At 71.9% G+C, this 91,765-nt stretch carries 94 protein-coding genes (1 of these 94 cut by a window edge); 50 read left to right on the top strand and 44 right to left on the bottom strand.

Annotated elements, in window-relative coordinates:
* On the bottom strand, window positions 1-92 hold a 92-nt coding region (locus tag ACZ5CZ_RS17540; protein ID WP_308427085.1), incomplete at its 3' end, for a biotin carboxylase N-terminal domain-containing protein.
* A gap of 391 nt (window positions 93-483) precedes the next feature.
* Here ACZ5CZ_RS17540 and ACZ5CZ_RS17535 point away from each other — a divergent pair.
* Window positions 484-1,077 (top strand): hypothetical protein, encoded by a 594-nt coding sequence (locus ACZ5CZ_RS17535; protein WP_468943589.1) that lies wholly within the window; start codon window positions 484-486, stop codon window positions 1,075-1,077.
* On the opposite strand, the gene ACZ5CZ_RS17530 is transcribed toward ACZ5CZ_RS17535, so the two are convergent.
* From ACZ5CZ_RS17530 to ACZ5CZ_RS17515, 4 genes are all read right to left on the bottom strand, one after another.
* Window positions 1,063-1,680, bottom strand: a complete 618-nt coding sequence (locus ACZ5CZ_RS17530) for a Maf family protein (protein WP_385847857.1) — start codon at window positions 1,678-1,680, stop codon at window positions 1,063-1,065. The genes ACZ5CZ_RS17535 and ACZ5CZ_RS17530 overlap by 15 nt on opposite strands.
* Before the next feature lie 31 nt (window positions 1,681-1,711).
* The gene (mmpB, locus tag ACZ5CZ_RS17525; RefSeq protein WP_385847855.1) at window positions 1,712-1,840 is read right to left on the bottom strand and encodes a morphogenic membrane protein MmpB; all 129 of its coding nucleotides are present in this window, start codon (window positions 1,838-1,840) and stop codon (window positions 1,712-1,714) included.
* Window positions 1,841-1,920: 80 nt separating this feature from the next.
* On the bottom strand, window positions 1,921-2,130 hold the full coding sequence (locus ACZ5CZ_RS17520) for an acyl-CoA carboxylase epsilon subunit (protein WP_385847854.1): 210 nt from the start codon (window positions 2,128-2,130) through the stop codon (window positions 1,921-1,923).
* Between the two features lie 25 nt (window positions 2,131-2,155).
* Complete coding sequence (locus ACZ5CZ_RS17515) at window positions 2,156-3,760, bottom strand: acyl-CoA carboxylase subunit beta (RefSeq protein WP_385847853.1); 1,605 nt, start codon at window positions 3,758-3,760, stop codon at window positions 2,156-2,158.
* Between the two features lie 111 nt (window positions 3,761-3,871).
* Between ACZ5CZ_RS17515 and ACZ5CZ_RS17510 the strand changes: the two genes are divergently transcribed.
* Both ACZ5CZ_RS17510 and ACZ5CZ_RS17505 read left to right on the top strand, forming a co-directional pair.
* Window positions 3,872-4,741, top strand: a complete 870-nt coding sequence (locus tag ACZ5CZ_RS17510) for a biotin--[acetyl-CoA-carboxylase] ligase (RefSeq protein WP_385847852.1) — start codon at window positions 3,872-3,874, stop codon at window positions 4,739-4,741.
* 217 nt (window positions 4,742-4,958) lie between these two features.
* Window positions 4,959-6,071: an adenylate/guanylate cyclase domain-containing protein gene (locus ACZ5CZ_RS17505; protein WP_385847850.1), complete on the top strand. Its 1,113-nt coding sequence runs from the start codon at window positions 4,959-4,961 to the stop codon at window positions 6,069-6,071.
* Between the two features lie 16 nt (window positions 6,072-6,087).
* Here ACZ5CZ_RS17505 and ACZ5CZ_RS17500 read toward each other — a convergent pair whose 3' ends face one another.
* Entirely contained in the window at window positions 6,088-6,729 is a 642-nt protein-coding gene (locus ACZ5CZ_RS17500) for a hypothetical protein (RefSeq protein ID WP_468943566.1), read from the bottom strand.
* A gap of 202 nt (window positions 6,730-6,931) precedes the next feature.
* On the opposite strand from ACZ5CZ_RS17500, the gene ACZ5CZ_RS17495 reads away from it, so the two are divergent.
* From ACZ5CZ_RS17495 to hutH, 3 genes are all read left to right on the top strand, one after another.
* Window positions 6,932-7,726, top strand: coding sequence for an enoyl-CoA hydratase/isomerase family protein (locus ACZ5CZ_RS17495; protein WP_450791619.1), 795 nt, complete (start codon window positions 6,932-6,934; stop codon window positions 7,724-7,726).
* Between the two features lie 79 nt (window positions 7,727-7,805).
* Entirely contained in the window at window positions 7,806-8,948 is a 1,143-nt protein-coding gene (locus tag ACZ5CZ_RS17490) for a GGDEF domain-containing protein (RefSeq protein WP_385847847.1), read from the top strand.
* 87 nt (window positions 8,949-9,035) lie between these two features.
* A complete protein-coding gene (gene hutH / locus ACZ5CZ_RS17485) occupies window positions 9,036-10,574 on the top strand; it encodes a histidine ammonia-lyase (RefSeq protein ID WP_385847861.1) in 1,539 nt (512 codons plus the stop codon).
* A gap of 82 nt (window positions 10,575-10,656) precedes the next feature.
* On the opposite strand, the gene ACZ5CZ_RS17480 is transcribed toward hutH, so the two are convergent.
* Window positions 10,657-10,989, bottom strand: a complete 333-nt coding sequence (locus tag ACZ5CZ_RS17480) for a hypothetical protein (RefSeq protein ID WP_468943561.1) — start codon at window positions 10,987-10,989, stop codon at window positions 10,657-10,659.
* Between the two features lie 109 nt (window positions 10,990-11,098).
* Between ACZ5CZ_RS17480 and ACZ5CZ_RS17475 the strand changes: the two genes are divergently transcribed.
* The 3 genes from ACZ5CZ_RS17475 to ACZ5CZ_RS17465 all read left to right on the top strand — a co-directional run bounded on the left by ACZ5CZ_RS17475 (window position 11,099) and on the right by ACZ5CZ_RS17465 (window position 16,477).
* On the top strand, window positions 11,099-11,446 hold the full coding sequence (locus ACZ5CZ_RS17475) for a hypothetical protein (protein ID WP_385847845.1): 348 nt from the start codon (window positions 11,099-11,101) through the stop codon (window positions 11,444-11,446).
* A 190-nt stretch (window positions 11,447-11,636) separates the two neighbouring features.
* On the top strand, window positions 11,637-12,890 hold the full coding sequence (locus ACZ5CZ_RS17470) for a L,D-transpeptidase (protein ID WP_468943558.1): 1,254 nt from the start codon (window positions 11,637-11,639) through the stop codon (window positions 12,888-12,890).
* 278 nt (window positions 12,891-13,168) lie between these two features.
* The gene (locus tag ACZ5CZ_RS17465; RefSeq protein WP_468943555.1) at window positions 13,169-16,477 is read left to right on the top strand and encodes a S8 family peptidase; all 3,309 of its coding nucleotides are present in this window, start codon (window positions 13,169-13,171) and stop codon (window positions 16,475-16,477) included.
* Window positions 16,478-16,543: 66 nt separating this feature from the next.
* Here the strand turns inward: ACZ5CZ_RS17465 and ACZ5CZ_RS17460 are convergent, their stop codons facing one another.
* Both ACZ5CZ_RS17460 and ACZ5CZ_RS17455 read right to left on the bottom strand, forming a co-directional pair.
* The gene (locus tag ACZ5CZ_RS17460; RefSeq protein WP_468943552.1) at window positions 16,544-17,167 is read right to left on the bottom strand and encodes a hypothetical protein; all 624 of its coding nucleotides are present in this window, start codon (window positions 17,165-17,167) and stop codon (window positions 16,544-16,546) included.
* A gap of 166 nt (window positions 17,168-17,333) precedes the next feature.
* The gene (locus tag ACZ5CZ_RS17455; protein ID WP_385847839.1) at window positions 17,334-18,215 is read right to left on the bottom strand and encodes a helix-turn-helix domain-containing protein; all 882 of its coding nucleotides are present in this window, start codon (window positions 18,213-18,215) and stop codon (window positions 17,334-17,336) included.
* 172 nt (window positions 18,216-18,387) lie between these two features.
* Between ACZ5CZ_RS17455 and ACZ5CZ_RS17450 the strand changes: the two genes are divergently transcribed.
* Entirely contained in the window at window positions 18,388-19,431 is a 1,044-nt protein-coding gene (locus ACZ5CZ_RS17450; RefSeq protein WP_385847838.1) for an NAD(P)-dependent alcohol dehydrogenase, read from the top strand.
* 49 nt (window positions 19,432-19,480) lie between these two features.
* Here the strand turns inward: ACZ5CZ_RS17450 and ACZ5CZ_RS17445 are convergent, their stop codons facing one another.
* Together ACZ5CZ_RS17445 and ACZ5CZ_RS17440 are read right to left on the bottom strand one after the other, a co-directional pair.
* The gene (locus tag ACZ5CZ_RS17445; RefSeq protein WP_468943549.1) at window positions 19,481-20,209 is read right to left on the bottom strand and encodes a type 1 glutamine amidotransferase family protein; all 729 of its coding nucleotides are present in this window, start codon (window positions 20,207-20,209) and stop codon (window positions 19,481-19,483) included.
* A 74-nt stretch (window positions 20,210-20,283) separates the two neighbouring features.
* The gene (locus ACZ5CZ_RS17440) at window positions 20,284-21,084 is read right to left on the bottom strand and encodes an amidohydrolase family protein (protein WP_468943546.1); all 801 of its coding nucleotides are present in this window, start codon (window positions 21,082-21,084) and stop codon (window positions 20,284-20,286) included.
* Between the two features lie 101 nt (window positions 21,085-21,185).
* Between ACZ5CZ_RS17440 and ACZ5CZ_RS17435 the strand changes: the two genes are divergently transcribed.
* Window positions 21,186-21,539 carry a MerR family transcriptional regulator gene (locus ACZ5CZ_RS17435; protein WP_468943544.1) on the top strand — a complete coding sequence of 118 codons (354 nt, stop codon included), beginning with the start codon at window positions 21,186-21,188 and terminating at the stop codon, window positions 21,537-21,539.
* 148 nt (window positions 21,540-21,687) lie between these two features.
* Here the strand turns inward: ACZ5CZ_RS17435 and ACZ5CZ_RS17430 are convergent, their stop codons facing one another.
* The 6 genes from ACZ5CZ_RS17430 to ACZ5CZ_RS17405 all read right to left on the bottom strand — a co-directional run bounded on the left by ACZ5CZ_RS17430 (window position 21,688) and on the right by ACZ5CZ_RS17405 (window position 25,623).
* Window positions 21,688-21,924 carry a DUF397 domain-containing protein gene (locus tag ACZ5CZ_RS17430; RefSeq protein WP_468943541.1) on the bottom strand — a complete coding sequence of 79 codons (237 nt, stop codon included), beginning with the start codon at window positions 21,922-21,924 and terminating at the stop codon, window positions 21,688-21,690.
* Window positions 21,925-21,975: 51 nt separating this feature from the next.
* On the bottom strand, window positions 21,976-22,557 hold the full coding sequence (locus ACZ5CZ_RS17425; RefSeq protein WP_468943538.1) for a hypothetical protein: 582 nt from the start codon (window positions 22,555-22,557) through the stop codon (window positions 21,976-21,978).
* Window positions 22,558-22,573: 16 nt separating this feature from the next.
* The gene (locus tag ACZ5CZ_RS17420; RefSeq protein ID WP_468943536.1) at window positions 22,574-22,933 is read right to left on the bottom strand and encodes a hypothetical protein; all 360 of its coding nucleotides are present in this window, start codon (window positions 22,931-22,933) and stop codon (window positions 22,574-22,576) included.
* A gap of 241 nt (window positions 22,934-23,174) precedes the next feature.
* Window positions 23,175-23,360: a DUF7848 domain-containing protein gene (locus tag ACZ5CZ_RS17415; RefSeq protein WP_468943534.1), complete on the bottom strand. Its 186-nt coding sequence runs from the start codon at window positions 23,358-23,360 to the stop codon at window positions 23,175-23,177.
* Between the two features lie 362 nt (window positions 23,361-23,722).
* A complete protein-coding gene (gene msrA / locus ACZ5CZ_RS17410) occupies window positions 23,723-24,388 on the bottom strand; it encodes a peptide-methionine (S)-S-oxide reductase MsrA (protein ID WP_468943532.1) in 666 nt (221 codons plus the stop codon).
* Window positions 24,389-24,504: 116 nt separating this feature from the next.
* The gene (locus ACZ5CZ_RS17405; protein WP_468943530.1) at window positions 24,505-25,623 is read right to left on the bottom strand and encodes a hypothetical protein; all 1,119 of its coding nucleotides are present in this window, start codon (window positions 25,621-25,623) and stop codon (window positions 24,505-24,507) included.
* A 201-nt stretch (window positions 25,624-25,824) separates the two neighbouring features.
* Between ACZ5CZ_RS17405 and ACZ5CZ_RS17400 the strand changes: the two genes are divergently transcribed.
* Window positions 25,825-26,979, top strand: coding sequence for a cystathionine gamma-synthase (locus ACZ5CZ_RS17400; RefSeq protein WP_385847828.1), 1,155 nt, complete (start codon window positions 25,825-25,827; stop codon window positions 26,977-26,979).
* Window positions 26,980-27,034: 55 nt separating this feature from the next.
* Here the strand turns inward: ACZ5CZ_RS17400 and ACZ5CZ_RS17395 are convergent, their stop codons facing one another.
* The 3 genes from ACZ5CZ_RS17395 to ACZ5CZ_RS17385 form a co-directional block, all read right to left on the bottom strand.
* Window positions 27,035-27,283, bottom strand: coding sequence for a hypothetical protein (locus tag ACZ5CZ_RS17395; RefSeq protein ID WP_385847827.1), 249 nt, complete (start codon window positions 27,281-27,283; stop codon window positions 27,035-27,037).
* A gap of 58 nt (window positions 27,284-27,341) precedes the next feature.
* Window positions 27,342-27,845 (bottom strand): sigma factor-like helix-turn-helix DNA-binding protein, encoded by a 504-nt coding sequence (locus ACZ5CZ_RS17390; RefSeq protein ID WP_385847826.1) that lies wholly within the window; start codon window positions 27,843-27,845, stop codon window positions 27,342-27,344.
* 181 nt (window positions 27,846-28,026) lie between these two features.
* The gene (locus ACZ5CZ_RS17385; RefSeq protein ID WP_385847859.1) at window positions 28,027-28,533 is read right to left on the bottom strand and encodes a MarR family winged helix-turn-helix transcriptional regulator; all 507 of its coding nucleotides are present in this window, start codon (window positions 28,531-28,533) and stop codon (window positions 28,027-28,029) included.
* Window positions 28,534-28,695: 162 nt separating this feature from the next.
* Between ACZ5CZ_RS17385 and ilvA the strand changes: the two genes are divergently transcribed.
* Complete coding sequence (gene ilvA / locus ACZ5CZ_RS17380) at window positions 28,696-29,925, top strand: threonine ammonia-lyase (RefSeq protein ID WP_467548888.1); 1,230 nt, start codon at window positions 28,696-28,698, stop codon at window positions 29,923-29,925.
* Window positions 29,926-30,066: 141 nt separating this feature from the next.
* Here ilvA and greA read toward each other — a convergent pair whose 3' ends face one another.
* Both greA and ACZ5CZ_RS17370 read right to left on the bottom strand, forming a co-directional pair.
* Window positions 30,067-30,567 (bottom strand): transcription elongation factor GreA, encoded by a 501-nt coding sequence (gene greA, locus ACZ5CZ_RS17375; protein ID WP_468943526.1) that lies wholly within the window; start codon window positions 30,565-30,567, stop codon window positions 30,067-30,069.
* Window positions 30,568-30,768: 201 nt separating this feature from the next.
* Window positions 30,769-31,167, bottom strand: a complete 399-nt coding sequence (locus ACZ5CZ_RS17370; protein WP_468943524.1) for a DUF4307 domain-containing protein — start codon at window positions 31,165-31,167, stop codon at window positions 30,769-30,771.
* Window positions 31,168-31,270: 103 nt separating this feature from the next.
* Here ACZ5CZ_RS17370 and mca point away from each other — a divergent pair, with 103 nt between their 5' ends.
* Together mca and ACZ5CZ_RS17360 are read left to right on the top strand one after the other, a co-directional pair.
* On the top strand, window positions 31,271-32,152 hold the full coding sequence (gene mca, locus ACZ5CZ_RS17365; protein ID WP_385847821.1) for a mycothiol conjugate amidase Mca: 882 nt from the start codon (window positions 31,271-31,273) through the stop codon (window positions 32,150-32,152).
* Entirely contained in the window at window positions 32,145-32,393 is a 249-nt protein-coding gene (locus tag ACZ5CZ_RS17360; RefSeq protein ID WP_385847819.1) for a hypothetical protein, read from the top strand. The genes mca and ACZ5CZ_RS17360 overlap by 8 nt, the downstream gene beginning before the upstream one ends.
* Window positions 32,394-32,517: 124 nt before the next feature.
* Here ACZ5CZ_RS17360 and ACZ5CZ_RS17355 read toward each other — a convergent pair whose 3' ends face one another.
* Window positions 32,518-32,934 carry a hypothetical protein gene (locus ACZ5CZ_RS17355; protein WP_385847818.1) on the bottom strand — a complete coding sequence of 139 codons (417 nt, stop codon included), beginning with the start codon at window positions 32,932-32,934 and terminating at the stop codon, window positions 32,518-32,520.
* A gap of 152 nt (window positions 32,935-33,086) precedes the next feature.
* Between ACZ5CZ_RS17355 and ACZ5CZ_RS17350 the strand changes: the two genes are divergently transcribed.
* From ACZ5CZ_RS17350 to ACZ5CZ_RS17325, 6 genes are all read left to right on the top strand, one after another.
* On the top strand, window positions 33,087-33,680 hold the full coding sequence (locus ACZ5CZ_RS17350) for an ArsR/SmtB family transcription factor (protein WP_468943521.1): 594 nt from the start codon (window positions 33,087-33,089) through the stop codon (window positions 33,678-33,680).
* On the top strand, window positions 33,658-35,691 hold the full coding sequence (locus ACZ5CZ_RS17345; RefSeq protein ID WP_468943518.1) for a thioredoxin domain-containing protein: 2,034 nt from the start codon (window positions 33,658-33,660) through the stop codon (window positions 35,689-35,691). Before ACZ5CZ_RS17350 ends, ACZ5CZ_RS17345 begins: the two co-directional genes overlap by 23 nt.
* A 256-nt stretch (window positions 35,692-35,947) precedes the next feature.
* Window positions 35,948-37,216 (top strand): glycosyltransferase, encoded by a 1,269-nt coding sequence (locus tag ACZ5CZ_RS17340; RefSeq protein WP_468943515.1) that lies wholly within the window; start codon window positions 35,948-35,950, stop codon window positions 37,214-37,216.
* A complete protein-coding gene (locus ACZ5CZ_RS17335) occupies window positions 37,213-38,859 on the top strand; it encodes an ArnT family glycosyltransferase (protein ID WP_468943512.1) in 1,647 nt (548 codons plus the stop codon). The genes ACZ5CZ_RS17340 and ACZ5CZ_RS17335 overlap by 4 nt, the downstream gene beginning before the upstream one ends.
* The gene (locus ACZ5CZ_RS17330) at window positions 38,856-40,034 is read left to right on the top strand and encodes a glycosyltransferase (protein WP_385847810.1); all 1,179 of its coding nucleotides are present in this window, start codon (window positions 38,856-38,858) and stop codon (window positions 40,032-40,034) included. Before ACZ5CZ_RS17335 ends, ACZ5CZ_RS17330 begins: the two co-directional genes overlap by 4 nt.
* Window positions 40,031-42,427, top strand: a complete 2,397-nt coding sequence (locus tag ACZ5CZ_RS17325) for a galactose oxidase-like domain-containing protein (protein ID WP_468943508.1) — start codon at window positions 40,031-40,033, stop codon at window positions 42,425-42,427. The genes ACZ5CZ_RS17330 and ACZ5CZ_RS17325 overlap by 4 nt, the downstream gene beginning before the upstream one ends.
* A 16-nt stretch (window positions 42,428-42,443) precedes the next feature.
* Here ACZ5CZ_RS17325 and ACZ5CZ_RS17320 read toward each other — a convergent pair whose 3' ends face one another.
* The 3 genes from ACZ5CZ_RS17320 to trhA all read right to left on the bottom strand — a co-directional run bounded on the left by ACZ5CZ_RS17320 (window position 42,444) and on the right by trhA (window position 44,658).
* Window positions 42,444-43,166, bottom strand: a complete 723-nt coding sequence (locus tag ACZ5CZ_RS17320) for a Mut7-C RNAse domain-containing protein (RefSeq protein WP_385847808.1) — start codon at window positions 43,164-43,166, stop codon at window positions 42,444-42,446.
* Between the two features lie 33 nt (window positions 43,167-43,199).
* A complete protein-coding gene (locus ACZ5CZ_RS17315) occupies window positions 43,200-43,835 on the bottom strand; it encodes a TetR/AcrR family transcriptional regulator (protein WP_468943505.1) in 636 nt (211 codons plus the stop codon).
* Window positions 43,836-43,944: 109 nt separating this feature from the next.
* Window positions 43,945-44,658 carry a PAQR family membrane homeostasis protein TrhA gene (gene trhA / locus ACZ5CZ_RS17310; RefSeq protein ID WP_385847805.1) on the bottom strand — a complete coding sequence of 238 codons (714 nt, stop codon included), beginning with the start codon at window positions 44,656-44,658 and terminating at the stop codon, window positions 43,945-43,947.
* Window positions 44,659-44,946: 288 nt separating this feature from the next.
* On the opposite strand from trhA, the gene ACZ5CZ_RS17305 reads away from it, so the two are divergent.
* Complete coding sequence (locus ACZ5CZ_RS17305) at window positions 44,947-46,767, top strand: phosphoenolpyruvate carboxykinase (GTP) (protein WP_385847804.1); 1,821 nt, start codon at window positions 44,947-44,949, stop codon at window positions 46,765-46,767.
* Between the two features lie 246 nt (window positions 46,768-47,013).
* Here the strand turns inward: ACZ5CZ_RS17305 and ACZ5CZ_RS17300 are convergent, their stop codons facing one another.
* Both ACZ5CZ_RS17300 and ACZ5CZ_RS17295 read right to left on the bottom strand, forming a co-directional pair.
* On the bottom strand, window positions 47,014-47,439 hold the full coding sequence (locus ACZ5CZ_RS17300) for an SCO4983 family protein (protein ID WP_468943500.1): 426 nt from the start codon (window positions 47,437-47,439) through the stop codon (window positions 47,014-47,016).
* Between the two features lie 97 nt (window positions 47,440-47,536).
* Window positions 47,537-48,748 carry a pyridoxal phosphate-dependent aminotransferase gene (locus ACZ5CZ_RS17295; RefSeq protein ID WP_385847801.1) on the bottom strand — a complete coding sequence of 404 codons (1,212 nt, stop codon included), beginning with the start codon at window positions 48,746-48,748 and terminating at the stop codon, window positions 47,537-47,539.
* 414 nt (window positions 48,749-49,162) lie between these two features.
* On the opposite strand from ACZ5CZ_RS17295, the gene ACZ5CZ_RS17290 reads away from it, so the two are divergent.
* Window positions 49,163-49,918, top strand: coding sequence for a hypothetical protein (locus tag ACZ5CZ_RS17290; protein ID WP_468943498.1), 756 nt, complete (start codon window positions 49,163-49,165; stop codon window positions 49,916-49,918).
* Between the two features lie 144 nt (window positions 49,919-50,062).
* Window positions 50,063-50,896 (top strand): S1 family peptidase, encoded by an 834-nt coding sequence (locus ACZ5CZ_RS17285; protein ID WP_468943495.1) that lies wholly within the window; start codon window positions 50,063-50,065, stop codon window positions 50,894-50,896.
* Between the two features lie 14 nt (window positions 50,897-50,910).
* Here the strand turns inward: ACZ5CZ_RS17285 and ACZ5CZ_RS17280 are convergent, their stop codons facing one another.
* Together ACZ5CZ_RS17280 and ACZ5CZ_RS17275 are read right to left on the bottom strand one after the other, a co-directional pair.
* Window positions 50,911-52,527 (bottom strand): N-acyl-D-amino-acid deacylase family protein, encoded by a 1,617-nt coding sequence (locus tag ACZ5CZ_RS17280; protein ID WP_468943492.1) that lies wholly within the window; start codon window positions 52,525-52,527, stop codon window positions 50,911-50,913.
* Window positions 52,528-52,567: 40 nt separating this feature from the next.
* Window positions 52,568-53,839, bottom strand: coding sequence for an amino acid deaminase (locus ACZ5CZ_RS17275; RefSeq protein WP_468943489.1), 1,272 nt, complete (start codon window positions 53,837-53,839; stop codon window positions 52,568-52,570).
* A 129-nt stretch (window positions 53,840-53,968) separates the two neighbouring features.
* Between ACZ5CZ_RS17275 and ACZ5CZ_RS17270 the strand changes: the two genes are divergently transcribed.
* The 4 genes from ACZ5CZ_RS17270 to ACZ5CZ_RS17255 are packed head-to-tail and all read left to right on the top strand — an operon-like array spanning window position 53,969 to window position 56,798.
* A complete protein-coding gene (locus ACZ5CZ_RS17270; RefSeq protein ID WP_468943486.1) occupies window positions 53,969-55,036 on the top strand; it encodes a sugar kinase in 1,068 nt (355 codons plus the stop codon).
* A complete protein-coding gene (locus tag ACZ5CZ_RS17265; RefSeq protein ID WP_385847791.1) occupies window positions 55,033-55,794 on the top strand; it encodes an IclR family transcriptional regulator in 762 nt (253 codons plus the stop codon). The genes ACZ5CZ_RS17270 and ACZ5CZ_RS17265 overlap by 4 nt, the downstream gene beginning before the upstream one ends.
* The gene (locus tag ACZ5CZ_RS17260) at window positions 55,791-56,201 is read left to right on the top strand and encodes a RidA family protein (RefSeq protein WP_468943483.1); all 411 of its coding nucleotides are present in this window, start codon (window positions 55,791-55,793) and stop codon (window positions 56,199-56,201) included. The genes ACZ5CZ_RS17265 and ACZ5CZ_RS17260 overlap by 4 nt, the downstream gene beginning before the upstream one ends.
* A gap of 60 nt (window positions 56,202-56,261) precedes the next feature.
* Window positions 56,262-56,798 (top strand): hypothetical protein, encoded by a 537-nt coding sequence (locus tag ACZ5CZ_RS17255; protein WP_468943480.1) that lies wholly within the window; start codon window positions 56,262-56,264, stop codon window positions 56,796-56,798.
* Between the two features lie 273 nt (window positions 56,799-57,071).
* On the opposite strand, the gene ACZ5CZ_RS17250 is transcribed toward ACZ5CZ_RS17255, so the two are convergent.
* Together ACZ5CZ_RS17250 and ACZ5CZ_RS17245 are read right to left on the bottom strand one after the other, a co-directional pair.
* Complete coding sequence (locus ACZ5CZ_RS17250; protein ID WP_385840297.1) at window positions 57,072-57,566, bottom strand: hypothetical protein; 495 nt, start codon at window positions 57,564-57,566, stop codon at window positions 57,072-57,074.
* Between the two features lie 95 nt (window positions 57,567-57,661).
* Window positions 57,662-59,386, bottom strand: coding sequence for a chitinase (locus tag ACZ5CZ_RS17245; RefSeq protein WP_468943478.1), 1,725 nt, complete (start codon window positions 59,384-59,386; stop codon window positions 57,662-57,664).
* Between the two features lie 332 nt (window positions 59,387-59,718).
* Here ACZ5CZ_RS17245 and ACZ5CZ_RS17240 point away from each other — a divergent pair, with 332 nt between their 5' ends.
* From ACZ5CZ_RS17240 to ACZ5CZ_RS17205, 8 genes are read left to right on the top strand one after another with little or no spacing between them, the layout of a single operon-like run.
* Window positions 59,719-60,588 carry a hypothetical protein gene (locus ACZ5CZ_RS17240; protein ID WP_468943585.1) on the top strand — a complete coding sequence of 290 codons (870 nt, stop codon included), beginning with the start codon at window positions 59,719-59,721 and terminating at the stop codon, window positions 60,586-60,588.
* 45 nt (window positions 60,589-60,633) lie between these two features.
* Window positions 60,634-61,341: a Flp pilus assembly protein CpaB gene (gene cpaB, locus ACZ5CZ_RS17235; RefSeq protein ID WP_468943475.1), complete on the top strand. Its 708-nt coding sequence runs from the start codon at window positions 60,634-60,636 to the stop codon at window positions 61,339-61,341.
* Window positions 61,342-61,353: 12 nt separating this feature from the next.
* Entirely contained in the window at window positions 61,354-62,589 is a 1,236-nt protein-coding gene (locus ACZ5CZ_RS17230; protein ID WP_385840293.1) for a CpaE/TadZ family protein, read from the top strand.
* 7 nt (window positions 62,590-62,596) lie between these two features.
* On the top strand, window positions 62,597-62,974 hold the full coding sequence (locus ACZ5CZ_RS17225; RefSeq protein ID WP_385840292.1) for a TadE family protein: 378 nt from the start codon (window positions 62,597-62,599) through the stop codon (window positions 62,972-62,974).
* Between the two features lies 1 nt (window position 62,975).
* Window positions 62,976-63,323 (top strand): TadE/TadG family type IV pilus assembly protein, encoded by a 348-nt coding sequence (locus tag ACZ5CZ_RS17220; RefSeq protein WP_468943472.1) that lies wholly within the window; start codon window positions 62,976-62,978, stop codon window positions 63,321-63,323.
* 18 nt (window positions 63,324-63,341) lie between these two features.
* The gene (locus ACZ5CZ_RS17215) at window positions 63,342-64,679 is read left to right on the top strand and encodes a CpaF family protein (RefSeq protein ID WP_385840290.1); all 1,338 of its coding nucleotides are present in this window, start codon (window positions 63,342-63,344) and stop codon (window positions 64,677-64,679) included.
* A 6-nt stretch (window positions 64,680-64,685) separates the two neighbouring features.
* Window positions 64,686-65,633 carry a type II secretion system F family protein gene (locus ACZ5CZ_RS17210; protein ID WP_468943469.1) on the top strand — a complete coding sequence of 316 codons (948 nt, stop codon included), beginning with the start codon at window positions 64,686-64,688 and terminating at the stop codon, window positions 65,631-65,633.
* Between the two features lie 10 nt (window positions 65,634-65,643).
* Window positions 65,644-66,531, top strand: a complete 888-nt coding sequence (locus tag ACZ5CZ_RS17205; protein ID WP_385840287.1) for a DUF5936 domain-containing protein — start codon at window positions 65,644-65,646, stop codon at window positions 66,529-66,531.
* Here the strand turns inward: ACZ5CZ_RS17205 and ACZ5CZ_RS17200 are convergent.
* Window positions 66,518-67,207, bottom strand: coding sequence for a ribosomal eL19 family protein (locus ACZ5CZ_RS17200; protein ID WP_468943466.1), 690 nt, complete (start codon window positions 67,205-67,207; stop codon window positions 66,518-66,520). The genes ACZ5CZ_RS17205 and ACZ5CZ_RS17200 overlap by 14 nt on opposite strands.
* Between ACZ5CZ_RS17200 and ACZ5CZ_RS17195 the strand changes: the two genes are divergently transcribed.
* The 6 genes from ACZ5CZ_RS17195 (at window position 67,188) to ACZ5CZ_RS17170 (ending at window position 71,313) form a co-directional block, all read left to right on the top strand.
* Complete coding sequence (locus ACZ5CZ_RS17195) at window positions 67,188-68,405, top strand: sensor histidine kinase (protein ID WP_468943463.1); 1,218 nt, start codon at window positions 67,188-67,190, stop codon at window positions 68,403-68,405. The two genes, ACZ5CZ_RS17200 and ACZ5CZ_RS17195, sit on opposite strands and share 20 nt — an antisense overlap.
* A 14-nt stretch (window positions 68,406-68,419) precedes the next feature.
* Entirely contained in the window at window positions 68,420-69,163 is a 744-nt protein-coding gene (locus ACZ5CZ_RS17190) for a response regulator (protein WP_468943461.1), read from the top strand.
* 115 nt (window positions 69,164-69,278) lie between these two features.
* On the top strand, window positions 69,279-69,464 hold the full coding sequence (locus ACZ5CZ_RS17185) for a Flp family type IVb pilin (RefSeq protein WP_385840281.1): 186 nt from the start codon (window positions 69,279-69,281) through the stop codon (window positions 69,462-69,464).
* Window positions 69,464-70,057 (top strand): pilus assembly protein TadG-related protein, encoded by a 594-nt coding sequence (locus tag ACZ5CZ_RS17180; RefSeq protein WP_468943458.1) that lies wholly within the window; start codon window positions 69,464-69,466, stop codon window positions 70,055-70,057. The genes ACZ5CZ_RS17185 and ACZ5CZ_RS17180 overlap by 1 nt, the downstream gene beginning before the upstream one ends.
* 34 nt (window positions 70,058-70,091) lie before the next feature.
* A complete protein-coding gene (locus tag ACZ5CZ_RS17175) occupies window positions 70,092-70,679 on the top strand; it encodes a hypothetical protein (protein ID WP_468943582.1) in 588 nt (195 codons plus the stop codon).
* A 7-nt stretch (window positions 70,680-70,686) separates the two neighbouring features.
* Window positions 70,687-71,313: an OmpA family protein gene (locus ACZ5CZ_RS17170; protein WP_468943457.1), complete on the top strand. Its 627-nt coding sequence runs from the start codon at window positions 70,687-70,689 to the stop codon at window positions 71,311-71,313.
* Window positions 71,314-71,333: 20 nt separating this feature from the next.
* Here the strand turns inward: ACZ5CZ_RS17170 and ACZ5CZ_RS17165 are convergent, their stop codons facing one another.
* Window positions 71,334-71,738, bottom strand: coding sequence for a DUF192 domain-containing protein (locus tag ACZ5CZ_RS17165; RefSeq protein WP_468943455.1), 405 nt, complete (start codon window positions 71,736-71,738; stop codon window positions 71,334-71,336).
* Window positions 71,739-71,839: 101 nt separating this feature from the next.
* Here ACZ5CZ_RS17165 and ACZ5CZ_RS17160 point away from each other — a divergent pair, with 101 nt between their 5' ends.
* The 6 genes from ACZ5CZ_RS17160 (at window position 71,840) to ACZ5CZ_RS17135 (ending at window position 78,875) form a co-directional block, all read left to right on the top strand.
* Window positions 71,840-72,331, top strand: a complete 492-nt coding sequence (locus ACZ5CZ_RS17160) for a GNAT family N-acetyltransferase (RefSeq protein ID WP_468943453.1) — start codon at window positions 71,840-71,842, stop codon at window positions 72,329-72,331.
* Window positions 72,332-72,358: 27 nt separating this feature from the next.
* Window positions 72,359-73,174, top strand: coding sequence for a class I SAM-dependent methyltransferase (locus ACZ5CZ_RS17155; RefSeq protein WP_468943450.1), 816 nt, complete (start codon window positions 72,359-72,361; stop codon window positions 73,172-73,174).
* Between the two features lie 657 nt (window positions 73,175-73,831).
* Window positions 73,832-74,605, top strand: a complete 774-nt coding sequence (locus ACZ5CZ_RS17150) for an isoprenyl transferase (protein WP_385840274.1) — start codon at window positions 73,832-73,834, stop codon at window positions 74,603-74,605.
* Between the two features lie 358 nt (window positions 74,606-74,963).
* On the top strand, window positions 74,964-76,289 hold the full coding sequence (locus ACZ5CZ_RS17145; protein WP_385840273.1) for a PhoH family protein: 1,326 nt from the start codon (window positions 74,964-74,966) through the stop codon (window positions 76,287-76,289).
* 418 nt (window positions 76,290-76,707) lie between these two features.
* Complete coding sequence (locus ACZ5CZ_RS17140) at window positions 76,708-77,409, top strand: aggregation-promoting factor C-terminal-like domain-containing protein (RefSeq protein WP_385840272.1); 702 nt, start codon at window positions 76,708-76,710, stop codon at window positions 77,407-77,409.
* Between the two features lie 137 nt (window positions 77,410-77,546).
* Window positions 77,547-78,875 carry an AI-2E family transporter gene (locus tag ACZ5CZ_RS17135; protein ID WP_385840271.1) on the top strand — a complete coding sequence of 443 codons (1,329 nt, stop codon included), beginning with the start codon at window positions 77,547-77,549 and terminating at the stop codon, window positions 78,873-78,875.
* Window positions 78,876-78,900: 25 nt separating this feature from the next.
* On the opposite strand, the gene ACZ5CZ_RS17130 is transcribed toward ACZ5CZ_RS17135, so the two are convergent.
* On the bottom strand, window positions 78,901-79,434 hold the full coding sequence (locus ACZ5CZ_RS17130; protein ID WP_468943446.1) for an alkyl hydroperoxide reductase: 534 nt from the start codon (window positions 79,432-79,434) through the stop codon (window positions 78,901-78,903).
* A 3-nt stretch (window positions 79,435-79,437) separates the two neighbouring features.
* Complete coding sequence (locus tag ACZ5CZ_RS17125) at window positions 79,438-79,992, bottom strand: peroxiredoxin (RefSeq protein ID WP_067047469.1); 555 nt, start codon at window positions 79,990-79,992, stop codon at window positions 79,438-79,440.
* A 140-nt stretch (window positions 79,993-80,132) separates the two neighbouring features.
* On the opposite strand from ACZ5CZ_RS17125, the gene ACZ5CZ_RS17120 reads away from it, so the two are divergent.
* Complete coding sequence (locus ACZ5CZ_RS17120) at window positions 80,133-81,071, top strand: LysR substrate-binding domain-containing protein (RefSeq protein ID WP_468943443.1); 939 nt, start codon at window positions 80,133-80,135, stop codon at window positions 81,069-81,071.
* A gap of 19 nt (window positions 81,072-81,090) precedes the next feature.
* Here the strand turns inward: ACZ5CZ_RS17120 and ACZ5CZ_RS17115 are convergent, their stop codons facing one another.
* From ACZ5CZ_RS17115 to ACZ5CZ_RS17095, 5 genes are all read right to left on the bottom strand, one after another.
* Window positions 81,091-83,433: an FtsX-like permease family protein gene (locus ACZ5CZ_RS17115; protein WP_468943440.1), complete on the bottom strand. Its 2,343-nt coding sequence runs from the start codon at window positions 83,431-83,433 to the stop codon at window positions 81,091-81,093.
* The gene (locus ACZ5CZ_RS17110; RefSeq protein WP_385840265.1) at window positions 83,430-84,119 is read right to left on the bottom strand and encodes an ABC transporter ATP-binding protein; all 690 of its coding nucleotides are present in this window, start codon (window positions 84,117-84,119) and stop codon (window positions 83,430-83,432) included. Before ACZ5CZ_RS17110 ends, ACZ5CZ_RS17115 begins: the two co-directional genes overlap by 4 nt.
* Complete coding sequence (locus tag ACZ5CZ_RS17105; protein WP_468943436.1) at window positions 84,116-84,640, bottom strand: PadR family transcriptional regulator; 525 nt, start codon at window positions 84,638-84,640, stop codon at window positions 84,116-84,118. Before ACZ5CZ_RS17105 ends, ACZ5CZ_RS17110 begins: the two co-directional genes overlap by 4 nt.
* Window positions 84,641-84,728: 88 nt before the next feature.
* A complete protein-coding gene (locus ACZ5CZ_RS17100) occupies window positions 84,729-85,016 on the bottom strand; it encodes a type II toxin-antitoxin system antitoxin (protein WP_385840262.1) in 288 nt (95 codons plus the stop codon).
* Window positions 84,962-85,888 (bottom strand): SPFH domain-containing protein, encoded by a 927-nt coding sequence (locus tag ACZ5CZ_RS17095; protein WP_468943434.1) that lies wholly within the window; start codon window positions 85,886-85,888, stop codon window positions 84,962-84,964. Before ACZ5CZ_RS17095 ends, ACZ5CZ_RS17100 begins: the two co-directional genes overlap by 55 nt.
* Window positions 85,889-86,130: 242 nt before the next feature.
* On the opposite strand from ACZ5CZ_RS17095, the gene ACZ5CZ_RS17090 reads away from it, so the two are divergent.
* The gene (locus ACZ5CZ_RS17090; protein ID WP_385840259.1) at window positions 86,131-88,422 is read left to right on the top strand and encodes a transglycosylase domain-containing protein; all 2,292 of its coding nucleotides are present in this window, start codon (window positions 86,131-86,133) and stop codon (window positions 88,420-88,422) included.
* 70 nt (window positions 88,423-88,492) lie between these two features.
* Here the strand turns inward: ACZ5CZ_RS17090 and ACZ5CZ_RS17085 are convergent, their stop codons facing one another.
* The 3 genes from ACZ5CZ_RS17085 to ACZ5CZ_RS17075 all read right to left on the bottom strand — a co-directional run.
* Window positions 88,493-90,577, bottom strand: coding sequence for a SpoIIE family protein phosphatase (locus ACZ5CZ_RS17085; RefSeq protein WP_385840258.1), 2,085 nt, complete (start codon window positions 90,575-90,577; stop codon window positions 88,493-88,495).
* 295 nt (window positions 90,578-90,872) lie between these two features.
* Window positions 90,873-91,562, bottom strand: a complete 690-nt coding sequence (gene fomD / locus ACZ5CZ_RS17080; RefSeq protein ID WP_385840257.1) for a cytidylyl-2-hydroxypropylphosphonate hydrolase — start codon at window positions 91,560-91,562, stop codon at window positions 90,873-90,875.
* Between the two features lie 106 nt (window positions 91,563-91,668).
* Window positions 91,669-91,765, bottom strand: the end of a protein-coding gene (locus tag ACZ5CZ_RS17075; RefSeq protein WP_468943430.1) for a class II fumarate hydratase. The gene runs 1,289 nt beyond the window's last position; the window shows 97 of its 1,386 coding nt (coding positions 1,290-1,386); its start codon lies beyond the right edge, outside the window; its stop codon occupies window positions 91,669-91,671.

The following is a 91,765-nucleotide window of genomic DNA, read 5'->3' as shown; positions in this document are numbered from 1 at the left end:
TAGACGGCCACGCTCGCGATCCCGGCGTCCCGGCAGGCCCGGGCCACGCGGACAGCGATTTCGCCACGGTTGGCGATGAGCACCTTGCGCACGATTGAGGCTCCCTCCTTGAAACAAGCCGAGTTTAGGGACTGCCGACACGGCACTTCGACCCGTCCCCAATGGTGAGCTTGCCCACACGGAGCGTGATTCGAGGCGCGCTCGACCCGCGAAAGCCCTTGTCGCACCACGGTACGCAGGACTCCTGCGGAAAACCCTAGCTCCGTCATGTGGCCAAGGTCTCTGTGAAGGCGTGCTGCGGCCCACTCTGTTTCTTTGTCGAGTCCCTACGAATGGCCCAATGATTCTTTGCTGCCGCCCGAACCCTTGTCCCCCGGTTTACCCGTTAGTAGCGTGCGCGATGACTCGAACGTACCTCGGGTAACAGAACGCTGGCTGGAGAGTGGGTGGGGACCGGTGGTGCGCAGACCGGTGGCGTGGGTCGTGGCCGTCGTACTCCTCGCCGAGGCCTTCGGCGTGGCGGCGCTGAACTGGTTCCTCGGCATGGTCGTGGACCGGCAGAAGATGTCCCTGGCCGGGCTCGACCCCGATGTGATGGCCACGTCGTCGAAGATCGGCGGGGTGGTCTTCGGGCTCTACTTCGCGCTGTGCGCCCTGGTGGCCGTCCTGGTGGCGATACGCGACCGGGCGCCCGCCGGGTTCGGCCGCATCCTGCTGATCAGCGCGGCGGTCGTGCACGGCCTGCTGGGCGCCTTCGCCTGGGGCATGGTCGGCTGGACGGCGTTCCTGTTCATGGTGGTGGTGCTGGGGCTCGTCGTCCTGCTGCTGATGACGTACGACCGTGAGGGCGGCCCCGAGCGGGGCGCCGCCCGGCCGGCCGCCCCGGGCGCCGCCCCATCGGGTGAAGCGGTGGTCCGTACGGAGCAGCCGCAGGACGGGGACGGCCGGGCGAGCGGGCCGCAGGACGGCGACGGCCGGACGAGCGGCCCCCAGGACGGGGACACCCGCAGGGAGCAGCCGCAGGACGGGGAGAGCGGGCCCCGGGGATCCGTCTCCGCCGGGTCACTCGGCCGCTGACCACAACTCCGTGATGCCGACGCCCAGTTCCGCGAGCAGCTTGCGGACCAGGGGCAGGCTGATGCCGATCACATTGCCGTGGTCGCCGTCGATGCCCTCGATGAACGGCGCCGACCTGCCGTCCAGGGTGAACGCCCCGGCGACGTAGAGGGGTTCCCCGGAGGCCACGTACGCGGCGATCTCCTCGTCGGTGGGCTCGCCGAACCGGACGACGGTGGAGGCGGTGCCGGACACATACCGCTTGGCCTGCGTGTCCCAGATGCAGTGGCCCGTCTGGAGCACCCCGGCCCGCCCGCGCATGGCCTTCCAGCGGGCGGTGGCCTCCTCGGCGTCGGCGGGCTTGCCGAGGGCCTGCCCGTCCAGTTCCAGCACCGAGTCGCAGCCGATCACCAGGGCGCCCTGCACCTCCGGCCTGGCCGCCACCACCGACGCCTTGGCCTCGGCCAGGGCGAGGGCCAGCTCGGCCGGGGTGGGCGCGGTGACGGCGTCCTCGTCGACCCCGCTCACGATCACCTCGGGGCTGAGCCCGGCCTGCCGGAGCAGACCCAGGCGGGCGGGGGACTGGGAGGCGAGGATCAGGCGGCGGCGCGGCGTGGCAGTCATGCCGTCAGGTTAGTCAGCCGGTGCGGCCCATTCACCTCAGACCGATCACGATCATCGCCAGAACCATGGCCAGGGCCATGAGAAAGCCGAGCCGCCGGAGCATCTCATGCGCTTCGCGCATGTCCTTGGGCGGCTCGTCCTCGGGGTCTGACCACAGCATGTCACCAGCGTGCGGCCTCGGGCCGGGAGGATGCCTGAGTACCGGTACTCAATTGGCACCCCCCGGCCGCGGCCGGGCGCTCAGCTCGGCCAGTAGGTGCGGGTCCAGGACGCCGGGCCCGGCTTCGGCAGGCGGGCGGCCGCGATCCGGGACGGGTCGGACCACGCGTCGCGCAGACCGTCCGCGCCGGGCGGCGTCGTCGCTGCCGCCGCGGCGCGGGCGCGGACCACCGCCAGAGCGGCGGCCAGCTCCTCCGGGGTCGGGTTGCCCCGTACGACTTTGATCGTCACAGCGGCTCCTTGGGGGCTCGGGGGCTTAGAGCGGGATGTTGCCGTGCTTCTTCGGAGGCAGGGATTCCCGCTTCGTGCGCAGCTGACGCAGGCCGCGGACGATGTGGGCCCGGGTGTCGGACGGCATGATCACGGCGTCGATGTAGCCGCGCTCGGCCGCGACGTAGGGGTTGAGGAGGGTGTCCTCGTACTCCTGGATCAGACGGGCGCGCACGGCCTCCACGTCCTCCCCGCTCGCCTCGGCCTCGGCGAGGGTGCGGCGGTGCAGGATGTTCACCGCGCCCTGGGCGCCCATGACGGCGATCTGGGCGGTGGGCCAGGCCAGGTTGAGGTCGGCGCCAAGGTGCTTGGAGCCCATGACGTCGTAGGCGCCGCCGAAGGCCTTGCGGGTGATCACGGTGATCAGCGGCACGGTGGCCTCGGCGTAGGCGTAGATCAGCTTGGCGCCGCGCCGGATGATGCCCTCGTGCTCCTGGCCCACGCCGGGCAGGAAGCCGGGCACGTCCACGAAGGTCAGCACCGGGATGTTGAAGGCGTCGCAGGTGCGCACGAACCGGGCGGCCTTCTCGGAGGCGGCGATGTCCAGGCAGCCGGCGAACTGCATCGGCTGGTTGGCGACGACCCCGACCGGGTGGCCCTCGACCCGGCCGAAGCCGGTGAGGATGTTCGGCGCGAACAGGGACTGGGTCTCGAAGAACTCGCCGTCGTCCACGATGTGTTCGATCACCGTGTGCATGTCGTACGGCTGGTTCGCGCTGTCCGGGACCAGGGTGTCCAGCTCCAGGTCCTCGTCGTTGACGGCGAGGTCCGCCTCCTCCGCGAAGACCGGGGGCTCGGAGAGGTTGTTGGACGGCAGGTACGACAGCAGCTGCTTGACGTACTCGATGGCGTCCTTCTCGTCGCCGGCCATGTGGTGGGCCACGCCGGAGGCGGAGTTGTGGGTCCTGGCCCCGCCCAGCTCCTCGAAGCCGACGTCCTCGCCGGTGACGGTCTTGATGACGTCCGGGCCGGTGATGAACATGTGCGAGGTCTGGTCGACCATGACTGTGAAGTCGGTGATGGCCGGGGAGTAGACCGCGCCGCCCGCGCACGGGCCGACGACCAGGCTGATCTGCGGGATGACACCGCTCGCGTGGGTGTTGCGGCGGAAGATCTCGCCGTACGCGCCGAGGGAGGCGACGCCTTCCTGGATCCGGGCGCCGCCGGAGTCGTTGATGCCGATGACCGGGCAGCCGGTCTTCAGCGCGAAGTCCATGACCTTGACGATCTTCTGCCCGTAGACCTCGCCGAGGGCGCCGCCGAAGACGGTGAAGTCCTGGGAGAACACGGCGACCGGGCGGCCGTCGACGGTGCCGTAGCCGGTGACGACGCCGTCCCCGTACGGCCTGTTCTTCTCCAGTCCGAAGTTGGTGGAGCGGTGCCGGGCGAACTCGTCCAGCTCGACGAACGAGCCGTCGTCGAGGAGCAGCTCGATCCGCTCACGGGCCGTCAACTTGCCCTTGGCGTGCTGCTTCTCCACGGCGCGTGCCGAGCCGGCGTGCGTCGCCTCGTGGACACGACGCTGGAGATCCGCGAGCTTCCCCGCGGTCGTGTGAATGTCGATCTCTTGACGCTCTTCCGGCTCCGACATCGGGATCGCGGCTCCCTGCCTGCTCAAAGGGGGGGACGGTTACTCATCCGTAGAGTAGTGGTGGGCCCCGGCGTCGGCAGTGCGGCGTTTCCCACACCTAGGGTGGCTTGCATGACGCCGCACCATGCATCAGACGCATCCGACGACAGCCGTTGGTCCGATCTGGACCGTCCGCCTCTGAACGCCGCTGCCCTGCGGCGTGCGCTGGTCCGCGAGGGCAGCCTGTGGACGGAGATCGAACTGGTCCCGCGGACCGGTTCCACCAACTCCGACCTGGCGGCCCGGGCCGCGGCCGGGAAGGCGGGCGAGGGCGCGGTCCTCGTCGCCGAGGAGCAGACCGCCGGGCGGGGACGGCTGGACCGGCGGTGGACGGCGCCGCCGCGCTCCGGACTCTTCTTCTCCGTGCTGCTGGCGCCCACCGAGGTGCCGGTGGCCCGGTGGGGCTGGCTGCCGCTGCTCACCGGTGTCGCGGTGGCGACCGGACTGGCCCGGGCGGCGGGCGTGGACACCGCGCTGAAGTGGCCGAACGACCTGCTGGTCACCGTGGGCGGGGAGGAGCGCAAGGCCGGCGGCATCCTCGCGGAGCGGGCCGGCGACGCCGGGGTGGTCATCGGCGTGGGCATCAACGTCACCCTGCGGGCGGAGGAGCTGCCGGTGCCGCAGGCGGGCTCGCTCGCGCTGGCCGGGGCGGCCGGCACGGACCGGGACCCGCTGCTGCGGGCGGTGCTGCGGTCGCTGGAGGACTGGTACGGGCGGTGGCGCGCGGCCGGCGGCGATCCGGGCCCCAGCGGGCTCCAGGAGGCCTACGCGGCGGGCTGCGCGACGCTGGGCCGTACGGTCCGGGCGGAGTTGCCGGGGGACCGGGCCGTGGTGGGCGAGGCCGTGGCCGTGGACGGGGACGGGCGGCTGGTCATCGCCACCGAGGAGGGGGTGCGCGAGCCGGTGGGCGCGGGCGACATCGTCCACCTGCGGCCGGCGTAGGGCGTGAGTCGGCCCGTCGGGGGCGCGTGGAAGCGTTCGAGAGGGCACCGTGGAGGGGTACCCGGTGACGCCGGGGTGTTCCCGGACGCACCCCGGTCCGCGCGCCCGGCAGCGGGCACGCTCCTCGGCCGAACCCGACGGAGTGAGCTGGCGCACACCTGCCGTAGAGTTGAGGCCGGTCGATACCTGACCGTGGCAGATCGGAAGGGCAGCACGCGTGACCGTCGACGACACGGGTTCCGGCGCGGACTCGAACGGCGCCGACCCCGGAAAAGCCCCGCACCCGCTGGCCGTGCGTCTCGAAGCGCTGATCCTCGGTGCCGAGCGGCGCTACACGCCCTTTCAGGCGGCCCGTACCGCCGGTGTCTCCATGGAGCTGGCCACCCGCTTCTGGCGGGCCATGGGCTTCGCCGACGTCGGCCAGGCCAAGGCCTTCACCGAGGCGGACGTCCTCGCCCTGCGGCGCCTCGCCGGTCTGGTCGAGGCGGGGCTGCTCAGCGAGGCCATGGCGGTGCAGGTGGCCCGGTCCACCGGGCAGACCACCGCCCGGTTGGCCGAGTGGCAGATGGATTCCTTCCTGGAGGGCCTGACCGAGCCGCCCGAGCCCGGGATGACCCGCACCGAGGTGACGTACCCGATCGTCGAGCTGCTCCTGCCCGAGCTGGAGGAGTTCCTGGTCTACGTCTGGCGCCGCCAGCTCGCCGCCTCGGCCGGCCGGGTCGTGCAGTCGGCGGACGACGAGGAGATGGTCGACCGACGGCTCGCCGTCGGCTTCGCCGACCTGGTCGGGTTCACCCGGCTGACGCGCCGGATGGAGGAGGAGGAACTCGGCGAACTGGTCGAGGCCTTCGAGACCACCGCCGCCGACCTGGTGGCCGCGCGCGGCGGCCGGCTCATCAAGACCCTCGGCGACGAGGTGCTGTACGCGGCCGACGACGCCGGTACGGCCGCCGACATCGCGATGCTGCTGGTCGAGACGCTGGCGAACGACGAGACGATGCCGGAGCTGCGGGTCGGCATGGCGTTCGGCACGGTCACCACCCGCATGGGTGATGTCTTCGGTACGACGGTGAACCTCGCCTCCCGGCTGACCTCGATAGCGCCGCGGGACGCCGTGCTGGTGGACAGCGCCTTCGCGGAGGAGCTGATCCGTACCGGTGAGGCGCCCGTCTCGGAGGCGGAGGCGGCGGAGGCCGCGGCGGCCGCCGAGAAGAAGGGCGAGGACCCGCCGACGTACCGTTTCGCCCTCCAGCCGATGTGGCAGCGCCCGGTCCGCGGCCTCGGCGTGGTCGAACCCTGGCTGCTGACCCGCCGGGACGGCCGGGACTAGGCCTCTCTGCCGGGCCCTAGGACGCGCCGAGTCCGTCCACGCACAGACCGAGCACCGGCAGGCACACTCCGCCCGGGCCGGGCTCCGGCGTGCTCTGCGGGGGGCTCGGGGCCGGGGTGTGGCTGGTGGACGGGGTGGGTGCGGCGGTCGCCGGTGCGGAGGTGGCGGGGGCCGGTGCGGTAGGTGTGCCGGGCGGGGGAGTCGCCGGGGCCGGGGCGCCGGGTGTGGGTACGGCGGTGGTGCCCGGCTTCGTCGGGTGCGCGCCGACGTCCGGGGCGGTCCGGGCCGTGCTGGACGCGGCCGGGGTGGGCGCGAGGCTGTGGCCGCCCATGACGGAGGCCGCCGTCGGCAGGGCGGTGGGTGTGGCCGTCGACGGGATGCCGGAGTGCGGGGCGCGTGCGGTGGTGCCGGGGTCCAGCCGGGGTTCGGCCTCCGCCGTGCCCGGGGCGCCGACACCGGACTCCGGGGTCACCCGGACCAGGCTCAGCACCCCGGCGACCAGGGCCAGCCCCCCTGCGGCGAGCAGCACCTTGCGGGGCCGGGGCTTGCGATGCCGCCCTCGCCGGATCCAGCCGTCCGTGAGGGCAGCGGGCTCCGGTTCCCCCTCTACCGCTGTCGCTGTCTCCGTACCGGACGACTCGCCGCGTATCGGTGTCATGTGTTCTCCCCGGCTTCTCCCCGCGCCCCGGTCGCGCCGGGCGGTGCGCACGTTATGCGTCGGGGTGGGCGGAGTGGGGTGAGACGGCCGGGATGTCACTCGAACGGGTGTAGCCCCCCGGGGTTTCCGGGACCGGGGCCGGGCTGCGATGATCGGGCCGACAGGGAGTTAACCCGCGTTAACGTTGTGCCCGGAGGGTGTCATGAGCGAGGAGCGGTTCGGGGAGTTCGTGCTGGTGCGGCGGCACGGGTATGTCGCGGAACTGGTGCTGGACCGGCCCAAGGCGATGAACGCCGTCTCGACGGAGATGGCCCGCTCGCTCGGCGGGGCGTGCGCGGCGCTGGCGGCGGACCGGGAGGCGCGGGTGGTCGTCCTGACCTCCTCGCACGAGCGGGCCTTCTGCGTGGGCGCCGACCTGAAGGAGCGGAACTCCTTCACCGACGCCGACCTCGTCCGGCAGCGGCCGGTGGCCCGGGCGGCGTACACCGGGGTGCTGGAGCTGCCGATGCCGACGATCGCGGCGGTGCACGGGTTCGCGCTGGGCGGCGGCTTCGAGCTGGCACTGTCCTGCGATCTGATCGTGGCCGACCGTACGGCCCTGGTGGGGCTGCCGGAGGTCTCCGTAGGGGTCATCCCGGGCGGCGGCGGTACGCAGCTGCTGCCGCGGCGGGTCGGGGCGGCGCGCGCGGCCGAGCTGATCTTCTCGGCGCGCCGGGTGGAGGCCGCGGAGGCGGCCGAGTTGGGGCTGGTGGACCGGCTGGTCGAGGAGGGCCGGGACCGGGAGGAGGCGCTGGCGCTGGCCACCGCGATCGCCGGGAACTCGCCGGTGGGGCTGCGGGCGGCGAAGCGGGCGCTGCGGCTCGGGCAGGGGCTGGATCTGCGGGCCGGGCTCGAGGTGGAGGACGCGGCGTGGCGGTCGGTGGCGTTCTCCGGTGACCGGGCTGAGGGGGTCGCCGCGTTCAACGAGAAGCGCACGCCGGAGTGGCCGGGCGAGTAAGGCCCCGCAGCCGCGTCGGGCCTAGCCTGTTCGCCGCAACAATGTCCCTCTTGCCCCTGTTCATCCCTACGCTGGGGTAATGGGTGAGGACAAGCGGCTCCGTGCCGTCGTGGCGCTGGCGCAGGGGATGGCGGCGGCGCACACCCCACGGGAGTCGTGGCACGCCGCCGCGCTCGGCGCCTGCCGTGCGCTGGACGGCACGTTCGCCGCGCTGTCGGTGTGGGAGCGGGAGCTGGGGCGGCTGCGCGTCCTCGTGAACGTGGGGGAGTGCGCCCCGGACGAGGAGGAGTTCCCGGAGTCCGAGGCGTACCCGGTGCACCAGTTCCCGGAGATCACCGAGTTCCTGCATGAGAGATGGGCGGGCGGCGGCGGGCCCAACGCGTGGGTGGAGACCGCCCAGGGGCCGGCCGCCGGCACCCCGGGCTACTTCCACCAGCGGGTCGCCGCCCTGCGCCGGCGCGGCCGCGGCTGCTGTGTCGTCGCGCCGGTCGTGCTGCACGGCCGTGCCTGGGGCGAGCTGTATGTGGCCCGGGCGGTCGGTGCGCCCCTGTTCGCGCGGGAGGACGCCGACTTCGCCACCGTGCTCGCCGCGGTCGTCGCCGCCGGCATCGCGCAGACCGAGCGGCTGGAGGAGGCCCGCCGGCTCGCGTTCACCGACGCCCTGACCGGACTCGCCAACCGCCGGGCCGTCGACGTACGTCTGGAGGAGGCGGTGGACCGGCACCGTACGCAGGGCGTGGTGGTCAGTCTCGTGGTCTGCGATCTGAACGGGCTCAAGCGGGTCAACGACACGCTCGGGCATGCCGTCGGGGACCGCCTGCTGGAGCGGTTCGGCTCGGTGCTGTCGCTGTGCGGCGCGATGGTGCCGGGGGCGCTGGCGGCGCGGCTCGGCGGGGACGAGTTCTGTCTGCTGGCGGTCGGGCCGGCCGCGGACGAGGTCGTGAAGGCCGCCGACGAACTGTGCCGCAGGGCCGGGGAGTTGGAGCTGGGGGAGGGGGTGGCCTGCGGGGTGGCCTCGACCGAGGACCCGATCGGGGAGGTGCGGGACGCCCGGCGGCTGTTCCGGCTGGCGGACGCGGCGCAGTACCGGGCCAAGGCCATGCGCGCGGACCGGCCGGTGGTGGCCGGGCGGGAGGGGCCGGACGATCCCGTCGTGCGGCTCGCCGACGAGCCCCCGCCGTCCCGGGCCGAGCGGCGCCGGTTCCGCGGCCGGCTGCCGTGAGGCGAAGGCCACAGCGCAGGTAAGGGGTGCCCCCGGCCGCCACTAGTGACATCGCCACATTCAATGCGTACGCTCCTGAATATGGATATGCACACTGTGGTGGTGGGGACGTCCGGGGTCACGGCGTCCGACGTTCTCGCCGTGGCGCGCGGCGGTGCCCGCATCGAGCTGTCGGCGGAGGCGGTGGCGGCCCTCGCGGCGGCCCGCGAGATCGTGGACGCGCTGGCGGCCAAGCCGGAGCCGGTCTACGGCGTCTCCACCGGCTTCGGCGCCCTGGCGACCCGGCACATCAGCCAGGAACTGCGCGCCCAGTTGCAGCGCAACATCGTCCGCTCGCACGCCGCCGGCATGGGCCCGCGGGTCGAGCGGGAGGTCGTACGGGCGCTGATGTTCCTGCGGCTCAAGACCGTCTGCTCCGGACACACCGGCGTCCGGCCCGAGGTCGCCCAGACCATGGCCGACGTGCTGAACGCCGGGATCACCCCGGTGGTCCACGAGTACGGCTCCCTCGGCTGCTCCGGCGACCTGGCCCCGCTGTCCCACTGCGCCCTCGCGCTCATGGGGGAGGGCGACGCGGAGGGTCCCGACGGGGTGGTACGGCCCGCCGGCGAGCTGCTCGCCGAGCACGGCATCGAGCCGGTCGAGCTGCGCGAGAAGGAGGGCCTGGCCCTGCTCAACGGCACCGACGGCATGCTCGGCATGCTGATCATGGCCCTCGCCGACCTCGACACCCTCTACAAGTCCGCCGACATCACCGCCGCCCTCAGCCTGGAGGCGCTGCTCGGCACGGAGAAGGTGCTCGCCCCCGAGCTGCACGCCATCCGGCCGCACCCGGGCCAGGGCGCCTCCGCCGCCAACATGCTCGCCGTGCTCAAGGGGTCCGGCCTCACCGGGCACCACCAGGACGGCGCCCCCCGGGTCCAGGACGCCTACTCGGTGCGCTGCGCCCCGCAGGTCGCCGGCGCCGGACGCGACACCCTCGCGCACGCCCGGCTGGTCGCCGAGCGGGAGCTGGCCTCCGCCGTGGACAACCCGGTCGTGCTGCCCGACGGGCGGGTGGAGTCCAACGGCAACTTCCACGGCGCCCCGGTCGCCTATGTGCTGGACTTCCTCGCCGTCGCCGCCGCCGACCTCGGCTCCATCGCCGAGCGGCGCACCGACCGGCTGCTGGACAAGAACCGCAGCCACGGCCTGCCGCCCTTCCTCGCCGACGACGCCGGTGTCGACTCCGGGCTGATGATCGCCCAGTACACGCAGGCCGCGCTGGTGAGCGAGATGAAGCGGCTCGCCGTACCCGCCTCCGCGGACTCCATCCCGTCCTCCGCGATGCAGGAGGACCATGTGTCCATGGGCTGGTCGGCCGCGCGCAAGCTGCGCACCGCCGTCGGCAACCTCACCCGGATCATCGCCGTCGAGCTGTACGCCGCCACCCGCGCCATCGAGCTGCGCGAGGGCCTGACCCCGGCGCCCGCCTCCCGGGCGGTCATCGACGCCGTGCGCAAGGCCGGAGTGCAGGGCCCCGGCCCGGACCGGTTCCTGGCGCCCGACCTGGCCGCCGCCGACGCCTTCGTGGCCGGCGGTCACCTGGTCGCGGCCGCCGAGACGGTCACCGGACCGCTCCAGTAGGACCCGCAAGGGGAAGGTGACAGGGGGCTCCGCCGCGCGGGGCCCCCTGTCGGTGCGTCAGGACGGCTTCGGCTCCACGGAGTCAGAAGCCCAGGCGTTCGCGGCGCACCGAATACACCACGAACCCGGCGCCCACGGCGAGGAACAGGGTGCCGCCGACCACGTACGGAGTGGTGTCGATGCTGCCGGTGTCGGCGAGTCCGGCGCCCTCCGCGGTCTCGTGGGCGGTCTGCGCGGTCGCCGCCGACACCGCCCGCCCCTCCTGCGTGACCTGCGTCGCCGTGGCCGTACTCGACGCCGCCGTCGCTCTGGCCGGCGAGTCCTGCGACGCGTTCGCGGACGGCACGAACCACAGGGCGCACAGCAGGGTTCCCGCGGCGGTGGCGGTCAGCAGCGGACGGCGAGCGGATGACACGGAATATCGATCCCCTTGTGACGCTGGCGAATTGGCCGTGTGGGGCGATGTTAGTGAAAATCGTGGGTCACAGGAAAGTCACGGCAGGTTTCGGCCGTACGCTCGCGCCATGAGCGATGAGGAGACATCACGTTTTGTACGGCTCCGGGTGGATCTGGTGCTGGAGGTGCAGGACGAGGACGCACTGACCCGGGCCGCCCTGCGCCGGCTCGCGGAGGACCCGGAGCTGCCCGAGGCGGAGCGCGGCCAGGCCGAGGGCGCTGTGACGGAAGACACCGCGGAGGCCCTCGCCTATCTCGTCGACCCGTTCGACCTGGTCGGCGCGGTGCCCGGGGTGGAGCTCCAGCAGGCGTCCTGGTCCAGCGAGCGGATCGACTACGACCCGGATTCGCCCGACTGGGAGCTGGGCGAGGATGATGAGGAGGACGACGAGCGGGAAGAGGGCGGCATCGGCTGAGCGTTCGGGGGCACTCATGACCCCGGGCGGCAACCGCCGTCCGGGGTCTCGTCGTACCACCCGCCCACGACGGCGGACGTGGCGTGTCCCACAGATCCCCGGGATCCGGAACGGGACGAACCGGCCGTAGCGTTGAAGGTTCGGGGGACACGCAGTTCTTGGCGGCTCGGCAACGATGGAGAAGCTTGTGATGACGGACAGTAAGCGGCGCAGGGGCCTGATGGCCGCGTCCGCTCTGCTCGGCGGTGTGCTGGTGCTCACGGCGTGTTCCGGCGGTGACGACAAGTCCTCCGGCAGTGGCAACGGCAACGACTCCTCACAGGCGCAGGCGGACGCCGCGGCGGCGAAGAAGTCCTCGCAGGCGCAGATCACGATCACGCCCAAGGACGGCTCCGACAACGCGTCGATCAACAACTCGGGCACCGTCACGGTCAGCAAGGGCACGCTCACCGGCGTCACCATGACCACCCAGGACGGCAAGCCCGTCGCCGGGCAGCTGTCCGCCGACAAGCTGAGCTGGAAGCCCACCACCCAGCTGGCGCGCTCCACCACCTACAAGATCGCGGCGGAGGCCAAGGACTCCGAGGGCCGCATAGCCCACGAGAACGCCCAGTTCACCACGGTGTCCCCGGCCAACAGCTTCATCGGCACCTTCACCCCGGAGAACGGCGCCACGGTCGGCGTCGGCATGCCGGTCTCGATCAACTTCGACAAGGCGATCACCAACAAGGCGGCCGTGCAGAAGGGCGTCACGGTCACCTCCAGCAGCGGCCAGGAGGTCGCCTGCCACTGGTTCAACGCCAACCGCATGGACTGCCGCCCGGAGCAGTACTGGAAGGAGGGCGCCACCGTCACGCTGAAGCTGGCGCTCGACGGTGTCGAGGGCGCCCCCGGCCTGCACGGCGTCCAGCAGAAGACGGTCACCTTCCACATCGGCCGCAACCAGGTCTCCTACGTCGACGCGAAGACCCACCAGATGAAGGTCACGCAGGACGGCAAGGTCGTCAAGACCATCCCGATCTCCGCGGGCGCCCCCGAACACACCACCTACGAGGGCCAGATGGTGATCTCCGAGAAGTTCACCCAGACCCGGATGAACGGCGCGACGGTCGGCTTCAAGGACTCCGACGGCAAGGGCGAGTACGACATCAAGGACGTGCCGCACGCCATGCGCCTGACCACCTCCGGCACCTTCATCCACGGCAACTACTGGGGCGCGCCCTCGGTGTTCGGCAGCGTCAACACCAGCCACGGCTGCGTCGGCCTCCGGGACGTCAAGGGCGCCGGCGACGCGAGCACCCCGGCGGCCTGGTTCTACAACCACTCGCTGATCGGTGACGTCGTGGTCATCCAGAACACCGGCGACAAGACGGTCTCGCCGGACAACGGCCTCAACGGCTGGAACATGGACTGGGCCCAGTGGAAGGCCGGCTCCGCCGTCTGACGGTCCGTTCACACCCTCGCGATGCCGCCCTCAGGGGCGGCATCGGCGTTTTGGGGCCGAAGCGTCGGCGCCCGACGGCTTCTGTAACGGTCGCCCGGCTACGACGTAACAGTTTCCCGGCACTTCTTTCTTACCGTCCTCTCATCCGTTGAGCCTTCTGATCACCCCCCGGCATACTCCGTGATCCGGGGGGCCGACGCGTATGACGCCCCCTCCGGCCGGGTGAACGGGGAATTCGCCCGGTACACCATCTCCAGGGGGAGATCTTGCGCAGACAAGTGAAGAGAGCGGCTGCGGCCACCGTCGCGACCGCCGCAGCCGTCGCCCTCGCAGCGGGTATGACCAGCCCGGCGTCGGCGACCACCGCGGACCACGGACCCGCCTCGGCCGGCGCGTCCGCCCGCACCGCCCGGCACCATGTCACCCTCATCACCGGTGACCGCGTCGTCCTCGACGCCGGGGGCCGGGTCGTCGGCTTCCAGCGGGCCAAGGGCCGGGAGCACATACCCGTCCAGATCCGCAAGGCCGGCGGACACACACTGGTGATCCCGGCCGACGCCGCCCGGCTCCTTGCCGCCGGCACGCTGGACCAGCGGCTGTTCGACGTCACCGAGCTGAACAAGGCCGCCACCCGCAAGGACCAGAAGAACGGCCTGAAGGTCATCGTCGGCTACCGCGGCACCGCCACCGCCGCCCGGGCCGGCGTCCGCGAGGCCGGCCGGCTCCGGCACAGCCTGTCCGCGCTGAACGCGGACGCCGTGCAGACGCCCGTCAAGGACACCGCCCAGCTGTGGGCCGCGGTCACCCAGGGAGACCGGACCGCCTCCGGGATCGCGCACGTCTGGCTCGACGGCGTCCGCAAGGCCGCCCTCGACACGTCCGTGCCGCAGATCGGCGCCCCGGTCGCCTGGAAGGCCGGATACACCGGCAAGGGCGTGAAGGTCGCCGTCCTGGACACCGGTGTGGACACCCGCCACCCGGACCTGAAGGACCAGGTGATCGCCTCCAGGAACTTCTCCGGCGCCACCGACGCCATGGACCACTTCGGCCACGGCACGCACGTCGCCTCCATCGTGGCGGGCACCGGCGCCAAGTCCGGCGGGAAGTACCGGGGCGTGGCCCCGGACGCCAAGCTCCTCAACGGCAAGGTGCTGGACGACAGCGGCTCCGGTGACGACTCCGGGATCCTCGCCGGCATGGAGTGGGCGGCCGCGCAGGGCGCCGACGTCGTCAACCTGAGCCTCGGCGGCCAGGACTCGCCCGGCATCGACCCGCTCGAGGCCGAGGTGAACAAGCTGTCCGCCGAGAAGGGCATCCTGTTCGCGATCGCCGCGGGCAACGACGGCCCCCAGTCGATCGGTTCACCGGGCAGCGCGGACGCCGCGCTCACCGTCGGCGCGGTCGACAAGAAGGACAAGCTCGCCGACTTCTCCTCCACCGGCCCGCGCGTCGGCGACGGCGCCATCAAGCCGGACGTCACCGCGCCCGGCGTGGACATCACCGCCGCCGCGGCCAAGGGCAGCGTCATCGACAAGGAGGTCGGCGAGAAGCCCGACGGGTACCTGACCATCTCCGGTACCTCGATGGCCACCCCGCATGTCGCGGGCGCCGCCGCGATCCTCAAGCAGGAGCACCCCGACTGGGGTTACGCCGAGCTGAAGGGCGCGCTCACCGGCTCCGCCAAGGGCGGCCCCTACTCGGCGTTCCAGCAGGGCGCGGGCCGGATCGCCGTCGACAAGGCGATCAAGCAGTCGGTGGTCGCCGACCCGGTGTCGGTGAGCTTCGGCACCCAGCTGTGGCCGCACACCGACGACAAGCCGGTCACCAAGAAGGTCGTCTACCGCAACCTCGGCTACAAGGACGTCACCCTCACCCTGTCCGTCACGGGCACCGACCCGAAGGGCAAGGCGGCACCGGCGGGCTTCTTCACGCCCGGCGCGACCAAGGTGACGGTCCCCGCGCACGGCAAGGCGTCGGTGAACCTGACCGTCAACACCCGGCTGGGCAGCCTCGACGGCGGCTACTCCGCGTATGTGACGGCGACCGGCGGCGGACAGACCGTCCGCACGGCCGCCGCGGTCCAGCGCGAGAAGGAGTCGTACGACCTCACGCTGAAGTTCATCGGCCGCGACGGCAAGCCGGCCCCGAGCTACAGCGCCGACCTGACCGGCGTGGCCGGGCTCGCGACCAACAGCTGGCTGACCCCGTACGACAAGTCCGGCACGGTGAAGGTGCGCGCGCTCAAGGGCACGTACATCCTCAACACCATGGTCTACGCCGACCCGAAGAACGCCGCCAAGGGCATCGACTGGATCGCCCAGCCGAAGCTGACGGTCACCGGGAAGCAGACGATCACGATCGACGCCCGCAAGGCCAGGCCGGTGGACATCACCGTCCCCGCCAAGGGGCTGAAGTCCGAGTTCGCCGCGCCGGAGTACGACGTCACGGCCGGCAACGGCCAGTACGGCTACGGCATGTGGCTGGACTCGTACCGCAACGTCCGCACCGCCCACCTCGGCCCGAAGATGCCCGCCCGGTCGCTGTACCAGCAGTGGGACGGCCACTGGACCAAGGGCGCGCACGAGGAGTACGACGTCACCGTCGGCGGCTGGGTGAACCGGGTCGCCACCGGCTACACCCGGCACTTCAAGGCATCCGACCTGGCCACGGTGAAGGCCCGGCTCGGTGCCCCCGCCGGTGGCAAGACCGGCGCGATCAGCGCCTCCGGCTGGCTGCCCGACGGCTCCGGCTCCTCCGCCATCGGCATCCCGCAGCAGGTGCCCGCCACCCGCACCCTGCACCTGTCCGCCAAGGGCGGGGCGACCTGGCAGCTGGAGTACGACCAGTTCGGCGGCAAGGACAAGGACGGCTTCCCGGTGACGGACGCCTCCTACCAGCTCAAGCCGGAGTCCTTCGCGGCCGGCAAGACCTACACCCGGACCGTCGACACCGCCGTCTTCTCCCCGCACATCACCTCGGAGATGGGCCTGTTCCGGGACGGCAACCGGATCTACGGCGCGCTGCCGCTGTTCGCCGACTCCGCCAGGAACGCCGGCTACTCGGCCTTCACCTCGGCGCGTACGACCCTGTACCGCGACGGCACCGAGGTCGGCTCCAACGACGACCCGCTGCTCGGTGACGGCACCTTCAAGGTCCCGGCCGGTTCCGCCGCGTACCGGCTGACCACCTCGGTCACCCGCTCGGCGAAGGTCGCACAGGCCGCCTCGCGGATCGACGCGACCTGGACCTTCCGCTCCCAGAAGCCGGCCCACGGCACCACCGAGCTGCCCGCCTCCAGCGTGGCCTTCGGCGCCCCGACCGGGCTGGACAGCCGTGCCGAGGCCGGCAAGCGGATCACCGTCCCGGTCAAGGTCGAGGGCGCGGCCGCGGGCGGCAACCTCAAGTCGCTCACGGTGTGGCTGTCGTACGACTCCGGGAAGACCTGGAAGGAGTTCGTCGTGGTGAACGGAAAGATCGCCATGGAGAACCCGGACCAGGGACGGTCCGTCTCCTTCCGAGCCAAGGTCACCGACAAGAAGGGCAACACGTCGCAGATCACGGTCTACGACGCCTACTTCGGCAAGTAGGACGCCTTTGGCACGTAAGCGGTGAACGGGGGCACTCCGGCAGGTCCGGGGTGCCCCTTCCGGCGCTCACTGCCGGGCGAAGATCTCCCGGATGCCGGCCAGCGCCTCCTGCTTCTCCCGCTCGTCCCCGTACCAGCCCTCCTCCGCCAGATGGTCCACCAGGCTCTCCGGGGTGAAGTCACGGCCGAAGAGATAGGTGTCCAGGCAGTAGTCGAAGCCGGAGTCGTTGAACAGATCCAGGTGTTCGCGCTCGCAGTACCCGGTCAGCCCCTCCGGCAGCTGCCACCGTGAGCCGTCGTACCAGAACACCCCGCCGGCGTAGAGAAGCGTGTCGCCGGACTTCGGGTCCCTGATGTTGAGCGACTCGTAGTTCTCGGGCTGGTTGCGCACCAGGCGCAGCAGCTCCTCCGGGACACCGTCGTAGAACGACCGCTGGAGCGGGTAGGCGGTGTCCTCGTCCTCGGCGTAGAGGTTCAGCGGGGACTCGTGGTCGAACGTGAGCAGCAGGGCGCGGTCGTCGGGCGTGAAGTACCAGACGGCCGACTGGCCCCCGCCGTCGTTCCAGGCGTACCGCTGCGCACCGGTCACCTCCACCGGCGCGACCTCCGCCACCCGGTCGACGATCGCGGCTCGCCGCCGCACCTCACCCAGCGGAGTCGCCCTGAGGGCATCCCAAGTCTCGTCACTCATACCGGCAGGCTATCCAGCGCCGACAGCGGGCCGAGGAAGCCGAACGGGCATCGCCCGGGGCGGCGAGTGCGCCGGGGAGGCGCTGCTGGACCTGAAGCAGGCCGAGCCGCTGCTGACCGCCATGCGGCGGCTGATGCGGGACGACCTTGGGGTGGCGGAGTGAGGGTCAGGCGGAGGGCACCGCGCGGGTCGCGTCCGTGCCCCAACTGGCCAGCAGCCGGAGGGAGTCGGCGGACGGTGAGCCCGGTTCCGCGTGGTAGGTGACCAGGGACTGGTCCGCGTCGTCCGACAGCCGGAAGGACTCGAAGTTCAGGGAGAGATCGCCGACCAGCGGATGGTGCAGCCGCTTCAGCCCGTGGCTCTTCTCCTTCACGTCATGCGTCGCCCACAGCCGGCGGAACTCCTCGCTCTTCACCGACAGCTCGCCCACCAGAGCCGCCAGCCGGGGATCGTCCGGATAGCAGCCCGCGTGCATGCGCAGCGCGCACACGATGTCGATCGCCTTCTGCTCCCAGTCCACGAACAGCTCGCGGTACTCGGGCCGCAGGAACACCAGCCGGGCCCAGTTCCGCTCGTCCGGCGGCAGTTCCCCCCAGTCGCCGAAGACCGCCGCCGCCATCCGGTTCCAGGCGAGGATCTCCGAACGGCGCCCGACGATGTACGCCGGCACGCCGTCCAGCGAGTCCAGCAGCTGCCGCAGCGAGGTCCGCACCTGCTGCCGGCGCGCCGCCGGCTTCTTCTTGTGCGCCTTCGGCTTCGCCAGATGCGTCAGATGCGCGTGCTCGGCGTCCGTCAGCCGCAGGGCGCGGGCGATCGCGTCCAGCACCTCCGCCGAGACGTTCCGGCCGTTGCCCTGCTCCAGCCGGGTGTAGTACGCGACCGACACCCCGGCCAGCTGCGCCAGCTCCTCGCGGCGCAGCCCCGGCACCCGCCGGTGCCTGCCGAAGTCGGGCAGACCGACGTCCTCCGGCTTCAGCCGGGCCCGCCGGCTGCGCAGGAACTCGCTCAGCTCGGCCCGCCGGTCCAGCGGCAGCGCGGTGTGCTCCATACGTCCAGTATTCCTGGTCGTACGCACAGCAGCCTGACCCCGCCAGTGGTACGCACAGCGGTCGTACGCAAGAGCGTGGACTGGGTGACCCGCGCGGGCATGAGGCAGGCTTGGAACCGTGCCCGGCGGAAGAGAGCCGGGCGCGCTGGACCCTGCGAGGAGAACCCCCCGGATGACCACTGTTGCTGCGTACGCCGCGCCTGCCGCGAAGGCTCCGCTGGAGCGGACCACCATCGAGCGGCGCGCGGTAGGCGAGTCCGACGTTCTGATCGACATCAAGTTCGCCGGTATCTGCCACTCCGACATCCACCAGGTGCGGGACGGCTGGCGGCCGGGCACCTTCCCGATGGTGCCGGGCCACGAGATCGCCGGCGTCGTCACCGAGGTCGGCCCCGGTGTGACGAAGTTCGCCGTCGGCGACCGGGTGGGCGTCGGCTGCATGGTCGACTCCTGCCGCACCTGTGACAACTGCCGGGCGGGCCTGGAGCAGCACTGCTCCAACGGCGGCCCGACCTGGACGTACAACGACACCGACAAGGACGGGCAGCCCACCCTCGGCGGCTACGCCCAGAAGATCGTCGTCGACCAGGACTTCGTCGTCCGCATCCCCGACGGCCTCGCCCTGGACGTGGCGGCCCCGCTGCTCTGCGCCGGCATCACCACCTACTCGCCGCTCCGGCACTGGAACGCGGGCCCCGGCAAGAAGGTCGCCGTGGTCGGCCTCGGCGGTCTCGGCCACATGGGCGTGAAGATCGCGCACGCGCTCGGCGCCGAGGTCACCGTCCTCTCCCAGTCGCTGCGCAAGAAGGACGACGGTCTGAAGCTGGGCGCCGACCACTACTACGCCACCAGCGACCCGAAGACCTTCGAGGAACTGGCGGGCACCTTCGACCTGATCCTGAACACCGTCTCGGCCCCGCTGGACTTCGCCGCGTACTTCTCCCTGCTGCGCACCGCCGGCGCGATGGTCAACGTGGGCCTGCCGGAGGAGCCGGTTCAGATCGTGCTCCAGAGCCTCATGGGCAACCGCCGCAGCATGAGCAGCTCCAGCATCGGCGGCATCGCCGAGACCCAGGAGATGCTCGACTTCTGCGCGGAGCACGGGCTGGGCGCGGAGATCGAGGTGATCCGTGCCGAGGAGATCAACGAGGCGTACGAGCGGGTGCTGGCCAGCGACGTCCGCTACCGCTTCGTGATCGACACGGCGACCATCTGACGCGCGGGAGCACCGCGATCCGGCCGGGTCCGGGAGGGCTTCTCCACCGCTAGGCCACGGAGAAGCCCTCCCCGGCTCCGTACGCGCGCACGGCCACGCCGTCCCCGTCCGCCCCGGGCCGCACCACATGCACCCGCCCGAGCCCGGAGACCCGCGCCTCCCCGTCCTCCACGGTGACCAGCGTGTTCCCGTCGACGGCCACCCCGTACGGCACCTGGCCCCGCCCGACCGCCGTCACCAGCCGGGCCAGCGTCCCCCACTGGGCCGCGTGCACGTCCACGGCGAACGGCACCAGCCCGAGCCCCGCCCGGACCTCGATCTCGTCGAGATCCTCCCCGGTCTCCGGCGGGCAGACCGGAACCCCGTCCGCCAGCCACCCGCCGACCACGGCCCGCCGCGCCGCGACCACCGCACCGGCGGAGAAGCCCGCGTACGGTATCCCGCGCGCCGCCAGCAGCCCGGGCAGCCGGTCCAGGCACTCGGCGAGCACCTCCTGGTAGGCGGGCGTCAGCCCGCCGCAGACCAGCAGCCCGTCGATCCCGTCCAGCGTGGTCTCCGGTACGAACCGCCCGCCGAGCGGCACCAGCAGCGGCACCGGCGTGCACGGCCCCGCGGCCCGCAGCGCCCCCGCGTACCGGTCGAACTCGGCCGGTCCGTCCCCCTCGTCCAGGACCAGGCACCCGACCCGCGGCGGCCGCTCCGCACCGCCCGCCGCCCGCAGGAACGGCACATACACCTCGGCCGTGTCCCAGCCCCCGCCGATCAGAAACGTCCGCACCCTCGTCACTCCCGTCCCGTGCTTGTTACGCGAGGGGCGAATGTACGGGGCCGCGGCCGGTCCCGTCGCCGGAATTACCCGAGGCCCGGACCGAGGCCCAGGAGCTTCGCCGCGGTGCCGCCGAGGACGCGGGACCGGACCTCGCCGGACGCCGTCGCCCGCTCCACCATCGCCCGGGCCACCACTGGATCGCCGTAAGGAGCGTCCGAGCCGAAGAGCGTGCGCTCGGGAAGCTCGCGGACGGCCAGGCGTACGGCGATGACCAGGAAGGCCGTGGACAGCTCCAGGTACATGCTCGGCGTGTCCCGGACCAGCTCGACGGCCTCCATCCAGTTCAGCCCGCCGAGCTGGCTCACCACCAGCGGGACGCGCGGATGCCGGCGGGCCAGCGCGGCCAGCGTGCGCAGATCCTCGGCGGTGGTGGGCGCGAAGCCGTGCACCACCACCGGCAGCCCGCCGTGGTCGTCCGCGGCCCGCAGCACGGGCTCCAGCCGCCCGGCCCGCCCCGGCGCCGGGGTCAGCTCGCCGATCCCGTGGAACCCCCGTCCCACCACGTCCTCGGCGACGGCCCGCTCGATCTCCGCGTCGGGCAGCTCCAGGGGCACCGCCCCGAACCCGATGAACCGCTCCGGGTACGCGGCGACCGCCGAGCTCACCTCGTCCAGCGCCCGGGCGAAGCCCTCCCGTGACCCGCCCTCGCCGCCGAGCGCGCCGTCCAGCACCGCGAACTCCCGCCGCAGCGCAGGGATGTCGGTGGCCCGCTCGGGATGCGGGCGCGTCGGGAACAGGACGGCCCGGTCGACACCGGCGGCGTCCAGAGCGGCGAGGTGCGGACCGACCGGGTCGTGCACATGCCCGTGTGCGTCAATGATCACTTTCTCTCCCCCGGGGTGGGCGGAACACTGCGTGCCGGGAGAGAGTGGCAGCCTGACACAGTGGCAAGGTCAAGCGGTCCTTACGACGGACGGGGAGCGGCATGCTGATCGGAGAGCTGGCCACCCGCACCGGCATCAGCCCCCGCCTGCTGCGCCACTACGAGGCCACCGGGCTGCTCAGCCCGCACCGCCGCGCCAACGGCTACCGCGAGTACACCGAGTCGGACATCCCCCGCGTCCACCGCATCCGCACCCTGCTGACCGCGGGCCTGCCGACCCGCGTCGTCGCGTCCCTGCTCCCCTGTACGACGGACACGGGCACCGGCACCGGCCTCACCGCCTGCCCCGGAGTGCCGGAAGCCCTGCGCCGGCGCCTGGCCGAACTGGACGAGAGGGCCCGGCGCCTGGCCGCGGAACGCGACGAACTGCGCCGCCTGCTGGCCGAGTTGAGCTGAGGCGCGCGGCGGCTCAGCCCCGGCCGGCCGACTGCCTCTGGTCCGCCGCCGGAGGGAGCAGGGTGGTGTCGGAGGGCCGAGAGCCGCCACGACAGCGCCCACGGCGCCTGTCAACCCGCCCCGCACGAGTCCCCCGCTCCCTCGTCCCTCACGTACCTCGCCCGGCTGGGCGCGCGGGCGAAGACCAGCGCAGGGCCGTCAGCCGCTCGATGCCGTCGATGAACTCGGACCATGTGCTCGGCGCCACCGTCAGCAGCGGACCGGAGCGGACCTTGGTGTCCCGTATCCGAATGGATCCGGCCGACGCGGTTGCTTCGAGGCAGTCAAGCCCCGCTGAGTCGCAGTAACTGGATCTGATCCAACGAGGTGCTCGGGTGGTGGCCATGGATCCTCCGTCGACGGGTGATGCCCTCACACGAGATGCCGGGCCGGCTGGTCAGGTGGCGCCGTATCCGTCCGGCCGCCCGATGGGCATCTCGGTGATGCCGAGGTCCCTTCGCATCGTCTGTCTCACTTCGTACAGCCCCTCGGACGCACGTTCCAGTCGCTCCCTGATGTCGTCCAGGGACCCGGCCGCGGCTGTCTCCCCCTGCTCGTATTGCGCGAGCAGGGCATGTACGGCGTGAAGCTGGTGCACGAGGCTGCCTCCCGCAGCTAGCACGTCGTCGGGGACCACCATCTGGGCTGCGGCGTAGACATCCCGAAGACTGCGCCGCGCACCTTCCCGTTCGTGCGCCCGGCCCGGAGCGGACAGTCCCCGCTCCAGTGCCAGAAAGTCGCGCGAAAGCACCTGGTGAAACTGCCGCAGCTGCTGGTTGAGCGCCGTGTAGGTGGCCTTCCGTTCACTGACGACCTGGTGTGCCTCCTCGACCGATCGATCCTCACGCCGCTGCCGTTCCGCGTGCTCGAGTTCCATCGCCTTGGAGCGGAGCGCGCTGCGGTACGCCAGAAAGCCGGACAGAAGAGTGCCGACGACTCCGACCACCGCGACGACCAGGGCACTTGTAGAAGAAGACATCGTCAGGAATGTGGCGTCAGTGGACGACCACGCCCGGTACCAAGGCCACGAGCCCGGACAGAAAGCTGCCGATCGCGGCCAGGGTGACGAGGAGGGCCTTGCCGTCCGAGAACAGGCCGGAGCAGAACTCCCGCACCCGGCGACGGAGGATCAGCATCTTCAGCTTCTGCCAGCGATGCTGGCGGATATGGCAGCCCATGAGCAGGCCGGATGCGTTGTTCCGGCAGCCGTCCTGCCGGCCTCTGACAGGGGCACCACACGTCACGGGTGCCTGGAAGAAGCACCAGAGCAGGACCAGAGCCGAAAGCGTGGCGATGAGCAACGGCCCTGCGGTCTCGTTGATCCACGCGGCGATCAACAGCGCGGCGGCGATCACGCCCCACCACTGCCCCAGGCCACCGAGCCGACTGCCCCTTGCCCTTGCCCCCGAAGTCGCCATGTACGCCATGGTGACGGGACGTGTGGCGCTGTGTGCTGTGGCCCGGTTCGTTGACCGAAAAGGTCTCAGTACGGATGGCATCTGGCGCGAACGAGTGTGGTCGTCATCAGACTGGTGGCAGTGGGCAGTGGGCAGTGGGCAGTGGGCAGTGGGCAGTGGGCAGTGGTCTGCCGTTCCACTACCGGCCGTATCGCGTACGCGACGGTCTCCGCCCGCGATGCTCCAGCACCCAGCTCTGCTCGAACGCGAAGTCCTCACCGCCGTCCGAGGCCTGACCGCAGACCGCACACTCCATCGCGTACCTGGTCGGCTCTGCGTCCGGCTCACGGTCGGGCGTGAGCGTCCACGTCTCGTGACGGATCACCGAGCGCACGCTCTCAGCCCCCGCTTCGTCCGCGCGTTGGCCGCCTGCACGCCCGCGCTCAGCCGCTGGGAGAGGGTGGCTGCACGGATCTGTGCCGGGCCTGCCTCCCACTCGCAGCCGCCGCCCACGGGGCGCAGCACGGCATACGGACCGAGCATGTCCTGGCCCCCCGGACCTTGCCCTTCGCGGGGTCGTAGACCAGCTCTCCGCGCTCAGGGACGGCCGTCTGTGCGGTTCTTGGAGGTGGGCCGCATGCCGCCGGCAGGGATGCGCGCCGAGAGCTTGGGCACCAGGTCAGGCCTGTCAACGAGGTGTTCGTCCCGAACCCTGCGTGCGTAGGTTCCGAAGCCCACCGGGAGCCGTCATCCCCCGGCCGGGGCGACTCCGATCGGGCAGGACACTCCGGTCCCGCCCAGGCCGCAGTAGCCCGCGGGGTTCTTGTCCAGGTACTGCTGGTGGTAGGCCTCCGCCGGGTAGAAGGGGCGGTCGGCGGCCGGGAGGATCTCCGTGGTGATCGTGCCGTGGCCGGAGGAGGTCAGAACCTTCTGGTAGGCCTCCCGGGAGGCTTCCGCGGCGGCCGCCTGCCCGGGGGTGTGGGTGTAGATCGCCGAGCGGTACTGCGTGCCGACGTCGTTGCCCTGGCGGAAGCCCTGGGTGGGGTCGTGGGACTCCCAGAAGGTCTTCAGCAGGCGGTCGTAGGAGATCACCTTCGGGTCGTAGACCACGCGGACCGCCTCCGTGTGGCCGGTCAGGCCCGAGCAGACCTCCTCGTAGGTGGGGTTCTCCGTGTAACCGCCCTGGTAGCCCACCAGGGTCGTGTACACGCCCGCCGGAAGCTGCCAGAACCTGCGCTCGGCGCCCCAGAAGCAGCCCAGCCCGAAGTCGGCGGTCTCCAGTCCCTCCGGGTAGGGGCCGAGGAGGGGGGTGCCGAGGACGGTGTGGCGGTCCGGGACCTTGTAGGCGGGCGCCGGGCGGCCCGTGAGCGCCTGCTCGGACGTGGGCAGTTGAGGGGTGCGGCCGAAGAGCATGGGGTCTCCCTGTCGGTCTCGTGCGGGACGGGCCGGTATGGCACCCGGTACGTCGTACAGCCGTACAACGGATGGGCCGGCCGGTGCATTCCGGCCGGCGGGCGGCGCCGGGCCGGTCAGCCGGGCAGGGTCGCCGGGCTGCCGCCGTTGGCCTCGTAGCCCGCCACGGCCAGCGCGCGGTAGACCGCGAACGCGGCGGCGGGGTCGGCGGAGAGGGACCACGGCAGTGCGCCGACATGGCCGTCGATGTGTATCAGCTGGTGCATCGCCTCGGCCCAGCGCTCGGCTTGGACCAGGAAGAAGACCAGCAGATGCCGGACATGGGTGAGCACCGGGTCGTCGGGGCGGGCCGCGTGCACCGCGTGCAGCGCGCCGTGCACCGCTCTGGTGACGACCTCGCTCTGGTAGAAGCTCCGGACCAGGTCCACCTCGGGCAGGTGCTCGAACACCGCGAACAGCGGCAGCGCGGCGAGCAGCGAGCCCTCCGGGGCGCGGGCGGCGGCCGCCTCGGCGAAGGAGTACGCCTGCTCGCGCGAGCCGTGCCACTTCTCGCACCAGTAGTGCAGCGCGGCCAGATGCGCGCCCATGTGGTGCGGGGCGCGGTCGAGGATCTTCAGCCACAGCTGCTCGAACTCGGCCTGCGAGTAGCCCAGTCCGCGGGCGATCGACAGCTCGACGATGTACGGCACCGGGTCGCCGGGCGACAGCAGCGCCGCCTGACCGCAGGCCTCCCGGGCCTCCTCCATGATGATCCGGAAGTCGTCCGTGCCCGGCGTCGACGTCCGCCAGGCCTGCTGCACCAGGAACTCCGCGTGGACGGCGGCGGCGCCCGCGTCCTTGGACTGCTCGGCCCGCCACACCCGCAGCCACTGGCCGCCCGGCGTCTCGTGCACCCCGCCGGGCCGCTGCTGGAGCTCCAGCGCGGCCGCGCCTGCGAAGGCCTGCACCCGCTGCCAGCGCAGCTCGCCCGTGGTCTCGGTGCCGGCCAGCAGCTGGGCCGCCGCGCGGTAGTCCTGGGTGCGCTGCACCAGGTCCAGGACGTCCAGCAGGTCCTCGTCCGCCCCCGGCATGCGGATGTCCAGCTCCTCCTGGCGCACGAAGCCGTAGGCCGCCGGGTCGGCGGCGTCCGGGTGACCCGGGGGAACCTGCTCGATCAGCCCGCGCCTGCGCCGCACGAGCGGGAGCAGCGCGCAGCCCAGCATGAGCAGCGCCAAGAGCAGCCAGAGAATCGCCATGCGTCAAGCGAACCAGACGCCGCCGACACTTGGCCAACCCCGCCGCGGGGCTGTGGAAAACTCCCGGCCGGAGCATGACAGACCGGAGCATGACAGACCTGCCCCAGGGCCGGTTGCCGCGTGCAGGGAAAACCCTTCTTCCGGTGCTCCCCGTGCCCGGCGGGCGCCAGCATCCGGCCAAGCGCACTACGCTCGGTGCACATGAGCGACAGGCACATCAGTCAGCACTTCGAGACACTCGCGATCCACGCGGGCAACACCGCGGATCCCCTCACCGGCGCGGTCGTCCCGCCGATCTACCAGGTCTCGACCTACAAGCAGGACGGCGTCGGCGGGCTGCGCGGCGGCTACGAGTACAGCCGCAGCGCCAACCCGACCCGCACCGCCCTCGAGGAGAACCTCGCCGCGCTCGAGGGCGGCCGCCGCGGCCTCGCCTTCGCGTCCGGCCTGGCGGCCGAGGACACCCTGCTGCGTACGCTGCTGACCCCCGGCGACCACGTGGTGATCCCGAACGACGCGTACGGCGGCACCTTCCGGCTCTTCGCCAAGGTCGCCACCCGCTGGGGCGTGGAGTGGTCCGTCGCCGACACCAGCGACCCGTCCGCGGTCCGGGCCGCGATCACCCCGAAGACCAAGGCGGTCTGGGTGGAGACCCCCTCCAACCCGCTGCTCGGCATCACCGACATCGCCGCCGTCGCTCAGGTCGCGCACGACGCGGGCGCGAAGCTCGTCGTCGACAACACCTTCGCCACGCCCTATCTCCAGCAGCCGCTGTCGCTCGGCGCGGACGTCGTCGTGCACTCGCTGACCAAGTACATGGGCGGCCACTCGGACGTGGTCGGGGGTGCGCTGATCGTCTCCGACCAGGCGCTCGGCGAGGAGCTGACGTACCACCAGAACGCGATGGGCGCCGTCGCCGGCCCCTTCGACTCCTGGCTGGTGCTGCGCGGCACCAAGACCCTCGCGGTGCGCATGGACCGGCACAGCGAGAACGCCACGAAGATCGCCGACATGCTGACCCGGCACCCGCGCGTGACGAAGGTGCTCTACCCGGGCCTGCCCGAGCACCCCGGCCACGAGGTCGCCGCCAAGCAGATGCGGGCCTTCGGCGGCATGGTGTCCTTCCGGGTCGAGGGCGGCGAGGCGGCCGCGGTCGAGGTGTGCAACCGCGCCCAGGTCTTCACCCTCGGCGAGTCCCTGGGCGGTGTCGAGTCGCTGATCGAGCACCCCGGCCGGATGACGCACGCCTCCGCGGCCGGCTCGGCCCTGGAGGTCCCGGGCGACCTGGTCCGCCTGTCCGTCGGCATCGAGAACGTCGACGACCTGCTGGAAGACCTTCAGCAGGCCCTGAGCTAGGGCCGCCGTCCCGGGTCTCCTACCGGCTCGGTCGTACGACCTGGTCGGACGAGGCTCACCAGCCGCCCACCGGTGGGGTCGTCCGCGACGGCGGCTCCACCCACGGGTGCACCTGTGCCGCCCACACGGTGAACGCGACCGCCGCGGCGAGCGCCAGCGTCCACAGCACCCGGCGGACGAGCCGGCCGCGGCGCAGCAGGCGTTCACCGCGGCGCACCGCTTCGGCGTGCAGGTCCGGTGGCACCGGCACCGGTGTCCGCTCCATGATCCGCCGCACGGCGGCCTCGCGCTCGGCCCGGTTCACCGCGGACCGCCGACGCGCCGGTCGCAACGGGCGGTACGGCCGGAGTCCTGGGCCCGGTTCACGACGGGGCCACCTTCGTGCCTGGCGCGCGCGGGCCGGCCGGCCGGACCGGATGCAGCACGGTGGCCGTCGCCCGGTCGCAGACGGTGCGCACCCGTTCGAGGGGCAGGCCGAGCAGCGCCGCCGCCTGCTCCTCGGCGACCCCCTCGTACAGCCGCAGCACCAGGATCAGCCGTTCCTGCGGCCCCAGCGCGGCCAGCGGACCGCTCGGGTCGGGCCGGGTCCGGCCGAGCGCGCCGTACCGGTGCCAGGTCGCGCGGGCGAAGCGGGTGGCGAGGTACTGGCGGGCGCAGTCGTACGGGTCCTCGCCGCGCAACCGGTCCCAGCGGGCGTAGGTGTGGCCGAGGGCCAGGGTCAGCAGGCGCCGCGCGCGCGGGTTGGCGTCCGGCGGCTCCGCGGTGACCAGCGTGGCGGCGTGCAGCAGCCGCCCGGCCGCGCCCGCGACGAACGCCTCGAACTCCTGGGCCCGGCGGGCACCGTGGGACACCTGCCGATCGCGCACCACGCCTCCCCCTGACGCTGACGGGACCCTGTCCGGTACGGACGGGTGAACCGCGTACGACTCAGGGCCCGGTCTCATATGAGGCCAGCGGGGCCCGGGGGTCAAGAGGCCGGAACCGATCGGCGCGACCGGCATCCTCCGGCCGGCCGAGCGGGCGTGGCCGAGCGGGCGCGGCCGGGGCTCAGGAAGCGGGCGGCTGCTCCGCGGCCGGCCCGGCCGGAACCGACATCCGCGCGGAGAGCGCGTGATTGAAGCGCGTCAGCAGGGAGCAGAACTGCTCGCGCTCCTCGGGCGCCCAGTCCTGGGTCAGCTCGGCCATCAGCTGACGCCTGGAGGAGCGCACCTCCTCCAGCCGGGTGGACCCGCGCGGGGACAGCTGGAGCACCACCGCGCGGCCGTCCTCGGGGTGCGAGGTGCGCTTGACGAGCCCGGTGTCGACCAGCGGAGCCACCTGCCGGGTGACCGTCGAGGAGTCGATGCCCATGCTCGCGGCGAGCGCCTTGACGCCCATCGGGCCTTCCTTGTCGAGGCGGTTGAGCAGCAGATACGCGGCGCGGTCCATGGAGTTGCGCACCTGCCCGACACCGCCGAGCCGCGTCTGTTCCGCGCGACGGGCGAACAACGCCACCTCGTGCTGGAGGACGTCGAGAAGACCGGGGTCACCGACGGTCCTCATGTCCATCGACATATCAGGTGTTGTGGGCATGGCCGGAGGCTCACTTCATGAAGGGCTGCTGGTGTGGGGGACAGGTTACGCGGCCCGGCGGCGCACCGTACCGGCGCTGCGCAAACCGGTCTCGCAGCTTGGTCACGTCCGCCGTGTGCGGCTGTGAACTGCGATGCTGGAGTCATGAGCTACGGCACCGCTGACTCCTTGCGTTCCGTCACCCTCGACGATGTGCGCGGAGCCCAGAAGATGCTCTCGGGCGTGGCACGGGTGACCGCGATGGAGGGCAGCCGGCACCTGTCCCAGCTGGTCGGCGCGCCGGTCCATCTGAAGTGCGAGAACCTCCAGCGGACCGGCTCGTTCAAGCTGCGCGGCGCCTATGTGCGGATCGCCGGGCTGCTGCCGGAGGAGCGGGCGGCCGGTGTGGTCGCGGCGAGCGCCGGGAACCACGCACAGGGCGTGGCGCTGGCCTCCGCGCTCCTGGGCGTGCACGCCACGGTGTTCATGCCGAAGGGCGCGCCCCTGCCGAAGATCAGTGCGACCCGGGAGTACGGCGCGGAGGTGCGCCTGCACGGCCAGGTCGTCGACGAGACGCTGGCCGCCGCCCAGGACTACGCGGACCGGACCGGCGCGGTGTTCATCCACCCCTTCGACCACCCGGACGTCATCGCGGGCCAGGGCACGGTGGGCCTGGAGATCCTGGAGCAGTGCCCGGAGGTGCGCACGATCGTGGTCGGTGTCGGCGGCGGCGGGCTGGCGGCCGGTATCGCGGTCGCGGTGAAGGCGCTGCGGCCGGACGTCAGGATCGTCGGGGTGCAGGCGGAGGGCGCGGCGGCCTACCCGCCCTCGCTGGCCGCCGGCCACCCGGTGTCCGTGCGCGACCCGGCGACGATGGCGGACGGCATCAAGGTGGGGCGGCCGGGCGTGGTGCCGTTCGGGATCGTCAGCGAGCTGGTCGACGAGGTGCGCACGGTCGGCGAGGACCAGCTGTCGGCCGCGCTGCTGCTGTGCCTGGAGCGGGCCAAGCTGGTCGTGGAACCGGCCGGGGCGAGCCCGGTCGCGGCGCTGCTGGCGGCCCCGGACGCCTTCGAGGGCCCGGTGGTCGCGGTCCTCTCCGGCGGGAACGTCGACCCGGTGCTGATGCAACGCGTCCTGCGGCACGGCATGGCGGCGCAGGGCCGGTATCTGGCCGTACGGCTGCGGCTCGTGGACCGGCCGGGCGCGCTCGCCACCCTGCTCGGCGTGCTGTCCGCGGCCGACGCGAACGTGCTCGACGTCAGCCATGTCCGCACCGACCCCCGGCTCGGACTGACCGAGGCCGAGGTGGAGCTGCACCTGGAGACCATGGGCCCGGTGCACTGCACCGAGGTCGAGCAGGCGCTGCGGGACGCGGGCTACACGGTCAGGCGCTGAGGCCGCGGCCGCACTGCCGTGCGCCGGCGTCCCATCGCCCGCCCAGCGGCTCCGCGCCGCCGGCCGGCGCCCCCGGGCATGACAGAGCCCCCGGTGCCGAGGGGCGCCGGGGGCGGATGTCTGGGTTGGGGGAAGGCCCGGTCAGCCCGTGTAGGGCTCGGCCTTCAGGATGCGGACCGAGGCCTTCTTGCCGTTCGGCAGCTCGTACTCGGCGTCCTCGCCGACCTTGTGGCCGATGACGCCGGAGCCGAGCGGCGACTGCGGCGAGTAGGTCTCGACGTCGGTGCTCGCGTACTCACGGGAGGCGAGCAGGAACGTCAGCGTGTCGTCCTCGTCACCGTCGAAGGCGATCGTGACGACCATGCCCGGCGCGACGGTACCGTCGGCGGAGGCCGGAGCCTCGCCCACCTGGGCGTTCTCAAGGAGCTGGGTGAGCTGGCGCACGCGCAGCTCCTGCTTGCCCTGCTCCTCCTTGGCCGCGTGGTACCCGCCGTTCTCACGCAGGTCGCCCTCCTCGCGCGCGGCCGCGATCTTTGCGGCGATCTCCGTGCGCGCAGGACCAGTAAGGTACGCAAGCTCGTCCTTGAGCTTGTTGTACGCCTCCTGGGTCAGCCAGGTGACGTTCTCGCTGGTCTGGGTCACAGGGTGCTCCTCGTCGGTACTGGGAATACAAAGCATCGCCCTACCCAGAAGAATGTTCCCTCTCGGATGGGCGAAACCACGAGCCTAACAATTCAAGGCCGGAAGGGGGAGGACATAAGCCATCAGAATCTCATCAACGCAGGTCAGCGCCTACGTATTCCGGGTGAAGTCGGGCGATGTCCGCGAGGGAACCGGCGCCGGTCAGCCGGTGTGGCAGCCCAGCAGCTCCGCCGTCGTGCCCTTGGCCGTCGTACGCAGCGTGACGACCTTGTCGATCCGGGTGTCCGGTCCGCTGAACCGGAAGTCGGCCCGGCCCACCTCGGCGCCGTCCGCCGCCTGGGAACGCAGGGTGCAGTAGCCGTCGGTGCCGGAGTCCTTGTGGACCTCCAGATGGATCTTCACCGCGTTGTCCGTGACCTGGAAGGTGATCACCTGGGCGCTGATCTTGCTCTCGGCGACATAGTGGTAGGCGAAGTAGCCGACCAGCGCGAGCAGAGCCGCGCCGAACACCGCCGCGGCGACCCTGAGCCTGCGGTCGGCGCGCTCGTCCGAGGAGCGGCCGTAGCGGCCCTCGGGCAGCCGGGTGCTCGCCGTACCCATGATCGTCCTCTCCGCGGAATTAATCGCCCCCCGATTCGGTCACTATAGAAGCCGGCGATTGCGCCCTGAGCCACGGGGGCGCCGACTATCCGAGGATTGAGTCTTGACTGACCAGCTGCGACTGATGGCCGTTCACGCGCACCCCGACGACGAGTCGAGCAAGGGCGCGGCGACCATGGCGAAGTACGTGTCCGAGGGGGTGGACGTGCTGGTGGTGACCTGCACCGGCGGAGAGCGCGGGTCCATCCTCAATCCCAAGCTGCAAGGCGACGCGTACATCGAGGAGCACATCCACGAGGTGCGCAAGAAGGAGATGGACGAGGCCCGCGAGATCCTCGGGGTGAAGCAGGAGTGGCTGGGCTTCGTCGACTCCGGTCTCCCGGAGGGCGACCCGCTGCCGCCGCTGCCCGAGGGCTGCTTCGCCCTGGAGGACGTCGACAAGGCGGCCGGCGAGCTGGTGCGGAAGATCCGTGCCTTCCGCCCCCAGGTGATCACCACCTATGACGAGAACGGCGGCTACCCGCACCCCGACCACATCATGACCCACAAGATCTCCATGGTGGCGTTCGAGGGCGCGGCGGACACCGAGAAGTACCCCGAGAGCGAGTACGGGCCCGCCTACCAGCCGCTGAAGCTCTACTACAACCAGGGCTTCAACCGCCCCCGCACCCTGGCCCTGCACCAGGCGATGCTCGACCGCGGCCTGGAGTCGCCGTACGCGGAGTGGCTCAAGCGGTGGGACGAGATCCAGCGCACCGAACGCACCCTGACCACGCACATCCCCTGCGCGGACTTCTACGAGATCCGTGACAAGGCGCTGATCGCGCACGCCACGCAGATCGACCCGGACGGCGGCTGGTTCAAGGTGCCGCTGGACGTCCAGAAGGAGGTCTGGCCGACGGAGGAGTACGAGCTGGCGAAGTCGCTCGTCGATACCTCCCTCCCCGAGGACGACCTCTTCGCGGGCATCCGGGACAATGCCTGACATGAGCGCAAGCGTGAGCCTGGCAGTGACGCACCTCGTCCCCCTCGCCAAGGACCTGGACCAGAACAAGGTCACCCCCGGCGTCCTCGGCTTCATCGTCTTCGCGGTGATGGCCCTGGCGGTGTGGGGCCTGATGAAGTCGATGAGCAAGCACATGAACAAGGTCGACTTCAAGGAGGCGGAGCCCTCCGGCGAGGAGGCCGGCGCGAAGAGCGAGGCTTCCGGGCGCGTCAAGCAGTAGCAGTCCCGGTAACAGGGGCGGGAGCGGCAGCGGTCCGCCGACGGGTCCGGCGGTTCGGCACCGCCGGGCTCGCGCGTCGCCACGCCCGCCGTCCCCGCATGCCCTTGTCCTGTAAGCCGTCGGGCTAGCGGGCGCTGCCCCGCGTCCCGCGGTCCGCGCCGCCCCGGCTCCCGCTCCGGCGCCGGGATATCGCCAGGTGGACGCAGACCGCCGCCAGTGCCGCCTCCGCCAGCGCGCACAGCGTCGCCTGGAGCAGGGCGCCGCCGGTGCCGGCCGTGGTGAGGTCGAACCAGGCGTCCAGGACCGCCACCGAGGCCGTCGCGGACGCGGTGAGGCGGCCGCGCGGATCGGCGCGCAGGCCCAGCAGGGCCGTGGCCGCGCAGCCGGCCGCCATCAGGACGTCGAGGCCGATCCAGGCCAGCGGCCAGTTCTCCACCCGGGTGCTGCCCGGGAGCGTCACCGCCAGCACCGCCATCCACGGCACGAGCAGCACCGCTGCCCCGCCCAGCGCCACCAAGGCCCACCTCCGTCTGAATCCCATGAACGCCCGGATTCCCTCATTTCGCACAGCGATCCCCTCGCAGCCCGTGCCTCCTCCGACTGCCTCCACCCTAGACCGCAGAGAAATCTCTGCAAAGAAAATTCGGCAGATCTCCGGGGCTTCTCAGGGTCCTCGGGGATACGGTGGGCGGCATGACCGACGGCATGCCCGAGATGACCAGCCTGGAGCGCACCGCCCTCTACAAGTCCCTCGGCAATCCGCTGCGCCGCCGCATCCTCGACTACCTCGGCCGGCACGGCGAGGCCAACTCGACCGTCCTCGCCCGCGAACTCGGGGAAAGCTCCGGCACCACCAGCTACCACCTGCGCAAACTCGCCGAGCAGCGGCTCATCGAGGAGATCCCGGAGAAGTCGGGCGGGCGGGAGCGCTGGTGGCGGACCCTGCCGTTCAGCCACACCACCCCCGACCCGGCCGCCATGACCCGCGAGGAGTACGCGGCCGCCGCCGAACTCGCGCACCTGAAGATCGAGTTCGACACGGCCCTCTACCGCCGCGCCCACGAGGAGTACCGCGGCCCCGAGGGCTGGGCCCAGGTCCAGCGCCACAACACCTGGATGACCAGGGAGGAACTCCTCGCCTTCCTGCGGGAGTACCACGAGCTGCTCGGCCGGTACGGCCACCCGCGCGAGGCGGCGCCCCCCGAGGCACGCCCGGTCCTGGTGCGTTTCTACGCGGCGCCGGAGCCCGTGGGAGAGTGGGAGCGTGGTGAACCGACTGGCGCATGAGACCTCCCCGTACCTCCTCCAGCACGCCGACAACCCGGTCGACTGGTGGCCCTGGTCGACCGAGGCCTTCGAGGAGGCCCGCAGGAGCGACCGGCCCGTGCTGCTGAGCGTCGGGTACAGCAGCTGTCACTGGTGCCATGTCATGGCCCACGAGTCCTTCGAGGACCAGGCCACCGCCGAGTACCTCAACGCCCACTTCGTCAGCGTCAAGGTCGACCGCGAGGAGCGGCCCGACGTCGACGCCGTCTACATGGAGGCCGTACAGGCCGCCACCGGGCAGGGCGGCTGGCCGATGACCGTGTTCCTCACCCCGGACGCCGAGCCGTTCTACTTCGGCACCTACTTCCCGCCCGCCCCCCGGCACGGGATGCCCTCCTTCCGGCAGGTCCTGGAGGGGGTCCAGCAGGCCTGGTCGGGCCGCCGCGAGGAGGTCACCGAGGTCGCCGGGAAGATCGTCCGCGACCTGTCCCAGCGGGAGATCGTCCGGCATGCCGCACAGGCGCCCGGCGAGCAGGAGCAGGCGCAGGCGCTGCTCGGGCTCACCCGGGAGTACGACCCCCAGCGCGGCGGGTTCGGCGGGGCGCCCAAGTTCCCGCCGTCCATGGTGATCGAGTTCCTGCTGCGCCACCACGCCCGCACCGGCGCCGAGGGCGCCCTCCAGATGGCGCGGGACACCTGCGAGCGGATGGCCCGCGGCGGCATCTACGACCAGCTCGGCGGCGGCTTCGCCCGCTACTCCGTGGACCGCGACTGGGTCGTGCCGCACTTCGAGAAGATGCTGTACGACAACGCCCTGCTCTGCCGGGTGTACGCACATCTGTGGCGGGCCACCGGCTCGGATCTCGCCCGGCGGGTCGCGCTGGAGACCGCCGACTTCATGGTGCGCGAACTGCGCACTCCCGAGGGCGGGTTCGCCTCCGCGCTCGACGCCGACAGTGACGACGGCACCGGCCGGCACGTCGAGGGCGCGTACTACGTCTGGACGCCGGAGCAGCTGCGCGAGGTGCTGGGCGAGGACGACGCCGCCCTCGCCGCCCAGTACTTCGGGGTGACCGTGGAGGGCACCTTCGAGCACGGGCAGTCGGTGCTCCAGCTGCCGCAGAGCGAGGGCGTCGTCGAGGCCGGGCGGATCGACTCCGTGCGGCGGCGTCTGCTCGCCGCCCGCGCGGAGCGTCCCGCGCCCGGCCGGGACGACAAGGTCGTCGCCGCCTGGAACGGGCTCGCCGTCGCCGCGCTCGCCGAGACCGGCGCCTACTTCGACCGGCCCGACCTGGTCGAGGCCGCTCTCGGCGCCGCCGACCTGCTCGTCCGGGTGCACCTGGACGAGCACGCCCGGCTCTCCCGCACCAGCAAGGACGGCCGCGTCGGCGGCAACGCCGGCGTCCTGGAGGACTACGCCGACGTCGCCGAGGGCTTCCTCGCCCTCGCCTCGGTGACCGGCGAGGGCGTCTGGCTGGACTTCGCCGGCCTCCTCCTCGACCAGGTGCTCGCCCGCTTCACCGACCAGGAGACCGGCGCCCTGTACGACACCGCGGCCGACGCCGAGCAGCTCATCCGCCGCCCCCAGGACCCCACCGACAACGCCACCCCGTCCGGCTGGACCGCCGCGGCCGGCGCCCTCGTCGGGTACGCCGCCCACACCGGGTCGGAGATCCACCGCACCGGCGCCGAACGGGCGCTGGGCGTGGTGAAGGCCCTCGGGCCGCGGGTGCCCCGGTTCATCGGCTGGGGGCTCGCCGTCGCCGAGGCGCTGCTCGACGGGCCCAAGGAGGTCGCCGTGGTCGGGCCGGAGGGCGACGACCGGACGGCCGTACTGCACCGCACGGCGCTGCTCGGCACCGCGCCGGGCGCCGTCGTCGCCGTCGGCGCGCCGGGGAGTGACGAGTTTCCGCTGCTCGCCGACCGGCCGCTGCCGGGCGGTGAACCGGCCGCCTATGTCTGCCGCAACTTCACCTGCGACGCCCCCACGGCCGATCCGGAGCGGCTGCGGGCCGTGCTGAACGGGCACTGAGCGGCGCGGACGGCACGCCGACGGAACGCGCCAACTGTCCGAATGTGAACCACGTGTTCGGATAGATACCGCTTGCCCCCGCTTAGCACACCGCCGTTCCGAAACACGCCATTTATCGGAACGGTCCCCGCGCTTCACAGATCCCCCCTAGTCTCTGCACAGCGACACGACGGGTGACGCAACGCTGACCCAGCGTCGATCCGTCGTCGTACGCCCAGGGGGTTTCAGGGGATTATCAGGGGATCTGGGGGGATCTTTGCTGACGTCCGTCTTCATCGCTGCCGTCTCGCTTGCGCTGTTCTGGATGGCGGCTTTCACTCTGTGGTGGCAGATGCACGCGTGGCGCACGCCCGAGGTGCTCGCCTCCACCCGGTTCGGCCGCCCCGACGGCGCCGAACACCTCTCCTTCTCACTGCTGGTACCGGCCCGCCACGAACAGGCGGTGCTGGACCACACCATCCAGCGGCTGCTCCGCTCCCGCCACGCCGACTTCGAGATCATCGTCATCGTCGGACACGACGACCCGGAGACGACCGAGGTGGCCGAGGCGGCCGCCCGGCGCGATCCGCGGGTCCGGGTGGTCGTGGACACCCACGACAAGAAGAACAAGCCGAAGGCCATGAACACGGCGCTGCCGCACTGCCGCGGCGATGTCGTCGGGGTCTTCGACGCCGAGGACCAGGTCCATCCCGAGCTGCTCGCCCATGTCGACCACGCCTTCCGCAGCACCGGCGCGGACGTCGTCCAGGGCGGGGTCCAGCTCATCAACTTCCACTCCAGCTGGTACAGCCTGCGCAACTGCCTGGAGTACTTCTTCTGGTTCCGCTCCCGGCTCCATCTGCACGCGCAGAAGGGGTTCATCCCGCTCGGCGGCAACACCGTCTTCGTCCGCACCGACGTGCTGCGCGACGCGGAGGGCTGGGACCCCGACTGCCTCGCCGAGGACTGCGACCTCGGGGTACGGCTGTCCAGCATCGGCAAGAAGGTCGTCGTCGCCTACGACTCCGCCATGGTCACCCGCGAGGAGACCCCGGGCAGTCTGATGGCGCTGCTCAGACAGCGCACCCGCTGGGACCAGGGCTTCCTCCAGGTCTACCGGAAGAAGGACTGGAAGCAGCTGCCCGGACACGGCCAGCGGCTGCTCGCCCGCTACACCCTGATGACACCGTTCATGCAGGCCTTCTGCGGACTGGTCATCCCGCTCAACGCGGCCGTCGCGCTCTTCCTCGACGTGCCCGTCGGCGTCGCCTTCCTCACCTTCCTGCCGCTGGTCACCGCGGCCGTCACCGTCGTCTTCGAGGTGGTCGGACTGCACGACTTCGGCAGGCAGTACGGCCTGCGGGTGCGCCTCGTCCACTATCTGAAACTCCTCGCGGGCGGCCCCTTCTACCAGGTCCTCCTGGCCGGCGCCGCGATCCGTGCCGTATGGCGCGAGCAACGCGGCCGCACCGACTGGGAGCTGACCCGGCACGTCGGCGCGCACCTGGATGCGGCCGAGCCGATCCGAGAGGACGTTCCCGCGTGACCTCCACCCTCCCCGCGGTGACCGGCGACCAGGTCCCCGCGCAGCACCCGCCTGCGCCCGCGGCGGGCCCCACCGAGCGGCCCACGCCACCGCAGCGGCTCCGCGCGTCCCGGCCCGACCTGCTGCTCTGCGGGGCCCTGCTGACGGCGATCCTCGTCGTCCAGGGCTGGAACATCGCCGACTACCCGGCCCTCAGCGACGACGAGGGCACCTACCTCGCCCAGGCCTGGGCCGTCCAGCAGGGCCGGGGCCTGGCCCACTACACCTACTGGTACGACCACCCGCCGCTCGGCTGGATCCAGATAGCCCTGCTCGGCTGGATACCCTCGGCCGTCAGCCCGGGCTCCATGACCGTCGCCACCATGCGGCTGCTCATGCTGGGCATCGGCGGAGTCAGCGCGGTCCTCGTCTACGTCCTCGGCCGCCGCCTGTGCCTGCCCCGCTGGGCCGCCGGACTCGGCATGGCCCTGTTCGGACTCTCGCCGCTCGCGGTCGTCCTCAGCCGCGAGATCTTCCTCGACAACATCGCCGTGATGTGGCTGCTGCTGGCGTTCTGCCTCGCCGCCTCGCCCAGCCGCCACCTCTGGCACCACTTCGGCGCAGGCCTCGCCGCCGCCGCGGCCGTGCTCACCAAGGAGACGATGCTCGTCGTCCTGCCCGCCCTGTTCGTCACCATGTGGCGGCACAGCCACCGCGACACCCGCAAGTTCGCCCTCACCGGAGCCGTCACCGGCTGCGCCCTGATCGGGCTGTCGTACCCGCTGTTCGCGCTGCTCAAGGGCGAGTTGCTGCCCGGCGCCGGACATGTCTCGCTGTGGGGCGGGATCACCTACCAGATGTCCCGGCCCGGCTCGGGCTTCCTCCTCGACCCGGGCTCCGGCGCCTACGGGGTGCTGCACTCCTGGCTCTACTACGACCGGGTGCTGCCCCTCGGCGGCCTCGCCGGGGCGCTGCTCCTGCTGCTCATCCGGCGCTGGTCGGTCACCGCCCGGGCCCTCGCCGGACCCGCTCTCGCGGTCGCCGTCCTCACCGCGGTCGCCCTGCGCCCGGGCGGCTATCTGCCCGCCATGTACATCATCGGCGCGCTGCCCTTCCTCGCCCTGGTGCTGGCCGGCGCCACCGCCTCCGTGGCACACGCCGTACTGCACCGCCGGCGGCGCCCCGACGAGCGCCGCCGGGTCACCGGCGGCCGGTACGCGCTCGCCGCGGTCCTCGCCCTCGCGGCCGGCGCCTACGTCGTACCGCGCTGGTACGACGGCGACCGCACCGCCGTCACCGCCGACGCCAACCGGCCCTACCGGCAGGCGTCGCACTGGCTCGGCACCCGGGTCGCCCACCCGGCAGACACCCGGGTCCTCGTCGACGACGCCCTCTGGCTGGACCTCGTGCACGCCGGATACCGGCCCGGGCTCGGCGCGATCTGGTTCTACAAGGCCGACCTCGACCCGGCCGTCGGCACGACCCTGCCGCACGGCTGGCAGGACCTCGACTACGTCGTCGCCTCGCCGACCGTCCGCCGCGACGCCAAGGACCTGCCCACCGTGCGGGCCGCCCTGAAGCACTCCACACCGGTCGCCGCCTTCGGCAGCGGACCCGACCGCATCGAGATCCGGCGGATCCAGCCCACGGGAGGCACCCGATGAGCGAGTACACCGCGCCCGTACCCGGTCTCGACGCCGTCGAGGTGCCCGAGCCGGGGGCCGTCACCGTCGTCGTACCGACCTTCAACGAGTCCGCGAACGTCCGGCAGCTGCTGCACCGGATCACCGAGGCGGTGCCCGCCCGGCTGCCCTGCGAGGTGGTCTTCGTGGACGACTCCACCGACGACACCCCCGAGGTGATCCGGCAGGCCGCCCAGGACTGCCCGTTCCCGGTGTCCGTCCTGCACCGGGCGGAACCGGTCGGCGGACTCGGCGGGGCGGTGGTGGAGGGGCTGCGGGCCGCGACCTCGGAGTGGATCGTCGTCATGGACGGCGACTGCCAGCACCCGCCCGCCCTGATCCCCGAGCTGGTGGCCACCGGCGAACGGACGCACGCCGGGCTCGTCGTCGCCTCCCGCTACACCGCGGGCGGCAGCCGGGCCGGCCTCGCCGGCGGCTACCGGGTGGCCGTGTCGCGCGCCGCCACCTGGCTCGCCAAGGCCCTCTTCCCCCGCCGGCTGCACGGCATCAGCGACCCCATGAGCGGCTTCTTCGCCGTCCGGCGCAGCGCCGTCACCGCGGACGTGCTCCGGCCGCTCGGCTACAAGATCCTCCTCGAACTGGCCGTCCGCAGCCGGCCGCGCCGGGTCGCCGAGGTGCCGTTCGTGTTCCAGGAGCGGTTCGCGGGGGAGTCCAAGTCCACCGCCCGGGAGGGCTTCCGCTTCCTGCGCCACCTGGCCGGGCTGCGCAGCGCCTCCCCGGCCGCCCGGATGATCGGCTTCGGACTGATCGGCGCGAGCGGGTTCGCCCCCAACCTGATCGGTCTGTGGGCGCTGACCGCCCTGGGCGTGCACTACGTCCCCGCCGAGATCCTCGCCAACCAGCTCGGCGTCGGCTGGAACTTCCTGCTCATCGAGCAGCTGCTGTTCCGCGACCGGCGCGCGCACCGCCGCTGGTGGGACCGGCTCGGCCGGTTCGCGCTGCTCGCCAACGCCGACCTCGTCCTGCGCATCCCGCTGATCGCGCTGCTCGTCGGCCGGTTCGGTATGGGCGTCCTGGCCGCGACCGCGCTGGCGCTGGTGCTGACCTTCGTCCTGCGCTTCGTCGGCACCGAAGCGCTGGTCTATCTCCCGCGACGCCGCCGCGGGGATCGTACGACCGCAAGGAGAGCCGTGTGAGCACGTACCGCAGACGGAAGGCACTGGTCGGGGTGGGCGCCCTGACCGCCGGTCTGCTCCTGACCTCGCCGCAGAGCGCCGAGGCCGCCAACCTGATCAAGAACCCCGGCTTCGAGACCACCGGCAGCGGTGACATGCCGTCCTGCTGGGAGAAGGCGGGCTGGGGCGACAACGACTTCAGCTACGAGACCACCTCCGACGCGCACTCCGGCGCGAAGGCCATGAAGGTCACCCTGACCCGCCGGGTCGACGGCGACCGCAAGGCGATGTTCCTGGAGTCCACGGACTGCGCGCCCGCCGTGAGCGTCGGAAAGCAGTACGACCTGGGGCTCTGGTACAAGACCACGACCCCGGACGCGAACGTCACCCTCTTCCGGCACGACAGCACGACCGGCTGGCAGTACTGGACCGACGTCAAGACCCTGGAGACGGCTGCCGACTGGACCCGGGCCACGGTCCGCACCCCGGAGATCCCGGCCGGCACCGACCGCATCACCTGGGGCGTGTCGGTGTACGGCACCGGGTCGGCGACCACCGACGACTACACCATGGAGCAGGTGCCGGACACCGTTCCGCCCGCGCAGTGCACCGGCACGGCCGACCAGTGCGCGAACGGCGGCTGGTCCGTGCTGCCGACGCAGAACCCGGTCCGCTCCATGCACTCCGTCGTGCTGAACAACGGCAAGGTGCTGCTGATCGCGGGATCCGGCAACAGCGAGGAGAGCTTCGCCGCCGGGACCTTCACCTCGGCGGTCTACGACCCGGCCAACGGCACCTACCGGCTCGTCCCCACCCCGAAGGACATGTTCTGCGCGGGCCATGTGCAGCTCCAGGACGGGCGGGTGCTCGTCCTCAGCGGCAACAAGGCGTACCCGGTCCCCGGCGGCCACGGCTACGAGGGCTACCGGGACTCCTACGTCTTCGACCCGAGGACCGAGACCTACACCAAGGTCAACGATCTCAACGACGGCCACTGGTACCCGTCGGCGACCGAGCTGGGCAACGGTGACGTCATCACCTTCGGCGGGCTCCGCGAGGACTCCACCGGCTCGGTGACGGCGGAGCGGTTCAGCGCCGCGCAGAACCAGTGGCTGCCGCTGTCCCAGGTCCACCAGACCTGGTCCTACTGGGGCCTGTACCCGGCGATGGTCCTGATGCAGGACGGCCGCCTCTTCTACACGGGCAGCCATGTCTTCGGCAACAACATCCCCGGCACGGGCGCGGCGGTCTACGACTACGACGCCAACACCATCACCCAGATCCCGGGGCTCCAGAACAAGGACCAGCGCGACCAGTCGGCGTCGGTGCTGCTGCCCCCCGCCCAGGACCAGCGGGTCCTCACCATCGGCGGCGGCAACATCGACAGCAACCCCGACGCGGGCCGCCTCACCGACCTGATCGACCTCAAGCAGCCGAACCCGTCCTATGTCGCCGGGCCGCCGCTCCCGCAGGGCACGGTCGACCTCGGCACCGGGACCCGGCCGGAGACCGGCGGCCAGGGCAAGATGTACGTCTCCGCGGTGCTGCTGCCCGACGGCACGGTGCTGGAGACCGGCGGCGCCCTGCACAACCGGGCCGACCCGGTGCACGAGTCCTCGCTCTTCGACCCCGGCAGCAACACCTTCGCCCCGGTCGCTGCCGACCCCGAGGACCGCGGCTACCACTCCTCCGCGTTCCTGCTGCCCGACGGCCGGGTCATGGCCACCGGCGACAACCCGGGCAACGGCAGCTGGAACCACAACGTGTCCGTCTACACCCCGCCCTACCTCTACAAGGGCACCCGCCCGACGATCACCTCGGTGATCAGCCAGGAGTGGAAGTACGGCGACACCCAGCGGATCACCGTGGACCGGCCCGTCGCACGGGCCGAGCTGATCCGGCCGGCCGCGGTGACGCACTCCTCCGACCCGAACCAGCGGTTCGTGGATCTGCCGCTGTCGGTGGACGGGAACAACGTCGACCTCAACGTCACGAACAACCCCAACATCGCCCCGCCCGGCTGGTACATGCTGTTCGCCGTCGACGCGAACGGGGTGCCGTCCGTGGCCCAGTGGGTCCATCTGACCGGCCCCGCGGCCATGACCGCCGCCGCCCCGCACGTCCACGCCTTTGCCGACGACCTGTCCGGCAAGGTCACCGGCCCCGGCAGGAGGCGCGCCGCCCAGCCGGTCAGCCCCACCCTCTCCGGCTGCGACCGCCACTACGGCTCGGCCAACGTCTGCGTGCCCACGGTCTTCCCGCCCGAGGTGCGCAGGACGGCGGCGGCCCGGTGCGCCTGGCTGCGGCACAACCACTACGGCCGGCTGCGGGTCAACGGCGGGGACGACCCGCTGGGCCTGGACCACGACCGCAACGGCATCGCCTGCCAGGGAGGAGACCTGACCGGGCGTTAGGGCCTTTTGAGAGGCTCTAGCCGTGCTCTGCCAGGGCGCGCTCCACGATGGCCACCAGCTGGTCGTGGTGCGCGCCCTTCCAGTAGGCGCGGCCGCACGCGGTGCACTGGGCGAAGACGTCGTACGAGCGGTGCGTGCCGCCCTTGAGCTGGTCGGCGACCTCGTCCTTGGTGGCGTCGCGCAGCAGCCCGTTGCAGGCGGTGCAGCGGGTCCACGGGCGCAGCTCGGGGGCGAAGCGGTCCAGGACGTCGTGGAGTTGGTCGTCGGGCCGGGTGCTGTAGACGAACGCCCCGGCCCACAGCTCGCGGCGGCGCAGCAGCCCCCGGTCCCGGCTGAGCATGACCCGCTTCTCGGCGGCCGAGCGGGCGGCGAGTGCCGGGTCGCCGATGTCGGTCGACTCGTACGCCGCGTCGACGCCGAGCAGCCGCAGCCGGCGGGCGAGGGTGCCGAGATGCACGTCGAGGAGGAAGCGGAGCGGGGCGCCGGGGACCCGCTGGGGGCGTTCCACGGCGCGGACGCTGACCGTCTCGCCCGCCTTCGGGATGTGCGACACCGGCACCTCGTGGCCGTCCACGACCAGCGCGCCGACCTCGGTCAGCGGCACGCCGAGGGACTCGACGACATGGCCGAGCGTCGAGACGCCGTCGGTGCCGAGCGGGGTGGCGCCGGCCCGCCGGGCGTGCGGCACGAACAGATGGAGCGCGGGGGCGACTTCGACGCGGATCTCGGCTCGGTTCACGTCGTCAGCATCGCACGCGGTACGGCCCGTGCCTCAGCGGTTTTCGACGGGCAGCCCGTGCTCCAGGACGTCCAGGGCGCGTTCCATCAGCGCCCCCAGGTCGTCCTGCTGGCCGGTCTCGCCCCAGTAGCGGTTGACCTCCATGAGCCCGCCGATCAGCGACATGGCGTGGACCCGCACCTCCAGCGCCTCCGGGTCGAGTCCGGTGCGGTCCGCGATGACCCGGCGGAGCAGGGCGCCGGTGCTCGCCATGCTCTCCAGCATCCGGCCGCGGACGGCCGGGACCTCGACCCCGAGCCGCACCCGCAGCCGGGCCACCTCGGGGTCCTCGGCCAGCGCACGGTCGACCGCCCGGTGGATGACGTACCGCAGGGACTGGATGAGCGGCTCGCCGGCCGGGCGGGCACGCAGTTCGTCCGCCATCAGCAGGTCGTACTCGTCGGTGAGGACGATGTCCTCCTTGGTCGGGAAGTACCGGAAGACGGTCGACGGCGACACCTCGGCCCGCTCGGCGATCTGGTCGATCGTGGTGGCGTCGTACCCCTGCTCGGCGACGAGTGCGTAGGTCGCCGCGCGGATCGCCTCGCGGGTCTTGATCTTCTTGCGTTCCCGCAGGCCGAGGCGGGGGCGGTCGGCGGGGGAGGTGCTGGGGGTGCGTGCGGCCGTCATGCCGGTCATTGTCGGGCATCGCCCTGGGGGGCCGCGCGCGGCGGCGACCGGTGTCGGCCGCACGAGAAAAGGCCACGACTCGGGGTGAGCCGTGGCCGCAGGGCAGGGGTCAGGCGTGCTGGTAGGCCACCAGGGAGATGCCGACGTAGTGCACGACGAACGCGGCGAGGGTGAAGGAGTGGAAGACCTCGTGGAAGCCGAACCAGCGCGGGGAGGGGTTCGGCCGCTTGATGCCGTAGATCACGCCGCCGGCGCTGTAGAGCAGTCCGCCGACGATCACCAGCACCAGGACGGCGATGCCGCCGGCGCGCATGAAGTCCGGCAGGAAGAAGACGGCGGCCCAGCCCATCGCCAGATAGCAGGGGGTGTAGAGCCAGCGCGGGGCGCCCACCCAGAAGACCCGGAAGACGATCCCGGCCGCCGCGGCGGCCCAGATGCCCCACAGCAGCCACTGGCCCTGCGCGCCGGGCAGGAGCAGCAGGGTCAGCGGGGTGTAGGTGCCCGCGATGATCAGGAAGATGTTGGCGTGGTCCAGCCGGCGCAGCACGCCGTCCATCCGGGGGCTCCAGTTGCCCCGGTGGTACAACGCGCTGACCCCGAAGAGCAGGCAGGCTGTCAGGGCGTAGATGCCGCACGCGATGCGGCCTCTGGGGGAGTGGGCGAGAGCGGTGAGCACCAGGCCCGCGATGAGTACGGCCGGGAACATGCCGAGGTGCAGCCAGCCGCGCAGCCTGGGCTTGACCGGATGCGGCAAGGAGAGCGCGCCGAGACCGCGGCCGCTGGCCGGCGTCTCGGTGGGCGCGTCGGGGACGGACGCAGTCATGCGGGGCATGGTACCCACGCCGCCGTAAATCAGGCGTGAGCGAGGGCCTTGGTCGTTCGAACGCAAAAAGACCTTCAGGTGAAGCAAAGCCGTACGCAAAGGGAATGCAAACACCCCTGGAAGGCGTGGTCTTCCTCACCTCGCTCACCTGTGAGGCCCCCTGGACATATGCGCATGTACGTCGGATGATCAAATGAGTGCGGTCGGCACCGGATGAGCATCGCGAAGCATCCGGGTCGCAGCCCCCACGGGGCAACAAAGGACAAAATCCCTCACTTAGGAGCAACCGTGGCGCGCGACAACTCGGCTTCAGGCGTTCCCACCAACCATCAGGAACTGATCTCGTGGGTCGACGAGATCGCCGAACTGACGCAGCCGGACAGGGTGGTCTGGTGTGACGGCTCCGAGGCCGAGTACGACCGGCTCTGTGCGGAGCTGGTGGCCAAGGGGACCTTCCGGAAACTCGATCCGATCAAGCGCCCCAACTCCTACTACGCCGCCTCCGACCCGACCGACGTCGCGCGCGTCGAGGACCGCACCTTCATCTGCTCCGAGAAGGAGGAGGACGCGGGCCCGACCAACCACTGGAAGGCCCCCGCCGAGATGCGGGAGATCTTCGCAGGCGAGAAGGGCCTGTTCCGCGGCTCGATGCGCGGCCGCACCATGTACGTCGTCCCGTTCTGCATGGGCCCGCTCGGCTCGCCGCTGTCCGCGCTGGGCGTGGAGATCACGGACTCGGCGTACGTCGCCGTCTCCATGCGCACCATGACCCGCATGGGCCAGGACGTCCTGGACGAACTGGGTGACGAGGGCTTCTTCGTGAAGGCCGTGCACACCCTCGGCGCGCCGCTGGAGGAGGGCCAGGACGACGTTCCGTGGCCGTGCAACTCCACCAAGTACATCTCGCACTTCCCCGAGTCGCGCGAGATCTGGTCCTACGGCTCCGGTTACGGCGGCAACGCCCTGCTCGGCAAGAAGTGCTACGCGCTGCGCATCGCCTCCGTCATGGCCCGCGACGAGGGCTGGCTGGCCGAGCACATGCTGATCCTCAAGCTCACCCCGCCGCAGGGCGAGGCCAAGTACGTCGCCGCCGCCTTCCCCTCCGCCTGCGGCAAGACCAACCTCGCCATGCTGGAGCCCACGGTCTCCGGCTGGACCGTGGAGACCATCGGCGACGACATCGCCTGGATGCGCTTCGGCGAGGACGGCCGGCTGTACGCGATCAACCCCGAGGCAGGCTTCTTCGGCGTCGCGCCCGGCACCGGTGAGCACACCAACGCCAACGCGATGAAGACCCTCTGGGGCAACGCGGTCTTCACCAACGTCGCCCTGACCGACGACGGCGACGTGTGGTGGGAGGGCATGACCGAGGAGGCCCCGGCCCACCTGACCGACTGGAAGGGCAACGACTGGACGCCGGCCTCCGAGACCCCGGCCGCCCACCCCAACGCCCGCTTCACGGTGCCCGCCTCGCAGTGCCCGATCATCGCGCCCGAGTGGGAGGACCCCAAGGGCGTGCCGATCTCCGCGATCCTCTTCGGCGGCCGGCGCGCCAGCGCGGTGCCGCTGGTGACCGAGTCCTTCGACTGGAACCACGGTGTCTTCCTGGGCGCCAACGTCGCCTCCGAGAAGACCGCCGCCGCCGAGGGCAAGGTCGGCGAGCTGCGCCGCGACCCGTTCGCGATGCTGCCGTTCTGCGGTTACAACATGGGCGACTACATGGCCCACTGGATCAAGGTCGGCGCGTCCGCGGACGCGGCCAAGCTGCCGAAGATCTACTACGTCAACTGGTTCCGCAAGAACGACGAGGGGAAGTTCGTCTGGCCGGGCTTCGGCGAGAACTCCCGCGTCCTGAAGTGGATCGTGGAGCGGCTCGACGGCAGGGCCGAGGGCGTCGAGACCCCGATCGGCATCCTGCCGACCAAGGAGGCGCTGGACACGGACGGCCTCGAACTCTCCGAGTCCGACCTGGACTTCCTGCTCAAGGTCGACACGGATGTCTGGCGCGAGGAGGCCGCGCTGATCCCCGAGCACCTCAACACCTTCGGTGACCACACGCCGAAGGAGCTGTGGGAGCAGTACCAGGCGCTGGTCGAGCGCCTGGGCTGAGCCCGTACGGACTCCGCGGCCGGTTGGGATGCGCCCTGACCAGTGATCGTCACGGCCGGCCGCGGTGCGGATGGCGAGGCCGCGCACAACGGCGTGCGTGGCCAGGGCCCGCTGCGATGTGCTTCCGTCTGCCCCGACGGACGCGAATCGCGGCGGGCCTTCGCCCTTTTCGGGTGTGGGGCGCCCGGTCCGCGCGTCTCGGTGGGTGCACGCGGACCGGGGCCGTCGAGGGGACCCCGGGTGGGGTCAGTGGGCCGCGCTGAGTTCCTTCGGGTCGGCCAGGGCGGCGGTGTGCGCGTCCATCCGCTCGGCGGCGAGGATCGCCGCGGCCGTGTCCGCGCGGGACGCGGCGACCACCAGGGCGCGTCCGGCGAGCGCGTGGGCGCGCCGGTGCAGGGCCGCCGGGTCACCGGCCGGGGCGGGGTCCGGTGTCGCGCGCAGCGGCGTACGGCCGCCGCGCAGCCGGCCCACCTGGGCGGCGAGGCGCTCCGCGGCGGTGTCCAGGTCGGGGGAGGGCGTCAGGGCGCACAGCTCGTCGGTGACCGCGAGGAGCGCGGCGAGGTGGCCGGCGAGCTGGATGTCCAGCTCCTCCTCGCGCGACCGGTGGGGAAAGTCGGAGGTGGGGCCGGCCATCGTGCTGTGGACCGACTTGGTCCGGATCGGTTCGTACATGGGATGGCCTCCTGTGCGCTGACAGGAAACCATCCTAGCTTGGATTTCGTCTAAAGTTGAGTCGAGTCACGGAATGAAGTCCGGGGGGCTCGCTCCGCTACGGCTGGCCGTAGCCCTCGAGGAAGTTGCCGATCCGGCCGATCGCGTCCCGCAGATCGCCGACCGACGGCAGGGTCACCACCCGGAAGTGGTCCGGCTCCGGCCAGTTGAAGCCTGTGCCCTGGACGACCATGATCTTCTCCTGCCGCAGCAGGTCCAGGACCATCTGCCGGTCGTCCTTGATCTTGAAGACCTTCGGGTCCAGGCGCGGGAAGAGGTACAGCGCGCCCTTCGGCCGGACACAGCTCACGCCCGGGATCTGCGTCAACAGCTCGTATGCCGTGTCCAGCTGCTCCTTCAGCCGGCCGCCCGGCAGCACCAGGTCGTTGATGGTCTGCCGGCCGCTGAGCGCCGCGACCACGCCGTGCTGGCCCGGCATGTTGGCGCACAGCCGCATGTTCGCGAGGATCGTCAGGCCCTCGATGTAGGAGTCGGCGTGCGCGCGCGGCCCGGAGATCGCCATCCAGCCGACGCGGTACCCGGCCACCCGGTACGCCTTCGACATGCCGTTGAAGGTGAGGGTGAGGAGGTCCGGGGCGACCTTCGCGGTCGGAGTGTGGGTGGCGCCGTCGTAGAGGATCTTGTCGTAGATCTCGTCGGAGCAGACCAGCAGGTTGTGCCGCCGGGCGATGTCCGTCAGCCCCTTGAGCACGGCCTCGTCGTAGACCGCGCCGGTGGGGTTGTTCGGGTTGATGACGACGATGGCCTTGGTCCGGTCGGTGACCTTGCGCTCGATGTCGGCGAGGTCGGGCATCCAGTCGGACTGCTCGTCACAGCGGTAGTGCACCGCCGTACCGCCGGAGAGGGAGACGGCCGCCGTCCACAGGGGATAGTCCGGGGACGGTACGAGTACCTCGTCGCCGTCGTCCAGCAGGCCCTGCATCGCCATCACGATCAGCTCGGAGACGCCGTTGCCGATGAAGACGTGCTCGACGTCCGTCTCGATGCCGAGCGTCTGGTTGTGCATGACGACCGCGCGGCGGGCGGCGAGCAGGCCCTTGGCGTCGCCGTAGCCGTGCGCCGTGGAGACGTTGCGGAGGATGTCCTCCAGGATCTCGGGCGGACACTCGAAGCCGAACGCCGCCGGGTTGCCGGTGTTCAGCTTGAGGATCCGATGCCCTGCCGCCTCAAGCCGCATCGCCTCCTCGAGCACCGGGCCCCGGATCTCGTAACAGACGTTGGCGAGCTTGGTCGACTGGATCACCTGCATGCACGTGAGCTTACGGCTCGGTAACGCCTCATGGGTCGTGTTTTCCGACACGTGAGACAGATCGGTTTGCCCCGATATCCGAGCTGGGTGTCTCGGCGGTCACTCGCCTCCCTAGAATGCGGTGCGCCGCGTCGGGGCGCGGGGGTCCTGGGCGGGGCGGGGAGACACAGAGGGATGGGGATGGACGGCGGACAGATACCGGACGGCGGGGACAGACCGGGCGGCATGCCCCCGGGTCACACCCATCCCCTGCCGGGCGTGTCGCATGCCGACCTCACCCAGCCGCTTCCGCCGGTCGTGCCGCAAGCGGATCTCACGCAGCCGCTTCCGCCGGTCGTGCCGCAAGCGGATCTCACGCAGCCGCTTCCGCCGGTCGTGCCGCAAGCGGATCTCACCCAGCCGCTTCCCTCGGCCGTGTCGCACGCCGACCTCACCCAGCCGCTTCCCTCGGCCGTGTCGCACGCCGACCTCACCCAGCCGCTCCCCACAGCCGCCGCAGCGCCCTATCCCGCCCCCGCGCCGCACGCGGACCCCGCCGTGCCGAACGTGTATCTGCCCCAGTCGGACGCCGCGCCGGCGTACGACGAGTACGCCGACCCCGCCGCCGCCCACGGCTGGCAGGACGCCTACGGCGAGACCTGGCAGACGGCCCCGCAGGTGGTGCCCGTCGAGCCGGGTGGGGGGCGGGCCGGGCGGCGGCGGGAGGAGCGGCGGCGAGCGAGCGGGCGCCGCCGGATCGGGGTCGTCGCCGGGGTCGCCGGCGTGGTCGGCGCCGTCGCGGTGATCGCCGCCGTGGCGGGCTCGGGCTCGGGCTCGCCGGACGGCGGTTCCCGGCCCGCCGGCAGCGGCAGCGACCGCGGCGGTACGGCCGTGGAGACGCCGACGGCCGGCACGGGGGCTCCGTCCGCCACCGGTTCGGCCGGCTCCCGGAGTACCTCCGTGGCCGTCTCGCCGCCCCGCTCCACCGGCCCGTCCTCGGCGCCCGCGTCCAGTGCGGCGGCCACGGACGCGCCGAGCGAGAGTGCCGCGCCCTCTGCCTCCGCCGTGACCGGTGCGACGACCGGTGCGCCCGCGCCGACGGTGACGAGTACGGCCCCGACCGTGAGCACCACCGCGCCGACGTTCCCCACGCGCGGCCACGGTCGCGGCGCGACCAAGCGGCCCCACTGATCGCGCCCGGCTGGTCCAACTCCCGCCTGCTCTCGCCCGGTTGGCCGACAGAGGGAAACCCCTACCATCCGGCCCGGGTCCTTGTTCCCGCCCCTCCGCCGCGTTGAAGATGTGCATGACAATCACACACGAGGGGACCCCCACATGAACAAGCCTCTCCTTGCCGCTCTCTCCTCCCTGGCCCTGGTGGGCCTGGGCGCGGCTCCCGCTCTCGCCGTACCGCACGCCCCGCGCACCGCCGCCGTCACCGTCGACTTCGCCGGGACCGTCTCGCTCAGCGACTGCTCCGGCTCCCTCGTCCGCTTCGCGAACTCCGCGGACACCGACCCGGCGCTCGTCCTGACCAACGGCCACTGCCTGGAGACGGGCTTCACGGCGCCCGGCGAGGTCGTCACCGGCCAGTCCTCCAGCCGTTCCTTCGGCCTGCTGAACTCCTCCGGCAGCAAGGTCGCCACCCTGCGCGCCAACCAGGTCGTCTACTCGACCATGACCGACACGGACGTCACGATCTACCGGCTGACCAGCACCTACGCCCAGATCAAGAGCGCGTACGGGATCAGCGCGCTGACCGTCCAGGACACCCACCCCACGGCCGGCACCACCATCAAGATCCCCTCCGGCTACTGGAAGCGGACCTACAGCTGCTCCATCGACGGGTTCGTCTACCGCCTCCAGGAGAGCGACTGGACCTGGAAGGACTCGGTCCGCTACACCTCCGCCTGCAACACCATCCCCGGCACCTCCGGCTCCCCGGTCGTCGACACCGCCACCGGCAAGGTGGTCGCCGTGAACAACACGGGCAACGAGGACGGTGAGCGCTGCACCGAGAACAACCCGTGCGAGGTCGACCAGAACGGCAACGTCACGGTCCACCAGGGCACCAACTACGCCGAGGAGACCTACCAGATCCCGGCCTGCTTCACGACCGGCAACAAGCTGAACCTCGGCGCGTCCGGCTGCACCCTGCCCAAGCCGTAACGAGGGGCGAGGGGTCAGCAGGGCGTACGGCGGACGGAGCGGCCCGCGAGGACGTCCGTCCGCCTGCCGTCCTCGATCACGAACCGGCCGTCGACCAGGACGTACGGGATCCCCGTCGGCAGCCGGCGCGGCTTGGCGAAGGTGGCGCCCGGCGCCACCGTGGCCGGGTCGAACAGCACCAGGTCGGCCCGGTACCCCTCGCGCACCAGCCCGCGGTCCGGCAGCCGCAGCCGGGCCGCCGGCCGGGAGGTCAGCCGGGCGACGCACTCCTCCAGGGACAGCAGCCCCAACTCCCGCACATAGTGGCCGAGGTAGCGCGGGAAGGTGCCGTAGGCGCGCGGATGCGGCTTCGCGCCCCGGAGGATGCCGTCGGAGCCGCCGGTGTGCACGCGGTGCCGCATGATCGCGCGGACGTTCTCCTCGTGGCCGACGTGCTGGAGGACCGTCGTACCGAGCCGGTCCTCGGCCAGCAGCCGGCGGACCGTCGTCCACGGCGTCTCGCCGCGCCGGTCCGCCGCCTCCCGCACGGTGCACCCGACGAGGTCCCCGAGGGCGGGGTCGGCGACGCCGCAGATCTCGATCGTCCCCCAGTCCACGGGCACGCCGTGGCAGCCGTCCGAGCCGGTCACCTCCAGCGCGTACCGGATGCGCTCGGCCGTCGCCGGGGCGGCGAGCCGGGCCGCCAGCGCCTCCGGGCCGCCCTCGCCCGCCCAGCTCGGCAGCAGGGCCGCCAGGGTGGTGCTGCCGGAGGTGTAGGGGTAGGTGTCCAGCGTGATGTCCGCGCCCGCGGCCAGGGCCCGGTCGAGCAGGTCCAGCAGCTCCGGTGCCCGGCCCCTGTTCACGTCGAAGTTCAGGGTGGCGTGGGTGAGATGGAGCGGGCAGCCCGCCTCCCGTGCCACCTCGACCATCTCGGCGTAGGCGGCCAGGGCGCCGGCGCCGTAGGAGCGGTGGTGCGGGCAGTAGTAGCCGCCGTACGACGCCACCACCCGGCACAGCTCGGTGAGTTCGGCGTCCGGCGCATACATGCCCGGGGTGTAGGTCAGCCCCGAGGACAGGCCGACCGCGCCCTGCTCCAGCCCCTCGGCCACCAGCCGCCGCATCCGGTCCAGCTCGCCGGGGGTCGCCGGGCGGTCCTCCCAGCCGACGGCGAGGGCGCGGACGGTGCCCTGCGGGACCAGGTACGCGGCGTTCACCGCGATGCCCCGGTCCAGCCGGTCCAGGTACTCGCCGACCGTCCGCCAGTCGAAGCCGCCGTCGAGGTCGTCGCCGTAGCCGTTCCAGCCGGTGATCGCCCGGCGCACCTCCTCCAGGGTGCGGTCGTCCACCGGCGCGTACGACAGTCCGTCCTGGCCGATGACCTCCAGGGTGACCCCCTGCGCCGCCTTGGCGCTGTGGTCGGGGTCGCGCAGCAGGGCGAGGTCGGAGTGGGCGTGCATGTCGATGAAGCCGGGGGAGAGGACCAGGCCCTCCGCGTCCAGCTCCCGCATCGCCCGCGGTCGCTGGCACCCCGCCGCCGCGGCCTCCTTGACGATGGAGACGATCCGGCCGCGGTCGACCACGACATCGGCGCGGTAGGAGTCGGCGCCGCTGCCGTCCACGACGTCGGCGTCCCGGATGACGAGCTGTTCCACCGCCGGTGCCTCCTCCGCGAGAGTGGTCTGGAAGGGCGGTCTAGAAGAAGGTCCGGATGTAGTCGACCACCGTTCCGTCCGCCTCGGCCACCGGGATCAGCTGCCACTTGTCGAAGACGGTGCACGGGTGGGACAGCCCGAACCCGACCCAGTCGCCGACCTCGACGTCCGCCTCGGGGCCGGTGCGCAGCCAGAGGTGCTGGTCGGACAGGGCGGTCACCTCGATCCCCGCCGCCGGGTGCTCGGCGCCCGCCCGGCGGACCACGTGCGCGACCGGCAGGCCGAGGTCGTAGGCGGCGTCCCGCTTGCCCGCGTTGACGAAGGCTTCCGTGGGGGACGGCCGGGACACCACCTGGGCCCACAGCCGGAACGCGGGCTCCAGCGCGCCCTCCTCGGGCACCCGGTTGAACGGGGTCAGCCAGCGGTAGTGCACATCGTCGTGCGAGACGTACGCCCCGGAGCGCAGCAGCTTCAGCACGGGCGCGGACAGCCCGGGGACGCCCGCGAACACCTCGGCGACCGCGTCGAACCACTCGCTGCCCCCGGCGCTGAGCACGATCTCGTCCGCCGCCTCGAACAGCCCGGCCCGGTCGAACTCCACGGCGAGCGCGACCAGCCGCGTGAGCCAGCCCCGCACCCGCTCCGGGTCCGCGTCCGGCACCTGGGCCTCGTACCCCGCCACGCCCACCAGCCGCAGCGTCCCGGTGCGCGACACCGCCTCGGCGACGTCCCGGGCCACCGCGTCCGTCCGCGCCCCGGTCCGCGCGCCCGGGCCGGCGCCCAGCTCCACCACCACGTCCACCGGCCGGGCGGTGCCGCGCAGGGCCGCGTCCATCAGCTCGACCCCGCGCACGGAGTCGACGTAGGCGATGAACCGGAACTCCGGGTCGGCGGCGAGTTCGGCGGCGATCCAGCGCAGGGCGGCGGCGTCCACCAGCTCATGGGCGAGGAAGATCCGCCGGATCCCGAACGCCCGGGCCACCCGCACCTGGTGGGGCAGGGCGAGGGTGATGCCCCAGGCGCCGTGCTCGATCTGGCGGTGGAAGAGCTGTGGGGCCATGGAGGTCTTGCCGTGCGGGGCGAAGGCGAGGCCGTGCCGGGCGGTGTACGACTCCATGAGCGCGAGGTTGTGTGCCAGGCGCTCGGCGGACAGCGCGAGGACCGGGGTGGTGAAGCCGTCGTCCGCGCTGAAGAGGTTCCGGCGCTGGGCGGCCAGCTCGGCGACGGTCAGGCCGTCGGCGTCCGGCGGGAGGCCCTTGAAGCGGTGGTCGATCCGTTCCTCGCCCAGCCGGGCGAGCGCTTCGCCGCTCATCGAGCCGCCCCTCTCCTCGTTGCACTCTCTGCAACGGTCGTTGCGCACACTGCTACCGGTGTCTAGCATCTCGCCGACCCAGGGTCAACGGAAACGGCCCCCGGACCCGCGAGTCCAACAGGAGCCATCATGAACGACGCTGCTGACACCCCGGCCGTTGCAGCCCCACCGCGGGTGGTGGACGTGGTGACGCTCGGCGAGTCCATGGTGACCTTCCTGCCCGCCCGGCCCGGCCGCCTCGCGGACGTGCCCGCCTTCCACCGCGCCATCGGCGGCGCCGAGTCCAACGTGGCCTGCGCGCTGGCCGCCTTCGGGCACTCGGTGCGCTGGGTCGGCCGGGTCGGCGCGGACGGCTTCGGCGACCATCTGGTCGGGGCGATCGCGGCCCACGGCGTCGACGTGACGTATGTGCGCCGCGATCCGGTGCGGCCGACGGGCGTGTACTTCCGTACGGCGCAGGACCGGGCGACGGCCGGGCACGAGGTGGCGTACTACCGGGCGGGCTCCGCGGCCTCCGCGATGTCGGTGGCCGACCTGGACCTGGACGCGGTCCTCGCGGCCCGGGTGCTGCATCTGTCCGGGATCACCGCGGCCCTCTCGGAGGACTGCCGGCGCCTGCTGTACGAGCTGACCGCGCCCCGCCCCGGCCGCCCGCTGATCTCCTTCGACGTCAACCACCGGCCCGCGCTGTGGCGGGACGCGGACGGCCCGCGCGTGCTGCGGGAACTGGCGCGCCGGGCCGACATCGTGTTCGTCGGCGCCGACGAGGCGGGGCAGCTCTGGGGACTGCACGGCGCACGCGGCGTGCGGGCGGCGCTGCCGGAACCGGGAGAGGTGGTGGTCAAGCAGGGCAGCGCCGGGGCGACGGCGTTCGCCAGGCGGCCGGACACCCAGGACGTGGCCACCTCTGTGCCCGCCCCCCGCGTCGATGTCGTCGCCGCGACCGGCGCGGGCGACGCCTTCGCCGCCGGTTTCCTCTCCGCGACCCTGCGCGGGCTGCCGGCCGAGACCCGGCTGCGGCACGGCCACCTCTTCGCCGCCGCGGCCCTCACCGCCCCCGGCGACCTCGCCGTACCGCCCTCCCGCGGGCACGCCGACCGGCTCGCTGCCCGTTCCCCGGCCGCATGGGGCAGACTGCGACTCGGCCCCGGCTGGACCCGGGCCGGGGCGGCCGAGGAGGAGACGAGCACCCCATGAGCCAGTCCGTCGACCGCGCCCTGAGCGTCCTGCCGCTGCTCGCCGAGGGCCCCGCCGACCTGGGCCGGGTCGCCGACGCGCTCGGGGTGCACAAGTCCACGGCCCTGCGCCTGCTGCGCACCCTGCACGAACACGGGCTGGTCTACCGCCAGTCCGACCAGCGCTACCGCCTCGGCGCCCGGCTCTTCGCCCTCGCCCAGGAGGCGATGGAGAACCTGGACGTCCGCGAGATCGCCCACCCCCACCTGGTCCGGCTGAACGAGGAGTGCGGTCACACCGTCCATCTCGCCGTGTACCAGGAGGGCGAGGTCCTCTACATCGACAAGGTGGACAGCCGCTACCCGGTCCGGATGTACTCCCGGATCGGCAGACCGGTCGCCATCACGGTGGCCGCGGTCGCCAAGCTCCTCCTCGCCGACCTTCCCGAGGCCGAGCGCCGCGCGGTCGCGGAGAAGCTCGACTACCCGCGCTACACGGCCCGTTCGACGCCGGACGCCGCCGCGTTCCTCGGGGAGCTGGAGCGGGTGCGCGCGCAGGGCTGGGCCACAGACTTCGGCGGGCACGAGGAGTCCATCAACTGCGTCGCGGCGCCGGTGCGCGGCGCGGACGGCCGGGTGGTCGCCGCGATGTCCCTCTCCGCGCCGAACGTGGTCGTCACCGCCGAGGAACTCCTCGCCCTGCTCCCGCTGGTACGCCGTACGGCCGACGCCGTCAGCGGCGAGTACTCCGGCAGAACCCCAGCAAAGGACCCCGTATGACGGACAAGACCGCCCTCACCCCCAAGACCCACACCACCCCGCCCGCGCGGTTCTCCCACGGTGTGAGGAAGGGCAACATCCTCCAGGTCGCCGGGCAGGTCGGTTTCCTGCCGGCCGAGGAGGGCAAGCCGCCGACGCCCGCCGGCCCGACGCTGCGCGAGCAGACCCTCCAGACCCTCGCCAACGTCAAGGCCGTCCTGGAGGAGGGCGGCGCGACCTGGGACGACGTGTTGATGATCCGGGTCTACCTCACCGACGTCGACCACTTCGCCGAGATGAACGACCTCTACAACGCCTACTTCGCGGAGCAGTCCCTCACCCAGCCGCCCGCCGCCCGCACGACGGTGTACGTCGGCCTGCCGCCCGGCCTCCTCATCGAGATCGACGCGCTCGCGGTCCTCGGCTGATGCCTGCGGGACGGGCGGGCTGACTGGTTCCGGCACAGGGAAGTCGTCCATACTGCCGCCGTGGAGCAGCGCATAGGAGCGAGCAGCAAGCCGTCCGAGGCCGAGCCGTTGACGACCGAGCCGGTGACCGGCGCCGGTTTCGACCCGGCCTACATCCCGGGCATCACGGTCCCGGCCCCGGCCGAGCCCGCCGAGCGGGCGGACACCGAACAGGCCGACACCGGACCGGAAGACGCCCAGCCGGAGGCGGAACGGGAGGAGGACACCGAAGCCGCCGAAGACACGGACGAGGCCGACGACGAGGCGGCAGCCGACGGCCCGGTCTTCGAGGCGTCCGACCGCCGCGCGCGGATCGTGGCCGACCGCAAGGGCGTCCGGCTCAGCCTGGACGAGGAGGCCTGCGAGTTCCGCTGGGACGAGATCGCGGCCGTCGAGACGGAGTCCGCCCGCTTCGGCAAGCGCTTCACGATCACCGTGCACACCCCCGACCGCCGCTGGTACCCCATCGAGATCGAGGCCCCGGCCCGGTCCCGCTTCGCGGAGTGGGACCAGCAGCTGGACGCGGTCCTGGACGCGTACTTCGAGGACGGGGACTAGGGTCTTTCTTTCGGATCAGGTCGGCTGCGGCGTCGGCGCTTTATCGGCCGACCCGAGCGGGGTCTGGTGCGTGCAGCTGCAAGGCGGAGGACCGAGTCGACGCGATGGGGGTCCCCCCGCGCGAGCGAAGCCGAGCGTGGGGGAGTCGGCGAGGGACGACAACGCGGCAGATGTGCGTGCCAGGGCGCGCGACGCCGGCAAGATCCGAAAGAGAGGCCCTAAGGCCGGGCCCGTCCCCGGGGCTGCTCCTCGTCCGGGAGCCGGCCTCCGCCCCTACCGCGCGGCGGCGTGCAGCAGCTCGGTGATCTTCGCGAGGGCCTTGTCGGCAGGGTGTTGCCTGATGAGGCCCTCGCGGGCCGCCGCGCGGAGGTGGACCAGGGCGCCCTCGGGGTCCGCGGTCACCACCGCGGTGACGACGGCCGGGTTCATGCCGCCGATGCCGACGCCGATGACGGCGCGTACGGTGACGCCTCCGTCGGCGTGCGCCTCCGCTCCGGTCAGGGTGCCTGCGCCGGCCAGCGTCCGGTGGACCAGGTGGGACGCGGCCGCCACCGGTCCGGGAAGTCTCAGTTGCCCGGTGCCGACGTCCTTCTTCGTCCATCTGAAGCCCCGGGCGGCGCCCCGCGCCCCGCCGCGTGCGCCGGCTCCGCCCGTGCCGTGGACGCCGGTGAGCGCGCCGCCGGCCGTGGCGCCCAGCCGGCCGCCCTTCGCGCCGAGTTGCATCAGCGCCGCGAGCAGCAGCTCGTCCTCACCGGCCTCGTCGAACACGTCTGTCTCCTCGCTGGCGACCGCAGATGGGGGGACAGTCATACCACCGGCGCCCGGACCTCTCAGAGGGCCGGGCGCCGTTGGGTCACCGGGTGCTAGGGGAGGGCGTGGACATGCGGGGCCACCGTGTTCGACCACGCGTTGCCCGAGGCCGCGTCCCAGTTGGTCGACCAGGTCATCGCGCCCCGCAGGCCGGGGTAGGTCTGCGCGGGCTTGAAGGTGCCGCAGTTGGTGCCGGCCGTCAGGCAGTCCAGGGCGTTGTTCACCACGGACGGAGAGACATAGCCGCTGCCTGCCGCCCTCGTGGAGGCCGGCAGGCCGAGGCCGACCTGGGAGGGGGCGAGGCCGCTCTGGAGCTGGATGCAGGCGAGGGCGGTCAGGAAGTCCACCGAGCCCTGGCTGTAGACCTTGCCGTCGCAGCCCAGCATGGAACCGCTGTTGTAGTACTGGGTGTTGACGACCGTCAGGATGTCCTTCAGGTTCAGCGCGGTCTGGAAGTAGGCGGTCGAGGTCGACTGCATGTCGATCGTCTGGGGCGCCATGGTGATGACCAGGGACGGGCCCGCCTTGGCCGACAGGGCGCGCAGCGCCTGGGTCATGTAGGTCGCGTTGAGGCCGTTCTCCAGGTCGATGTCGACGCCGTCGAAGCCGTACGTCTGCATCAGCGAGTAGACCGAGTCGGCGAAGTGGGCCGCCGACGCGGAGTCGCTCACCGACACCGTGCCGTTCTGCCCGCCGACCGAGATGATCACCTTCTTGCCGGCCGCGTGCTTGGCGGCGATGTCGGCTTTGAACTGGTCGGCCGTGTAGCCGCCGAGACCGGCCGAGTCCAGGGTGAAGGAGACCGCTCCCGGCGTCGAGGTGGCGTCGGCGAAGGCCACCGCGATGATGTCGTACGACGAGGGGACGTCCGACAGCTTCTGCACGGTCGCGCCGTTGTTGAAGTTCTGCCAGTAGCCGGTCACCGCGTGCTTGGGCAGGGAGCCGCCGGTGCCGCCCCCGCCCGTGCCGGAGGAGGCCGTCGTCGCCGTCACCGATGCCGACTTCGCCGACTCGCCCGCCGCGTTGGTCGCCGTCACCTGGAAGCTGTACGACGTCGACGCCGACAGGCCGGTCACCGTCGCGGAGGTGCCGGTCGACGCCGTCACCCTGGTGCCGTTCTCGTAGACGTTGTAGCCGGTCGCGCCGGTGGCGCCGGTCCAGGACAGGGAGACGGAGGAGGAGGTCGTACCGGAGACCGTGAGGCCGGTGGGGGCGGCCGGGACGGTCGGGGCCGGGTCGCCGCCTCCGCCGCCGTCGGGGCCGTAGACCGAGAGGTCGTCGGCGTAGTAGGCCGCCTGGCCGTACCACCCGTGCGTGTAGACCGTGACGGAGGTGGTTGACGCGCCGGTGGTGAAGGTGGTCGTGAGCTGCTTCCAGCTCGCGGTGTCGGGGGTCCAGGTGGACACGTCGGTCGTGCCGGTGCCGGTGACGCCCAGGTAGGAGTAGCCGCCCTGGACCCAGGCGCTCAGCGTGTACGTCGCGTTGGGCCGGACCGCGACGGACTGGGTGCACTGGGCGTCGTCCTGGCCGGCCGGGGTCGCCTTGAGGGCGGCGGTGCCGGAGTGGACCGGGGAGGAGACGGTCGTACCGCTGCCCGCCGTACAGGTCCAGCCGGAGAGGCCGGACTCGAAGCCGGCGTTGCGGACGTTGTTCACGTCCGCCGCGGACGCCGGGGCGGCGGTGGCGAGTCCGGCGAGGGAGAGGGCCAGGGCGGTGGTGGCGGCCCGGGCCGCACCTCGCCGTCCACGGGGTCTGGGTATGCCTGGAGCGCGGTCCACTGGGGCCTCCGGTGGGGGAGTCGACGGGGAGAGGGGGTGCTCGGGCGGTGGCCGCCGTTGGAGGAACAAGTTGGTCCAGACCAATTCCCCTGTCAAGAGGTCCAGACCAAATGGGGGAACGGTTCGCGGCGCAACCTGTCCTGGTTTGAGGACAGTTGTGGCAGGGGAGTTCTACGCGAGCTTCACCAACGCTGTTCTTTGGTCATACGGCCGTGGATACAGTGCTCACGTAGTCACGCAGTGAAGTCGTCCTGGCGCATTGGAGTGACCGTGACACCGGTGGGCCGGCGGGTGTGGAGAGCGGGGAGCTGCGCGTGCCAACTGCCATTGCCGTGACCGGCGCCGACCTGGCCCTGCCGGCCCAGGACGAACGCACCATGCCCGCCGTCGTGCTGCACGACCTGGACCGCCGGCCGATCGAGCAGACCCTCACCGAACTCCACGCGCTGACCGAGCAGTACGGCTATGCCGTGGTCGTCTGCTCACCCGTCACCCCCGAGCCGGTCCTGCGCCGGCTGCACACCCTGCGCGCCCTGCTGGAGAGCGACCGCATCGCCTTCCTGCGGCCGGAGCTGCCCCCGCTGGGCGTCGCCGTACTGGCCCGGCAGCTGCGCCAGCTCGCCTCCTGCGATCTGAGCCCCGGCGTGCTCGCCTCGGCGGGGCGGCTGCTCAGCCACTACATCCACGCCGGAGCCGTCCTCGGCTCCGTCGCCCGGCTGGACCGGGTGCCGGTCGGGCTCACCGCACACGCCAGATCCTGGGTCCCGGGCAGCCAGTTCGCCGTCCTCGCCCACCCCGAACCGCAGCTCGTCAGGGTCGCCCCCGGGGTCACCCTCAAGGGGCCCGACTTCAACACCTGGCTGCTCGTCGCGAAGAACCAGGCGCACGGGCAGGCACCGACCGACTGGGTCACCGACCTGGGCGCCCGGTGGGGCGTGCACGGACTGCGCGAGACCCCGCTGCCCGCCGAGTCACCGCTGTGGTGGGGGACCGGCCGGCTGGTCGAGTTCTGCGCCTATCTCGCCGACCTCTCCGTGCTCTACCAGCTCGTCACCTCCGTACGGCAGACCGGCTGCCACTGGTGCGGCCTCGACGTCATCGGCGACCGCTGCGTCTTCTGCTCCGCCGGCCCACCCGTCCCCGAACCCGCCGCGCCCCGCGCACTGGAACGGCGCGCCCCCGCCCGATCCGCCCGCTCGTGACCCACGTCCCGCTCGGCCGACTCCCCCAATGAGGTTGCACGGTTCATGAACTCCCGTCAGCGCCGCGGCGTGATACTGCTGATCCTCTCGGTCCTGTGCGCTCTCGGCGCGTTCGCCGGCGTGCTGTCCGTCGTCCACGACGTCAATTCCAAGGTCGGGCCCGAGGTCACCGCCTACCGGGTGCGGTCCGACGTCCAGCCGTACACCGCCCTGGACGCCGGGCAGTTCGAGAAGATCGAGATGCCCCGGCGGTGGCTGTCCGGCACCGCCGTCACCGACCTCCGGAAGATCCAGGGCAAGATCGCCGTCACCACGCTGCGCGCCGGGTCCCTGCTCCAGACCGACATGATCGTCGACCAGCCCGCCCTCCAGCCCGGGCAGCAGGAGGTCGCCATCATGATCGACGCGGCGACGGGCGTGGCCGGGAAGATCACCCCCGGCTCGCGGGTCAACGTGTACGCCACCTTCGCGGGCAAGAAGGACGGCGACCCGGACCAGTCGAAGATCATCGTCACCGACGCCCGGGTCCTCGACGTCGGCCGCATCACCGCTCTGGACCCCGACAGCACCAAGAGCCAGCAGCAGCCCACCGAGGCCGTCCCCATCACCTTCGCGCTGTCCACCCTGGACGCCCAGCGCATCACCTACGCCGAGTCCTTCGCCCAGCGCGTCCGCCTCGCGCTGGTGGCACCCGGCGGCGACACCGGCGTCCCCGACAAGGACCGCACCTACGAACTCGCCACGGACAAGTGAGAGGCGGCCCGCATGCCCACCAGGATCCTTCCGGCGGGAGCCGACCCGGACGCCGTACGCTCCCTCGTCACCCTGCTCAGCCAGCTGCCGGACGCCGAACCCCAGCCGCCGGTCGCCGACTCCACCCAGCTGGTCGACGGCCTCGCCCGGCTCGCCGCCGAGTCCGTGGACGAACTCCCCGAAGTGGTCGTCGTCCACGAGCGGATCGGCCCGGTCCCCGCGCTGGAGCTGATCCGCGAGGTCGCGCTGCGCTTCCCGGCCGTCGGCGTCATCCTCGTCACCACCGACGCGAGCCCCGGACTGTTCGCCGCCGCCATGGACTCCGGCGCGCGCGGCCTGGTCGCGCTCCCGCTGTCGTACGAGGAACTCGCCAGCCGCGTCCAGGCCGTCGCCCAGTGGTCCACCGGGGTACGGCGCCATCTCGGGCACGCCGCCGAGGCGATCGGCGGAGCCGGCGGCACGGTCGTCACGGTCAGCGGGGCCAAGGGCGGCGTCGGCGCGACGCTGACCGCCGTCCAGCTGGCCCTCGCCGCACAGGCCTCCGGGCGGCCCACCGCCCTGGTCGACCTCGACCTCCAGACCGGCGACATCGCCTCCTACCTGGACATCCAGTTCCGCCGTTCGGTGGCCGACCTCGCCGCCATCACCGACATCTCGCCCCGGGTCCTCGCCGACGCCGTCTTCCGCCACGACACCGGGCTCGCCCTGCTGCTCGCCCCCGCCGAGGGCGAACGCGGCGAGGAGGTCACCGACCGCGCCGCCCGCCAGATCGTCAGCGCCCTGCGCTCCCGCTACGAGGTCGTCGTCGTGGACTGCGGCGCCCAGCTCGGCGGGGCCGGTGCGGCGGCCGTCGAGATGGCCGACACCGCGCTGCTGCTCGTCACCCCGGACGTCATCGCCGTACGCGCCGCCAAGCGGACCGTGCGGATGTGGGACCGGCTCCAGATCCGCAAGGCCGAGGAGACGACCGTCGTCGTCAACCGGCACACCCGCAGCACGGAGATCCAGCCCCCGCTGGTGCAGCGCATCACCGGGACCGCGCTGGCCCGCACCGCGATCCCGGCCGGCTTCAAGGAGCTGCAAGGCGTCGTGGACGCCGGGCGGCTGCACGAACTGGACGGCAAAAGCGCGGTGAAGCAGGCGCTGTGGGCGCTCGCCGGGGAACTGGGGCTCGCCAGAGCGGCCGAGGGCGCCGCCCACCGGGGCGGGGGACGGGGCATGGCCGGCTTCCGGCGGCGGAAGGAGTGAACGGCCCATGAGAAGGGGTGGGGATCGCGGCCAGGTCAGCATCGAGTTCCTGGGGATGGCCCCGCTGATCATCCTGACGCTGGTGCTGATGTGGCAGGCCGTGCTCGTGGGGTACGCCTACACCCTCGCGGGGAATGCTGCGGACGAAGGGGTGCGGGCGGGCACGGCGGCGCCCCGGGGGGAGCGGCGAGCGGTGTGCGAGCAGGCGGCGCTGGGACATCTGTCGGACGCGTGGCGCAAGGGCGCCGCCGTGGACGACTGCGGCGGCACCGGCTATGTGACCGCGGACGTGTCCGTCAAGGTCCCCGTCCTCTTCCCCGGCTCGATCGACTTCCCGGTCACGGTGCACGGCCACGCCGGCGCCGTGGAGGAGGTGAAGCACTGACATGCCGTACCGCCGCAAGACCCGCGAGGACCGCGGCCAGGTGGCCATCGAGTACCTGGGGTTCGTACCGGTCCTGCTGATCGTCGGGCTGGCCGGCTTCCAGCTCGGGGCCGTCGCCTACGCCGCCGAACAGGCCGGCACCGCCGCCCGGGCCGGGGCGCGGGCCGCGTCGCTGCGGCAGTCCGCCGCGCAGGCCTGCGCCGACGCGGTGAGCGGCGGGATCACGGTGAGCTGCTCCTCCGCCGAGGACGGCACCACCGTGACCGTCACCGCGACCGTCCGCATCCCCGAGATCGTCTGGGACCTCGGCACCGCCACCAAGACCGCCACCATGCCGCTCGACCACTGACCGAGGAGCAGCCGACCCATGAGCCTGCGGGCACGCATCAGCACTCCGGAGGAGCACGCGAGCCGGGGCGAGGACGGGCACCTGGTCGCCTCCTACCGGGCCAAGCTGCTGGAGGAGATCGACCTCGCGGAGATGAGTTCGCTGGCCGCCGCCGAGCGCCGGGCCCGGCTCGAACGCGTCCTCGGGCACATCATCAGCCGCGAGGGCCCGGTGCTGTCCACCGTCGAGCGCTCCCAGCTGATCCGCCGGGTGGTGGACGAGGCGCTGGGCCTCGGCATCCTGGAACCCCTGCTGGAGGACGCCTCCATCACCGAGATCATGGTCAACGGACCGGACGCGATCTTCGTCGAACGCGGCGGCCGGGTCGAGCAGCTGCCGCTGCGGTTCGTCTCCGCCGACCAGCTGATGCAGACCATCGAGCGGATCGTGTCGACGGTCAACCGCCGGGTGGACGAGTCCAATCCGATGGTCGACGCCCGGCTGCCGTCCGGCGAGCGGGTCAACGTCATCATCCCGCCGCTCTCCCTGACCGGCCCCATCCTCACCATCCGCCGCTTCCCGCGCTCCTTCACCCTCCAGGAACTGGTCTCCTTCGGCTCGCTGGACGAGCACATGGTGTACCTGCTGGCCGGCCTGGTGCAGGCCAAGTTCAACATCATCGTCTCGGGCGCCACCGGCACCGGGAAGACCACCCTGCTCAACGCCCTGTCCGGGCTGATCCCGGCGCACGAGCGCATCATCACCATCGAGGACTCCGCCGAACTCCAGCTCCAGCAGACGCACGTCGTCCGGCTGGAGTCGCGGCCGCCGAACGTCGAGGGCAAGGGCCAGATCACCATCCGCGACCTGGTCCGCAACTCGCTGCGCATGCGGCCCGACCGGATCGTGGTCGGCGAGGTCCGCGGCGGCGAGTCCCTGGACATGCTCCAGGCGATGTCCACCGGCCACGACGGCTCACTGGCCACCGTGCACGCCAACAGCGCCGAGGACGCGCTCACCCGGCTCCAGACGCTCGCCTCCATGTCCGACGTCGAGGTGCCCTTCATCGCCCTGCACGACCAGATCAACAGCGCGGTCGACGTCCTCGTCCAGCTCACCCGGTTCGCCGACGGCGCCCGCCGCATCACCGAGATCGCCCTGCTCGACAGCCACGGCGGAGAGCCGTACCGGCTGGCCACCGCCGCCCGCTTCGAGGCCCAACCGATGGCCGCCGACGGCCGTGTGCACGGCACCTTCCGGTACTTCCCGCTGCCCCGCCGCACCGCCGACCGCCTCTACATGGCGAGCCAGCCGGTCCCGCAGGCCTTCGGGGTCGCCCGCACCGCCGACCAGCTCGCCACCCGAGAAGCCAGGTAGCCGCCCATGGAACTGCACACCCTCACCCTGCTGACCACCGGCGCCGCCCTGCTGACCTGCGTCCTGGCCGTGGCCGGGGTGCACGTCTACGCGGCCGGCCGGGCCCGGCGCGCCGCCCTGGTCGACCGGCTCGCGCACACCGGCCCGCCGTCCGCCCGGACCGGCCGCCGGCGCCGCTTCCGCGACCTGGACCGGCGACTGCGCCGCATCCGCCTGGGCCGCTGGCTGGAACACCGGCTCGCCACCACCGGCCTGGACGTCACCCCGGGCGAGTTCTTCGCCGCCATGCTCGGCACGGTCGCCGCGCTCTGGCTGATCGGCCAGGCCGCCCTCGCCCCCTTCTTCGGGCCGATCGCCGGGCTGCTGGGCGTCTGGGCGGCGGTGCAGTTCCTCAACTGGCAGCGGCAGAAACGCATCGAGCGGTTCATCAACCAGCTCCCCGAACTCGCCCGCATCCTCGCCAACGCCACCCAGGCCGGACTCGCGCTGCGCACCGCCATCGGCATGGCCGCGGAGGAGCTGGAGGCCCCGGCCGGCGAGGAACTCTCCAAGGTCGCCGACCAGCTGGCCGTCGGCCACTCCCTGGACGACGCGCTCGGCGAACTCGCCGGCCGCCTCCCCTCCCGCGAACTGGTTGTCCTGGTCACCACCCTGGTGCTGTCCAACCGGGCCGGCGGCCAGGTGGTGTCGGCCCTGCGCAACCTCACCGAGACCCTGGAGGAGCGCAAGGAGACCCGGCGCGAGATCCGCACCCAGCTCTCCCAGGTGACCATGACGTCGTACGCCGTCCCCGTCCTCGGCGTCGGCGCGCTGTTCCTGATGAACGGCGTCAGGGACGGCGCGCTGGCCCGGATGACCGGCTCACCGGTCGGCCAGGGGTGCGTGCTCGTGGCGTTCGTGCTGTACGCCGTCGGCTTCGTCCTCATCCGGCGGATGAGCCGGATCGACGTGTGAGGGGCACGCCATGGCCTTACTGCTCGCCCTGCTGACGGCCCTCGGCGTCGGCGGCGCCCTCGCCGGCATCCGCATGTACCGGGCGGACGCCAAGCTCCCCGGCGATCTCGCCGTCGCCCTGGAGGTCGGCGCCACCCGCACCGGCGCGGTGGACTCGGTCATCGACCGCATGGGCATGCGCTACGCGCCCGCCGTGCTCCGCCTGATGGGCCCCCGCCTGGTGGCCAGGGTCCGCCGCAGGATCGACCTCGCGGGCAACCCCGGCGGCCTGACCCTCGACCGCTACGCGGCCCGCCGCGCGGTGTACGGCGCGCTGGGCGCCGTGGGCTGCCTGGTCTTCCTGCTCCGCGGCCAGTGGTTCGTGGCCCTGCTGCTGCTCCTGTTCGGCGCGTTCTGGACGGAGGTCGGCATCTGGTCGGCGATCCGGGTCCGCAAGGACGTCATCGAGCGCACGCTGCCGGACTTCCTGGACGTGCTGGCGGTCGTCGTCAGCGCCGGGCTCGGCTTCCGCCAGGCCCTGGACCGCGTGGCCACCCGCTACGAGGGCCCGTGGGCCGACGAACTGCGCATCACCCTGCGCCAGATGGACCTGGGCATGAGCCGCCGCCAGGCCTTCGCCGAGCTGCGCCGGCGCAACGACTCCGAACAGGTCGCCATGTTCGTCACAGCCCTCCAGCAGGGCGAGGAGCTGGGCGCGCCGATCGTGGACACCCTGGTCTCCCTGGCCAAGGACATGCGCCGCACCGACGCCCAGAACGCCCGCCGCAAGGCTGCCCGCGCGGTGCCCAAGGCCACGCTGCTGATCACCACCTTCATGGTCCCGGCGACGATGCTGCTGCTGGGCGCGGGCCTGATCCTGGGCTCCGGGGTGGACTTCGGCTCCCTCACGGGGAAGTAGGGGCGGCCATGACGGTGCCGGGGCTGACGGTGGGGCGGGGCGGGGCAGCAGCCCTGCGGGGCGGGCCGCTGTCGTGGGCGGTACGGCTGCTGTGGTGGGCCGGCGGGTTGTTGTCCTGGGTGGGGTGGCCGCGGTCGTGGGCGGGAGGGTTGTTTGCCCGGGCCGGGCGGCCGCGGTCGTGGGCGGGTGGGTTGTTGTCCTGGGTGGGGTGGCTGCGGTCGTGGGCGGGTGGGTTGTTGTCCTGGGTGGGGTGGCTGCGGTCGTGGGCGGGTGGGTTGTTGTCCTGGGTGGGGCGGCCGCGGTCCTGGGCGGGAGGGTTGTTTGCCCGGGCCGGGCGACCGCGGTCGTGGGCGGGGCGACGGCCGTCCTGGGCAGGACGGTTGGTCTCCTGGGCGGGGCGACGGCCGTCCCGGGCGGGTGGGTTGCTGTCCTGGGCCGGGCGGCCCCTGTCGTGGGCGGGAGAGTGGGTGTCCCGGGCCGCGCGGCCGCTGTTCCGGGCGGGTGGGCTGCTGTCCTGGGCCGGGCGGCCGCGGTCGTGGGCGGGACGGCTACTGCCGTGGGTGGGGCGGCTGTTGTCCCGGGCCAGGTGGCCCCTGCCGTGGGCCGGGCCGGTCAGGGAACGGGACGGGACGCCCGAGCCCTCCGAGAAACTCCAGGTGCGGGCGCTCCAGGCCATGTGCCGGCAGGTCTTCGGCTTCCGGCTGGCGATGATCGTCCTGGCCGCCCCCGCCGCCCTGCTGAACGCCCGCCCCGGCCTCGGCGTCCGCCTGGTCGGCGCGGCGGTGGTCGTCACCTTCATGGTGTCCTACGTCCTCTTCCGCGACTGGGCCCGCTTCGGCCCCCTCCTGCTGCGCCACCCCGCACTGCTCGCCGCCGACACCCTCTTCGGCTCCCTCCTTCTCGTCTCGGCGGGCCCGGACACCACCCTCGCCTACGTCAGCGTCTGCACCCCGCTGCTGGCCGGGCTCGTCTACGGCTGGCGGGGCGCGGCCTGCTTCGCCTCGCTCCAGTCCCTGATCCTGCTGCTGGTCCACGCCACCCTGAAGGCCGGCCGGCACGCCCCGGTGGCCGAGGCCCTGCTGCTGCCGGGCCTGTGCGTGATCGCCGGAGCCATGGGCTCCACCCTGCGCAACCTGATGCTCCGCTTCGGCGCGGCGACCCAGGCGCTCACGGCGGTCCAGGCCCGGCTCGCGGCGACGGAGGCGGTCGGCGCGGAACGGGCCCGGCTCGCCCGCGAGATGCACGACTCGGTGGCCAAGACCCTGTACGGCGTGGCCCTCGCCGCCGACGGCCTGGCGGCCACGGCCCGGGCCGACGCGCCCGATCCGGCCCGGGTACGGCAGCAGGCGGAACTCGTCTCCCGCTCGGCCCGCAGGGCGGCGGCGCAGTCCCGGGAACTCCTGGCGGACCTGCGCAGGGAGGGCGGACCGGACGTCGTACACCTCTGGCCGGAACTCCAGGCGCAGGCGGCCGACTTCGCGGCCCGCACCGGCCTGCCGACGACCTTCCGCCACACCGGTGACTCCCCCCTCCCGCCCGTCCCCGACCCGCCGGCCCGGCATCTGCTGGCCATCGCGGCGGAGGCGATGGAGAACGCGCACCGCCATGCGGCCGCGAGCCGCCTGGAGATCACCGCCGGGGTGCACGACGGCCTGCTCCGCCTCACGGTGTACGACGACGGCAAGGGGCTGCCCCCCGACAGCACCCTCGACCACCTCCGCCGCTCCGGCCACTTCGGCCTGCTCGGCATGGTCGAGCGCGCGGCCGCGGCGGGCGCCCGCATCCGGATCGGCCGCGGCACGCACGAACGGGGCACCGAGGTACGCGTGGACCTGCCCCTGCCCCACCTCACCACCGACACCGACGCCCCCTGAGAGGAGGCCCCCCGATGTACCACCCCGACCTGCTGCCGCCCGCACCCGCGGCCCCGCTGCGCCTGGTCGTGGCCGACGACAACCCGGTGGTCCGCGCGGGCCTGACGGCGCTGCTGTCCGGCCGTACGGACACCACGGTGGTGGCCGAGGCGGCGGACGGCCGCGAGGCGTACGAGGCGGCGCTGCGGCACCGGCCGGACGTCGTCCTCCTCGACGTCCGCATGCCCGGCGTCGACGGAATCGCGGCATTGCCCCACCTGGTGCGGCTGGCCCCCGTCATGATGCTCACCTACAGCCATGAGCCGGAGACCGTACGGGAGGCGCTGCGGCTGGGGGCGGGGGGATACCTGGTGCACGGCGAGTTCACGACGGAGCAGCTGGTACGGGCGGTGCGGGACGTGCGGGAGGGGCGGCCGCATGTGACCCCGGGCGCGACAAGGGCCTTACTGCCGACCCTTCTTCCTTATGCACCCGCACATAGCGAACCCCAAGCCCCTTGCATTGAAGGTAAATTCCCACCCCATCCTCTTTCGCAGATGCAACCACCCGTGGGACAGTCGTTCCGCTCTCGGTTCCGGCTGAGTACCAGGGAGGCGGAGATCATGGACCTCATCGCGTCCGGCATGAGCAACCAGGAGATCGCCGCCACCTGCTTCATCAGCGAGAAGACGGTCAAGAACCACATCAACCGCATCTTCGCCAAGCTGCACTCCACCACCAGGTCCCAGGCGACGGCGAAATGGCTGGGGGTGGCCTGAATGCCCGCCCCCACCACCCCGGAATGGGCCCGCGATTGGGCCCTGGGACCCTCCACCCCGACCCGCTCCGGCGCCTACCGTTCCGGGATCCGCAGCGCAGCCGGAGGGGAGCACCATGAGCGACTGGATGCTGAAGTTGCTGGTGGCCATGGAACGCCGCACCGACGACAGGGGCCAGACCGCCGTCGAGTACCTCGGCATCATCGCGGTGGTGGTGGCGATCGTGCTGGCGATCACGGGCACGGATATCGGGCAGACCATCCTGGACAAGATCAGGGAAAAGATCGCCGAAATCACCTGATGTGCCGACGTCGGCGCAGCGATTCCGGGCAGGCCTTCCCCATCTACCTCACGGTGGTGGCGGGCCTGCTCTTTCTTGCGCTCGCCTATCTGGCGGTCGGCCAGGCCTCGGTGAACCGGAGCGGCGCGCAGACCGCGGCGGACGCGGCCGCGCTGGCGGCGGCCCAGGACCAGCGTGACCAGCTCACCGGAAAGTGGCTGGAGAACCTGAAAGACCCCGCGAAGTGGCAGGACATCTTCGCCGGAAAGGCGGATCTCACCTCGTCGTGCTGGCGTGCCGACGAGCTCGCCGCCCAGAACGACGGCCAGGTGCAACGGTGCGACGAATCCCAGCCGCTGAAAGTCACCGTGGACGTCAGGACCAACAAGCCGGTCGGCGATTCCGTCGTCCCCGGGGTGAAGGACATCAGGTCGACGGAGTCCGCCACGGCCGTCGTAGAGCTGCGCTGCAAGGTCAACCCGCCTGACCTGGAAACGGGCGACAGCCCGCTTCCCCGGCTCACCTGCGACGGCAAGGTCTGGAACCCGGATCCGGGTCGCCCGGAGGAATTGCCGCAGCCGCAGGATCTGTTCGATGTCCACCTGGCCGACTGACAAGCGAACGACCATGGAAGAGGGAAGCGGAGCGATGAGCATGCGGTTCACTGCGAGAGCCCGCAACGGAGTGGTCGCACTGACCATTGCGGCCGGCATGGCCGTGGGCGCGGCCGGCTGCGGTGGCGGTGGGGGAAAGGACGACGCCAAGAAGCCGACGCCTTCGGCACCGGCGTCCAAGAGCAGTGGTTCCGATGCCAGTCCTCAGGAAGGTCAGGCGGACGCGCCTTTGGCCGAACTCAAGGGCCCGAATGGTCTGCTCCTTCAGATCACCTCCGCGAAGCGGGACACCGGTGGCTTTGTCACGGTCAACGGCGACCTCAAGAACGACAGCGGCAGCGAGGCCGTCATTCCCTCGAACCTCAGCGGCAACGAGACCGAGATCATCAAGAACGGCAGTTCGCTCGGTGGCGCGACCCTCGTCGACCCGAAAGGCAAGAAGCGCTATTACGTCCTACGCGACACGGACGGACGGCCCCTCACCACGACGGGCCTGCCCGAACTGAAGTCAGGGGCGTCCCTGCCGGTCTTCATGCAGTTCCCCTCCCCGCCGGCCGATACGTCCCAGGTCGGCTTCCAGCTTCCTGGGTTCTCGACGGCCACCATCCAGATCTCCGGGTGAGGCCCCCGTGACCACCACACCCCGCCTCGCACTGCCCCTCACCACCGCCACCCTCCTCCTCACCCTCGCCCTCCCCGCCTCCGCCCACGCCGACGGCACCGGCCCCAGTGGGCCCCCCGGCACCGCGCCGTCCGCCGCCGCGCCGGTGAAGATCGACCCCACCGATCCGGACCTGAAGCTGCCCGAAGGGGCCACGCTCGCCGCGCCCAAGGTGCTGGACATCAAGTCGGTCGTGGAGGACCAGAGCGGGGACGAGCGCCGGGAGGACACCAACGCCGACGTGACCTTCGCCCTCCAGGCCGAGGTGCTGTTCGGCAAGGACAGCGCCAGGCTCGGCGACGACGCGAAGGCCCGCATCGCCACCATCGCCGAGGAGATCAGAAAGCAGCACGCGACCCAGGTCCGCGTCTTCGGCTTCACCGACGACCTCGGCTCCGCCGCCCACGGCGACATCCTGTCCCGGCAGCGCGCCAACGCCGTCCAGGCCGTCCTGGACCAGGACCTCGACGACCCGGGCATCACCTTCGAGGTCCGCGGCTACGGCGAACAGTTCCCGATCGCCGACAACTCCACCGAGGAGGGCCGCAGGAAGAACCGAAGGGTCGAGGTCTCCTTCCCCCGCACCCAGAACTGAACCCCGGCGGCCAGGGAGACCTACGGCCGCTCCGGCCGCCCGTCCTGCACCCGGACCTCCACCCGGACCTCCGCCCCGGCCCGCAGCCCCCACCCCGCCATGGCCCCCGCCGCCGCCTCCAGCACATGCCGGGCCCGCAACCGGGGCAGGCCCAGCCGGCCGGGGCGCATGGTGCGGACGGCGATGACGGTCAGGCGCCGGTCCAGGTAGGCCACGTCGATCGGGATCCGCATCCCGAAGGTGTGCACCCCGCTCGCCGGCGACAGCAGCATCGCCCCGTCGACCGAGTCCCGCCCCAGCAACCCCTTCGTACGGGCCCGGTACGACGCCGCGATCTCCAACGGCACCCCCACCGGCTCACCCCCGCCGGGCCCCCGTACCACCAGCCGCCCCCGCCCGTCCCGCAGCCGCCGTCCCCAGCCCATGCCCGCCTGCCCTCCGTCCGTCCGCCCCTCACTGTCTCTCGCTCACCAACTCACCCCGCCGGTAAACGCCGTTGTCAGTGCCGCCTGCCACACTCCGTGCCATGACAGACGTGTGGCTGCGCGAGGTCGACGAGGCCGACCTGGAGGCGTTCCTCGCCTACGAGCACGACCCCGAGGCCGTCCGCCGGTCTAGGTTCGCCCCGCGCCCGCGCGACGCCTTCCTCGCGCACTGGCGGACCGGCATCCTCGGCGTCCCGGACGTGCTCGTGCGGACGGTCGTGGTGGCGGGGGAGCCGGCGGGGCACGTCGTCTCCTGGACGGTGGCGGACGGGCGGCGGTTCCTCGGGTACTGGCTGGGCCGGCCGTACTGGGGGCGCGGCGTCGGCAGTCGCGCCCTCGCCCTCTTCCTCCGCGAGGAACCCGTCCGCCCCCTGTACGCCGACCCGTTCGCCGGCAACACCGCCTCCGTCCGCCTGCTGGAGCGCCTCGGCTTCCGGCGCACCGGCACGGTCCGGCACGGCACGGACACCCACCTCCTGCTCGCCCTTCACCCAGCGGAGGAGACGGAAGCGGCGGAAATCGGCAGGACGTGACGGTCCGCCCCTGGGACGATGACTGCCATGGCAGCGCAGCACCACCACCCCCACACCTCCCCTCACCGCTCCTTCGACGACCTGGTCGCCGAGGGGGTCGCCGTGCCCACCGAGGGGTGGGACTTCTCGTGGTTCGAGGGGCGGGCCACCGAGGCGCGGCCCTCGTGGCGGTACGCCGAGTCGGCGGGGCGGCGGCTGGCCGGTGCCGAGGCCGTGCTGGACATCCAGACCGGCGGCGGAGAGGTGCTGGACTTCGCGCTGGGCCGGGCCGAGCCCGCCCGGCCGCTGCTGGCCGCCGCCACCGAGGGCTGGCCGCCCAACGTGGCCAGGGCCACCGCGCTGCTGCGGCCGCGCGGGGTCGTGGTGGTCGCCGCCCCGGACGACGCGCCGCTGCCCTTCGCCGACGAGGCCTTCGACCTGGTGCTCAGCCGGCACCCGGTGCGCCCGTACTGGGACGAGATCGCCCGGGTGCTGCGGCCCGGCGGCACCTACTTCGCCCAGCACGTCGGGCCGGCGAGCGTCTTCGAACTGGTCGAGTACTTCCTCGGGCCGCAGCCGGAGGAGGTGCGCTCCGGCCGGGACCCCGAGCGGGAGCGGGCCGAGGCGGAGGCGGCCGGCCTGGAGGTGGCCGGACTGCGGGCGGAGCGGCTGCGGATGGAGTTCCACGACATCGCCGCGGTCGTGCATTTCCTGCGCAAGGTCGTCTGGATGGTCCCCGGCTTCACGGTGGAGGCGTACGAGCCCCAACTCCGGGCCCTGCACGAGCGGATCGAGCGGGAGGGGCCGTTCGTGGCGCACAGCTCCCGGCATCTCTTCGAGGTCCGCAAGCCGCGTAAGGGCTGAAAACAGACGTCGTTCATCTGCCGTTCGTCCGCAGTTTCCACATTGTTATGCGCTGCGGTTCACACACGCCTCACCCGTCACGTAAGTTCAGACCAAGGTAATTCGCGTCAGCAAAGCTGCGCGGACGGTACCGCGCAGTGGAGGGGGCTGCGCGGTGCCGTGAGACCGGGTGGGGCGGGTGCGGGGCCGTACCGGAACCGTCAAATCACCGTTCGCGGGCCGGGTCCCCCATCGGAGGGACCCTCGGACAACGCGCCGAAGAGTCCATAAGGCGCCGCAAAGCATTCGAATGCCTCCGAATGTGTCTGTATCCGACCGGATTCCCCTGGGAATCGGCGGGGAATCGGCCATGAGAGGCCCCTGAATCTCACATTCCGGGTCGCCCGGGGCGTCGCCGGATGATTCCGGAGAGTAGTTGTCTCGCGCCGATGCACCCATCAGCCCTTACGAAGGGTTATGGTGGAAACCCCCCCTCGGGCCGGTCCGTCTCCCCCCCACGGACCGGCCCGTTTTTTTGCCGGGCCGCCAGGAACGTTTCCGCGGCCCCGGATCCCGAGCCCGGACGGCAGGCCGAGCCCCGGACCCGGACCGGGCCCCGGGCAGCGGTAGGCTCAACACCCCCCGAACCCGTACCCCGTGCCAACCCCGGAGGGCCACGTGAACCTGCGTGACAAGCTGCGCAGCCTGCTCGTCAGGCTCTACGCACGCCGGGTGGAAGGACACCTGGACCACGACCAGGTGCCCAAGCACATCGGCGTCATCATGGACGGCAACCGCCGCTGGGCGAAGGCGTCCGGCTCCACCACCGTCCACGGCCACCGGGCCGGCGCCGAGAAGATCGAGGAGTTCCTCGGCTGGTGCGCGGAGACCGACGTCGAGGTCGTCACCCTCTGGCTGCTGTCCACGGACAACTTCGACCGCCCGCAGGAGGAACTCGGCCCCCTGCTCGGCATCATCGAGGGCGTCGTCCGCACCCTCGCCGCCGACGGCCGCTGGCGCGTGCACCACGTCGGCACCCCCGACCTGCTGCCCGCGCAGATGCAGACGGCGCTGAAGGAGGCCGAGGAGGCCACCCGGCACATCGACGGGATAGTCGTGAACGTGGCCATCGGCTACGGCGGCCGGCAGGAGATCGCCGACGCCGTGCGCTCGATGCTGCTGGACGCCCACGACCGCGGGGTGTCCCTGGAGGACCTCGCCGAGTCCGTCGACATCGACATGATCGGCCGTCACCTCTACACCGGTGACCAGCCCGACCCGGACCTCGTCATCCGCACCAGCGGCGAACAGCGGCTGTCCGGATTCATGCTGTGGCAGACCGCGCACTCCGAGTACTACTTCTGCGAGGTCTTCTGGCCGTCCTTCCGGAAGGTCGACTTCCTGCGCGCCCTGCGCGACTACGCCGCACGTCACCGCCGCTACGGCGGCTGACCCCGGACACCGCACCGCACCGCCCCGTCGCCACCCGGCGCCGGGGCGGTTCCGTATACCCCGATTCGCGCACGCGTAACAAGGAGTTCACCAGCGCGCTGTTGGCCGCTTTTGCATGGCGGCGACAGTTCGAGGGCATAAGCCAAGCAGGTCGACACCCGAACCACGGGCGTCGGTTCTCAGCGGGCGGCACGGGGCCGTCCCGCCCGGGAGGCCCTTTGCACCAGCCCGACCGTCCGGTCACGGCACGGAAAGAGCCGCGGAGGGCCGGTCCACGGCCCGCCGTACGCGGGGGCCAGACACCGGTCCAGCTCCACTTCGTCGCTCCCCGACCTCATCCGAGGGGGTACGTCCTTCCGTGGTGACCAGCACAAAGCGCCACAAGCCCGACCGGCGCACCTATGTTCTCGACACCAGCGTCCTGCTGGCCGATCCGAACGCCCTGAGCCGCTTCGAGGAGCACGAGGTCGTGCTCCCCATCGTGGTGGTCACGGAGCTGGAGGCCAAGCGGCACCATCCGGAACTCGGCTACTTCGCCCGGCAGGCCCTGCGCCTGCTCGACGACTACCGGGTCCGGCACGGCCGTCTCGACGCCCCCATCCCGATCGGGGACCTCGGCGGCACGATCCGTGTCGAGCTCAATCACTCGGACCCCAGCGTGCTGCCCACCGGCTACCGCCTGGGGGACAACGACTCCCGCATCCTCGCGGTGGCCCGCAACCTCCAGGCGGAGGGGTTCGACGTCACCGTCGTATCGAAGGACCTGCCCCTGCGGATCAAGGCGTCCTCGGTCGGTCTCCTCGCCGAGGAGTACCGCGCCGAGCTCGCCATCACGGAGAACTCCGGCTGGACCGGGATGAGCGAACTCACCCTCCCGGCCGAGCAGGTGGACATCCTCTTCGAGGAAGGCCATCTGTACGTCCCGGAGGCCGCAGAGATGCCCGTGCACACCGGTCTGACCATCCACTCCGAGCGGGGCAAGGCGCTCGGCCGGGTCTCCGCCGAGGGCAACGTCCGGCTGGTGCGCGGCGACCGGGAGGCGTTCGGCATCAAGGGCCGCAGCGCCGAGCAGCGCATCGCGCTCGACCTGCTGCTCGACCCGGACATCGGGATCGTGTCGATGGGCGGGCGGGCCGGCACCGGCAAGTCGGCGCTGGCGCTGTGCGCCGGGCTGGAGGCAGTCCTGGAGCGCCGTCAGCACCAGAAGGTGATGGTGTTCCGGCCGCTGTACGCGGTCGGCGGGCAGGAGTTGGGCTATCTGCCCGGCACCGAGGCGGAGAAGATGAGCCCGTGGGCGCAGGCCGTCTTCGACACGCTGTCGGCCGTCACCAGCCGCGAGGTCATCGAGGAGGTCACCGCGCGCGGGATGCTGGAGGTGCTGCCGCTGACCCACATCCGCGGCCGCTCCCTGCACGACGCGTTCGTGATCGTGGACGAGGCGCAGTCCCTGGAGAAGAACGTCCTGCTGACCGTGTTGTCCCGGATCGGCGCCAACTCCCGGGTGGTTCTCACCCATGACGTGGCACAGCGGGACAATCTGCGCGTCGGCCGCTACGACGGTGTGGTGGCCGTCGTGGAGAAGCTGAAGGGGCATCCCCTCTTCGCGCATGTCACCCTGACCCGGTCCGAAAGGTCCCAGATCGCCGCGCTTGTCACCGAAATGCTGGAGGACGGACACATCTGACATGGATGGACGTCATCTGACATAGCGGTACGGCCTGTTGGCGCCGTCCGGCAAAGGCGAAGAGCCTAGCCGGGCGGCGCCTTGGCGTGCGGAGGTTTCCGGAAATCCCCAGGGCCAAACGGGATGTGAGCTTTCACACGCAACACAGAATTGCCACCCGGCGTCCGGTTACGGCAGAGTCTCAGTCCTGTCAGGCCCCGCATACGACACAGCCGTACCCCCAGCGGTACGGCACCTCAGAAGCATCACCAACTCCATAGACCCGTCGTATGCCGCCCGCGCACCACGCGGCGCTCCCTCCAGGGGAGTTGCCCACCGGGCCCGCGCCTCCCGTGACCCAGAAGTTGGGAGGCCAGTGTCAGGGGCACGATTGCGTCCGCCAGGGTCACCGAAGCGGGCGATGCTGGAAGGAACCCGTGTGAGCCGGATTTCGGTCCGGGGACTCGCAGTGGCCTCGGCCACCGCGGTCACCGCCGTCGGAAGCGTCGTCGGAGTTGCCTCGGGCAGCGTCGCGCAGAACAACAACGACGCCGAGGCGACGGCAGCCGATGCCACGCTCCTCGCCGACATACCCGCAGGTCAGCAGGCGCAGGTCCAGTCGGCGTCCCTGACGCACCAGGCCGACGCCCAGGCCATCGCGGCCGACGCGAGCGCCAAGAAGGACGCCGAGGCGGCGGCCCGCAAGGCAGCCGCCGACACCGCGATCGCGAAGAAGGCGGCCGCGGAGAAGGCTGCCAAGGAGGCCAAGGAGCGCGCCGAGACGAAGGCCGCGGCGGCGAGCCGCGACGACGTCCGCGACTCCTCCAGCTTCCCGGTCCAGTCCAACTACACCGTCGCGCAGATCCAGGCGATGGCGCGCCAGATGGTGGCCGGCGACCAGTTCCAGTGCTTCAGCAACATCGTGGACCACGAGTCCAGCTGGAACTACCACGCCGTGAACGCCTCCTCGGGTGCCTACGGCCTCTTCCAGGCGCTGCCCGCGGGCAAGTACGCCTCCGCCGGTGCCGACTGGCAGACCAACCCGGCCACCCAGATCAAGTGGGGCCTCAACTACATGAACAGCCGCTACGGCAGCCCCTGCCAGGCCTGGTCCTTCTGGGCGGCCAACCACTGGTACTAGGCCACCCGGTACTCGCACGGCCTCGCGCAGCCCCTCCCCGTCCTCGGGGCAGGGGCTTTCGCCCTGTACGGTCGTAACCGACGACTCCAGGGGGGAGTGGTGGCGAGCGCGCGGGGCGCGGGGGAAGAGGACGGATCATGTCGCGAGTGCCAGGGTGGCTCGGCCGACTCGGTGCCGGGCTCAGCGAGATGAGCGAGCGCCTGGAGGAGCTGCGCGCCGAGGTGGAGCAGGAGCGCGAGGCGGACGACGAACCCACCGGGTCCGTCAAACCCGCCGCCGCCGTGCCCGGACAGGCCACCGACACCGATCGCCCCGCCCGGCCGGTGGCGCCCGCGCCGTCGGCCGGTCCGCGCCCCGATCCCGCCGAGGCCGTGCCCTGGGGGGTCCGGGTCGCGGCGGAGGCCGGCTGGCGGCTGCTCGTCCTCGCCGGCACCGTGTGGGTGCTGATGCGGGTCATCAGCGCCATCCAGCTGGTGGTGTTCGCGTTCGTCATCGCCCTGCTGATCACCGCGCTGCTCCAGCCGACGGTCGCCCGGCTCACCCGCTGGGGGGTGCCCCGAGGACCGGCGACCGCGCTCACCGCCATCTCCGGCTTCGCGGTCATCGGCCTGATGGGCTGGTTCGTGAGCTGGCAGGTGATGGAGAACATCGACACCCTCTCCACCCAGATCCAGTCCGGCATCGACGACCTGCGCAACTGGCTCCTGAAGAGCCCCTTCCACGTCACCGACAAGCAGATCAACAAGATCGCCCAGAACCTCCGTGAGGCGATCGGCGCCAACGCCGACCAGATAACCTCCGCCGGGCTGGAGGGCGTTCAGGTCATTGTCGAGGGCCTGACGAGCATCCTGCTGGTGTTCTTCTCGACGCTCTTCCTGCTCTACGACGGCAAGCGGATCTGGCAGTGGTTCCTGAAGCTGGTGCCCTCCGCCGCCCGTCCGGGCGTGGCCGGTGCCGGCCCGCGCGCCTGGCGCACGCTGACCGCCTACGTACGCGGCACGGTCCTGGTCGCGCTCATCGACGCCATCTTCATCGGCATCGGCATCTACTTCCTCAATGTGCCGATGGCCGTCCCGCTGGCCGTGTTCATCTTCCTGTTCTCCTTCATCCCGCTGGTCGGCGCGGTCGCCTCCGGAGCGCTGGCGGTGATCGTGGCACTGGTGACCCAGGGTGTGTTCGCGGCCGTGATGACCCTGGTCGTCGTCCTCGCGGTCCAGCAGATCGAGGGGCATGTGCTCCAGCCGTTCATCCTCGGCCGCGCGGTCCGCGTCCATCCGCTGGCGGTCGTGCTGACCGTGGCGGCCGGCGGCATGGTGGCCGGCATCGGCGGCGCGGTGGTGGCCGTACCGCTGGTGGCGGTGACGAACACGGTGGTGGGGTATCTGCGGACGTACGCCGCCGCTCAGGCGGGCCAGGTCCGTCCGGCGCCGGAGAACGCAGAGGACCCCGCCCCCCAGGAAGGGTGAGCGGGGTCCTCGGACGGACGTCTGCCTACTCGGCGATGACCGCCTCGGCCTCCAGCGTGACGGAGACGGCCTGGACCACGGAGGCGATCTTGAACGCCTCCTGGACCACGTCGCGCTCCACACCGGCCTTGCGCAGCACCTGCTCGTGCGAGTCCAGGCACATGCCGCAGCCGTTGATCGCGGACACCGCGAACGACCACAGCTCGAAGTCGACCTTCTCCACGCCCGGGTTGCCGATGACGTTCATCCGCAGACCGGCGCGCAGGGTGCCGTACTCGTGGTCGGACAGCAGGTGGCGCGTCCGGTAGAAGACGTTGTTCATCGCCATGATGGCGGCGGCCGACTTGGCGGCCGTGTACGCCTCCGGCGTCAGGTTCGCCTTCGCCTCCGGCTCCAGCTCACGCAGCACGATCGGGGACCGGGAGGCGATGGCGGTCGCCAGCACGGTGCCCCACAGCTGCTGCGCGGGGAGGTCGGAGTTGCCGATGACCGAGCCCAGGTTGAGCTTGAGGTCCTTGGCGTAGTCCGGGACGCGGGACTTCAGGGAGTCGAGCGACATGGGTCACTCACCGGCCAGCAGCGCGACCGGGTCCAGCGTGTTCTCGCCCTTGGTCCAGTTGCACGGGCACAGCTCGTCCGTCTGGAGGGCGTCCAGGACCCGCAGGACCTCCTTGGGGTTACGGCCCACGGAACCGGCGGTGACCATGGTGAACTGGATCTCGCGGTTCGGGTCGACGATGAAGACGGCGCGCTGCGCGAAGCCGTCCTCGCCCTCGATGCCGAGGTCGCGCATCAGCTCGTGCTTGGAGTCGGCCATCATCGGGAACGGCAGGTCGGTCAGGTCCGGGTGGTCCTTGCGCCAGGCGTGGTGGACGAACTCGGAGTCACCGGAGAAGCCGAGGATCTGGGCGTCGCGGTCGGCGAACTCGTCGTTCAGCTTCCCGAACGCGGCGATCTCGGTCGGGCAGACGAAGGTGAAGTCCTTCGGCCATGCGAACACGACCAGCCACTTGCCCTCGTAGGACTTGTGGTGGATCTGCTCGAACTCCTTGCCCTTCTCCAGCGAGACGCAGGCGGTCAGTTCGAACTCGGGGAACTTGTCACCGACAGTGAGCACGCGCTCTCCTTGCAGCTAGGGACACCCTTTGTGAGGGTCTTGCCCCCTTGGGTTGGACGTCGTCGATGGTGGCACAGGGTGCATTGATTAGTGAAATAGCTACACTCGGTCATGTTGATCGGAGGTAGTTATCAGTGACCATGGGTAACGGAAAGCGGAGGCAGCCGAGCCTCGCACAGCTGCGTGCCTTCGCCGCCGTCGCGGAGCACCTGCACTTCCGGGACGCGGCGGCCGCCATCGGGATGAGCCAGCCCGCCCTGTCCGGCGCGGTCTCCGCGCTGGAGGAGGCCCTCGGGGTGACCCTCCTCGAGCGTACGACCCGCAAGGTGCTGCTCTCGCCCGCGGGGGAGCGGCTGGCCGTCCGGGCGAAGGCGGTGCTGGACGCGGTCGGCGCGCTGCTGGAGGAGGCCGAGGCGGTCCGGGCCCCCTTCACCGGCGCCCTGCGCCTCGGGGTGATCCCCACGGTGGCGCCGTACCTGCTGCCCACCGTGCTGCGGCTGGTCCACGAGCGCTATCCGCAGCTCGACCTCCAGGTGCACGAGGAGCAGACCGCCAGCCTGATCGACGGCCTGCACTCCGGCCGGCTCGACCTGCTGCTGCTCGCCGTCCCGCTCGGTATGCCCGGCGTGGTCGAACTCCCCCTGTACGACGAGGACTTCGTCCTGCTCACCCCGCTCGACCACTGGCTCGGCGGGCGCGAGGGCATTCCGCGCGAGGCGCTGAAGGAGCTGAAGCTGCTCCTCCTGGACGAGGGGCACTGCCTGCGCGACCAGGCCCTCGACATCTGCCGGGAGGCCGGCCGCGCGGACGCCCCGGTGACCACGACGGCCGCCGGCCTCTCCACGCTGGTGCAGCTGGTGGCGGGCGGGCTGGGCTGCACGCTGCTGCCGCGCACCGCTCTGAAGCTGGAGACCACCCGCAGCAGCCAGCTGCTCACCGGGTACTTCGCCGACCCGGCGCCGAGCCGCCGGGTCGCGCTCGCCATGCGGGCCGGCGCGGCGCGCTCCGCGGAGTACGAGGAGCTGGCGGCGGCACTGCGGGAGGCGATGCGGGCCCTGCCGGTGCGGGTGGTGGCCTGACGGCCGGCGAAGCGCCCGGTTACTCGGTGCGCAGGCCCTCCGGCCGCATCAGCCGCAGCAGCGGCGGCAGGCTCAGCAGGGTGACCGTGAGGATCACCCCCGCCCCCGCGCCGGTCATCGACAGCACGCCCGGCCAGTCCACGGACACCGTCGCGCCGACCATGCGCAGCAGGACCGCGCCCAGCGTCAGTCCGGCCGCCGCGGCGAGGAGCAGGCCCAGGGCGATGGGGATCGCCGTCTGCCACAGCACCGACATGCCCAGGGTGCGCTTGCGGGTGCCGAAGGCGGCCAGCGACGACAGCAGCTTCCGGCGCTCGCGCAGCTGCTCCAGCTGGGAGACCAGCAGACTCACCCCGATCAGCGCCAGCACACAGACGGCGCCCGCGAAGGTACCGGTGCGGATCGAGGAGAACTGCGCCGACCGCTCGGTGGCCGCCAGCACCATCGCGTCCGCCAGCGGATCGATCCGCGCCGCGGTGTTGCGGACGTACTCGTGCACGTCCGGCCGCTTCTCGTCGAGCTTGAGGTACACCGCGCCGACCAGCGTGCGGCTCATCCGCGCCGACATCGCGCCCGGGGTGACCAGCACCTCGCTCTCCGCGAGCCCGTCCGGGCCCTTGAGCGCGCGGCCCTTCTTCAGCCCGGCCGGTACCGTCCACGTCGTGTCGGGGAGGTGGGGCCGCCCGCTGCCCGGGTTCAGGTGCAGGGTGCGGCCGGGCCGGGCGAGCTTCGCCACATCGGCGTCCCGGTCGCCGCCGGTCACGGCGAAGACGTCGCCGTCGCGGCAGGAGGGCAGCTCGGCCACCGTGCGCAGCGCGGTGCAGGTGCCGACGGTGAGACCGACGGTGTGCTGCGGCCCCTGCTCGGAACTCCAGGTTCCGTCGCCCAGCTCGGTGCTGCCCAGTGCGGTGGCCTTCCGTACGCCCTCGGTCCGGGCGAACCGCGCGGTGGCCGGGAGGAAGGGAACGCCGCGGGAGAGGTTGACCTGCATCTGGGCCTGGTCGGTGTCCCGTCCGGTGGACTTGGTGAAGTCGTCCTGGATGCCCGCGAACAGCATCTGGAGCGCGATCGCCCCGGCGACCGCGACCGCGATGCCGTTCACCATGCGGGCCGCGGATCCGCTGTTCAACTGGAGCCGTCGTACGGCCAGTTGCCAGGCGACACCACCCCGTCCGAGCCGGGCCACGGCCGCCTCGACGGCCCACGGCAGCAGGGCGGTGACACCGAGGAGCAGCAGCAGGATGCCGGCGACCACCAGATACCGGTTGAAGTCGCTGTTGCCGCGGATGTCTCCGATCAGCGGGGCCAGACACGCCAGTCCGGCCAGTGGCAGCAGCAGCCGCCACCACAGCCGGCGGCGCGCCGGCCGGGCCGTACGGACCACGCCGAGCGGTTCGATGACCACCCCGCGCAGCGCGAACAGCGTCACCAGCACCGCCGCCGCCGGAACGGCGAGGGCGACGAGGGCGGCCAGCGCCGGGGAGGGGTTGAGATAGCTGGGGAACACGCTGATGCCCACGATCTCGACGGAGCCCGCGACCTGCCGCCCGAGCAGGAAGAACGCGGTGCCGAAGACCAGTCCGACCAGGGAGCCGGCGAGCGCCTCGCCCGCCGCGATCCGCCGGGTCATCCGGCCGTCGGCGCCGACCAGCCGCAGCGCGGCCAGTCTGCGGTCGCGCCGCTCGCCGCCGAACCGTACGGCCGTGGCGATGAACACGGCGACCGGCGTCAGCAGCACCACGAAGGCGACCAGCACGAGCAGCAGCAGGACCGGGTCCGTCGGGTCGGACTGGGTCTGCTCCTCCGGCCCGAAGTGCGTGATCCGGGCCGTCCGCCACCCGTCGAGCTGCCGGTCCAGGTTCTTCGCCCCGGCGTAGTAGGCGAGATCGTGCGAGCCGATGAGCCCGGGCTCGGCGATCGTGCCGACGATCCGGTACGGCAGCCGCTCGCGCAGCAGCCTGCCGTCCGCCGAGCCGAGGAGGTCGCGCAGCGCGGGGGAGACGATCATCTCGCCCGGCGCGGGATATCGGGTCAGCCCCGGGGGAAGGGGTGCCCGCGGCCCCTCGGGCTGCACCAGCCGGCCGCGCAGGTCACTGCCGCGGAAGCTGCTGTCGGCGTCGGAGATCACCAGGGTGTCCGACGCCTTCGGCCGGTAGGGGCCGTAGGTGTGGTCCTGGCGGGCCTGGCCGCGCTGGTCCCGTACCGCCAGCGCGTTCGGGATCGCGGTCGTCAGCAGCAGCAGCGCCACGCCGAGTCCGACCCCGACCGCCGTCAGCAGCACCCGGACCCAGCCCTCGCGCCCGCCGGTGAACGCGAACCTGACCCCCATGCCCAGATCGCGGCTCCACTGCCGGATGCTCATACGGTGCGCTCCATGTCCCGCGACTTCCCGTCCCGTACGACGATCTCCCGGTCGGAGTAGGCGGCCACCCGGGCCTCGTGCGTGACCAGCACGACGGCCGCGTTGGTGGAGCGGGCCGCGTCGGTCAGCAGCTCCATCACGCGCTCGCCGTTGAGCGAGTCGAGCGCGCCGGTCGGCTCGTCGGCGAACACCACCCGGGGGCTGGTGACCAGGGCGCGCGCCACCGCGACCCGCTGTCCCTGGCCGCCGGAGACCTCGCCGGGCCGCTTGCCCGCGAGATCGTCCACCTCCAGGCGTTCCAGCCAGCCCAGCGCCGTCCTCTCGGCGGCCTTGCGCGAGGCGCCGTTCAGCCGCAGCGGCAACGCCACGTTCTCCACACAGGTCAGCTCGGGCACCAGCTGGCCGAACTGGAAGACGAACCCGAACTCGGAGCGGCGCAGCGCGCTGCGCTCGGCGTCGCCCATCCCGGCCAGTTCGCGGCCGTTGTAGCGGATCGACCCGGAGTCCGGCGGCACGATGCCGGCGAGGCAGTGCAGCAGCGTCGACTTGCCCGAGCCGGACGGGCCCATCACGGCGACGACCTCGCCGGGGTGGATGGAGAACTCGGCGCCGTCGAGCGCGACGGTCGGGCCGTAGCTCTTGCGCAGGTCGTCGGCGACGAGCAGGGAGCCTGCGGGAGCGTTCACCGGGCCACCGCCTCGCGCAGCCGGTCCAGCCGGGCCGCGGTCAGCTCCAGCCAGCGCAGGTCCGCCTCCAGGTGGAACAGGGCGTGGTCGCAGATCAGCTGGTCGGCGAGGTCGCCCTTGCGCTTGCGGTCGGTGAGGATCCGCATGCTGCGCAGATGCTCGGCGCGCTGGGTGTCGAGGACGACACCTGCGTCGCGGTGGGTGAGCAGGGCGAGGACGACCTTGGTGTAGAGGGTCGACTGGAGGTACTCCTCGGGCTTCTCCGGCGTGCCGAGCCAGCGCTCGACGTCGGTGATGCCCGCGTCGGTGATGGCGTACCGCTTGCGCTCGGGGCCCTCGCCGGCCTCGACCCCGTCGACCTGCACGAGGCCGTGCTTGAGCAGCCGGGACATCGTCGAGTAGACCTGGCCGTAGTGCAGCGGCCGGTCCTGACCGAACTTCTCGTCGAAGGTCCGCTTGAGGTCGTAGCCGTGCCGAGGGCCGGACTCCAGGAGACCCAGAAGGGTGTGACCGATGGACATGCGGAGCACTCTACACACCGTGTATACGCGGTATGTATAGAACCCGGGTATACCCGCGAAGTCGCAGGTCACCCGGGTTGTCGGCCGGTCAGGAGCTGCCGGGCGGCCGTCCGCGGCGGGGCAGCGGCCCGGTGTCCTTCGGCAGTCGCCCCGCCTCCGCCAGCGCCTTGCGCAGCAGGAACTCGATCTGCGCGTTGGCGGACCGCAGCTCGTCCCCGGCCCACCGGGCGAGCGCGTCGTACACCGCCGGGTCGAGCCTCAGCAGCACCTGTTTGCGCTGCTGAGGCCGGCGCCGCGGGGCCGCGCCCTCGGCCGGGTCGGTCACTGGTAGAGCGTCCCGGTGTTGAGGACCGGCTGCGGGGCGCGGTCCCCGCACAGCACCACCATCAGGTTCGACACCATTGCCGCCTTCCGCTCCTCGTCCAGCTCCACGATGTCCGCCTCGGAGATCCGGGCGAGCGCCGCCTCCACCATGCCGACCGCGCCGTCCACGATCTCCCGGCGGGCCGCCACGACCGCGCCCGCCTGCTGCCGCTGGAGCATCGCGGAGGCGATCTCCGGAGCGTACGCGAGATGCGTGAAGCGCGACTCGACGATCTGCACACCGGCCGCCTCCACCCGGACCTGGAGCTCCACGGCCAGCTTCTCGGTGATCTCCTCGGCGTTGCCGCGCAGCGAGAGGCCGTCCGCGTCGTGCGCGTCGTAGGGGTACTCGATCGCGATGTGCCGTACGGCCGTCTCGGTCTGCGTGGCGACGAACTCGGCGAAGTCGTCCACCTCGAACACGGCCTGGGCGGTGTCCTGCACCTTCCAGACCACGACCGCGGCCAGCTCGATCGGGTTGCCGTAGGCGTCGTTGACCTTCAGTACGGCGGTCTCGTGGTTGCGCACCCGGGTGGAGATCCGGGTCCGCGAGGTGAAGGGGTTCACCCAGCGCAGGCCGTCCTGCCGGATGGTGCCCCGGTAGCGGCCGAAGAGCTGCACCACCCGGGCCTCGCCGGGCGCGACCGTGTTCAGGCCGCGCAGCGAGATGACCGCGGCGAGGAAGACGACGATCCCGGCGATGATCAGCCCCGCCTTGGGGCCCGCCGCGGAGACGTTCGCGGCGGCGGCCAGCAGCGCCGCGGTGCCGCCGAGCCCCAGCAGGCCGAGCAGCAGGGCGAGCCCGCCGCCGATGCTGTGCGCGGAGAACTCCCGCACCCGCGGGGCGGGCATCTCGGGTACGTCGGCGGTGGTGTGCGTGGACATGGTCGTGTCCCCCGTTCCTGGTCGTGCTCGACGGCGCCCGTCGGGGCGCCTGGTGTGTGACTAGCTAAGTGATATCACTTTTCTCTGTCAAGCAACCCTGCAACCGTCACAGCCGTCGGTTCCGTTGGGGCGGGTGCTGATTGTCACGTCCGTAAAAGGGCGGATCGGACGCCCTTTGTCATAGAGACGGGTGTTAGCTTTCGGAGCTGACCATCCAGAGACGGAAGCGAGCGTAGGGACTCATGGGACGAGCGGAAGAGAGACGAGCGCGGCAGCGCGGTGGCCGCCGCGCGGCGCCCCAGCCGCGCCGCTCCGGGCCCGAGACCGGCCGCAGGCCGCTCATACGCCGGCTGTTCACCTGGAAGAAGGTCCTCGGCACCTTCTTCGGGCTGTGCCTGCTGCTGATCGGCGGCTTCATCGCGCTCTACCTGTCCGTCGACATCCCCCAGGCGAACGCGGCCGCACAGCAGCAGAGCAACGTCTACAAGTTCAGCGACGGCACGGTGCTGGCCCGCGACGGCAAGACCAACCGCGAGATCGTCGACCTGTCGAAGGTGCCCCGCAAGGTCCAGCTGACCTTCGTGGCCGCCGAGAACAAGAGCTTCTACAACGACGTCGGCATCGACTTCAAGGGCACCGCCCGCGCCATGCTCAACACGCTGACCGGCAAGGGCAAGCAGGGCGGCTCGACGATCACCCAGCAGTACGTCAAGAACTACTACCTCAACCAGGACCAGACCGTCACCCGCAAGCTGAGGGAACTGGTCATCTCGTTGAAGGTGGACCGCGAGAAGACCAAGGACCAGATCCTCGCCGGCTACATCAACACCAGCTACTACGGCCGTGGCGCCTACGGCATCCAGGCCGCGGCCCAGGCGTACTACCACATCGACGCCAAGAAGCTCAGTGTCCAGCAGGGCGCCTATCTCGCCGCCCTGCTCCAGGCGCCCAGCCAGTACGACTGGGCCGTCGCGAGCGACACCGGCAAGCGGCTGGTCAAGGAGCGCTGGAACTACGTCCTCGACAACATGGTCAAGCAGCACTGGCTGGACCCCGCCGCGCGGCAGGCCATGCACTTCCCCAAGCCCAAGGCCCCCAAGGGCGCCCCGGGCCTCGACGGGCAGAAGGGCTATCTGGTCGAACTCGCCAACCAGCAGCTCGAACAGCGGCTCATGCAGACCGACGGCCTGACCCAGGCCCAGGCCGAGACCGCGGTCGAACGCAAGGGCTGGACCATCACGCTCAGCGTCGACCGCAAGAAGCAGGCCGCGCTGGAACAGGCCGTCAAGACCCAGCTGACCGGCAAGCTCGAGCCCAAGCAGCGCAAGGTCGACCGCAACGTCCAGGCCGGAGCCGTCTCGGTCAACCCCCGTAACGGCCAGATCGTCGCGCTGTACGGCGGCCAGGACTACTACAAGCACTACATCGACAACGCCACCCGGCGGGACTACCAGCCGGCCTCGACGTTCAAGCCCGTCATCCTCGCCGCCGCGCTCCAGAACGGCGCCACCACCCAGGACGGCACCCCGATCAGCGCCGACACCGTCTACGACGGCACCAGCGGCCGCCCGGTCGTGGACCACGGCAGCAAGGCCGGGTTCGCACCGCCCAACGAGGACGACGTCGACTACGGGCCCATCACCGTCCAGCAGGCGATGAACAACTCGGTCAACTCGGTCTTCGCGCAGATGGGCGTGGACGTCGGGATGACCCGGGTGATGGACACCGCCAAGCAGCTCGGCATGGACACCAAGGGCATGCAGGCCGTCCCCGCCCAGACCCTGGGCTCCATGGGCGCGAGCCCGCTGGAGATGGCCGGCATCTACGCCACCTTCGCCAACCACGGCGACCGGGTCACCCCGTCGATCATCAAGTCGGCCGAGCTGAACGGCCGTACCGTCAAGCCGGACTCGCTCGGCGCCTCGGTGCTCAGCCGGAGCGCCGCCGACACCGTCACCTCGGTGCTCACCGGCGTGGTCGACGACGGCACGGCGAAGGAGCACGTGGCCGACAACCCGCTGCGCGCCGGTCAGCAGGTGGCCGGCAAGACCGGCACCTCCGACGAGGACAAGTCCGCCTGGTTCACCGGCTACACGCCCGACCTGGTCACCTCGGTCGGCCTGTTCGGCGAGGAGAAGGGCACCGGCCGCCATGTCTCCCTGACGGGCGCGACCGGACAACTGCCCGGCTCGGGCCGCGTCAACGGCGGCACCTACCCGGCGCAGATCTGGGCCCAGTACACCTTCGGCGTGACCCACGCGGCCACATTCGAGCTGGACACCACCCAGGGCGCCGCCGTCGCCCCGACCCCGCCGCCGACGGTCAGCCACACCCCGACCCGGACGCCCTCGCAGACGCCCACCAGCAAGGCACCGACGTCGTCCGCGCCGCCGTCCCGGACCCCGACGCAGACGCCGACCAGCGCGCCGCCGTCCCGGACGCCCACCCAGACCCCGCCGACCCAGACGCCGACCAGCCAGGAGCCGACGGATCCGATCACCCCGGAGGACCCGCTGGACCCGGCCAACCAGTAGGCCCGGCAGGGAAGCGGACACACGGAGGGCGCCCGGTGCACACCGGGCGCCCTTCGCGTGCGTACGGCCCTCAGCTCCGGTTCAGCTCGAACCAGACCACCTTGCCCACGCTCAGCCGGGTCGCACCCCAGCGCCGGGCCAGCCGGTTCACCAGGTACAGGCCGCGCCCGCCCTCGTCCGTGGCCCGCGCCTGCCGCAGCCGCGGCAACTGCGGCACATCGTCGCCGACCTCGCAGCGCAGCACGTCCGTGCGCAGCAGCCGCAGCGTCACCGGCCGGGACGCGTACCGTACGGCGTTCGTCACGACCTCGCTGACCAGCAGCTCCACCGAGTCCGTCAGCTCCTCCAGGTCCCAGCGGGCGAGCGCACGCCGGGCCAGCCGGCGGGCCTGGCCCGGCGCCGAGTCCTCCGGCGCCAGCGTCCAGTACGCCACATCGCTCGGCGCGATCCCGTCGAAGCGGGCCGCGAGCAGCGCGATGTCGTCGTCCCGGTCGCCCGGGCCGAGCATGTCGAGGACCTCGTCACACAGCGCCTCCAGCGGCGGCGGATGGTCCGGGCCGGTCAACTGGGCGGTCGCGGCCAGCCGTTCCCGCAGCTGCTCTATGCCGGTCCACACGTCCCGCAGCCGGGACTCCACCAGCCCGTCGGTGTACAGCAGCAGCGTGGCCCCGGCGGGCGCGTCCAGCTCCACCGCCTCGAAGTCCACCCCGCCCACGCCGATCGGCGCGCCCGGCGGCACCCGCAGCACCTCGGCCCGCCCGCCCAGATGCAGCAGCACGGGCGGCGGATGGCCGGCGTTGGCGATGGTGATGCGGTGCGTCACCGGGTCGTAGACCGCGTACAGGCAGGTCGCCATGCGGTCGGTGCCCAGCCGCTGCGCCTGCTCGTCCAGGTGGTGCAGCACCTCCTGCGGCGGCAGGTCCAGCCCGGCCAGGGTCTGCGCGGTCGTGCGCAGCTGCCCCATGATCGCCGCCGAGGTCATCGAGTGCCCCATGACGTCCCCGACGACCAGCGCCACCCGGCTGCCGGGCAGCGGGATCGCGTCGTACCAGTCGCCGCCCACCCGGGCCGTCTCGGCGGCCGGCAGGTACCGGGAGGCGAGCCGCACACCGGTCGGCCGGGGCAGCGTCTCGGGCAGCATGGTGCGCTGCAACTCGTCGGCGATGTAGGCCTCCCGGCCGTACAGCACCGCCTTGTCGATGCCGAGCGCGCTGTGCGTGGCCAGCTGCGCGGCCACCAGCAGGTCGTCCGCCTCGAAGGCGAGCCGCTCCGGGCGGCGCAGGAACAGCGCCGCGCCGATCACCCGGCGCCGGCCGCGCAGCGGCGCGAGGATCGCGTGCTGCCCGGAGGGCACCAGCGCCTCGCCGTCCTCGCCGAGCAGCTCGGGCAGCGCGGCCCGGGCGGCGGGCGCGTCGGCGAACACCGGGCGCACCCCGCGCAGCACCTCGTTCAGCGCACCGCCGGGCAGCACCTCGCACAGCTCGGTGGTCAGCGCCGACAGATCGGCCAGCGGGGAGGGATCCGGTTCCGGCTCGAAGGCCGGCGGCAGCAGCACACCGTCGGTGTCCCGCTCCTCCGGGATCCGGTCGGTGCGGCGCAGCCGCAGCATCACCGGACCGGTGGGCCGCTCGTCGCCGACCGGCAGCGGATCGCGCAGATAGACCAGGATCGCGTCCGAGAAGGTCGGTACCGTGGCCCGGCACAGGCCCATCACGATCTCGTCCAGGTCGAGGCCGCGGGCGATCCGCCGGGTGGCCGCGCCGACGAACCGGAGCCGGTCGCCGTCGCGCCGCATCGGCATCGGCCGCCCCGGCGGCAGTCCCCGCCCGGTACGGCGCTCCGCGGCGCCCGGTGTCCGGTCCTGCTCGGCACCGGGCTGCGGCGGAATCCCCTCCGCCGCGGGACGCGGGCGGTGCGCGCCGGGTTCGGCGGTGGCCGGCTGGGAGTGCTCTGGACCGTTGACTGCGGGCTCCTTCCCCTGGTCACCCGGGCCGCGGGACGTGGCCGTCCCGGGGCCGGAGGGCGTCCCGTCGGACCGGGCCTGGACCGGTAAGGCGGGCATGCCGAGCTGGGTCGGGGTACGCAAGAGCGCCCCGCGGGCCTCCGCGGGGTCGGCGCCCTGAGGGCGCTCGAAGGAGGTGGGCTGCTCCGTCACGCGTGTCGCATCCATCCGTCCGGGGCTGCGCGCCGGGCGCGCAGTTGGTCCCGCAGAAGTCCCGATACCCGCAATACGTGCCCCAGGAACGGAATTTCCGCGTGCTGAGCGGTTGTCGCCGTGCCACCGGCGGGGCCCGCGCGGCCGGTGATGGTGCCCTGGTACCCCTCGTTCACGTGCTGACGCCCCTCGGTGACGATCGGTCAGGCCCGGTGCTTGGTCCGGTAGTTGCTGCTGTTGTACGCCCTTGCGGAGGACGATCCTACGTTTCTTGCCCGGGGGCGCATCAAGGGTCTCATGAGGACACGTGCGCGGGGGTGCGGTCCCAGTCCTCGGGGAGTGACGGTACCGCCCAGGAGGGGTCCGGGCGCCAGTGCTGCCAGCCGTCGGAGAACGGCGCCCCCCACGCCTCGATCACCCCGATCGCCTCCCGCCCGGCCGCCCGGACCCGCTCGGCGGTCACCGCGTCCATCAGCCCGTCCCGCTGGGCCTGGGCGAACTCGTCCTCGTCGCGCCACTGCCAGCTGCGGTCCGGATCGACCGTGATGTCCAGGAAGTGGTCCTCGGAGTCCACCCCGCCCGCCCAACGGGCCAGCGGCTCCTCGAGGTTGACGTACCAGTTCTTGAACTGCCAGCCCGCCTCCCAGAACAGCCACACCGACCAGGGCCGGCCGGGCTGGGCCAGCTTCAGCACACCGGTGCCGAACCAGCGGCCCCGCTGCACCGCGCGGGGCTTGGTGTAGCGGGACTCCAGCGGCTCCTGGTGGACCGGGGTGCCGTCGGCCAGCACCGGCTTGACGCACTCGGTGCCGGGGGCCATCCAGACGGCGAGCAGCTCGGCGTCGTCGCGGACGACGGTGACGGGCCGTGCGATGTGGAAGTGCGCACCGGAGTTCTCCCGGTACCGCCACAGGATCGGTGTCCCCGGGGCCCAGTAGGTCACGGGTCCGGCTGCCATCTGTGTCATCGCTCCGTCGTCCGTCATGGACAGATATTAGGTGCCCCGGGACCGTGCCGCTGCGGTGCGGGTCACGGTCCCCGGCGGTGGCCGGAAACGTTCGCCGCCGGGGACGTGCCCGGTCACCGGACCGTCACGGGCGGGTCATCCGCAGCACGTCCAGCGCCTCGTCCAGCTGCTGCGCCGTCAGATCGCCCCGCTCGACGTATCCGCCCTCCAGCACCACCTCG

The sequence above is a fragment of the Streptomyces sp. NPDC031418 genome (assembly GCF_055581605.1).
This window is presented reverse-complemented; position numbering and strand designations above follow the sequence as displayed.

What these genes read in the sequence shown, in the direction of transcription:
- ACZ5CZ_RS17175 (WP_468943582.1), top strand. Translation starts at nt 70,092, where the DNA reads ATGAGCATGCGGTTCACTGCGAGAGCCCGCAACGGAGTGGTCGCACTG.
- ACZ5CZ_RS17155 (WP_468943450.1), top strand. Translation starts at nt 72,359, where the DNA reads ATGGCAGCGCAGCACCACCACCCCCACACCTCCCCTCACCGCTCCTTC.
- ACZ5CZ_RS17475 (WP_385847845.1), top strand. Translation starts at nt 11,099, where the DNA reads ATGAGCGATGAGGAGACATCACGTTTTGTACGGCTCCGGGTGGATCTG.
- ACZ5CZ_RS17315 (WP_468943505.1), bottom strand. Translation starts at nt 43,835, where the DNA reads ATGACGGCCGCACGCACCCCCAGCACCTCCCCCGCCGACCGCCCCCGC.
- ACZ5CZ_RS17435 (WP_468943544.1), top strand. Translation starts at nt 21,186, where the DNA reads ATGCTGATCGGAGAGCTGGCCACCCGCACCGGCATCAGCCCCCGCCTG.
- ACZ5CZ_RS17190 (WP_468943461.1), top strand. Translation starts at nt 68,420, where the DNA reads ATGTACCACCCCGACCTGCTGCCGCCCGCACCCGCGGCCCCGCTGCGC.
- hutH (WP_385847861.1), top strand. Translation starts at nt 9,036, where the DNA reads ATGCACACTGTGGTGGTGGGGACGTCCGGGGTCACGGCGTCCGACGTT.
- ACZ5CZ_RS17220 (WP_468943472.1), top strand. Translation starts at nt 62,976, where the DNA reads ATGCCGTACCGCCGCAAGACCCGCGAGGACCGCGGCCAGGTGGCCATC.
- ACZ5CZ_RS17260 (WP_468943483.1), top strand. Translation starts at nt 55,791, where the DNA reads ATGACGGACAAGACCGCCCTCACCCCCAAGACCCACACCACCCCGCCC.
- msrA (WP_468943532.1), bottom strand. Translation starts at nt 24,388, where the DNA reads ATGCTCTTCGGCCGCACCCCTCAACTGCCCACGTCCGAGCAGGCGCTC.
- ACZ5CZ_RS17120 (WP_468943443.1), top strand. Translation starts at nt 80,133, where the DNA reads ATGGGTAACGGAAAGCGGAGGCAGCCGAGCCTCGCACAGCTGCGTGCC.
- ACZ5CZ_RS17115 (WP_468943440.1), bottom strand. Translation starts at nt 83,433, where the DNA reads ATGAGCATCCGGCAGTGGAGCCGCGATCTGGGCATGGGGGTCAGGTTC.
- mmpB (WP_385847855.1), bottom strand. Translation starts at nt 1,840, where the DNA reads ATGCTGTGGTCAGACCCCGAGGACGAGCCGCCCAAGGACATGCGCGAA.
- trhA (WP_385847805.1), bottom strand. Translation starts at nt 44,658, where the DNA reads ATGACTGCGTCCGTCCCCGACGCGCCCACCGAGACGCCGGCCAGCGGC.
- ACZ5CZ_RS17495 (WP_450791619.1), top strand. Translation starts at nt 6,932, where the DNA reads ATGAGCGAGGAGCGGTTCGGGGAGTTCGTGCTGGTGCGGCGGCACGGG.
- ACZ5CZ_RS17430 (WP_468943541.1), bottom strand. Translation starts at nt 21,924, where the DNA reads ATGGCCACCACCCGAGCACCTCGTTGGATCAGATCCAGTTACTGCGAC.
- ACZ5CZ_RS17180 (WP_468943458.1), top strand. Translation starts at nt 69,464, where the DNA reads ATGTGCCGACGTCGGCGCAGCGATTCCGGGCAGGCCTTCCCCATCTAC.
- ACZ5CZ_RS17350 (WP_468943521.1), top strand. Translation starts at nt 33,087, where the DNA reads ATGACCGACGGCATGCCCGAGATGACCAGCCTGGAGCGCACCGCCCTC.
- ACZ5CZ_RS17105 (WP_468943436.1), bottom strand. Translation starts at nt 84,640, where the DNA reads ATGTCCATCGGTCACACCCTTCTGGGTCTCCTGGAGTCCGGCCCTCGG.
- ACZ5CZ_RS17460 (WP_468943552.1), bottom strand. Translation starts at nt 17,167, where the DNA reads ATGAGTGACGAGACTTGGGATGCCCTCAGGGCGACTCCGCTGGGTGAG.
- ACZ5CZ_RS17455 (WP_385847839.1), bottom strand. Translation starts at nt 18,215, where the DNA reads ATGGAGCACACCGCGCTGCCGCTGGACCGGCGGGCCGAGCTGAGCGAG.
- ACZ5CZ_RS17510 (WP_385847852.1), top strand. Translation starts at nt 3,872, where the DNA reads ATGACGCCGCACCATGCATCAGACGCATCCGACGACAGCCGTTGGTCC.
- ACZ5CZ_RS17450 (WP_385847838.1), top strand. Translation starts at nt 18,388, where the DNA reads ATGACCACTGTTGCTGCGTACGCCGCGCCTGCCGCGAAGGCTCCGCTG.
- ACZ5CZ_RS17185 (WP_385840281.1), top strand. Translation starts at nt 69,279, where the DNA reads ATGAGCGACTGGATGCTGAAGTTGCTGGTGGCCATGGAACGCCGCACC.
- ACZ5CZ_RS17330 (WP_385847810.1), top strand. Translation starts at nt 38,856, where the DNA reads ATGAGCGAGTACACCGCGCCCGTACCCGGTCTCGACGCCGTCGAGGTG.
- ACZ5CZ_RS17135 (WP_385840271.1), top strand. Translation starts at nt 77,547, where the DNA reads ATGTCGCGAGTGCCAGGGTGGCTCGGCCGACTCGGTGCCGGGCTCAGC.
- cpaB (WP_468943475.1), top strand. Translation starts at nt 60,634, where the DNA reads ATGAACTCCCGTCAGCGCCGCGGCGTGATACTGCTGATCCTCTCGGTC.
- ACZ5CZ_RS17285 (WP_468943495.1), top strand. Translation starts at nt 50,063, where the DNA reads ATGAACAAGCCTCTCCTTGCCGCTCTCTCCTCCCTGGCCCTGGTGGGC.
- ACZ5CZ_RS17295 (WP_385847801.1), bottom strand. Translation starts at nt 48,748, where the DNA reads ATGCAGGTGATCCAGTCGACCAAGCTCGCCAACGTCTGTTACGAGATC.
- ACZ5CZ_RS17265 (WP_385847791.1), top strand. Translation starts at nt 55,033, where the DNA reads ATGAGCCAGTCCGTCGACCGCGCCCTGAGCGTCCTGCCGCTGCTCGCC.
- ACZ5CZ_RS17355 (WP_385847818.1), bottom strand. Translation starts at nt 32,934, where the DNA reads ATGGGATTCAGACGGAGGTGGGCCTTGGTGGCGCTGGGCGGGGCAGCG.
- ACZ5CZ_RS17270 (WP_468943486.1), top strand. Translation starts at nt 53,969, where the DNA reads ATGAACGACGCTGCTGACACCCCGGCCGTTGCAGCCCCACCGCGGGTG.
- ACZ5CZ_RS17210 (WP_468943469.1), top strand. Translation starts at nt 64,686, where the DNA reads ATGGAACTGCACACCCTCACCCTGCTGACCACCGGCGCCGCCCTGCTG.
- ACZ5CZ_RS17160 (WP_468943453.1), top strand. Translation starts at nt 71,840, where the DNA reads ATGACAGACGTGTGGCTGCGCGAGGTCGACGAGGCCGACCTGGAGGCG.
- ACZ5CZ_RS17530 (WP_385847857.1), bottom strand. Translation starts at nt 1,680, where the DNA reads ATGACTGCCACGCCGCGCCGCCGCCTGATCCTCGCCTCCCAGTCCCCC.
- ACZ5CZ_RS17275 (WP_468943489.1), bottom strand. Translation starts at nt 53,839, where the DNA reads ATGAGCGGCGAAGCGCTCGCCCGGCTGGGCGAGGAACGGATCGACCAC.
- ACZ5CZ_RS17400 (WP_385847828.1), top strand. Translation starts at nt 25,825, where the DNA reads ATGAGCGACAGGCACATCAGTCAGCACTTCGAGACACTCGCGATCCAC.
- fomD (WP_385840257.1), bottom strand. Translation starts at nt 91,562, where the DNA reads ATGACGGACGACGGAGCGATGACACAGATGGCAGCCGGACCCGTGACC.
- ACZ5CZ_RS17200 (WP_468943466.1), bottom strand. Translation starts at nt 67,207, where the DNA reads ATGGCCTGGAGCGCCCGCACCTGGAGTTTCTCGGAGGGCTCGGGCGTC.
- ACZ5CZ_RS17500 (WP_468943566.1), bottom strand. Translation starts at nt 6,729, where the DNA reads ATGACACCGATACGCGGCGAGTCGTCCGGTACGGAGACAGCGACAGCG.
- ACZ5CZ_RS17360 (WP_385847819.1), top strand. Translation starts at nt 32,145, where the DNA reads ATGCCTGACATGAGCGCAAGCGTGAGCCTGGCAGTGACGCACCTCGTC.
- ACZ5CZ_RS17515 (WP_385847853.1), bottom strand. Translation starts at nt 3,760, where the DNA reads ATGTCGGAGCCGGAAGAGCGTCAAGAGATCGACATTCACACGACCGCG.
- ACZ5CZ_RS17385 (WP_385847859.1), bottom strand. Translation starts at nt 28,533, where the DNA reads ATGTCGATGGACATGAGGACCGTCGGTGACCCCGGTCTTCTCGACGTC.
- ACZ5CZ_RS17425 (WP_468943538.1), bottom strand. Translation starts at nt 22,557, where the DNA reads ATGTCTTCTTCTACAAGTGCCCTGGTCGTCGCGGTGGTCGGAGTCGTC.
- ACZ5CZ_RS17370 (WP_468943524.1), bottom strand. Translation starts at nt 31,167, where the DNA reads ATGGGTACGGCGAGCACCCGGCTGCCCGAGGGCCGCTACGGCCGCTCC.
- ilvA (WP_467548888.1), top strand. Translation starts at nt 28,696, where the DNA reads ATGAGCTACGGCACCGCTGACTCCTTGCGTTCCGTCACCCTCGACGAT.
- ACZ5CZ_RS17095 (WP_468943434.1), bottom strand. Translation starts at nt 85,888, where the DNA reads ATGTCCACGCACACCACCGCCGACGTACCCGAGATGCCCGCCCCGCGG.
- ACZ5CZ_RS17405 (WP_468943530.1), bottom strand. Translation starts at nt 25,623, where the DNA reads ATGGCGATTCTCTGGCTGCTCTTGGCGCTGCTCATGCTGGGCTGCGCG.
- ACZ5CZ_RS17470 (WP_468943558.1), top strand. Translation starts at nt 11,637, where the DNA reads ATGACGGACAGTAAGCGGCGCAGGGGCCTGATGGCCGCGTCCGCTCTG.
- ACZ5CZ_RS17130 (WP_468943446.1), bottom strand. Translation starts at nt 79,434, where the DNA reads ATGTCGCTCGACTCCCTGAAGTCCCGCGTCCCGGACTACGCCAAGGAC.
- ACZ5CZ_RS17225 (WP_385840292.1), top strand. Translation starts at nt 62,597, where the DNA reads ATGAGAAGGGGTGGGGATCGCGGCCAGGTCAGCATCGAGTTCCTGGGG.
- ACZ5CZ_RS17300 (WP_468943500.1), bottom strand. Translation starts at nt 47,439, where the DNA reads ATGTACGAACCGATCCGGACCAAGTCGGTCCACAGCACGATGGCCGGC.
- ACZ5CZ_RS17230 (WP_385840293.1), top strand. Translation starts at nt 61,354, where the DNA reads ATGCCCACCAGGATCCTTCCGGCGGGAGCCGACCCGGACGCCGTACGC.
- ACZ5CZ_RS17215 (WP_385840290.1), top strand. Translation starts at nt 63,342, where the DNA reads ATGAGCCTGCGGGCACGCATCAGCACTCCGGAGGAGCACGCGAGCCGG.
- ACZ5CZ_RS17490 (WP_385847847.1), top strand. Translation starts at nt 7,806, where the DNA reads ATGGGTGAGGACAAGCGGCTCCGTGCCGTCGTGGCGCTGGCGCAGGGG.
- ACZ5CZ_RS17205 (WP_385840287.1), top strand. Translation starts at nt 65,644, where the DNA reads ATGGCCTTACTGCTCGCCCTGCTGACGGCCCTCGGCGTCGGCGGCGCC.
- ACZ5CZ_RS17165 (WP_468943455.1), bottom strand. Translation starts at nt 71,738, where the DNA reads ATGGGCTGGGGACGGCGGCTGCGGGACGGGCGGGGGCGGCTGGTGGTA.
- ACZ5CZ_RS17090 (WP_385840259.1), top strand. Translation starts at nt 86,131, where the DNA reads ATGGGACGAGCGGAAGAGAGACGAGCGCGGCAGCGCGGTGGCCGCCGC.